Origin of the sequence: Microtetraspora sp. NBRC 16547 (genome assembly GCF_030268965.1) — a bacterium.
GTDB lineage: Bacteria > Actinomycetota > Actinomycetes > Streptosporangiales > Streptosporangiaceae > Microtetraspora.
Genome location: NZ_BSSE01000021.1, coordinates 1 through 113,202, shown reverse-complemented (window position 1 = coordinate 113,202; position 113,202 = coordinate 1). Strand labels below are relative to the sequence as shown.

Annotated in this window: 111 protein-coding genes, 4 tRNA genes, 1 other RNA gene and 1 pseudogene (1 of these 117 only partly in view); 59 read left to right on the top strand and 58 right to left on the bottom strand. The window is 68.1% G+C overall.

Going from position 1 to position 113,202, the window contains the following annotated elements:
- The 7 genes from QSK17_RS25675 to ffs all read right to left on the bottom strand — a co-directional run.
- A protein-coding gene (locus QSK17_RS25675; protein ID WP_285707830.1) for an aspartate-semialdehyde dehydrogenase crosses the window boundary here: on the bottom strand, positions 1–288 show its 5' end (the start). It extends 783 nt beyond the left edge of the window; 288 of the gene's 1,071 nt are visible here — the first part of the coding sequence; it begins with the start codon at positions 286–288; its stop codon lies beyond the left edge, outside the window.
- Positions 285–1,559, bottom strand: coding sequence for an aspartate kinase (locus QSK17_RS25670; protein WP_285707829.1), 1,275 nt, complete (start codon positions 1,557–1,559; stop codon positions 285–287). Before QSK17_RS25670 ends, QSK17_RS25675 begins: the two co-directional genes overlap by 4 nt.
- Before the next feature lie 137 nt (positions 1,560–1,696).
- Positions 1,697–2,227: a DUF5063 domain-containing protein gene (locus tag QSK17_RS25665; protein WP_285707828.1), complete on the bottom strand. Its 531-nt coding sequence runs from the start codon at positions 2,225–2,227 to the stop codon at positions 1,697–1,699.
- Complete coding sequence (gene recR / locus QSK17_RS25660; RefSeq protein ID WP_067173886.1) at positions 2,220–2,819, bottom strand: recombination mediator RecR; 600 nt, start codon at positions 2,817–2,819, stop codon at positions 2,220–2,222. The genes QSK17_RS25665 and recR overlap by 8 nt, the downstream gene beginning before the upstream one ends.
- A 6-nt stretch (positions 2,820–2,825) precedes the next feature.
- Positions 2,826–3,173: a YbaB/EbfC family nucleoid-associated protein gene (locus tag QSK17_RS25655; RefSeq protein ID WP_285707826.1), complete on the bottom strand. Its 348-nt coding sequence runs from the start codon at positions 3,171–3,173 to the stop codon at positions 2,826–2,828.
- Between the two features lie 137 nt (positions 3,174–3,310).
- Positions 3,311–5,587 carry a DNA polymerase III subunit gamma and tau gene (locus QSK17_RS25650; RefSeq protein ID WP_285707824.1) on the bottom strand — a complete coding sequence of 759 codons (2,277 nt, stop codon included), beginning with the start codon at positions 5,585–5,587 and terminating at the stop codon, positions 3,311–3,313.
- Between the two features lie 43 nt (positions 5,588–5,630).
- Positions 5,631–5,726, bottom strand: an RNA gene (gene ffs, locus QSK17_RS25645) — signal recognition particle sRNA small type.
- Between the two features lie 95 nt (positions 5,727–5,821).
- Between ffs and QSK17_RS25640 the strand changes: the two genes are divergently transcribed.
- The 6 genes from QSK17_RS25640 (at position 5,822) to QSK17_RS25615 (ending at position 9,872) form a co-directional block, all read left to right on the top strand.
- Positions 5,822–5,907 (top strand) — tRNA-Ser (locus QSK17_RS25640).
- Positions 5,908–6,291: 384 nt separating this feature from the next.
- Positions 6,292–7,158 (top strand): KPN_02809 family neutral zinc metallopeptidase, encoded by an 867-nt coding sequence (ypfJ, locus tag QSK17_RS25635; protein WP_285707823.1) that lies wholly within the window; start codon positions 6,292–6,294, stop codon positions 7,156–7,158.
- A 48-nt stretch (positions 7,159–7,206) separates the two neighbouring features.
- A complete protein-coding gene (locus tag QSK17_RS25630; RefSeq protein WP_285707822.1) occupies positions 7,207–7,503 on the top strand; it encodes a type II toxin-antitoxin system VapB family antitoxin in 297 nt (98 codons plus the stop codon).
- Between the two features lie 417 nt (positions 7,504–7,920).
- Positions 7,921–9,069 (top strand): epoxide hydrolase family protein, encoded by a 1,149-nt coding sequence (locus tag QSK17_RS25625; RefSeq protein ID WP_285707821.1) that lies wholly within the window; start codon positions 7,921–7,923, stop codon positions 9,067–9,069.
- 316 nt (positions 9,070–9,385) lie between these two features.
- A complete protein-coding gene (locus tag QSK17_RS25620; RefSeq protein ID WP_285707820.1) occupies positions 9,386–9,544 on the top strand; it encodes a hypothetical protein in 159 nt (52 codons plus the stop codon).
- A gap of 4 nt (positions 9,545–9,548) precedes the next feature.
- Positions 9,549–9,872, top strand: coding sequence for a PP2C family protein-serine/threonine phosphatase (locus tag QSK17_RS25615; RefSeq protein WP_285707819.1), 324 nt, complete (start codon positions 9,549–9,551; stop codon positions 9,870–9,872).
- A 110-nt stretch (positions 9,873–9,982) separates the two neighbouring features.
- Here QSK17_RS25615 and QSK17_RS25610 read toward each other — a convergent pair.
- The 4 genes from QSK17_RS25610 to QSK17_RS25595 all read right to left on the bottom strand — a co-directional run bounded on the left by QSK17_RS25610 (position 9,983) and on the right by QSK17_RS25595 (position 11,562).
- A tRNA-Ser gene (locus QSK17_RS25610) sits at positions 9,983–10,067 on the bottom strand.
- 44 nt (positions 10,068–10,111) lie between these two features.
- The gene (gene tadA, locus QSK17_RS25605; protein WP_285707866.1) at positions 10,112–10,546 is read right to left on the bottom strand and encodes a tRNA adenosine(34) deaminase TadA; all 435 of its coding nucleotides are present in this window, start codon (positions 10,544–10,546) and stop codon (positions 10,112–10,114) included.
- A gap of 32 nt (positions 10,547–10,578) precedes the next feature.
- Complete coding sequence (locus QSK17_RS25600) at positions 10,579–11,058, bottom strand: tRNA adenosine deaminase-associated protein (RefSeq protein WP_285707818.1); 480 nt, start codon at positions 11,056–11,058, stop codon at positions 10,579–10,581.
- A 15-nt stretch (positions 11,059–11,073) separates the two neighbouring features.
- Positions 11,074–11,562 (bottom strand): tRNA adenosine deaminase-associated protein, encoded by a 489-nt coding sequence (locus QSK17_RS25595; protein ID WP_502889290.1) that lies wholly within the window; start codon positions 11,560–11,562, stop codon positions 11,074–11,076.
- A gap of 138 nt (positions 11,563–11,700) precedes the next feature.
- Between QSK17_RS25595 and upp the strand changes: the two genes are divergently transcribed.
- The 6 genes from upp to QSK17_RS25565 all read left to right on the top strand — a co-directional run bounded on the left by upp (position 11,701) and on the right by QSK17_RS25565 (position 15,688).
- Positions 11,701–12,339: a uracil phosphoribosyltransferase gene (upp, locus tag QSK17_RS25590; protein WP_285707816.1), complete on the top strand. Its 639-nt coding sequence runs from the start codon at positions 11,701–11,703 to the stop codon at positions 12,337–12,339.
- A 113-nt stretch (positions 12,340–12,452) separates the two neighbouring features.
- Complete coding sequence (locus QSK17_RS25585; RefSeq protein ID WP_285707815.1) at positions 12,453–12,671, top strand: hypothetical protein; 219 nt, start codon at positions 12,453–12,455, stop codon at positions 12,669–12,671.
- A gap of 73 nt (positions 12,672–12,744) precedes the next feature.
- The gene (locus QSK17_RS25580) at positions 12,745–12,921 is read left to right on the top strand and encodes a hypothetical protein (RefSeq protein WP_285707813.1); all 177 of its coding nucleotides are present in this window, start codon (positions 12,745–12,747) and stop codon (positions 12,919–12,921) included.
- A complete protein-coding gene (locus tag QSK17_RS25575) occupies positions 12,918–13,448 on the top strand; it encodes a PH domain-containing protein (protein WP_285707812.1) in 531 nt (176 codons plus the stop codon). Before QSK17_RS25580 ends, QSK17_RS25575 begins: the two co-directional genes overlap by 4 nt.
- Before the next feature lie 122 nt (positions 13,449–13,570).
- Positions 13,571–14,902, top strand: a complete 1,332-nt coding sequence (locus tag QSK17_RS25570; protein ID WP_285707811.1) for a helix-turn-helix domain-containing protein — start codon at positions 13,571–13,573, stop codon at positions 14,900–14,902.
- A 96-nt stretch (positions 14,903–14,998) separates the two neighbouring features.
- Positions 14,999–15,688, top strand: a complete 690-nt coding sequence (locus QSK17_RS25565; RefSeq protein ID WP_285707809.1) for a FadR/GntR family transcriptional regulator — start codon at positions 14,999–15,001, stop codon at positions 15,686–15,688.
- A gap of 22 nt (positions 15,689–15,710) precedes the next feature.
- Here QSK17_RS25565 and dnaN (QSK17_RS25560) read toward each other — a convergent pair whose 3' ends face one another.
- The 3 genes from dnaN (QSK17_RS25560) to QSK17_RS25550 all read right to left on the bottom strand — a co-directional run bounded on the left by dnaN (QSK17_RS25560) (position 15,711) and on the right by QSK17_RS25550 (position 18,905).
- Positions 15,711–16,823: a DNA polymerase III subunit beta gene (gene dnaN, locus QSK17_RS25560; RefSeq protein ID WP_285707808.1), complete on the bottom strand. Its 1,113-nt coding sequence runs from the start codon at positions 16,821–16,823 to the stop codon at positions 15,711–15,713.
- Positions 16,824–16,905: 82 nt separating this feature from the next.
- Positions 16,906–17,565, bottom strand: coding sequence for a response regulator (locus tag QSK17_RS25555; protein WP_285707807.1), 660 nt, complete (start codon positions 17,563–17,565; stop codon positions 16,906–16,908).
- Positions 17,562–18,905, bottom strand: coding sequence for a sensor histidine kinase (locus QSK17_RS25550; RefSeq protein ID WP_285707806.1), 1,344 nt, complete (start codon positions 18,903–18,905; stop codon positions 17,562–17,564). The genes QSK17_RS25555 and QSK17_RS25550 overlap by 4 nt, the downstream gene beginning before the upstream one ends.
- A gap of 308 nt (positions 18,906–19,213) precedes the next feature.
- On the opposite strand from QSK17_RS25550, the gene QSK17_RS25545 reads away from it, so the two are divergent.
- Entirely contained in the window at positions 19,214–20,659 is a 1,446-nt protein-coding gene (locus QSK17_RS25545; RefSeq protein ID WP_285707804.1) for an alpha/beta hydrolase family protein, read from the top strand.
- A 25-nt stretch (positions 20,660–20,684) separates the two neighbouring features.
- On the opposite strand, the gene QSK17_RS25540 is transcribed toward QSK17_RS25545, so the two are convergent.
- Positions 20,685–21,341 carry a response regulator gene (locus QSK17_RS25540; protein ID WP_285707801.1) on the bottom strand — a complete coding sequence of 219 codons (657 nt, stop codon included), beginning with the start codon at positions 21,339–21,341 and terminating at the stop codon, positions 20,685–20,687.
- On the bottom strand, positions 21,332–22,825 hold the full coding sequence (locus QSK17_RS25535) for a sensor histidine kinase (protein ID WP_285707799.1): 1,494 nt from the start codon (positions 22,823–22,825) through the stop codon (positions 21,332–21,334). Before QSK17_RS25535 ends, QSK17_RS25540 begins: the two co-directional genes overlap by 10 nt.
- Positions 22,826–22,980: 155 nt before the next feature.
- Between QSK17_RS25535 and QSK17_RS25530 the strand changes: the two genes are divergently transcribed.
- From QSK17_RS25530 to QSK17_RS25505, 6 genes are all read left to right on the top strand, one after another.
- Positions 22,981–23,853 (top strand): ABC transporter ATP-binding protein, encoded by an 873-nt coding sequence (locus tag QSK17_RS25530; RefSeq protein ID WP_285707798.1) that lies wholly within the window; start codon positions 22,981–22,983, stop codon positions 23,851–23,853.
- A gap of 121 nt (positions 23,854–23,974) precedes the next feature.
- Positions 23,975–24,724, top strand: a complete 750-nt coding sequence (locus tag QSK17_RS25525; protein ID WP_285707797.1) for an ABC transporter permease — start codon at positions 23,975–23,977, stop codon at positions 24,722–24,724.
- 124 nt (positions 24,725–24,848) lie between these two features.
- Positions 24,849–25,295: an SRPBCC family protein gene (locus tag QSK17_RS25520; RefSeq protein ID WP_285707795.1), complete on the top strand. Its 447-nt coding sequence runs from the start codon at positions 24,849–24,851 to the stop codon at positions 25,293–25,295.
- 87 nt (positions 25,296–25,382) lie between these two features.
- Positions 25,383–26,132, top strand: a complete 750-nt coding sequence (locus tag QSK17_RS25515) for a metallophosphoesterase (protein ID WP_285707794.1) — start codon at positions 25,383–25,385, stop codon at positions 26,130–26,132.
- A 245-nt stretch (positions 26,133–26,377) separates the two neighbouring features.
- Positions 26,378–27,163, top strand: coding sequence for an HNH endonuclease family protein (locus QSK17_RS25510; RefSeq protein ID WP_285707793.1), 786 nt, complete (start codon positions 26,378–26,380; stop codon positions 27,161–27,163).
- A gap of 82 nt (positions 27,164–27,245) precedes the next feature.
- Entirely contained in the window at positions 27,246–28,073 is an 828-nt protein-coding gene (locus QSK17_RS25505; RefSeq protein WP_285707792.1) for a patatin-like phospholipase family protein, read from the top strand.
- A gap of 19 nt (positions 28,074–28,092) precedes the next feature.
- Here the strand turns inward: QSK17_RS25505 and dnaB are convergent, their stop codons facing one another.
- Complete coding sequence (gene dnaB, locus QSK17_RS25500; protein WP_502889292.1) at positions 28,093–30,516, bottom strand: replicative DNA helicase; 2,424 nt, start codon at positions 30,514–30,516, stop codon at positions 28,093–28,095.
- Positions 30,517–30,840: 324 nt separating this feature from the next.
- Here dnaB and QSK17_RS25495 point away from each other — a divergent pair, with 324 nt between their 5' ends.
- Positions 30,841–32,163, top strand: a complete 1,323-nt coding sequence (locus tag QSK17_RS25495) for an MATE family efflux transporter (RefSeq protein WP_285707791.1) — start codon at positions 30,841–30,843, stop codon at positions 32,161–32,163.
- Between the two features lie 88 nt (positions 32,164–32,251).
- Here QSK17_RS25495 and QSK17_RS25490 read toward each other — a convergent pair whose 3' ends face one another.
- From QSK17_RS25490 to rpsF, 7 genes are all read right to left on the bottom strand, one after another.
- Positions 32,252–32,995: an amino acid ABC transporter ATP-binding protein gene (locus QSK17_RS25490; protein ID WP_285707790.1), complete on the bottom strand. Its 744-nt coding sequence runs from the start codon at positions 32,993–32,995 to the stop codon at positions 32,252–32,254.
- Positions 32,995–33,855, bottom strand: a complete 861-nt coding sequence (locus QSK17_RS25485) for an amino acid ABC transporter permease (protein WP_285707789.1) — start codon at positions 33,853–33,855, stop codon at positions 32,995–32,997. The genes QSK17_RS25490 and QSK17_RS25485 overlap by 1 nt, the downstream gene beginning before the upstream one ends.
- Complete coding sequence (locus tag QSK17_RS25480; protein ID WP_285707788.1) at positions 33,852–34,727, bottom strand: ABC transporter substrate-binding protein; 876 nt, start codon at positions 34,725–34,727, stop codon at positions 33,852–33,854. Before QSK17_RS25480 ends, QSK17_RS25485 begins: the two co-directional genes overlap by 4 nt.
- A 157-nt stretch (positions 34,728–34,884) precedes the next feature.
- Positions 34,885–35,331: a 50S ribosomal protein L9 gene (gene rplI, locus QSK17_RS25475; protein WP_285707787.1), complete on the bottom strand. Its 447-nt coding sequence runs from the start codon at positions 35,329–35,331 to the stop codon at positions 34,885–34,887.
- An 18-nt stretch (positions 35,332–35,349) separates the two neighbouring features.
- Positions 35,350–35,586 (bottom strand): 30S ribosomal protein S18, encoded by a 237-nt coding sequence (rpsR, locus tag QSK17_RS25470; protein ID WP_061256131.1) that lies wholly within the window; start codon positions 35,584–35,586, stop codon positions 35,350–35,352.
- 85 nt (positions 35,587–35,671) lie between these two features.
- Positions 35,672–36,211, bottom strand: a complete 540-nt coding sequence (locus QSK17_RS25465) for a single-stranded DNA-binding protein (protein WP_285707780.1) — start codon at positions 36,209–36,211, stop codon at positions 35,672–35,674.
- Positions 36,212–36,306: 95 nt separating this feature from the next.
- On the bottom strand, positions 36,307–36,597 hold the full coding sequence (gene rpsF, locus QSK17_RS25460) for a 30S ribosomal protein S6 (RefSeq protein ID WP_285707778.1): 291 nt from the start codon (positions 36,595–36,597) through the stop codon (positions 36,307–36,309).
- 180 nt (positions 36,598–36,777) lie between these two features.
- Here rpsF and QSK17_RS25455 point away from each other — a divergent pair, with 180 nt between their 5' ends.
- Both QSK17_RS25455 and QSK17_RS25450 read left to right on the top strand, forming a co-directional pair.
- Entirely contained in the window at positions 36,778–37,095 is a 318-nt protein-coding gene (locus tag QSK17_RS25455; protein WP_285707776.1) for a hypothetical protein, read from the top strand.
- 232 nt (positions 37,096–37,327) lie between these two features.
- The gene (locus QSK17_RS25450) at positions 37,328–38,122 is read left to right on the top strand and encodes a deoxyribonuclease IV (RefSeq protein WP_285707775.1); all 795 of its coding nucleotides are present in this window, start codon (positions 37,328–37,330) and stop codon (positions 38,120–38,122) included.
- 98 nt (positions 38,123–38,220) lie between these two features.
- On the opposite strand, the gene QSK17_RS25445 is transcribed toward QSK17_RS25450, so the two are convergent.
- The 3 genes from QSK17_RS25445 to QSK17_RS25435 all read right to left on the bottom strand — a co-directional run bounded on the left by QSK17_RS25445 (position 38,221) and on the right by QSK17_RS25435 (position 43,621).
- Positions 38,221–39,504, bottom strand: coding sequence for a glycosyltransferase 87 family protein (locus QSK17_RS25445; RefSeq protein ID WP_285707774.1), 1,284 nt, complete (start codon positions 39,502–39,504; stop codon positions 38,221–38,223).
- A 4-nt stretch (positions 39,505–39,508) separates the two neighbouring features.
- Positions 39,509–40,894 carry a glycosyltransferase family 87 protein gene (locus tag QSK17_RS25440; RefSeq protein WP_285707773.1) on the bottom strand — a complete coding sequence of 462 codons (1,386 nt, stop codon included), beginning with the start codon at positions 40,892–40,894 and terminating at the stop codon, positions 39,509–39,511.
- 252 nt (positions 40,895–41,146) lie between these two features.
- Positions 41,147–43,621: a transglycosylase domain-containing protein gene (locus QSK17_RS25435; RefSeq protein ID WP_285707772.1), complete on the bottom strand. Its 2,475-nt coding sequence runs from the start codon at positions 43,619–43,621 to the stop codon at positions 41,147–41,149.
- A 1,019-nt stretch (positions 43,622–44,640) separates the two neighbouring features.
- Here QSK17_RS25435 and QSK17_RS25430 point away from each other — a divergent pair.
- Both QSK17_RS25430 and QSK17_RS25425 read left to right on the top strand, forming a co-directional pair.
- Entirely contained in the window at positions 44,641–45,279 is a 639-nt protein-coding gene (locus QSK17_RS25430; RefSeq protein WP_285707770.1) for a PadR family transcriptional regulator, read from the top strand.
- A 13-nt stretch (positions 45,280–45,292) separates the two neighbouring features.
- Positions 45,293–46,372, top strand: coding sequence for an inositol-3-phosphate synthase (locus QSK17_RS25425; protein WP_285707769.1), 1,080 nt, complete (start codon positions 45,293–45,295; stop codon positions 46,370–46,372).
- A 48-nt stretch (positions 46,373–46,420) separates the two neighbouring features.
- Here the strand turns inward: QSK17_RS25425 and idi are convergent, their stop codons facing one another.
- Positions 46,421–47,002, bottom strand: coding sequence for an isopentenyl-diphosphate Delta-isomerase (gene idi / locus QSK17_RS25420; RefSeq protein WP_285707768.1), 582 nt, complete (start codon positions 47,000–47,002; stop codon positions 46,421–46,423).
- A gap of 117 nt (positions 47,003–47,119) precedes the next feature.
- Here idi and QSK17_RS25415 point away from each other — a divergent pair, with 117 nt between their 5' ends.
- Complete coding sequence (locus QSK17_RS25415; RefSeq protein ID WP_285707767.1) at positions 47,120–48,421, top strand: MFS transporter; 1,302 nt, start codon at positions 47,120–47,122, stop codon at positions 48,419–48,421.
- A gap of 47 nt (positions 48,422–48,468) precedes the next feature.
- Here the strand turns inward: QSK17_RS25415 and QSK17_RS25410 are convergent, their stop codons facing one another.
- Entirely contained in the window at positions 48,469–49,905 is a 1,437-nt protein-coding gene (locus tag QSK17_RS25410) for a CCA tRNA nucleotidyltransferase (RefSeq protein ID WP_502889287.1), read from the bottom strand.
- A gap of 103 nt (positions 49,906–50,008) precedes the next feature.
- Here QSK17_RS25410 and QSK17_RS25405 point away from each other — a divergent pair, with 103 nt between their 5' ends.
- The 8 genes from QSK17_RS25405 to trxA all read left to right on the top strand — a co-directional run bounded on the left by QSK17_RS25405 (position 50,009) and on the right by trxA (position 59,214).
- Positions 50,009–50,545 (top strand): aminoacyl-tRNA deacylase, encoded by a 537-nt coding sequence (locus QSK17_RS25405; RefSeq protein WP_285707764.1) that lies wholly within the window; start codon positions 50,009–50,011, stop codon positions 50,543–50,545.
- Positions 50,546–50,591: 46 nt separating this feature from the next.
- A complete protein-coding gene (locus QSK17_RS25400; RefSeq protein ID WP_285707763.1) occupies positions 50,592–52,778 on the top strand; it encodes a DUF6049 family protein in 2,187 nt (728 codons plus the stop codon).
- Between the two features lie 123 nt (positions 52,779–52,901).
- Entirely contained in the window at positions 52,902–54,506 is a 1,605-nt protein-coding gene (gene murJ, locus QSK17_RS25395) for a murein biosynthesis integral membrane protein MurJ (protein ID WP_285707762.1), read from the top strand.
- A 170-nt stretch (positions 54,507–54,676) separates the two neighbouring features.
- Entirely contained in the window at positions 54,677–56,173 is a 1,497-nt protein-coding gene (locus QSK17_RS25390) for a protein kinase family protein (protein ID WP_285707761.1), read from the top strand.
- An 8-nt stretch (positions 56,174–56,181) separates the two neighbouring features.
- Positions 56,182–56,826, top strand: a complete 645-nt coding sequence (sigM, locus tag QSK17_RS25385) for an RNA polymerase sigma factor SigM (RefSeq protein WP_285707760.1) — start codon at positions 56,182–56,184, stop codon at positions 56,824–56,826.
- Positions 56,816–57,700: an anti-sigma factor family protein gene (locus QSK17_RS25380; RefSeq protein ID WP_285707758.1), complete on the top strand. Its 885-nt coding sequence runs from the start codon at positions 56,816–56,818 to the stop codon at positions 57,698–57,700. Before sigM ends, QSK17_RS25380 begins: the two co-directional genes overlap by 11 nt.
- 194 nt (positions 57,701–57,894) lie before the next feature.
- The gene (gene trxB, locus QSK17_RS25375) at positions 57,895–58,827 is read left to right on the top strand and encodes a thioredoxin-disulfide reductase (protein WP_285707757.1); all 933 of its coding nucleotides are present in this window, start codon (positions 57,895–57,897) and stop codon (positions 58,825–58,827) included.
- A gap of 63 nt (positions 58,828–58,890) precedes the next feature.
- Entirely contained in the window at positions 58,891–59,214 is a 324-nt protein-coding gene (gene trxA, locus QSK17_RS25370; RefSeq protein ID WP_285707756.1) for a thioredoxin, read from the top strand.
- Between the two features lie 128 nt (positions 59,215–59,342).
- Here trxA and QSK17_RS25365 read toward each other — a convergent pair whose 3' ends face one another.
- Positions 59,343–59,870: a GNAT family N-acetyltransferase gene (locus QSK17_RS25365; RefSeq protein WP_285707754.1), complete on the bottom strand. Its 528-nt coding sequence runs from the start codon at positions 59,868–59,870 to the stop codon at positions 59,343–59,345.
- A 443-nt stretch (positions 59,871–60,313) separates the two neighbouring features.
- On the opposite strand from QSK17_RS25365, the gene QSK17_RS25360 reads away from it, so the two are divergent.
- Complete coding sequence (locus QSK17_RS25360) at positions 60,314–61,546, top strand: aminotransferase-like domain-containing protein (protein WP_285707863.1); 1,233 nt, start codon at positions 60,314–60,316, stop codon at positions 61,544–61,546.
- A 69-nt stretch (positions 61,547–61,615) separates the two neighbouring features.
- Positions 61,616–62,566: a D-alanine--D-alanine ligase family protein gene (locus QSK17_RS25355; RefSeq protein ID WP_285707753.1), complete on the top strand. Its 951-nt coding sequence runs from the start codon at positions 61,616–61,618 to the stop codon at positions 62,564–62,566.
- A gap of 1,365 nt (positions 62,567–63,931) precedes the next feature.
- Here QSK17_RS25355 and QSK17_RS25350 read toward each other — a convergent pair.
- From QSK17_RS25350 to rpmH, 8 genes are all read right to left on the bottom strand, one after another.
- A complete protein-coding gene (locus QSK17_RS25350) occupies positions 63,932–64,885 on the bottom strand; it encodes a ParB/RepB/Spo0J family partition protein (RefSeq protein ID WP_285707752.1) in 954 nt (317 codons plus the stop codon).
- A gap of 162 nt (positions 64,886–65,047) precedes the next feature.
- Positions 65,048–65,821: a ParA family protein gene (locus QSK17_RS25345; protein WP_285707751.1), complete on the bottom strand. Its 774-nt coding sequence runs from the start codon at positions 65,819–65,821 to the stop codon at positions 65,048–65,050.
- 305 nt (positions 65,822–66,126) lie between these two features.
- Positions 66,127–66,816 (bottom strand): 16S rRNA (guanine(527)-N(7))-methyltransferase RsmG, encoded by a 690-nt coding sequence (gene rsmG / locus QSK17_RS25340; RefSeq protein ID WP_285707750.1) that lies wholly within the window; start codon positions 66,814–66,816, stop codon positions 66,127–66,129.
- Between the two features lie 163 nt (positions 66,817–66,979).
- On the bottom strand, positions 66,980–67,474 hold the full coding sequence (locus QSK17_RS25335) for a Jag family protein (protein ID WP_285707748.1): 495 nt from the start codon (positions 67,472–67,474) through the stop codon (positions 66,980–66,982).
- A gap of 18 nt (positions 67,475–67,492) precedes the next feature.
- Complete coding sequence (gene yidC, locus QSK17_RS25330; RefSeq protein WP_285707746.1) at positions 67,493–68,446, bottom strand: membrane protein insertase YidC; 954 nt, start codon at positions 68,444–68,446, stop codon at positions 67,493–67,495.
- 4 nt (positions 68,447–68,450) lie between these two features.
- Positions 68,451–68,759 (bottom strand): membrane protein insertion efficiency factor YidD, encoded by a 309-nt coding sequence (gene yidD, locus QSK17_RS25325; RefSeq protein WP_285707745.1) that lies wholly within the window; start codon positions 68,757–68,759, stop codon positions 68,451–68,453.
- Positions 68,756–69,133 carry a ribonuclease P protein component gene (gene rnpA / locus QSK17_RS25320; protein WP_285707744.1) on the bottom strand — a complete coding sequence of 126 codons (378 nt, stop codon included), beginning with the start codon at positions 69,131–69,133 and terminating at the stop codon, positions 68,756–68,758. Before rnpA ends, yidD begins: the two co-directional genes overlap by 4 nt.
- 68 nt (positions 69,134–69,201) lie before the next feature.
- Positions 69,202–69,339, bottom strand: a complete 138-nt coding sequence (rpmH, locus tag QSK17_RS25315; protein WP_055480371.1) for a 50S ribosomal protein L34 — start codon at positions 69,337–69,339, stop codon at positions 69,202–69,204.
- Positions 69,340–69,846: 507 nt separating this feature from the next.
- On the opposite strand from rpmH, the gene dnaA reads away from it, so the two are divergent.
- The 11 genes from dnaA (at position 69,847) to QSK17_RS25260 (ending at position 84,581) form a co-directional block, all read left to right on the top strand.
- A complete protein-coding gene (gene dnaA, locus QSK17_RS25310) occupies positions 69,847–71,382 on the top strand; it encodes a chromosomal replication initiator protein DnaA (protein ID WP_285707740.1) in 1,536 nt (511 codons plus the stop codon).
- Between the two features lie 518 nt (positions 71,383–71,900).
- Positions 71,901–73,040, top strand: coding sequence for a DNA polymerase III subunit beta (dnaN, locus tag QSK17_RS25305; protein ID WP_285707739.1), 1,140 nt, complete (start codon positions 71,901–71,903; stop codon positions 73,038–73,040).
- Between the two features lie 88 nt (positions 73,041–73,128).
- A complete protein-coding gene (gene gnd, locus QSK17_RS25300) occupies positions 73,129–74,073 on the top strand; it encodes a phosphogluconate dehydrogenase (NAD(+)-dependent, decarboxylating) (RefSeq protein ID WP_285707738.1) in 945 nt (314 codons plus the stop codon).
- Positions 74,074–74,167: 94 nt separating this feature from the next.
- Positions 74,168–75,349 carry a DNA replication/repair protein RecF gene (recF, locus tag QSK17_RS25295; protein ID WP_285707737.1) on the top strand — a complete coding sequence of 394 codons (1,182 nt, stop codon included), beginning with the start codon at positions 74,168–74,170 and terminating at the stop codon, positions 75,347–75,349.
- Between the two features lie 97 nt (positions 75,350–75,446).
- Entirely contained in the window at positions 75,447–75,932 is a 486-nt protein-coding gene (locus QSK17_RS25290) for a DciA family protein (RefSeq protein ID WP_285707736.1), read from the top strand.
- 290 nt (positions 75,933–76,222) lie between these two features.
- Positions 76,223–78,166, top strand: a complete 1,944-nt coding sequence (gyrB, locus tag QSK17_RS25285) for a DNA topoisomerase (ATP-hydrolyzing) subunit B (protein WP_285707735.1) — start codon at positions 76,223–76,225, stop codon at positions 78,164–78,166.
- Between the two features lie 13 nt (positions 78,167–78,179).
- Positions 78,180–80,681 carry a DNA gyrase subunit A gene (gene gyrA, locus QSK17_RS25280; RefSeq protein WP_285707734.1) on the top strand — a complete coding sequence of 834 codons (2,502 nt, stop codon included), beginning with the start codon at positions 78,180–78,182 and terminating at the stop codon, positions 80,679–80,681.
- Positions 80,678–81,538, top strand: a complete 861-nt coding sequence (locus tag QSK17_RS25275; RefSeq protein WP_502889286.1) for a DUF3566 domain-containing protein — start codon at positions 80,678–80,680, stop codon at positions 81,536–81,538. Before gyrA ends, QSK17_RS25275 begins: the two co-directional genes overlap by 4 nt.
- Positions 81,539–81,685: 147 nt before the next feature.
- A tRNA-Ile gene (locus tag QSK17_RS25270) sits at positions 81,686–81,762 on the top strand.
- 565 nt (positions 81,763–82,327) lie between these two features.
- A complete protein-coding gene (locus tag QSK17_RS25265; RefSeq protein ID WP_285707733.1) occupies positions 82,328–83,335 on the top strand; it encodes an RNA polymerase subunit sigma-70 in 1,008 nt (335 codons plus the stop codon).
- Between the two features lie 139 nt (positions 83,336–83,474).
- Positions 83,475–84,581, top strand: a complete 1,107-nt coding sequence (locus QSK17_RS25260) for a serine hydrolase domain-containing protein (protein WP_285707732.1) — start codon at positions 83,475–83,477, stop codon at positions 84,579–84,581.
- Positions 84,582–84,624: 43 nt separating this feature from the next.
- Here QSK17_RS25260 and QSK17_RS25255 read toward each other — a convergent pair whose 3' ends face one another.
- Positions 84,625–85,317 (bottom strand): rhodanese-like domain-containing protein, encoded by a 693-nt coding sequence (locus QSK17_RS25255; protein WP_285707730.1) that lies wholly within the window; start codon positions 85,315–85,317, stop codon positions 84,625–84,627.
- 355 nt (positions 85,318–85,672) lie between these two features.
- Here QSK17_RS25255 and QSK17_RS25250 point away from each other — a divergent pair, with 355 nt between their 5' ends.
- The 4 genes from QSK17_RS25250 (at position 85,673) to QSK17_RS25235 (ending at position 90,364) form a co-directional block, all read left to right on the top strand.
- Complete coding sequence (locus tag QSK17_RS25250) at positions 85,673–86,029, top strand: DUF3140 domain-containing protein (RefSeq protein ID WP_285707729.1); 357 nt, start codon at positions 85,673–85,675, stop codon at positions 86,027–86,029.
- A gap of 73 nt (positions 86,030–86,102) precedes the next feature.
- A complete protein-coding gene (locus QSK17_RS25245; RefSeq protein ID WP_285707728.1) occupies positions 86,103–86,372 on the top strand; it encodes a DUF6343 family protein in 270 nt (89 codons plus the stop codon).
- Positions 86,373–86,701: 329 nt separating this feature from the next.
- Entirely contained in the window at positions 86,702–87,979 is a 1,278-nt protein-coding gene (locus QSK17_RS25240) for an MFS transporter (RefSeq protein ID WP_285707727.1), read from the top strand.
- 831 nt (positions 87,980–88,810) lie between these two features.
- Complete coding sequence (locus QSK17_RS25235; protein ID WP_285707726.1) at positions 88,811–90,364, top strand: trypsin-like serine peptidase; 1,554 nt, start codon at positions 88,811–88,813, stop codon at positions 90,362–90,364.
- Positions 90,365–90,698: 334 nt separating this feature from the next.
- On the opposite strand, the gene QSK17_RS25230 is transcribed toward QSK17_RS25235, so the two are convergent.
- Complete coding sequence (locus tag QSK17_RS25230) at positions 90,699–91,040, bottom strand: FAD-binding oxidoreductase (RefSeq protein ID WP_285707725.1); 342 nt, start codon at positions 91,038–91,040, stop codon at positions 90,699–90,701.
- 359 nt (positions 91,041–91,399) lie between these two features.
- Between QSK17_RS25230 and QSK17_RS25225 the strand changes: the two genes are divergently transcribed.
- The 5 genes from QSK17_RS25225 to QSK17_RS25205 all read left to right on the top strand — a co-directional run bounded on the left by QSK17_RS25225 (position 91,400) and on the right by QSK17_RS25205 (position 93,382).
- The gene (locus QSK17_RS25225) at positions 91,400–91,639 is read left to right on the top strand and encodes a DUF397 domain-containing protein (protein WP_285707724.1); all 240 of its coding nucleotides are present in this window, start codon (positions 91,400–91,402) and stop codon (positions 91,637–91,639) included.
- A 106-nt stretch (positions 91,640–91,745) separates the two neighbouring features.
- Positions 91,746–92,129 carry an ATP-binding protein gene (locus tag QSK17_RS25220; protein WP_285707723.1) on the top strand — a complete coding sequence of 128 codons (384 nt, stop codon included), beginning with the start codon at positions 91,746–91,748 and terminating at the stop codon, positions 92,127–92,129.
- 282 nt (positions 92,130–92,411) lie between these two features.
- Entirely contained in the window at positions 92,412–92,531 is a 120-nt protein-coding gene (locus tag QSK17_RS25215; RefSeq protein ID WP_211264163.1) for a DLW-39 family protein, read from the top strand.
- A 39-nt stretch (positions 92,532–92,570) separates the two neighbouring features.
- Positions 92,571–93,290 carry an HAD family hydrolase gene (locus QSK17_RS25210; protein ID WP_285707722.1) on the top strand — a complete coding sequence of 240 codons (720 nt, stop codon included), beginning with the start codon at positions 92,571–92,573 and terminating at the stop codon, positions 93,288–93,290.
- A 16-nt stretch (positions 93,291–93,306) separates the two neighbouring features.
- Positions 93,307–93,382 (top strand) — tRNA-Ala (locus QSK17_RS25205).
- Between the two features lie 56 nt (positions 93,383–93,438).
- On the opposite strand, the gene QSK17_RS25200 is transcribed toward QSK17_RS25205, so the two are convergent.
- Genes QSK17_RS25200 through QSK17_RS25190 form a run of 3 tightly spaced genes read right to left on the bottom strand, consistent with a single transcriptional unit; the run spans position 93,439 to position 96,325 of the window.
- Positions 93,439–94,632, bottom strand: coding sequence for a tyrosine-type recombinase/integrase (locus QSK17_RS25200; RefSeq protein ID WP_285707721.1), 1,194 nt, complete (start codon positions 94,630–94,632; stop codon positions 93,439–93,441).
- Complete coding sequence (locus QSK17_RS25195) at positions 94,629–94,835, bottom strand: helix-turn-helix domain-containing protein (protein ID WP_285707720.1); 207 nt, start codon at positions 94,833–94,835, stop codon at positions 94,629–94,631. The genes QSK17_RS25200 and QSK17_RS25195 overlap by 4 nt, the downstream gene beginning before the upstream one ends.
- The gene (locus QSK17_RS25190; RefSeq protein WP_285707719.1) at positions 94,832–96,325 is read right to left on the bottom strand and encodes a replication initiator; all 1,494 of its coding nucleotides are present in this window, start codon (positions 96,323–96,325) and stop codon (positions 94,832–94,834) included. The genes QSK17_RS25195 and QSK17_RS25190 overlap by 4 nt, the downstream gene beginning before the upstream one ends.
- 115 nt (positions 96,326–96,440) lie before the next feature.
- Between QSK17_RS25190 and QSK17_RS25185 the strand changes: the two genes are divergently transcribed.
- Together QSK17_RS25185 and QSK17_RS25180 are read left to right on the top strand one after the other, a co-directional pair.
- Positions 96,441–97,313, top strand: coding sequence for a GntR family transcriptional regulator (locus QSK17_RS25185; RefSeq protein WP_285707718.1), 873 nt, complete (start codon positions 96,441–96,443; stop codon positions 97,311–97,313).
- A 50-nt stretch (positions 97,314–97,363) separates the two neighbouring features.
- Entirely contained in the window at positions 97,364–98,314 is a 951-nt protein-coding gene (locus QSK17_RS25180; protein ID WP_285707717.1) for a DUF4238 domain-containing protein, read from the top strand.
- 535 nt (positions 98,315–98,849) lie between these two features.
- Here the strand turns inward: QSK17_RS25180 and QSK17_RS25175 are convergent.
- Complete coding sequence (locus QSK17_RS25175; protein WP_285707716.1) at positions 98,850–99,104, bottom strand: hypothetical protein; 255 nt, start codon at positions 99,102–99,104, stop codon at positions 98,850–98,852.
- Between the two features lie 2 nt (positions 99,105–99,106).
- Positions 99,107–99,484, bottom strand: a complete 378-nt coding sequence (locus tag QSK17_RS25170; RefSeq protein WP_285707715.1) for a hypothetical protein — start codon at positions 99,482–99,484, stop codon at positions 99,107–99,109.
- Positions 99,485–99,650: 166 nt separating this feature from the next.
- Here QSK17_RS25170 and QSK17_RS25165 point away from each other — a divergent pair, with 166 nt between their 5' ends.
- Entirely contained in the window at positions 99,651–100,883 is a 1,233-nt protein-coding gene (locus QSK17_RS25165) for a helix-turn-helix domain-containing protein (protein ID WP_285707714.1), read from the top strand.
- A 49-nt stretch (positions 100,884–100,932) separates the two neighbouring features.
- Here QSK17_RS25165 and QSK17_RS25160 read toward each other — a convergent pair whose 3' ends face one another.
- The 4 genes from QSK17_RS25160 to QSK17_RS25145 form a co-directional block, all read right to left on the bottom strand.
- Positions 100,933–101,646, bottom strand: a complete 714-nt coding sequence (locus QSK17_RS25160) for a DUF6461 domain-containing protein (protein ID WP_285707713.1) — start codon at positions 101,644–101,646, stop codon at positions 100,933–100,935.
- A gap of 814 nt (positions 101,647–102,460) precedes the next feature.
- Complete coding sequence (locus QSK17_RS25155; protein WP_203887750.1) at positions 102,461–102,895, bottom strand: VOC family protein; 435 nt, start codon at positions 102,893–102,895, stop codon at positions 102,461–102,463.
- A gap of 760 nt (positions 102,896–103,655) precedes the next feature.
- On the bottom strand, positions 103,656–104,162 hold the full coding sequence (locus QSK17_RS25150) for a tyrosine-type recombinase/integrase (protein WP_285707712.1): 507 nt from the start codon (positions 104,160–104,162) through the stop codon (positions 103,656–103,658).
- Positions 104,163–104,291: 129 nt separating this feature from the next.
- Positions 104,292–105,080: a hypothetical protein gene (locus QSK17_RS25145; protein ID WP_285707711.1), complete on the bottom strand. Its 789-nt coding sequence runs from the start codon at positions 105,078–105,080 to the stop codon at positions 104,292–104,294.
- 989 nt (positions 105,081–106,069) lie between these two features.
- Here QSK17_RS25145 and QSK17_RS25140 point away from each other — a divergent pair.
- Positions 106,070–106,501 (top strand): annotated as a pseudogene (locus QSK17_RS25140) (transposase); the annotation flags it as partial.
- A gap of 56 nt (positions 106,502–106,557) precedes the next feature.
- Here the strand turns inward: QSK17_RS25140 and QSK17_RS25135 are convergent.
- From QSK17_RS25135 to QSK17_RS25095, 9 genes are all read right to left on the bottom strand, one after another.
- Complete coding sequence (locus tag QSK17_RS25135; RefSeq protein ID WP_285707710.1) at positions 106,558–107,025, bottom strand: hypothetical protein; 468 nt, start codon at positions 107,023–107,025, stop codon at positions 106,558–106,560.
- 63 nt (positions 107,026–107,088) lie between these two features.
- A complete protein-coding gene (locus QSK17_RS25130) occupies positions 107,089–107,937 on the bottom strand; it encodes a protein phosphatase 2C domain-containing protein (RefSeq protein WP_285707708.1) in 849 nt (282 codons plus the stop codon).
- The gene (locus QSK17_RS25125) at positions 107,937–108,776 is read right to left on the bottom strand and encodes a sigma-70 RNA polymerase sigma factor region 4 domain-containing protein (protein ID WP_285707706.1); all 840 of its coding nucleotides are present in this window, start codon (positions 108,774–108,776) and stop codon (positions 107,937–107,939) included. Before QSK17_RS25125 ends, QSK17_RS25130 begins: the two co-directional genes overlap by 1 nt.
- Before the next feature lie 137 nt (positions 108,777–108,913).
- Positions 108,914–109,186, bottom strand: coding sequence for a hypothetical protein (locus tag QSK17_RS25120; protein ID WP_285707704.1), 273 nt, complete (start codon positions 109,184–109,186; stop codon positions 108,914–108,916).
- Positions 109,183–109,590 (bottom strand): ATP-binding protein, encoded by a 408-nt coding sequence (locus QSK17_RS25115; protein WP_285707703.1) that lies wholly within the window; start codon positions 109,588–109,590, stop codon positions 109,183–109,185. The genes QSK17_RS25120 and QSK17_RS25115 overlap by 4 nt, the downstream gene beginning before the upstream one ends.
- A 103-nt stretch (positions 109,591–109,693) precedes the next feature.
- On the bottom strand, positions 109,694–110,527 hold the full coding sequence (locus QSK17_RS25110; protein ID WP_285707702.1) for a helix-turn-helix domain-containing protein: 834 nt from the start codon (positions 110,525–110,527) through the stop codon (positions 109,694–109,696).
- 19 nt (positions 110,528–110,546) lie between these two features.
- Positions 110,547–111,632 carry an endonuclease NucS domain-containing protein gene (locus tag QSK17_RS25105; protein WP_285707701.1) on the bottom strand — a complete coding sequence of 362 codons (1,086 nt, stop codon included), beginning with the start codon at positions 111,630–111,632 and terminating at the stop codon, positions 110,547–110,549.
- A 22-nt stretch (positions 111,633–111,654) separates the two neighbouring features.
- Positions 111,655–111,807, bottom strand: coding sequence for a hypothetical protein (locus QSK17_RS25100; RefSeq protein ID WP_285707700.1), 153 nt, complete (start codon positions 111,805–111,807; stop codon positions 111,655–111,657).
- Positions 111,808–112,300: 493 nt separating this feature from the next.
- Entirely contained in the window at positions 112,301–112,498 is a 198-nt protein-coding gene (locus QSK17_RS25095; protein ID WP_285707699.1) for a phage regulatory CII family protein, read from the bottom strand.
- Between the last annotated feature and the right edge of the window lie 704 nt (positions 112,499–113,202).

Sequence of the window (113,202 nt, the reverse complement as noted above, 5' to 3'; positions counted from 1 at the left end):
CTTGTCGATCGCGACCGCGCCGCGCTCGGCCGCCACCGGAACCCACTCGGCCGACACCTCGTCCGGCACGTCGAAGATGGCGATGTCGACGCCGTCGAACACCTCGGGGGCCAGCGCCTGGACGACGACGTCCTCACCGCGGACCCGCAGGACCTTGCCCGCCGACCGGGCGGAGGCGACAAGGCGGATCTCGCCGTAGATGTCCTCCCGGTTGGAGATGATGTCCCGCATCACGGTGCCCACGGCACCGGTCGCGCCGACGAGCGCGAGGGTGGGCTTGCGACTCATCGACCGCTACCTCCGTAAATGACTGCCTCGACTTCGTCGGCGTCCAGGTCGAACGCCCGGTGAGCGGCGTTGACGGCCGCGTCCACGTCGTCCTCGTCGACGACCACCGAGATGCGGATCTCGGACGTGGAGATCATCTCGATGTTCACCCCCGCGTCGGCCAGCGCGCCGAAGAACGTCGCCGTGACGCCGGGGTGCGAGCGCATGCCCGCGCCGATCAGGGAGACCTTCCCGATCCGGTCGTCGAACAGCAGCGAGTCGAACACCACCTTGCTCTGGATCTTCTTGAGCGCGGTGAGCGCGGTCTGCGCGTCATTCGTCGGAAGCGTGAAGGAGATATCCGTACGCCCCGTGGCCGCCGCCGACACGTTCTGCACGATCATGTCGATGTTGATCTCGGCCTCGGCCAGCGTTTTGAAGATGGCGGCAGCCTCTCCGATCTTGTCGGGCACGCCGACAACAGTGATCTTGGCCTCGCTCCGGTCGTGCGCGACGCCGGAGATGATGGGCTGCTCCATCTCGGTTCCTTCGGTATTGGGGTCTGTGTAGACCCACGTGCCTTCCTTGGTGCTGAACGAGCTTCTGACGTGGATCGGGAGCTGGAACCTGCGGGCGTACTCCACGCAGCGCAGATGCAGGATCTTGGCGCCGCAGGCCGCCATCTCCAGGGTCTCCTCGAAGGTGAGCCGCGGGATCTGCCGTGCCGTCGACACGATGCGCGGGTCGGCCGTGAAGATGCCGTCCACGTCGGTGTAGATTTCGCAGACATCGGCCTCGAGCGAGGCGGCGAGCGCGACCGCCGTCGTGTCGGAACCACCGCGGCCGAGCGTCGTTATGTCCTTGGTGTCCTGGGAGACCCCCTGGAACCCGGCCACGATCGCGATCCGGCCGAGGTCGAGCGCCTCCTGTATGCGGCCGGGCGTCACGTCGATGATGCGCGCCTTGCCGTGCGTGGAGTCGGTGATCACCCCGGCCTGGGAGCCGGTGAAGCTCCGCGCCTCGTGACCCAGGTTGGCGATCGCCATCGCGAGCAGGGCCATCGAGATGCGCTCACCCGACGTCAGCAGCATGTCCAGCTCGCGGCCCGGAGGCAGCGGGGACACCTGCTTGGCCAGGTCCAGGAGCTCGTCGGTGGTGTCCCCCATGGCGGAGACGATCACCACGACGTCGTTGCCGGCTTTTTTCGTCGCGACGATCCGCTGCGCGACCCGCTTGATACAGGACGCGTCGGCGACGGACGAACCACCGTACTTCTGGACAACGAGCGCCACTGGAACTCTCCGAACGAATCAGGACGTGGAGCTCACAGTCTACTGGCGGGTCTCACCAGCCCGACGGAACGTGCTCAGCATGTGGGATGATCATCGTTTTGGTTCCCCGGCGCGCGGCCGCCCGTATGGTCGGACGGTCAGACGACCGTGCTCTCCTCGACCACGTCGAGCCGGGTGTGCGCGACCAGCGCGTGCAGCGCGCGAAGCGCCGCGCCCGCGTGGTTGCCCCAGGTGTTGAAGTAGGAGTACTGCCACCACCACAGCGCCTCGAGCGGCCGCCCGGCGCGGTAGTGCCGCAGCCCGTGCACCAGATCGGCCGCCACCGCCGCGAGGTCGTCCGACAGCCGGTACGGCGTGACCGCGGTGTCCTTGTACGGGTCGAACACCTCGGCGTAGTCGTCCACCGGGCCGAGCCGGGCGGTGAGAGCCGCACGGAGAGGGTCGACGTCGGGGTCCGCGCTCAGCGCCGGCTCGAAGTTGCCCTGCAGGATCACGTCCTGCATCGCCCCGAGCTGGGTGCCGGCCAGGCTGACCTGCGCCACCTCCACGAGCAGCAGCGGCAGAATGGCGTCCCCGCCTTCACCGCTCGCCAGCCGGGTCAGGCCGTCGAGGTAGTTCTGCGCGTGTCCCGCGATCCGTTCCGCCAGGGCGCCCCACTCATCAGACATCCAGCAGCCTCCGTCCTTCGAAAGCGCGGCCCAAGGTGACCTCGTCGGCGTACTCGAGATCACCGCCCACCGGCAGACCGCTGGCCAGTCGTGTCACTTTCAGCCCCATGGGCTTGACGAGCCTGGCCAGGTAGGTGGCCGTGGCCTCGCCCTCGAGGTTCGGGTCGGTCGCGAGGATCAGCTCGGTGACCTGGCCGTCGGCCAGCCGCGCCATCAGCTCGCGGATCCGCAGGTCGTCGGGGCCGACACCGTCGATCGGGCTGATCGCGCCGCCGAGCACGTGGTAGCGGCCGCGGAACTCGCGCGTCTTCTCGATCGCCACGACGTCCTTCGACTCTTCGACGACGCAGATCACGTGCGGGTCGCGACGCTGGTCGCGACAGATCCGGCACTCCTCCTCGGCTGCGACGTTGCCGCAGACACGGCAGAACCGGACCCGCTCCTTGACCTCCAGCAGCGCGTGCGCCAGCCGCTTCACGTCGGCGGGATCGGCCGCCAACAGGTGGAAGGCGATGCGCTGCGCGCTCTTGGGACCGACGCCGGGCAGCAGCCCCAGCTCGTCGATCAGGTTCTGGACGACCCCTTCGTACATGATCTTCTAGAACCCGGGCAGCTGGCCGAGCCCGCCTCCGAGCCCCTGCGCCAGCGGGCCGAGCTTCTCCTGCTGCAGCTCGGCGGCGGACCGCACCGCGTCACGCACGGCGGCCAGCACCAGATCGGCGATCGTCTCCGCGGTCTCCTCGGGGTCGCCCGCGTCGACGGCCTTTGGGCTGATCTTCAGTTCGAGCAGCTCACCGCTGCCGTTGACCGTCGCGACCACCAGCCCACCGCCCGCGGTCCCCTCGACCTCGGCGTCGCTGAGCTCCTGCTGGGCCGTGACGAGCTGTTGCTGCATCAGCTGGGCCTGCTCCAGCAATTGCTGCAGGTTGACATCTCCAGGGTTCACGTTCGTGCGCTCCTCGGCATCCAGCGACTTGTCGTCGCGACGAGCCTACGGCGTTTGCCGCGGATCTGATACCGGAGCAAGTGCGTGTTCCGGGTAAACGCACCCCAGCAATACCCCAGCGACGCGGTGCGCGCCTCTCAGGAGTGGTCGATTTCCTCAATGACACGACCACCGAGCTCGCGCTGGATGAGGGCCATGCCAGTGAGTTCGTCGACGTCCGCGTCCGCGTCGTTGAGCGGATCGACGTCGTCCGCCTCCTGCCCCGGCTTCGCGTGGCCGGGAACGGACTCCGGCCACGCCTGTCGCGGGCCCGCCTGGGCGGCGGCCCGGGCCGCCGACCTCGCCGCCGCCAGGCCGGGGCTGGGCGCCGAGCCGCGGGAGCTCCCCGATCCGGCCGCCGGGCTGTCGTAGTCGTCCGAGGGCGCGTCGGGCCACGACTCGTCCGTTGGCTGAGTCGCCGTCTGAGCCGCTGACTGAGCCGCTGACTGAGCCGCCGTCGGGGCCGCTGCCTGAGCCGCGCCCGGGCTTGCCATGCCGTTCGCGTTGCCTCCGGGGCCGGCCGCGTCGCCGCCCGTACCCGCGGCGTTCCGCGCTCCGGACGCCTCACCTGAGCCCGCCGAAGGCGTACGCGCGGGGCCGTCGGCCGGACCGGACGGCCGTCCCCGGCCCTCATGCCGGGACGGGCCACGCGAGCCGGTGTCGGCGGGGCCGGGCGTCCCCGAAGGGCCGCCGGAGCCGCGCGGGGCGGAACCACCGGCCGGGCCGGGACCGCCGACGACCACGTCGACCCGCCAGGTGCCGCCCAGGACGTCGCCGAGCGCGGCCGCGACCACCTCGTCGCGCTTGCCCTTGAGGAAGCCCTGCACGTCGCCGGGCTTCTCGAAGCCCACGGTCACGAGGTTGCCGTCGACGCCGAGAAGCCGCCCCTGGGCGTTGAGGATCATCCAGGCGACCCGCTGCCTGTGCTTGATCGCGTCGAGGACCCTGGGCCACGCCTGCTGGACCGGGCCGCCCACCGCCGCCACGGCCCCGGAGGGGACGTCCTCCTGCGGGGGCGCGCTCGGCGCGCCGGGCCGGACCGGAGCCGGCCAGTCGTCCTGGGGGTCGGACGCGGGAGCCGTACGCGCGGGAGCGCCGGGCGCCACGGGAGCCTGCCGAGCTGCGGCTGGGATGACAGGGGCCACCGGGGCCGCGGCGGGCGCCTGCGGCGCGGGGACCGCGTTCGGAGCACCGAGAACCGGGGCGGCATAGCCCGGCACGCCGCCGCGTTCGAGGCGCTCGAGCCGGGCGAGCAGCGCGGCCTCGCCCTGCGCGGCGGCGGGCAGCAGCACCCGGGCGCACATCAGCTCGAGGAGCAGCTGCGGCGAGGCCGCGCCGCGCATCTCGGTCAGCCCCGTGTTGAAGACCTCGGCGGCGCGGGTCAGCTCGGCGGGGCCCATGGACGCCGCCTGCACCTGAAGGCGCTCCAGCTCGTCGGCGGGCCGGTCGAGCAGGCCGTTGCCCGCCGCCTCCGGCACGTTGGCGAGGATCACCAGGTCACGGAAGCGTTCCAGCAGGTCCATCGCGAACCGCCGGGGGTCGTGACCGCCCTCGATGACCCGATTGACCGTCTGGAACACGGCCGCGCCGTCCCGCTTGGCGAACGCCTCGATCACCTCGTCGAGCAGGTCGCCGTCGGTGTAGCCGAGCAGGGAGACCGCGCGCTGGTATGTGATGCCGGCGTCGTCGGCGCCGGCCAGGAGCTGGTCGAGGATCGACAGCGAGTCACGGGCCGAGCCCGCGCCCGCGCGCACCACGAGCGGCAACGCCGCCGGCTCGTACGGCACGGACTCGGAGTCGAGGATCTCCTCCATGAGCTGGCGCAGCGTCGCCGGGGGCATCAGCCGGAAGGGGTAGTGGTGGGTCCGGGACTTGATCGTCCCGATGACCTTCTCCGGCTCGGTCGTGGCGAAGACGAACTTGAGGTGCGGCGGAGGCTCCTCGACGAGCTTGAGCAGCGCGTTGAAACCCTCGCGGGTCACCATGTGCGCCTCGTCGATGATGTAGATCTTGTAGCGCGCCGAGACCGGGGCGAAGAAGGCCCGCTCCCGCAGGTCGCGGGCGTCGTCCACACCGCCGTGCGACGCGGCGTCGATCTCGATGACGTCGAGGTGGCCGGGACCCGTCGGACCCAGGGCCACGCAGGACTCGCACTCGCCGCAGGGATCGGGCGTCGGGCCCTTCTCGCAGTTCAGCGAGCGGGCGAGGATGCGCGCGCTGGAGGTCTTGCCGCAACCGCGCGGGCCGCTGAACAGGTAGGCATGGTTGATCCGCCCGCTCCGCAACGCCTGGCGCAGCGGCTCTGTGACGTGCTCCTGCCCCTTGACCTCGGCGAACGTCCCGGGCCTGTACTTGCGGTACAGCGCAAGACTCATGCCGTCTCCTCGGGGGGTTGACCCGGTCGGCGGTTCCCTGAAACTCAGAGACCCCCCGCACACCCGCCAGAGCCCGCTTATCCTTGCTGCCTTCCGGCCCTGGGGAGGTTCACAGGATGACGCCGCGCGAGGGGTCCGCAGACAGTCTAACCACTCCCGGCGCGTGCCGAGGCCGGACAGGGCGCCGGAAAACTGTGGTCACCACACGTCGGAAAGTCCGCTAAGCTTTTCGGCGGAGGATTCGCCTAGTTGGCCTAGGGCGCACGCTTGGAAAGCGTGTTGGGGGCAACCCCTCAGGAGTTCGAATCTCCTATCCTCCGCGCCTGGTTGAGGCAGTACAGCGAAGGGCCCGGTCCATCCAGCCGGGCCCTTCGTGCTGTCCGCTCCCAGTTCGGTCCGCTCCCAGTTCGGTCCGCTCCCAGTTCGGCCCTCAGCCGCCCGCCGGAGAGCGTCAACGGGTCAGGTCGTGGCATTCCGGAAGACTGAACAGCTGGTCCCGCCATAGGAGCTGCGTGCCACCGGCGTGGCCGTCGTGCGCGAGCCCGCCGGCCGTACGGCCGGTTCGATCATCGCAACAGCGCCGCGACGGAGCGCGCCGACGATAACGGGCGAGTAGTAATGATCTCGTACACGCGGGGCATCACGGCTGTGGATAGCATCGGCGTGCGCACGAGGATCACCCGCACACTGGGGAGCGTCGCGGAATGGATTTCGATGATCGGGCCGAACTCGACGCCTCGCAGGTGGACGACGTCGGGTCCGGCGGCATGTCCCGGGGCGGCGGGCTCGCGATCGGCGGCGGCGCCGTGGGCATCGTGGTGGTCGTCCTGGCCCTCGTCTTCGGCGTCGACCCGACCGAGCTCCTGAGCGGCGGCGGGCAGCCCGCCCAGAGCGGCAGGTCCGCGAGCAGCGGCGACCTCGCCGCCCAGTGCAAGACCGGCGCGGACGCCGACCAGTCCGAGAAGTGCCGGGTCGTCGGGGTCGTCAACAGCCTCCAGAAATACTGGAAGGGCCAGGTCGACGGGTACCAGCAGGCCAAGACGACGCTGTTCAGCGGGGCCATCCGGACCGGGTGCGGCGCCGCCGACTCCTCCGTCGGCCCCTTCTACTGCTCCGCCGACCGGCGCGTCTACCTCGATCTCGGCTTCTTCGACGAGCTGCACACCCAGTTCGGCGCGGAGGGCGGCCCGTTCGCCCAGGCGTACGTGATCGCCCACGAGTACGGCCACCACGTGCAGAACCTCCTCGGCGACATCGCGAAGGGCACCGGCCAGGGCGCCACCAGCGGCTCGGTACGGCTCGAACTGCAGGCCGACTGCTACGCCGGCGTCTGGGCGAAGAACGCAGTGCGCACCGGGTTCTTCGCCAAGCCCTTCAGCGACGCCGACATCCGCCAGGCGCTCGACGCCGCCTCCGCCGTCGGCGACGACCGCATCCAGGAGAAGGTGCGGGGCCGGGTCAGCCCGGAGAACTTCACGCACGGCACATCAGCCCAGCGAATGAAATGGTTCAAAAAGGGCTACAGCACCGGCGATCCGCGGCGCTGCGACACCTTCGCTGGGGCGATCTGACGAGATCCCCCACGTCGCGGAGCGGCTTTCTCTCCTAGACTGCGTACCGTGATCTTTAAGTTGGTCGGCGACGGACGTCCCTACCCCGAGCACAGCCTGTCCAACCGCGAGTGGGCCCAGATCCCGCCGCGGCAGGTCAGGCTGGACACGCTGATCACCACGAAAGCGGTTCTCGACCTGCACTCCCTGCTCGCCAGGGACTCCACGTTCTACGGCGACCTGTTCCCGCACGTGGTCCAGTGGAACGGCGACCTCTACCTGGAGGACGGCCTGCACCGGGCGCTGCGCGCCGCACTGCACCAGCGTTCCGTGCTGCACGCCCGGGTGCTCGAACTCGAGGGCTGAGCCACGCTGCCCCGGACGGGGGGCGACACGACAGGCGACAGAGCCGCCGGCCTGGTCACGCAGGTCAGCGGCTCTTTGTGCTGGTGGTGGCGGTGGGATTTGAACAGCCTCTACCCCTGCGCTGGTCTGCGTGGATCGGCATGGTAGCTGGCCATACGTGGACGCAACAAGATCGGGAAGCTCCAAAGGGGGATGGGACCAGTCGACAGCTTGAGTGAAGTCGACCGCGCCGCCGGAGAACTTCGCGCCGCCGAAGTCGACCGCGCGTCGCGGAGAAGAGGGCGTGTACAGTGGGCTCCTGTCAGCGATGAGGGGAGGTGAGCCCGGTGAAGACCCAATGTCACGTCTGGGCGCTCCACCCGGCCATCCCTTCCAGCTGACCTCGCGTCGGGGAGCGCCCTCCTAACCGGAGGAATAATGACCTTCTCCCCATTCCACATCGATGTATCCGACGAGGTACTCGACGACCTACGGGCCCGACTGGCCCGTACCCGCTTCACCGCCCGCAGTGGCGATCAGCCGTGGCAGGCTGGCACCGACCCCGACTACCTGCGGCACCTGGTGTCCTACTGGATCGACGGGTTCAACTGGCGCGCTCGGGAAGCCGAACTCAACGCGCTGCCGCATTACCGGGCCCAGATCGGCGGCCGGAAGATGCATTTTCTTCGCGTGACCGGGATGCGTCCGGCAAACGCGCCCGCACCACTGCCGCTGATCCTGAGCCACGGCTGGCCGAGCAGCTTCGTGGAAATGCTGCCGCTGGTCGATCGCCTGACCAACCCCGCACAGTACGGAGGCGATCCCGTTGACGCGTTCGACGTGGTGGTGCCCTCACTGCCAGGCTTTCTGTACTCGGAGCTGCCCAAGGGGCCGCTCACTCGCGCTGCGATGGCGCAGACGCTGCACCTGTTGATGACCGACGTCCTCGGCTACCAGCGCTACGGCGCCTTCGGCGGCGACATCGGCGGCGTGGTCACTGGCTGGCTGGGCGCCCTGTACCCCGAGAAGGTAGCCGGCATCCACATGATCCACCCACCGTTCCCGGCCGCCTTCGACTCCCACCCGCTCTCGCCTGCAGAGCAGGCGTATCTCGATGCCGACGCGGCATATGACCAGACCGATGGCGGCTACAGCGCCATCATGGGCACCCGGCCAGACACCATCGCCGCGGCGCTCAATGACTCCCCAGCCGGACTGGCCGCCTGGCTCATCGACAAGTACCGAGACTGGAGCGACAACCACGGGGACCTAGAAAGCCGTTTCGACCGCGATACCCTGCTCACGACCATCACCCTGTACTGGGCGAGTGGCGCGATCGGTTCGACCTTCCGGCAATACTTCGACTTCGACCACAACAGCCCGCGGCCGGACATCATGGTGCCGGCCGCGTTCACGGTGAGCACCGAACCGTCGTATACCAACTTCCCGCGGGAGATCGCCGAACGCGCCTGCACCGACATCCGGCATTGGAGTGAGCCTGGTAGAGGCGGACACTTCATGCCGCTGGAAGAACCAGACCTGCTCGCTGGCGAGTTGAGGCAATTCTTCACGTCGCTTCGCCCGTAATGCTCGGGAGGGGGGCTGGGTCACGTCGGCCTGGCTCCCCTGCCGGTCTCCACGCCGTCAAGCATCCACTTGTAAAGGCCCCTCCCGGTTCAACGCACCGCTCAAACGCCCTCAACTCGGCATGTGAGTGATGAGCCCGCTCGCCGCGACGGGGGCGGCACGGCGAGCGGACGTTTTGGAAGGGCGGCCTCCCGGCTTGCGCCTCTGGTCGAGGCAGCGGGCCACGCCGCACGCCGACCCGTCCCAGAAGCGGCTCAGGACCTGGGTCTGCTCAGTTCCGATGCGGTGGCGGCCGCGAGGCCGCGTGACGCGGCTCATGGCTCGGTTTCCTCAGGGCACCTCGGGCGGCGATGGCCTGCCCATCGAGGTGGCCGAGTACGTCGTGGCGAGTGACCGCGTCGAGACTGTGCACGTGCTGCACCGCGACGAGTCCGCACAAAGTCCGTGGCCCGACGACGTCGAGACGGGCGCGTGATCGAATGTCTCTGACCGTCAAAGCCGCCGCTCGTACCCACATCGGGCTCGTGCGCCGCCGGAACGAAGATGCCGTCTACTCAGGCCGCGTCTTGTTCGCTGCCGCCGATGGGCTCGGAGGGCACACTGCCGGGGACGTGGCCAGCACCACTGTGATCGACGCCTTGCGCGCTTATGACCGCGAGGTCGCCCCCGCGGAACTGACCGCGGTGTTGGGGCAGGCGGTCTCATCCGAGATGTTCTGTGCTCATCGGGTGATCCAGAACAAGCCGCCGATCGACTTGTCGCGCTGGCCACGGATCGTGGCGGCCCGGATAACGTCACTGTGATCGTCATCGACGTTCGGGACGCTCAGTAGCCTCGTGACCACGGGTGTGACCATTCCGTGAAAAGCGGAAGAGCCGCCGACCTCGTCCAGGTCGGCGGCTCTCTTCACGAGCGGTGGCGGTGGGATTTGAACCCACGGTAGGTTGCCCTACACACGCTTTCGAGGCGTGCGCCCTCGGCCACTAGGCGACGCCACCGTTGGTCAGCTTACCGGAAAAACGCCCATGCCCGCGCCGTCGTTTCAGGGCCGGCGTTCGGCGAAGAAGTCCGTGAGTGCGGCGGAGCACTCCGCCGCCAGGACCCCGCGGACGACCTCGGGCCGATGGTTGAGCCGGCGATCCCGCACAACGTCCCAGAGCGAACCCACGGCCCCCGCCTTGTCGTCATCAGCGCCGTACACGATGCGCGCGACGCGGGACAGCACCGCGGCACCCGCGCACATGGTGCAGGGTTCGAGTGTCACGACCAGGGTGCAGCCGGTGAGCCGCCACTCGCCGCGCGCGGCGGCGGCCGAGCGCAGCGCCAGAACCTCCGCGTGGGCGGTCGGGTCCCCGCTGGCCTCCCTGTCGTTGCCCGCCTCGGCCAGGATCACGCCGTCCGCGTCCAGCACTACCGCGCCGACCGGGACGTCGCCCCGCTCCCCCGCGCGTACGGCCTGCGCGAGCGCCAGCCGCATGGCCGCCTCGAACTCCGAGGACGGTCCGGTCGTCACCGCAGGCGGTCGAGCTCGTCGGCGAAGGACAGCCGCTCGGCGATCACGGAGAGGACGTCGGCGGGCAGGCCCTCCTCCATGCTGAGCTCGAGCAGCTCGTCCGAGCTCACCCCGAGGTCCGCGAGCAGCTCGAAGTCACCCGCCGGCCGTACACCGAGGTCGGAGGCCTCCCCGTCGACCGCGACTCCGGCGAGGTCGGTGAAGATCTCGCCCAGCGGGTCGGCCAGACCGGCCTGCGCGTCGGAGAGGAACACCCGGAGGTCGAGGTCGTTCTCGTAGCGGACGATGGCGAACCACTCGTCCTCGACCTCGACGCAGAGCAGGACGAGCTCGTCGCCTTCGAGGCCGAGCGCCTCCTGTACGGCGTCGCCCAGGTCGTCGGCGATCTCGGCGGTGCTGAGGTCGACCTCGGCACCGGTCCATCCGCCGTCGGTCTTCACGAAGGCGGCGGAGAAGAGATTGGATCTCGAGGGCATGGCCGGGCTCCCGAGTCAGCCGATTGCGGCGTCGACGGCACGTTCAAACGGCTGGGAGAAGCCCAGCCGCGCGGCGATGCTGGAAAGCACCTCATCGGGTAGCAGGTCGAGGTCTCCGGAGAGTGCGCCGAGCTCCATTTCGTCGAGTCCGAGGTCGGCGAAGATCGACAGGTCGCCGACGGGTAGCACGCTGTCCAGCTCTTCCTCTTCGGGTACGGGGACATCGAGGTATTCAAGGACCTGCTGCGCGAGCGGCCAATCCCAGGAAGCAGTGATATCGGACAGGAAAACGCTCACACGCTCACCAAAGACACGTAGCGCCACGAAGAAGTCATCCCCCACGGCGACCAGGCCAATCGTGGCGCCCATGCTCGGCGTCTGGCGAAGCGCGTGGATCAGCCCGCGCAGATCGGAGGTCAGCACCACCGGCAGCATCTCGGCTTCCCAGCGGTCGTCCTCGCGATAGACCACGATGGCGAAGTCCAGCGCGTCCTCGTCTGTCATCGTCATCCCCACCGATGCGGTCTCAACGTCAGGCAATCGTCCCAGAATCCGGTTCCCACCGTACGGCTTCCGTGCAAATTGTGATCAAAACCGGCGGTGACGTTCGTCCCTATTGCGAAGGACGGTACCTTCTGTGGCATGGAAAGCCTCGTCGTTGATCACCCCCTCGTCGCCCATAAGCTGACCACGCTCCGTGACGTCCGTACGGACTCGCCGACGTTCCGCCGCCTGGCCGACGAACTGGTGACGCTTCTGGCGTACGAGGCGACCCGGGACGTCCGCATCACGGACGTGACCGTGCAGACTCCCCTCGCCCCCGCCCACGGCGTACGGCTGTCGCGCCCGGCTCCCCTCGTCGTGCCGATCCTGCGGGCCGGCCTGGGCATGCTCGACGGCATGATGCGCCTGCTCCCCACCGCCGAGGTTGGCTTCCTCGGCATGATCCGCGACGAGTCCACCCTCCAGGCGGAGACCTACGCCACCCGCCTGCCCGAGGACCTCTCCGGCCGGCAGTGCTATGTGCTCGACCCGATGCTCGCGACGGGCGGCACGCTCGCCGCGGCGATCCAGTTCCTCTTCGACCGCGGCGCCGAGGACGTCACCGCGCTCTGTCTACTCGCGGCACCGGAAGGCGTGGCATACCTGGACGAGATGTTCCAGGGCTCGGGCAAGCCGATCCGGGTCGTGACGGCGGGCATGGACGAGCGGCTCAACGAGAACGGGTACATCGTTCCGGGCCTCGGCGACGCCGGAGACCGCCTCTACGGCGTCGTCTGATTTTTCGCAGACTTTCCCGCGTCTAGTTACGTCATGTACCCGGCTGGGTACGTAGAGTAATGACGACGTGTCTTTGCGTTCCCGGCTCTCGGGACCGCGCATCAGGGGGAGTCATGAGTCAGCTTCCGCATGGCGGACGCTACGAGTTGGTCGAGGCCGCACTCAGAGACGAGTTCGCGGGGATCCACCCGGCCAGCACCGTGACGCGGTGCATCGAGGTCGCCCACCACGGCGCCGTCGAGGTCACCGGCCACGCCTACCCCGCGCTGGTGGAGCGGATCGCGCGCAAGCACCTACAGGTTCTCGCCGTGGTCGCCGAAGGGCGCGCATGACCGTCGACACCGAAGCCGGATCTTCCGGCTTTACCTGCTTTACCGAAGTAGGTGCCTGGGTAATCTATTGGTCATGGGAGTGGTGACGGCGGTGCAGGGCAAGAAAGTCCTCAAGTGGAGTGCGATCGGCCTGGTGGCCTTCTACCTGTTGTCGAGGCCGACTGACGCGGCACATACCGTGCAGGGCGCCGTGAACGGCGTCGTCAAGGCGGCGGACTCGATGGCGCAGTTCTTCGCTCGGCTGACATGAGGCTGGTGACCCACGGGGACTCCGCCCCGTCGTCGGTCAACCGTTACCTTCTCCCCCATGAACATCAGGTCATCATGGTGCGGCGCCACCCCGCCGTACTCCTCAGGCCGGTCGCCGAGATCTTCGGCGGCCTGATCCTGGCGGGGCTGCTCAGCAAGTGGCTGAGCGACGCTGGAGGCGGCGGGGCACTCGTCATCGTCTGGTGGGCCTGGCTGTTGCTCCTCATCCGCTTCGTCTGGAAGGTCGCGGAGTGGTCGGTCGACTACTTCGTCGTCACGTCCACACGCATGCTCCTCACCACGGGCCTGATCACTCGCAAGGTCGCGATGATGCCGCTGGCGAAGGTCACCGACATGAGCTTCCAGCGCTCGCTGCTGGGCCGGATGCTCGGTTACGGAGAGTTCGTCATGGAGTCGGCCGGCCAGGATCAGGCCCTCCGCTCGGTCACCTATATCCCCTACCCCGAGACCCTGTATCTCGAGGTCTGCCAGATGATCTTCCCGAGCAAGGACGATGCGGACGACTGATGGCTCTTTGAAGCTGTGATCGAACCTTCACCGTGGCGATTCCTGACCGAGGGTTACACGATTCGCTAGCTTCATGCCATTATGACGTGACCATTGACCATTTTCCCGCCCTGAGAGATCAGATGCCGAGTCAGGGAACCATCGGTGACCGCGTCCGCGGACTGCGGTTGAGCAGGCGCATGTCTCAGGCCCAGCTGGCCGGACCCGACCTTTCCGACAGTTATGTCTCGCTCATCGAGTCCGGAAAGCGGACGCCGACGCCAGTCGTGGCGCGGCTGCTCGCCGAACGGCTCGGGTGCACCACCGAGTTCCTGCTGCACGGGATCGAACCGCGGCAACGCATCGACACCGAGTTGGGTCTCCGTCACGCCGAGCTCGAGCTCTTCCACGGCGATCCGGCGATTGCGGCCGACCGTTTCGGCGACATTGTCAAGGCCGCCGGCGAGGAGAACGCCATGCTCGCCGCGCACGCGCAGCTCGGGCTGGCGCGGGCGCTGGAGGCCCAGGGACTCACCGGGTCCGCGGTAGAGGCGTACGAACGGCTGCGCCGGGAGGCGACCGCGCACCCCGAGCGCCTCGCCGACCTCCCCATCACCGTGGCTCTGTGCCGCTGCTACCAGCGGGCGGGTGACACGCTCCGCGCCCGGGATCTGGGCGCGGCGGCACTGTCCCAGGTGGAACCGCTCGGCATCGAGCAGGGCGAACTGGCGATGGAGCTCGCCGACGCGCTCGCCGAGACCGAGACCGGACTTCCGTACGTCGAGCGCGTCCTGGCCGCGCATGAGACGCCGGAGTACTCCGACCGCAGCGACGAGGTGATGGCCCTCTGGAGGGCCAGCGTCGCTGCCTCCGAGGGTGAGGACTCGGCTCTCGCCGTACAACTCGCGGAGGACGCGATCGCAACCGGGAGGTCCGGACGGCTCGCGTTCCGCTTCGCCCGGATTGCAATGAACTGGGCGAGGATCACCACGGCGACCCCCGAGGACGCCGATTTGGACCGAGCCAACGAGTTCGCCACGTCCGCGACCACCATCCTGGCCGGTCTCCCCGGCCGGGTGCTGGAGCACGCCCGCGGCCTGATCGTCCTGTCGCACGTGCGGTTCCGCTCAGGAGACGCCGAAGCGGCGTCGGTTTTCGCCACCCGCGCGCTCGACCTGCTCGTCGGGGCGCGGGGGACGGTTCCGGCCACGGCGCATCTGGTGCTGGCCGAGATCGCTTTGGCACGCTCCGAGAACGCCGCCCCGACACTGAGGACCGCCCAGGATCTACTGGAGGGCGCAGCGGCCACCGGCATCGACAGGGAGACCGCTCGCGCCTGGCGTCAGCTGGGCGACCTCTGGGGCCAGGCCGGTTCCGGCGAGGAGCAGGCCAGGGCGTATCGTAGAGCTCTTGAAGCCGTCGGAATCCGCGCCAATATGCCTGGATCAACCGCATCGGCGGCACTCGTTCGATAAGCCTCCCTGAGTTCGCGACGCGTTCGGGGGCTCTGGAATAATTAGGGTCGACCGGTCATTGACTCATCGGATGACTGTCCCCCTGAGGAGGCGGATGTGAGCCTGCGTACCGCGCAACGGGCATCACTGGTCGACCAGGTGATCGATCAGCTCAAGGAGCAGATCACCTCTGGGGCCTGGCAGATGAACGCCAAGATCCCCACCGAGACCGTGCTGGCGGAACACCTCGGCGTCGGCCGGAACACGGTGCGCGAGGCGGTCAGAGCCCTCACCCATGCCGGGCTGCTGGAGTGCCGCCAGGGCGACGGCACCTACGTCCGGGCGACGAGCGAATTGTCCGGTGCCATGGCTCGGCGGCTGCGCGCCGCCGAGCAGCTGGAGATCCTGGAAGTACGGCGGGCGTTCGAGGTGGAGGCCGCCCGGCTCGCGGCGACCCGGCGCACGGCAGCGGACATCGAGGCGATCGAGAAGGCCCTCGTCAAGCGTGAGGAGGCCTGGGCCGGCGGGCACGTCGACGCGTTCGTGGAGGCCGACCTGGCCTTCCACATCACGGTTGTCGAGGCGACGCACAACCAGGTGCTGATGGACCTTTACGGCGACTTCGCGGCCGCGCTCCGCGCCAGCATCGCGGCGGCGGGCGGCTCGCTGAAGCAAAACTACATCCCCCACGACGCCATCGTCCGCGCGATCGCGGCCGGCGACGCCGCGGCGGCCGAGCGGGCGGGTCACGCCTGCATCGAGCACATCCTGATCGCCCTCACCGACTCGCAGGACCTCGCGGGCTGACCCGCGCCCGCGGCCGGGCCGCTCAGCCCTGCCGCAGCGACATCACGAGGTAGCGGAAGTCGGGGTCGTCGCCCTCGTTGGAGATGAGCGCGGGCCGGGTGGGCGAGTCCATGCTGATGCGGGCGTGCTCCGTCTCCACCCCGGCCAGGCCGTCCAGCAGGAAGTGCGGCTGGAACGCGATCTGGATGTCGTCCCCCGTGAAGTGCGCGTCGACGACCTCCGCGCCGCGGCCGATGTCACCGCCGCCCGCCCGGATGAAGCACCTGCCGTCCGCGGAACCTCCGTCACCGGCGGAGAACGAGAGCCGGATCGCGGTGTTCCGCTCGGCCACCAGAGCCACCCGCTTGATCGCCTCGATGAAGGGCGCGACCCGCACCTCGGCGTGCATGGTCCACTCGGTGGAGAGCCGGGAGCGGTAGTCGATGAACTGCTCGTCGAGCAGGCGGACCGTGGTCGTGCGCCCCTGACTCTCGAACCCCGCGACGCTGTCTCCAAGACCGATGGACACCTCACCGCCGCGCAGCGAGCGGGCCACGTCGACCAGCACCCTGGCGGGCACGACCGCGGCGTGCCGCTCGCCCTCGCGGGCGGGATGCCACAGGAAGTCGCGCCCGGCGATCCGGTAGCGGTCGGTGGCCGCCATCGACACCGAGACGCCGTCGATGTCGATGCGGATGCCGGTGAGCATGGGGAGCGTTTCGTCCCGGCTCGAGGCGGCGGCGACCTGGCCAATCGCGGTGGCGAACACCCCGCCGCCGACCGCGCCGACCTTGGGCGGCATCTCGGGCAGGGACGGGAAGTCCTCGGCCGGCATGGTGATCAGACCGAACTCGACGCTGCCGCAGGTCAGCAGGGCCTCGGCGCCGTCCAGCGCGATCTGCACGGGCTCGTTGGGGAGGCTCCTGGTGATCTCCGCGAGCACCTTGCCCGGGATCAGCGTACGGCCGGGCTCGGCCACATCGGCCTCGATCACCGCCTGGGCGGAGACCTCGTAGTCGAAGGCGGAGATCCGCAGATCGTCACCCGCCTCCAGCAGGAGACCGGAGAGCACCGGAACGGCCGGCCGTCCGGGCAGGACGCGGGCCGCCCACGCCACCGCGTCGGCGAGAACGTCACGGTTCACCTGAAACTTCACGGGGCCTCCTGTGCCACGCCGTACCTGCCAGGCAAAGGTACCGGGCGAGACCGACAGAACACCCCGCGCCGACGGTTGCCGGCTAGTGGTTCCCCGGCTGGAGCAGGCCCGATTCGTACGCGGCGACGACTGCCTGGACCCGGTCGCGCAGGCCCAGTTTCATGAGCACGTTGCTGACGTGCGTCTTGACCGTGTGCTCGCTGACCACCATCGCGGCGGCGATCTCGGCGTTGGACAGGCCGCGCCCGAGGAGGAGCAGGGTCTCCCGCTCGCGCTCGGTGAGGACGTCCAGCCCCACCGGTGAGACGGTGGGACGCGGCCGGTTGCGCACCATGTCGTCGATCAGCCTGCGCGTCACCGCCGGGGCCAGGAGGGAGTCACCCGCCGCCACGACGCGTACGGCGTGGACGAGGTCGTCCCTGCGGACGTCCTTGAGGAGGAAGCCGCTCGCCCCGGCGTGTAGGGCGTCGTACACGTAGTCGTCCTGGTCGAAGGTGGTCAGCATGAGGACCTTCGTGCCGGTCTCTCCGCACACCACGCGGGCGGCCTCGATGCCGTCCATGCGGGGCATGCGGATGTCGAGCAGCAGCACGTCGGGCCGGTGCCGGCGGACCGCCTCGATCGCCTCGGCACCGTCACTCGCCTCCGCGACCACGGTCATGTCCGGCTGGGCGTCGAGGATCATGGCGAAGCCGCTGCGGACCAACTCCTGGTCGTCGGCCACCACAAGATTGAGGGTCACGTGGTCACCTTGCCAGAAACTCGTACAGGACCGGCGATATGGGAGCTGTCGCGACGCTCCCCCCTCTGTTTCCCCTCCGTTTCCGCGTCGGCGAGCGGGAGCCGTACGGACACCTGGAAGCCGTGGGTACGGCCGGGCGGTACGCCGAAGGTGGCGCTGCCCCCGCAGGCGGCGGCCCGCTCGCGGATCCCGATCAGCCCGTTCCCGCCGGAGAAACCCGGCCCGCACGGATCGACGCCCCGCCTCACGTCGGGTTCCCGAGCATCGGGGCCCCGCCGGCCACCCGAGTCCCGCTCGGTATCCGCGCCACGCGAGGCCTCGGAGCCCCGTCGGACGCTCGGGGCGGGGCCCCGGCCGTCGTCGGTGACGGTGATGAGCAGGGCGTCATCCGCCCAGTCGAGCCTGACCTCCGCCTCCGTGGCGGCGGCGTGCTTGACCATGTTCGTGAGGGATTCCTGGACGATCCGGTAGGCGGCGATCTCCACATCCGACGAGAGGACGAGCGGCTGTCCCGTGGTCGTCAGCGATACCCGTGGACCCGTCTCGCCGACCCGGCCGAGCAGCTCGGGAATCCGGTCGATCGTGGGTTGGGGGTCCCGGGGCCCTTCGGTCTCCTTCAGCAGGCCGAGCATCCGGCGGAGCTGCGCCATCGCCTCCCGGCCCGCCGCGCCGATCGCGTCGAACGCGGCCTCCGCCCGGTCGGGATTGGTCCGTACGGCGAGCGGCCCGGCCTCGGCCTGCACGACCATGATGCTGACCGCGTGGGCGAGGATGTCGTGCATGTCCCGGGCGATCCTGGCCCGCTCGCGCTCGGCGGCGCGCTCCGCCTCCAGCTCTCGCTCGCGTTCCAGTTGGGCGGCCCGCTCCTCCAGGACCTTCGCGTACGCCTGGTATACGGCGGCCGCCCGGCCGAGGGCGTAGGCGGCGGCCCACGTCAGATGGCCGCGGACCAGGGTGGGGACCGAGTTACCACCGAAGAGGATCGTTCCCGGCACCATGATCAGGATGATCCCCAGGCGCTGCCATCGCGGCGAGAGTTGAGCGACGGTGTACGTGGCGACGAGCTCGCCGTACCAGAGGGGTTGCGGGGGAATGTCCGGATCGTGCAGCGAGTACGCATTGGACGCCAGGATGATCGAGATGAGCACGGCCAAGGGGTACCTACGGCGCACGATCAGTGGCAGGGAAGCGCCGATGACCGGGAGGTACTCCATGACCGTCCACGGTTCGGGGCCGGCCATCCGTCTCGAGTAGAAGAAGGGCACCGTCTGGGCGGCGAGCACGACGGCCGTCAACCCGGCGTCGACCGCGAGTGGAGGAAGCGCTCGAAGTCGCGCCATCAGGGACATAGCGCCCAAGTATCGCGGGTGGGCGATGCACGTCCCTCCCTCGCGCGAGGGATCTCCTCTTGGGGGAGGAATCCCTCGTGCGACGGAGCAGGAAGACCGCTCTCACCGGCGATCTCACGGTGTGCCTTTCCGGGAAACCATGAGGACATCGCGTCCATGACGCGGCGGACGACACGAGATACGACCTTTCCACGTCACCCATGTCACCCACGTCACTGACGTCCCGCAGGTCATACACGTCGCTCAACGTCGCTCACATGGCGTTTCCCGACGTTTCGCAACCCCCTTGGAGAACCTCCGTGAAGATCGCCCTTGGCGCCACGTCCCTTGCCCTCACCCTCGCCGCCGTGGCACCCACCGTGATGGTCCCCGCCACCGCCGCGCAGGCCGCCGCCGCGAAAGCCTCGAAGTCGGCCCTCACAGAGACCGCCGTCCTGGACTCCGATACCACCAGGGCGGCAGGGGCGGCCGGGCTCAAGACCGCTGACGTGAGCTTCCGTACCAGCGACGGGCAGACGCTCGGCGGGCGGATCTTCGAACCCGCGAACGCCACCGGCAAGCTGCCCGGTCTATTGCTCGTCCACGGGTCGGGCGGAGGCAACAGGTGGAGCGAGCTCCAGAAGGAGGCCGAGGAGTTCGCCAAACAGGGCATGGTGGTGCTGGCGCCCGACAAACGCAGTGTCGGCTATTCCAAGACGAAACGGGACTACTCCCAGCTCGCCGACGACGCGCTGAAGGCCTTCGCCATACTGCGGGACCGTCCGGAGGTGGACCCGGCGAAGGCCGGCATCTGGGGCCTCAGCGAAGGCGGCTGGGTGGCGCCGATCGCCGTCACCCGGACCTCGGACATCAAGTTCATGATCACGGTTGGTGGACCCGGCCTGGAACCGCTGCGCGCCCAGGCGTGGAACATGGCCAACAAGGTGGACCGGGCCGGCATCCAGGGCTCGGTCCGGCACCTGCTCAACGAGAACTTCTACCGCTTCGGCGCCGACGCCGGGCTGTTTCCCGAGGCCCACCACGATCCCGTACCGACGCTGAAGAAGATCCACCAGCCGGTGCTCGCGCTGTGGGGTGCCGAGGACAACCAGGTCCCCCCGGCGGAGAGCGCGGAGATCTTCCGCGCGACGCTTCCAGGAAGTGTGACGATCAAGTTCTTCCCCGGCGCCCCGCACGCGCTGTGGGCCGAGGGACGCGAGAAGGCCGACGAACTGGTGCCCGGCTACGCCGAGACCGTCGGGTCCTGGGTCCGCGACGTCACCAGTGGGAATGTTCCGGCGTCGAGCGCCGATCCGCTGCCCGCGCAGCCGACCAGGAGCGTTCCGCTGCCCGAGTCGGCGTGGTGGGAGGGCTGGCAGGCCCAGCTCCTCGTCGTGGTGCTGCTGCTCGGCGCGTTCGCGACGTATCCGGTGGCCGCGCTCATCCGCCGCCGCGGCGGGGGCGTCGACCGGCCCTGGCCGTCCCGAGTGCTCGCCGCGTCGGGCCTCATCGGTGTGTCGCTCTTCCTGTACGCGACCGTCTCGATGGTGAGCGCGGCCAACGGCCACGGGATCGACCTCGGCACGCTGATCGCCGGTCGGCCGATCCTGTGGCTGGTCGTGCAACTACTCGCCTTCACCACCCTCATCTCGACGGCGGTCACGGCGACCCGGTGGCGTACGGCCATGCTTCGGGACAGGGTGCTGATCGCCGGCGGCCTGCTCTTCGTGCCGTGGGCGCTCTACTGGGGTCTGCTGCTTCCCTGATCCGACCTTCGACCAGACAGGCCCTTCAGGGGGCCTGTCTGCCGTTCAGGAAGGCGAGTACGGCGAGCACGCGGCGGTTGTCGTCGTCGGAGGGGGCCAGCCCCAGCTTGGCGAAGATGTTCGCGGTGTGCTTGCCCACCGCGCTGTCGCTGAGGAAGAGCCGCTGCCCGATGGCGGCGTTGGACCGCCCTTCGGCCATCAGCTCCAGGACCTCGCGCTCGCGCGGGGTGAGGCGGCCGACCGGCTCGTTCCGCGCATTGCTGGCCAGCAGCTTGGCGATCACCTCCGGGTCCATGGCCGTACCCCCGTCGGCCACCCGGCGCACCGCGTCGATGAACTGGCCGGCGTTGAAGACCCGGTCCTTGAGGAGGTAGCCGACGCCGCCGGTGCCGTCGGCCAGCAGTTCCCTGGCGTACAGCTGCTCGACGTGCTGGGAGAGGACGAGCACCGGCAGGCCGGGGATCTCACGGCGCGCGGCCAACGCGGCCTGCAACCCCTCGTCGGTGAAAGTCGGCGGGAGGCGCACGTCGACGACGGCCACGTCGGGGCGCTCTCGCAGCATGGCGGCCAACAGCTCCGGGCCGGACTCGACGGCGGCGACCACGTCGAACTCGTGGGCCCGGAGCAGGGCGACCAGCCCTTCCCTGAGGAGATGGAGGTCTTCGGCGATGACTACGCGCACGCGTCCACCTTGGCATGCTTCACCTGGTTCGTCAGAGTCACGGCCGTCGCCAGCATGGCGCCACCCAGGCAGATCATCCCGATGATCACCGGCCACTGGAACGGTTCGGGCAGGTAGAGCGCGAGGAACCAGGACCTGTTCGGGGCTCCGGCCAGCTTCATGACCATCGTGACGATCCCCTGCGGGATCAGCGGGATCCAGCACAGCCCGAAGCACAACCCGATGGTCGCACCCTTCCACCTCGGGAGCGGCGGGATCGTCTCCTCCAGCGCGCGGGTCAGCTCGAGGACCGCCGTGGTCGGGCCACCGACCGGGCTGCTGACGGCCAGTACGCCGTCGAACGCCGCGAGCCTGCGCTCGATCCCCCGCAGCCCGGTTCCCCGCTCGGGGTCCGCCCCGCCCCGGCCGTCGTCCGTCACGGTGATCCGCAGGGCCGTTCCCTGGTGGCTGATGTCGATCCACACCTCGCTCGCGCCGCCGTGCCGTACGGCGTTGGTGATCAGCTCGCTGACCGCGAAGTACGCGGCGGACTCCACCGGAGCGTCCGGACGGGTGGGCAGATCGACGGTCACGTGCGACGTGAGCGGGGTATCCAGGAGAAGCGCTCGTACGGCGTCGCCCAGCCCGCGCTCGGCGAGGACCGGAGGATGGATGCCTCGCACGACCTGGCGAAGCTCCCGCAACGCGGTGGCCGACGCCTCACTCGCCTTGGCGAGCATCGCCTTGGCCGCGGCCGGATCGGAGTCGACGAGCTGTTCGGCGGCGCCGATCGTCATGCCGATCGCGACCAGCCGCGCCTGCGCGCCGTCGTGCAGGTCACGTTCGATCCGGCGCAGCTCGGCCGCCTGCGAGTCGACCGCGTCGATCCGCGTCCTGGCCAGGTGGCTGACCCGCTGGGCGAGCCTCGCTTTCTCGGTCGGCGCGAGCAGAGCGTGCGCGATCTGCCCGTGGACGCGCACGCTCCAGGGCGCCACCGCAGGGGCCGAGGTCAGCGCGATGACGAGGGTAAGCAGGCCGAGCAGGTTGCCGTCCAGCAGCGCGGGGATCCCGGTCACGGCCAGCATCACGGGAATGCCCACGATCAGGCCGCCGGTCCATGGATTCACCAGGAGGTAGGCGAAATCACGCCAGGTCGCGGGATCGTTCGTCAGCCAGGTCAGTCGCCGGTTGAACGCCGGGATGCGCGGGGTCTTGTACAGGTTGCGACCCTCGCGGTACCAACCGTCCCGCTGCGGCTGCGGGGGTGGCGGCGCCGGGCGGTACGGCTCGTCGATCGTCACGCCCGACCACTCGGCGGCGAGCCGACGCTGCAACCGCGTCGTCGCGCGTACCAGCCGTACCGCCGGGGGGAGCAGGAACACCAGGCCGAGCAGATAGCTGAGCGCGGTGGCCACCAGCATCACGAGACCGACGAGCTGCCCGAAGGCCGCCACCCCCAGGAGCCCGCCCGCGCGGCCCAGCGCCGTCAAAGTGCGTCGGTTCATGCACTTCAGTGTGTACGGAGGCACCGGGTGCCGGAAGTGGCCCGGGACGCCTTGTCGGGGTGGGGGTAGGTACACCCTCCCCGGAGGGAAAGTCCATCCCGGTCGGGCATGTGGCCGCATTCTCCGGAGATCGCGGAATTCCTAGCGTCTTTCCCATGGCAATCATCTCCGTCCACAACCTCCGCAAGACGTACGGCGAGAAGGTCGCGGTCGACGACGTGTCGTTCGCGGTCGAGGAAGGCGAGATCTTCGGAATCGTCGGCCGCAACGGCGCCGGAAAGACGACCACGGTCGAGTGCGTCGCCGGGTTGCGCACGCCGTCGTCCGGCGTCGTGGAGTTCGGCGCCGGCCTGACCGACGTGAAGGAACAGATCGGCGTCCAGCTCCAGGACTGCTCCCTGCCGGACAAGCTGAGGGTCGGGGAGGCGCTTGATCTCTACGCTTCGTTCTACTCGCGCCCCGCGGACTGGCGCTCGCTGCTCGGCGAGGTCGGCCTCGACCCGGGCACGGCCTTCTCCGCGCTGTCGGGTGGCCAGCGCCAGCGGCTGTCCATCGCACTCGCCCTGGTCGGGAACCCGCGGGTCGCGATACTCGACGAGCTCACCACCGGCCTCGACCCGCAGGCCCGCAGGGACATCTGGAAGCTGATCTCCCGCATCCGCGAGATGGGCGTGACCGTGCTACTGGTCACGCATTTCATGGAAGAGGTCGAGCGGCTGTGCGACCGGGTCGCGGTGATCTCCTCCGGACGCGTCCTCGCGATGGACAGCCCCGAGGGGCTGATCGCGCGAGCCGGCGGCCGGCAGCGGATCGTCTTCAGATCGACCGCGCCGGTCGACGCTCTGAGGGCACTGCCCGAGGTCACCAGCGTCTCCAGGGACGGTGACGAAGTCGTCGTCACCGGAACCGGCGATCTGGTCGCCGCCGTGGTGGGCGCGCTCCCCTCGGGTCAGCTCGCCGGCCTGCGTACCGAGCGGACCACCTTCGACGACGCCTTCCTCGCCCTCACCGGACACGCAGCGGAGTGAGGCGCCGGGTTCGCGCCGTCTCCTCCCGCCCTGCCTTCCCTCTGCGCGCGTTACCTTTGCGCGCGTTACCTCCGCACGCCTTACCTCGACTCCTCCTTATCGTGACCACTGGAGAGACCCGATGATGCCGATCCAGAAGAAACTGATCCTCACCGAGACGAAGCTGTTCCTCCGCGAGCCGGCCGCGGTGTTCTTCGTCGTCGTCCTGCCCGCCGCGCTGCTGCTGGTACTCGGCGCTTCCATCCCCGGCTTCCGCGACGCCGACCCGTCGTTGGGGGGCGAGCGGGTCATCGACACCCAGCTCCCCGGGATGATGGTCCTGCTCTCCATCGTGACGCTCGCGCTGAGCTCGCTTCCCTCGACGCTGGTCGCGTACCGGGAGAAGGGCGTGCTGCGGCGGATGTCCACCACACCGATCAGGCCCACCGCGCTGCTCGTCGCGCAGATCGCGATCAGCGCGGTCGTCGCCGTGCTGAGCACGGCCCTGACGCTGACACTGGGACATCTCGTGCTCGGCGTCCCGGTCCCTCGGCAGCTCGCCGCGTTCGCCGGGGTGCTCGTGCTCGGCGCGGTCGCCATGTTCTCCATCGGGCTGTGGCTCGCCGCGGTGGCGCCGAACACCCGGGTCGTCCAGGGTGCCGGAGCCGTGGTGATGTTCCCGCTGCTGTTCCTCGGGGGCATGTGGCTTCCCCGCGATCTCATGCCGTCCGCACTGCGGGTGGTCAGCGATTTCACGCCGACGGGGGCGTTCGGCCAGGTACTGCGCGACACGATGGCGGGGCACGCGCCCGGGCTGCCGCACCTCGCGGTCCTCGCCGGCTGGGCGCTGATCGCTGGGATCGCCGCCGCCCGCATGTTCCGCTGGGAGTGACCACCACGGTCAGCGGTGACGGACGCCGAGGGGCGGCTCGAAACTCCATGATCCGGATTTCTCATAGAGCACGGTCTTTGTCACAATTCCCGGCATAGATCACGTTCCATGTCCGGAGGACGTCGTGCCGCAGAGGGTACTGACCAACACATTCCACGTCGACGCCACCCCCGAGGCGGTGTTCGAGCACCTCACGACGCCCGAGAGCTACATCGGGCTGTCACCGCTCGTCGTGGCGGTCGAGGATGTGGATCGTTCCGAGCCAGGCGTCATCCGCTACACCTCGATCGAACGGTTCAAATTCCTCGGCGTCTTCACGTACGACAACCCGATCAAGGTCACCCTCCTCACCGAGGGACTCTCCGTACGCGGTGAGGTGAAGAGCCCGGGCAACGTCCACATGGCCTACCGGTTCGATCTGGCGCCCGACGGGCCGGGCACCCGAGTGGACGACCTGCTGGAGCTCACCGCCCCCTGGTTCCTCGTGGGGTACGCGGCGGGCGAGGCACGCAAGGTCCAGCTCGCCCGGGCCCGCATCCTCGCCGAACGCCTCACCGCACCGGTCGGCTGATCGGAAGCGACCTGTACGGGCCGGCTGGAGGACACGCCGCGTGAGAGCCTGAGACCCCGACGACCCCCGACGCGGAGGACGGACACCATGCTCGTGCTTGCTCACGTGAGCGACATCCACATCGACGGGAGCGAGCGGAACACCGCACGCGCGACCCGCGTTCTCGATCACGTCGGGAGGCTGCCCGTCGACGCGATCCTCCTCACCGGGGACATCGCCGACCACGGAGCCGTCGAGGAGTACGAGATCGCCCGCGGGCTCATCGAGACCGACGTGCCGCTGGTGCTCTGTCCCGGAAACCACGACATCCGGGAGAACCTCCGCAAGGTCCTGCTCTCCGACCCAGGCGAGGAGAGTACGAACGGCGCCGCCCCGGTCAACCAGGTCCTCCGCCTGCCGGGCGCGACGATCGCGCTGTGCGACTCCAGCATCCCGGGGCGGCCGGACGGGATCCTGAGCGACGAGACCCTGGACTGGCTCGACGGCGTCCTCGCCGCCACCCCGGAGGTGCCCGCCTTCGTCGGGATGCACCACCCGGCCGTCCCACTGGGCATCCCGTACGTCGACGAGATCAGGCTGGGCGAGCCCGAACGCCTGGCGGCGGTGCTCGCCCGGCATCCGCAGGTGGTGGCCGTCCTGGCCGGACACGCCCACACGGGTGCGGCGACCACCTTCGCGGGCCTGCCCCTGCTGGCGGCACCGGGTGTGGTCAACACCGCGCTGCTGCCGTTCGAGACGGGGGCGCATCCGCCGATCGACCGCGAGCTCCCTCCGGCCGTCGCCCTCCACGTCTACGACGAGGGGAGGATCACGACGCACTACCGCCCGGTCGGATGAATCGAATGAAACGGCATCACGTCTCGTCCCTCGATCCGTGAACCGTGGGATCCAGCGGGGACGGTCCGCGGCAGCCGTACCGAGTCGGCCCCGGTCAGGTCGGCCGCCGGCTCGCCGGTCACCTCGTACGGCTGACGGTCACGGGACGGGCTCCGATCAGACGGCGTGGCGGGCGCGGACGATCTGGGAATAGCGGACGGAGAACAGCGCGGGCAGCGCGTCCAGGAGTGTCAGCCTCTCGATTCTTGGGGATTCTTTTACCGAGTCTCATCGGGGAGGCCGTTCTGGGCGCGCGCGAGATCGTCGTTGTCGTGGTGGCGGGCATTGTGCTCGCCTCCGTCGCCACCAACACCACCCACCGCTCGGCCGGCACGACCGCCGGGAAGGCCGCCGACGCCCGGGCGCGCGCCGTGCCGCTGCACAACACGCGGGGCACCAAGCCGGGGCTCGCCCCGATCACCTCCGCCAAGGACCGGGCCGCCGCGGTCGCGCTGATCCGGAAGCTGCGGGTCAAGGGAAGCGGCCCCAAGACCGGGTACGCGCGGACCCGCTTCGGAGAGAACTGGGCGGACACCGCGGACGGCGTGCCGTACGCGGGGAACGGCTGCAACACCCGGAACGACCTGCTCGCACGGGACGGCCGGAACGTCAGATACCGCAAGGGCTCCGACTGCGTCGTGATCAGGATGACGCTCAAGGACCCGTACACCGGCCGGACCATCCGGTGGCGGAAGCAGCGCGCCGACCTCGTCCAGGTCGATCACGTGGTGCCGATGTCGTACTCGTGGCGGATGGGCGCCGCCCACTGGCCGATGGCGAAACGGCTGCGCATCGCCAACGACCCGCTCAACCTGCTCCCCGTGTACGGCCCGGCCAACGAGGCCAAGGGCGGATCGGGCCCCGCCTCGTGGCTGCCGCCGTCCCGGAAGATCCGCTGCGCCTACGTCGTCCGGTTCGCCCAGGTGGCGCTGAAGTACGACCTCCCCGTGACCAGGGCGGACAAGGCCGCGATGCTCGCCCAGTGCCGGTGAGCTCACCTTCTTTCCGCTTCACTACGATCTAGATGATCTAGATCATCTAGTGAAATATCGGCATATGTGTAAGGGGATGCCCATGGACACGACGACCCGCGCGCTGGTGCTCGGCGGAGGGGGCGTCGCCGGGATCGCCTGGGAGACCGGCGTTCTGGCCGGGCTCGCCGACGCCGGAGTCGACGTCACTGGCGCGGACCGGATCGTGGGCACCTCGGCCGGCTCCACCGTCGCCGCCCAGATCACCAGCGGCCTGACACTCGACGAGCTACTCAGGCGGCAGATCGACCCGGCGGCGCAGGCTCCGGAGATCACCAGCGGTGTGGCGATCACTGAGCTGATGGAGCAATGGGTCGAGATCTACACCCAGACCTCCGACCCTGCCGAGGCGCGCAGGAAGGCCGGGGCGCTCGCGCTCGCCGCGTCCACCGTGACGGAGGAACGGCGACGCGAGGTGATCGCGGCACGGCTGCCCGTCCACGAATGGCCCGACCGCGACCTGGTCATCGTCGCCGTCGACGCGTACACGGGCGAGCCGATCCTGTTCACGCCGCAGTCGGGCGTGAACCTGGTGGACGCGGTGGCGGCGAGCTGCGCCGTGCCGTGCGTCTGGCCTGCGGTGACCATCGGCGACACCCGCTACATGGACGGCGGCATGCGCTCGTCGAACAACGCCGACCTCGCGGCCGGTCACGACCGGGTGCTCGTGCTTTCGCCGCTTGAGGATCCGGAGCTGGCCGGGCAGGTCGCGACGCTCGGCACGACCGTCGAGGTCCTCCACCCCGACGACGCCTCCCGCGCGGCCATCGGCCCCGACCCGCTCGACCCGGAGGTGCGGACGCCGTCCGCTGAGGCGGGGTACGCCCAGGGACGGGCGGCCGCCGCGACCGTCGCCGCCCTCTGGCGGTAGCCGTCCTCTCCGGGAGTCGTCAGTGCGTGGCCATGTCCACGAAGCGGCTGTAGTGGCCCTGGAAGGCCACCGTGACGGTGGCGGTGGGGCCGTTACGGTGCTTGGCCACGATCAGGTCGGCCTCGCCCGCCCGCGGCGACTCCCGCTCGTAGGCGTCCTCTCTATGCAAGAGGATCACCATGTCGGCATCCTGCTCAATCGACCCAGATTCCCTCAAATCGGACACCTGGGGGCGCTTGTCGGTGCGCTGCTCGGGACCACGGTTGAGCTGCGAGATCGCGATGACGGGCACCTCCAGCTCCTTCGCGAGGAGCTTGAGCGACCGGGACAGTTCGGAGACCTCCTGCTGGCGGCTCTCGGTCCGCTTGGGTGAGCTCATGAGCTGGAGGTAGTCGACGATGACGAACCGCAGATCGTTGCGCTGCTTGAGACGGCGACACTTGGCCCGGATCTCCATCATCGACATGTTCGGGGAGTCGTCGATGAACAGCGGCGCCTCGGCGACCTCACCCATGCGGCGGGCCATCCGGGTCCAGTCGTCGTCGCTCATCAGCCCGGAGCGCATGGTGTGCAGCGCGACCCGCGCCTCCGCCGACAGCAGTCGCATCGTGATCTCATTACGCGACATTTCCAGCGAGAAGACGACAGTCGTCATACCGTGCTTAATAGCGGCAGATCTGGCGAAATCCAATCCAAGGGTGGAGTTGTGGGTGGGTATCCATGTCTGCCCCGCCAGGTACATGTGATCGGCGTTGTCCACCTCGACGCAACGCACCGGCACCGACGTCACCGGGCGGACGTCGGTGATGTTGCGGTACGTCGCCTTGGGGTGGGTGTCGGTGTTCACGCGGGCGTTCTTCCGGCTCAGCCGGAAGACCTTGTCGGAGGGGGTGAATGTGATCGCATAGCTGGTTGAGCTGGCTTCGGTGCGCCCTGACACCTCCTTGGATGTCCAGGTTGCTTTGTATCCCAGGCTCAGGATCAGTTCCCAGGTATCCTCTGCCAGGCGGCGGTTCGTGACGGCGAACTGGGCTGTCCCGGCGGCGTTGATGTAGCCGTCGGTGTCCAGCAGCCCGGCCAGGAGCGCTCTGCGCTGCGCCTCAGAAGCGCGCAGATATTCGCCCGGGATGTGCTTGTTGCCCAGCACGCCCAGCTTCCTCAGTCGGGCGTTCATAGTGCCGTGGTCGTTGCGGCACTCCCGGCACTGGCGAAGCCCACTGGACGGGCCGCCGCAGTCGGGGCGACCTTCGGCGGCCACATGCTCGGCGATCTCCGGGTCGCCGGTGGTGAACCGGGCACTGTCAGAGTGGCCGTCTCCGAGCCAGACACCCAGTGTGTACGGAGGGATCAGCAGGTCACGGTCGGGCAGGTCCAGCGGCCGGGCATTGACGACGGTGTGATTGAGCCGCTTGTCCGCGGTGTTGCACCACAGCGTTGCGGCGATCTCTTCCGTTGTGCGCACCTCAGCGAATGTCTTCTGGTTCCGGTACCTGTTGTAGCCGGACGCAGCCGCCTGAGCCGATTTGCGGGACGCACGTGTGTCGGTGAGCCATTGGTGCTGGGCGTCGGCCGTGATCACCGTGCCATCGCTGAACTCCACCTCGTAGCACGGGCGGCCGTGCATGATGCCGGTAGCAGCCACCACGCGAGTGGGCTTACCGTCGGCCCCGATCAGGTAGTCGCCGACCTTCACCTCACCCATGGTTGTCCAACCATCAGGAGTGGGCAGTGGGGTATCGAGCGCGAGCGCCTTGCCGATGGCGGGTCGGGCGGCCACGACGATCATCTGGCCGGGGTGCAGGCCGTTGGTGAGGGCGTCGAGATCCTGGAAACCGGTGGGGACGCCGACCATCTGCCCGCCGCGGCTGCCGATGGCCTCGATCTCGTCCAGCGCGCCCGGCATGATCTCGGAGAGCGGCAGGTAGTCCTCGGAGGTGCGCCGCTCGGTGACCTTGTAGATCTCGGCCTGCGCGCGGTCGACCAGGTCGTCGACCTCCTCGCTCTGCCCGCCGTACCCGTAGGAGACGATGCGGGTGCCGGCCTCGATCAGCCGGCGCAGGATGGCCTGCTCCCGAACGATCTTGGCGTAGTAGCCCGCGTTGGCCGCCGTGGGCACGACCGCGGTCAGCGTGTGGAGGTAGGGGGCGCCTCCGACCCGGCCCAACTCGCCGCGCTTCTGCAGGTCGTCGAGGATCATGATCGAGTCGGCGGGCTCGCCCCGGCCGTAGAGGTCGGTGATGACCTCGTAGATGATCTGATGGGCGGGGCGGTAGAAGTCGTCGGCGCGAAGGATCTCAACCACATCGGCGATCGCGTCCTTGGACAGCATCATGCCGCCGAGAACGGACTGCTCGGCTTCGATATTGTGCGGTGGAGTCCGCTCGAACGTGGCATCGGAGCCGCCGGGGCCACCTGGGCCGCCGGGGAAATCAAGCACGCTCACCACACACCCCCCAACACAGCAACCCCAGTTGTAACCCGCCGGTCTGACAGTTTCGCGGCTGCCGCACCCTACCGGCAACGCGAGCTGTGGACGTGCCTGTGGATAACGTGTGCACTTCCGCCGCTCAGGTGTGAACACCCTGGGGACGAGCCTGGGGATAACCCTGTGACCATCGCCCGAAAACCCCTCCTGAGCAGCGAGAACGTTATCCAGGCGCTGTGGACGAAGGAAAGTCGGTAGATACCTGAGACCGGATGGGCATGGCCACCCGCCCAAGCCGGTTGACAACGCCGAGCATCCGGATGTAACTGGCAAAATACCTCTATGCCACTGACAAGGGACGCCGAGCGGCGGGATGGGGCCCGCACGGGGAACAGGGAGATCCTCCGGCTCGCCGTGCCCGCGTTCGGGGCCCTGGTCGCCGAGCCGCTGTTCCTGCTCACTGACTCCGTCATCGTCGGGCGGCTGCCCGACCCGGCGCTCGGCGCCCTCGGCGTGGCGAGCGCCGCACTGTCCGCGATCGTCGGCCTGTGCGTCTTCCTCGCGTACGGCACGACCGCGGCCGTGGCCCGTCAGATCGGCGCGGGCGATCCGCTCCGGGCCATGCGGCAGGGTGTGGACGGGCTGTGGCTGGCGGCGGCGGTGGGCGTCGCCGTCATCGTCGTCTGCTGGCCGCTCGCCCCCGGGATCGTCGATCTCTTCGGCGCCTCCGAGCGGCTCGCCGAGTTGGCCACCACGTACCTGCGGGTCAGCCTGCTCGGCACGCCCGCGCTGCTTCTCGTGCTCGCGGGCACCGGGGTGCTGCGCGGCCTCCAGGACACCGTGACGCCCCTCGCGGTCTCGGTGGCCTCCTTCGTGCTCAACGGCGTGCTGAACGCCTGGTTCGTCCTTGGGCTCGGCTGGGGGGTCGCCGGGTCGGCTTGGGGCACGGTCATCGCCCAGGCGCTGGGCGCGGCCGTCTACCTCTTCATGGTCGTCAAGGGGGCACGGCGGCACGGCGTCCCGCTCCGGCCCGACCTCTCCGGCATCAGGTCCGCGGGCACCGCCGGGCTGGCCTTGGTCATCCGTACGGCGTGCCTGCAGATCGTGCTGCTGACCGCCACGTCGCTGGCGACCCGGATGGGCGACGAGCAGATCTCCGCGCACACCATCGCGACCCGGATCTGGACGTTCCTCGCGTTCGCGCTGGACGCCATCGCCATCGCGGGACAGGCGATCACCGGACGGACGCTGGGTGCGGGCGACACCGCCGCGACGCGGTCGGCCACCCGGCGCATGGTCGGGTGGGGGGTCGGGTGCGGCGTCGCGTTCGGGCTCGCCGTGCTCGCGCTCCGTCCGCTGCTCCCCGGGGTGTTCGACACCCCGGCCGCGGTGTCGGACCGGCTGGAGGCGGTGCTGTGGCTCGTAGCGCTGTTCCAGCCGATGGCGGGCGTCGTGTTCGTGCTCGACGGCGTGCTGATCGGCGCGGGCGACCAGCGCTACCTCGCCTGGGCCGGGCTGCTCACCACCCTCGCCTACCTGCCGTTCGCCCTGGTCGCGGGGAGCCTCGTCGCGCTCTGGGCGGCCTTCGGCGTCTGGATGCTGGCCCGGATGGTCACTCTGTCCCTCCGCGCGTACGGCACGGCCTGGTTGGTCACCGGGGCGTGATCGCCGGTTGGCGCGCCCGGGCGCGGCCGCCACCGCCGCTGATCGGCGGCCCTCCACGAGCCGGACGCGGAGGGCACGGCGCGCGGGGTCACAGCCGTCCGGCGTCCAGTACGCGCTGGAGGAACTCGCGGGTACGCGGATGCTCGGGCGCGGAGAAGATCTGCTCGGGAGAGCCGCGTTCGAGCAGGACGCCGCCGTCGAGGAAGCAGACGGTGTCGGAGATGTCCCTGGCGAAGCTCATCTCGTGGGTGGCCAGGATCATGGTCATCCCGGTCTCCTTGAGCTCGCGGATGATGCTCAGCACCTCGGTGACCAGGATCGGGTCGAGCGCGGAGGTCACCTCGTCGAGCAGCAGCAGGCGGGGCTGGGTGGCGATGGCCCGGATGACGGCCACGCGCTGCTGCTGGCCGCCGGAGAGCCGGTCGGGGTACTCCTTCGCCTTGTCCGCGAGGCCGAATCTGGCCAGCAGCTCCCTGGCCTGCTCCTCGGCCTGGGCCTGGTCGACCTTGTGCACCTTGCGCGGCGCCAGGGTGATGTTGTCCAGCACGGTCATGTGCGGGAAGAGGTTGTAGGACTGGAAGACCATCCCGATCCGCTTGCGGACCTCGTCCACGTCGGCGCGGACGTCCGTGATCTCGTCGCCGTCCAGGTGGATGGCGCCGTCGTCGACGGTCTCCAGCAGGTTCACGCAGCGCAGCAGCGTCGACTTGCCGGAGCCGGAGGCGCCGATCAAGCAGACCACCTCGTGCGGGGCCACGTCCAGGTCGATCCCGCGCAGCACGCTCTGGTGGCGATAGTTCTTCCACACGCCCTCGATGCGCAGCAGCGTCATCAGGCACCTCCGGGGCCGCGGCGGCGGGCGGCCCGCGCCGACAGGTAGTCGGTGAACCGCGCCATCGGGATCGTGAGCAGGATGAACAGGATCGCCGCCACGAGGTAGGGGGTGTAGTTGAACTTGCTCGCCGCGTAGATCTGCGCCTGCCGAAGCGCCTCGATCACGCCGATCGTGGAGACCAGCGCGGTGTCCTTCTGGAGGGAGACGAAGTCGTTGAGCAGCGGCGGGATCACCCGGCGCACGGCCTGCGGCAGCACGACATGGCGCATGGCCTGCCCGTGGGACAGCCCGAGAGAGCGCGCCGCCGCGACCTGGCTCGGGTGCACGGTGTCGATGCCGGCGCGGAAGACCTCCGCGACGTACCCGCTGTACGCGAGGACGAGCGCGATGACGCCGAGGGTGATCTCGTCGGACGGCACGCCGGTGAGCTGGAGCGCGGGCAGGCCGAAGCCGACGAGCATGATGACGAGCAGCGTCGGCACGCCGCGGAACACGTCGGTGTAGACGACGGCCAGCACCCGGAGCGGGAAGAAGACCGGTGCCCGCAGTCCCCGGGCCAGCGCGACGAGCAGTCCGAGAACGAGGATGAGCGGTTCCGCGATGAGGAAGATCTGGACGTTGATCCAGAAGCCGTGCAGCACATCGGGCAACGTCCGGGCGAACGCCTCGGGGTCGAAGAACGTCTCCTGGACCCTCGGCCATCCCGGAGAGTTGGTGACCAGGACGGCCACCAGGGTCAGGAAGACAAGGGTGGACGCCGTTGCGACGGAACTGGAGCGGACCGCCTGCCTGCGCCGGACCCGCTCCCTCTCCCGTTGCCGGTCGCTCTTCGCCGACTGCGTCACTTCACCTGTCACTTCATCTCCGGCGCGCCGGCCGCAGCGCTCAGCCACTGCTGCTCGATCTTGGCGAGCTCACCGGAGGACTTCAGCGCGCCGATGGCCTCGTTGACGCAGGACACCAGGGCGTTGCCCTTCTGGAAGACCAGGCCGAACTCCTCGGGCGTGCCGCCGGTGGCGGCGAACTGCCCCACGATCTTGGAGTTCTCGACCTGGGCGGCGGTGACGTAGAACGCCGTCGGCAGGTCCACCACGATGGCGTCCACCTGCTTGTTCTTGAGCGCGTTCACGGCGTCGACCTGCTGGGTGTAGACCTTGGCCTCCTTGGCCGGCTGGACCACGCTCTTGACCGCGTCGAGCGCGGTGGTGCCGACCTGCACGCCGATCGTGGCGTCCTTGAGGTCGGCGAGGCTGGTCGCCGAGGCGTACTTTCCGCTGTCCAGCGTGACGACGCCCTGCTTGACCGTGTAGTACCCGTCACTGAAGTCGACGACCTTGGCCCGGTCCGGCGTGATGGACACCTGGTTGATGTCGAAGTCGAACTTCTTGTCGCCCGGCGCGTACGCGCTGTCGAAGGGGACGGTGGCCCAGGCGACCTCGTCCTTGGTGAAGCCGAGCTTCTCGGCCACGGCGTAGGTGACCGCGCTCTCGAAGCCCTCGCCGCTCGCCGGGTCGTCGTTCTTGAACCAGGGCTCGTACGCGGGCTTGTCCGTGCCGACCGTCAGCTTGCCCGGGGTGATCAGCGTGAGCTGGTCCTTCGCGCAGCTCGCGGAGGCCGCCGGGCTGGCGGCGGCGGTGCCGCCGGACGGCTCCGCGTCATTGGCCGGTGCGCACGCGACCGCCGCCGTCGTGAGGACGCCAAGCGCCAGCAACAGCGAGGGACGGTGCATTTCAGCCTCCATGGGGGTAAATCTTGCGCGAATCCGCGTTTGGGACGGGCTAGATACTATCGGCCGGATATTTCAGCCCTGTTGGGGCACGGTTCACGCACGTCAAAGGGCCCCTCCCGAAGTGGGAAGGGCCCTCTGAACAGCCATGGGGCCGGGGTCAGCCGGCGACGACCTCGACGTCGACGGTCGCGGACACCTCGGGGTGCAGCTTGACGCTGACCCGGTGCGAGCCCAGGCTCTTGATCGCGTTGCCGATCTCGATGCGGCGGCGGTCCAGCTTGGGACCACCCGCGGCGGTGACGGCGTCGGCGATGTCGCCCGTGGTGATCGAGCCGAAGAGACGGCCGGCCTCGCCGGCGCGGGTCTTCAGGACCACCTTCAGGGCGCCGAGCTGGCCGGCGACCTCCTTGGCGGTGCCCAGGTCACGGATCTCGCGGGAGTCGCGGGCCTTCTTGATCGAGGCGACCTGCGACTCGGCGCCGCGGGTCCACCGGATCGCGAAACCGCGCGGGACGAGGTAGTTGCGGCCGTAGCCGTCCTTCACCTCGACGATGTCACCGGGAGCGCCGAGGCCGGAGACCTCAGTGGTGAGAATGAGCTTCATGTCCTGAGACTCCTTTCCTTAGCGCGCGGTGCTCGTGTACGGCAGCAGGGCCATCTCACGAGCGTTCTTGATAGCGGTGGCAACGTCGCGCTGGTGCTGGGTGCAGTTGCCCGTCACCCGGCGAGCACGGATCTTGCCGCGGTCGGAGATGAACTTCCGCAGCAGCGCCGTGTCCTTGTAGTCGACGTAGGAGATCTTGTCGTGGCAGAACAGGCAAACCTTCTTCTTCGGCTTGCGCAGTGCCGGCTTCGCCATCGTGGTGCTCCTTTCAGAGCCCCGCATGATGCGGGAATGGTCGCTCGGATACGTTTTCGTGTGCTGGTGTCACCCGGAGAGGTGACTAGAAAGGCGGTTCGTCGCTGAAGTCGCCGCCGCCGAAGCCGCCGCCACCGCCGCCGCCACCGCCGCCGCCACCCTGGTTGTAGCCGCCACCGCCCTGAGGAGCGGGGCTGGCCGAAGCCCAGGGGTCGTTGGACGGGCCGCCGCCGAACCCACCGCCGCCGCCGCCCTGCCGGGCGGTCTTGTTCACCTTGGCGGTGGCGTTGCGCAGCGAGGGGCCGACTTCGTCGACCTCGACCTCGTAGACCGTGCGCTTCTCGCCTTCCTTGGTCTCATACGACCGTTGGCGCAGCCGTCCCTGCACGATGACCCGCATGCCGCGCTGCAGGCTCTCGGCGACGTTCTCCGCCGCCTGCCGCCACACATTGCAGGTCAGGAACAGGCCCTCGCCGTCCTTCCACTCGTTGGTCTGGCGGTCCAGGAACCGCGGAGTGGATGCGATGCGGAACCGGGCCACAGCCTGCCCCGTCGGGGTGAAGCGCAGCTCCGGGTCGTCGACAAGGTTGCCGACGATGGTGATCGTGGTGTCGCCTGCTGCCATCGGTCGCTTTCGCCTTCCTATCCCGTCAGCTCAGCCGTAAGGGCTTCAGAGTACGGCCATGGCCCGACAAAAACGCCGGGCTTGGCCGTTCCCGCTCAGTGGAGCTCGGGACGGATGACCTTGGTACGGAGAATGCCCTCGTTCAGGTTCATCTGGCGGTCCAGCTCCTTGACCGTGGCGGGCTCCGCGGTCAGGTCGACCACGGCGTAGATGCCCTCGGCCTTCTTGGCGATGTCGTAGGACAGCCGACGACGGCCCCAGACGTCGACCTTCTCCACGGTGCCGCCATCGTTGCGGACGACGCTGAGGAACTGGTCGAGCGAGGGCTGTACGGTGCGCTCATCGAGGGCCGGGTCGAGGATGACCATCAGCTCGTAACGACGCATGCGGAATCCAACCTCCTCTGGACTCTTGCGGTCACGACGCCTTGCCGTGACAGGAGGACGCTGCGGGCGGCGCGGGGAAGTGCACCCCACGCGTATCGAACACAGCCGATTCAGGCTACCAGGCCACTGGCCGTACGCCGCCCCGCGAGGGAAACTGAGCAGCAAGAGGGGGTGACGCATATGCCGCACGTTCTTGGCCGCGTCAGAAGACCCGCTTTCCGGCTCACACTGAACACGGACGGCAGGCCGCACACTCTGGAGAACGCGCTCGCGGTCGGCACGCTGGTCTTCGGTCTCCTGGCGATCGTCTCCGGGTTCTTCGTCGGCCTCCACGTGGTCGCCTCGTGGGTGGGCGCCATCGGATTCCTCGGCGGGCTCTACGCGCAGTACGTCTCCGTGACGACTCCGCAGCGCAGCATCATCATCTGCGGCATCGTCGGGTCGTTCGTCGGAGCCGCGCTCGGGATCGCCCACGGAGGGTTCCTCCCGACCGGTTGACGCGACCGGTTGACACGACCGGTTAACACGGCCCGGTCGCGCCGCCGTTCCGGCCCGACCGCCGCGTGAACGCCACAACCCGGCCGCCGCGTGGAGAGCTCGCGGCCGGGCCGGCGGCTCGGCCGTTCGGCGTGGCCTGGGGTGCGCCCTTCACCACCGAGACGCCCTCCACCTGGAGCGTCTAGTGTCTGTACGGCATGCCGCTTCACCGACGCACGGAGGTACGACGACAATGGGCTTTGGTCAGGACGGACACCTCCCCCGCATCGGCGCGCACGTCGACCAGGACGACCCGCTCGCCCATGCGGCGGCGCGCGACGCCGACGTCGTGCAGTTCTTCCTCGGCGACCCGCAGGGCTGGAAGGGCCCGGTCCTTCCGGAGAGCGCCGACGCGATCCGGGATTCGGCTGTGGATGTCTACGTCCACGCCCCCTACGTGATCAACGTGGCGACGGCGAACAACCGGATCCGCATCCCCAGCCGCAAGCTGCTGGAAAGCCACCTCAAGGCCGCCGCGTCCATCGGTGCCAAGGGCCTGATCGTCCACGGCGGCCACGTCAACGCCGGCGACGATCCGCAGATCGGGTTCGACAACTGGCGCAAGGTCTTCGAGCGGATGGACTGCCCCATCCCCGTGCTGATCGAGAACACGGCGGGCGGCGGCAACGCGATGGCGCGCAAGCTCGACCGGATCGCCCGCCTGTGGGACGCCGTGACCTCCGGTGCCCGGGACGCCTCGATGATCGGCTTCTGCCTGGACACCTGCCACGCCCACGCGGGCGGCGAGGATCTGTCCGACGTCGTCGACCGGGTGAAGGCGATCACCGGCCGCATCGACCTGGTCCACTGCAACGACTCGCGCGACGCCTTCGACTCGGGCGCGGACCGCCACGCCAATCTGGGCTCCGGCCAGATCGACGCGGAGCGGATCCTCGCCGTCTGCCGGCAGGCGGGAGCGCCGATCGTGGTGGAGACGCCGTTCGAAGGCCAGGCGGACGACATCGCTTTCCTCCGCAAGCACCTCTGACGTCCACAGGCTGTGGATAACTTCTCTGGATTACGCCCGGCTCAGAACGGGTAGGGATTCACCTCGCGCGTGTCCCGGGACCGGTGTCCCGGGGCCGTTCACGTCACGCGCATCCGGGAACCACGCGCGGCCGTGCCGTCCCCGGGATCCACGAGATCCTCGCCGGGTTCGGCGTCCTCGCCCGTTTCACCGCGCATGCCACTCGGGACGCGGGCGGGCCTACGGGTGCTCCGCCAGAGCTGGACGAACGACACGACGGCCGCCGCGAGGAGCACGAGGTTGCGCACGACCAGGACCAGCGTGCCCGGCAACCGTCCGCTCCAGCTGTAGTCCTCCTCGATCCACGGATACATGATCCCGGTCAGCAGGGTCGCGGCCAGGACGAGCCAGGCGGCCGGCCGCTGCGCGGTACGCGCGGCGAGCACCACCGCCGCGACGCCCAGCAGCCAGATCAGGTACTGCGGCGACAGCACCCTGCTGGTCACCACCAGAAAGAGGATCGTGGTCAGCGCCGCGTCGTAGTAGGTGTTCTCCGTCGGCGCCGCGCGGAACCACCACACCGCGAGCAGGACGAGCGCGGCGGGCGTGGCGGCGACGCTCACCAGGGTGGCCGTCTCCACGCCGGGCCCGACGAGCTCCATGGCGCCGTGCTGGTACGTGGTGAACCCGTCCCACCAGCCCAGCGCGCGGCCGAGCGCGAACGGCGTGGCCGCCAGCGACTCGATCTGGAGCCCCCGATCCTGCTGGGCGGTGAGGAAGTCCAGCGCGTGCGGCAGGACCAGGGCGGCCACGCCGCACCCGAGCACCACGACGACCAGGGACGAGGCCGCGCCGGTCAGCAGCTCGCGCCAGCGGCGCAGCCCGGTGAGCAGCGCGACCGGCCACACCTTGATCGCCAGCCCGAACCCGATCAGCGCTCCGCGTACGGCCGGGTCCGTGGAGGCCGTGAGCGCGAGGACCGCGACCAGGGTGACCATCAGGTCGTACCGGGAGATCAGCAGCGGGCCCAGCAGGGCCGCCCCCACGGTCCACGCCCACACGCCGGTGCGGCTCCCGCCGGTCTTGGCCGTGAACCGGCACAGCAGGAGCAGGATCGCCAGGTCGCACACCAGCGCGAGCACGTAGAAGTCGATCCGGTAGCTCCACGGCAGCAGATGCGGGGCGAGCATGGGCAGCGCCGCGTAGGGCGGGTACTGCCACTTCTCGTCTCCTGCGGGGAACTCCCCCCGGAGGAGGATGTCCGACCAGCCGCTGTAGAGCGCGACGTCACCCTCGAACGACCCCGCGTGCCCGACCGGAATGACCTGCGTCGCGGCGAGGAAGAGCACCACGCGCGTGATCAGCCAGACGGGCAGCACCTGCCAGGGAAACCGGTGTCGCACCCTTTCAGGCTTCCACGACGGCGACGTCGGCCTTCGGCCGGGGCGGGAGCACGAACCGGTCCTCGGCCTGGTCGAACACCCCGCCGGACGGGTCGTCGGCGCCGGAGGCGCGGATCACGTCCAGCTCGGGCCGCAGGATGTCCCGCACGACGAGGGCCATCAGGACGACGATCGTGATCGCCCGCGCCCACACCGAGAGGAAGTAGGCGGTGTCCCCGATGCCGAGGTTCACGCCCTCCGGATACTGCGCGGCGAGATAGAGCCAGATCGCGAAGAAGTACCAGCACTCGGCGATCTGCCACGCGGCGAGCGCGCCCCACTTCGGCCGGGCCAGGACGGCGAACGGCACCAGCCAGAGCATGTACTGCGGCGACCACACCTTGTTGGTGATCATGAAGGCCGCCAGCGCGAGGAAGCAGAGCTGCATCAGCCGCGGCCGGCGCGGGGCCATCACGGCGAACGCCGCGATCCCGAGCAGCAGCACGGCCAGCGTGCCCGTGGCCATCGTGTTCAGCGATCCCGCGTCGGCGAGGAAGCCCCAGTCCTTGTGCTGGAAGAAGAACCACAGGCTGCCCCAGTCGGCGCCGCGTTCGCTGCTGAAGGCGTAGAAGCGCTTCCACCCCTCGAAGTTGATCAGCATGACCGGCACGTTGACGACCAGCCAGGTCCCGGCCGCGGCGACCGCCATCCGGGCGAACGGCATCCACTTCCCGGTGCGCAGCGTGAGCAGGAACAGCGCGCCGAAGAACATCAGCGGATAGAACTTCGTCGCCACCGAGAGCGAGAGCAGCACTCCGGCCAGCACGTGCCTGTCCCGTGACCACGCGAGCAGGCCACCCAGGGCGAGCGCCCCCGCCGCCAGGTCCCAGTTGATGTACGCGCAGAGGATGACCGCCGGGCCGATGGCGTACCAGAGGGCATCCCGGCGCCGGGTGGGCCCGGCCAGGACGGCCATGATCACCACACCGGCGACCAGGAAGACGCCCATGAGGATCACGGTGATGTCGTAGAACGCCACGCCGTCACCGCTCGCCAGGCGCCGGGCGAACTCCATGATCGCGCCGATGCCGACGGGGTACTCGACCGGATAGTCGACGTAGGGGATCTTCCCCTCGTTCAGATGCTCGGCCCACCACAGCGGATAGATGTCCGTGTAGCAGAAGTTCGTGTACTGCCCGAGCCCGCCGTTCCACGCGCCCCCGAACCGGCACGGCCACTTCCACAGGAAGGCGAGCACCGCACCGAGAGTGGCGAAGAGTGCGAACGGCAGGTACGGCACGGCCCTCCGCGCGACCGCGCGGAGACGGGCGACAAGTCCGGACGGCAGATGCCGCACCACCTTCTGCGCGGCCGCGCCGAGCGCCCGAGAATCGTTCGTGGTCCGAGTCATCACGCGCCTATCGATCACTGTTCGGGGAACGGTGCGGGGGAACCGTCCAGGGAACCGGTCGCGGAACCGTGCTGAGAACGATCAGCTTTTCAGCAGCGGCGCCGTACGCACAATAAGCCAAGGACGGCGGAACGGCTTTTCTCCGCGTTCGACGTGGCGAACTCACGGCATTCCTCGCTGAATCTTTCATGAGAATTCTCCGTACCCGGAAACGGCGAAGCCCCCGCGCGCAGGGCGCGGGGGCTTCGATCACTACTTGCCCGTGCCGGTCGTCGTCCTCCTGCCACCGGACGGCGAGGGCGCCGGGGCCATCGCCGGGCTCTGGCCGAAGCCGTTGTCGCCCCACGGGTCCCCGTTGCCGCGACCGTTGCCGTGACCGTTGCCGTTGCCGTGACCGTTGCCCGGATCCAGGTCGCCCATGCCGTTGCAGGAGAGGTCCATCGGATCGCAGTTGTCCGTGTTGTCCGGCGGGAACATGCCGTCCAGCGGGAACTCGTCCTCGGGCGTGGGCGTCGGCGTGGGCGTCGGGCTCGGCACGATGTTGTCCGGCTGACCGGTCGAGCTCCTGGGCGGGAACTGCTCGACCTTCTCGTCCTTCATCGCCTCGAGCATGAACGCGCGCCAGATGTCGGTGGGCGGACCGGCGCCTTCGAAGCCGAGCGAGACCTCTTTCGGCTGCGCCTTTTCGGGGCAGGCCAGGTTCTTGAGCGGGACGCGCTTCCCGCTCTTGGTGTAGCACTGCTCGTGGTACATGCCGACCGCGGTGACGAGCTGCGGGGTGTAGCCGACGAACCAAGCTTCCTTCTCGTCGTTGTTGGTGCCGGTCTTGCCGGCGGCGGGGCGGCCGATGCCCTTGCCCCTGGCCGTACCGGTCTTGAGGACCTCCTCCATCGCCACGGTGGCGTCCGCCGCGGCCTCGGGGCTGATCACATTCTTGACCGTGGCCTGCTCGGGGACGACGACCAGCTTGCCCCGCTTGACCTCCTGGACGACGTGGTAGTCCACATGCTTGCCGGCGTTGGCGAAGATCGAGTATCCCGCCGCCTGCTCCACCGGGGTGACCAGGGCACTGCCAATGGTGAAGGCGTACTTGTGATCCCGGACGTCCTGCTCCATCCGGCCCTTGTCCAGGCCGGCGTCGATGGCCACCTGCTTCACCGCGCTCAGCTCGCCGACGGTGCCGCTCTTCTCGTCCAGCTCGTACCCCATAGAGGCGAACGCGGTGTTGACCGACTGGGCGGTCGCCGTGACCAGGTCGATGGCCGCGCCGACGTTGTGGCTGTTTCCGATCGGTTTGGTGCCGGGCAGTTCCTCGGGCACGGTCTTGTTCCCCGGGACGAAACTGGTGAGGCTGCGGCCGGAGTCCAGCCACGCGGCCAGCACGTAGGGCTTGAAGGCCGAGGCCGCCTGCTTCTTGGCATCGAACGCCTCGTTCAAGTTGCGGGTCACGTAGTCGTCGCCGCCGTAGAAGGCGAGCACTCGGCCGTTACGCGGATCGACCGCGGCGAGCCCGGCGTGGAACTCCTTCGACAGGGCGCCGGCACGCATACGGTCCTTCACGGCCTTCTGGGCGGCGGACATCAACCGCTTGTCGAAGGTCGAGGTGATCTTGTAGCCGCCGCTCCTGACCTGGTCCGGCGACAGCCCACCCTGCTTCAGCTCCTCCATGACCTGGATGATCATGTAGCCCTTGAGCCCACCGAGGGTGTCCTTGTCGCTCTGCTTCGCCAGCTTGGGGAACTTCTTGGCGTCGACGAGCTTGGCGCCCTGCACACCGTACTTGGCCGGCAGCCCGCCGTACTTCGCCGGGTCGAGCTGGGCCATGCCGTCGATGACGTAGGCGAAGCGCTCCTGGGTGGCGGCGAACTTCCCCTCCTTCTCCAGCACGTCGAACGTGGTCGGGCTCTGGATGCGGCCGGCGAGATAAGCGGCCTGCGCCTCGTTCAGCTCCCAGACGTGCTTCTTGAAGAAGGCCCGCGCCGCTGCCTCGATGCCGTTGGCGCCACGCCCGAAGGGGACGGTGTTGAGGTACTGCAGGAGGATGTCCTCCTTCTTCATCTCCTTGTTCAGCTTGATCGCGATGAAGATCTCCTTGATCTTCCGCTGCGCGCTGACTTCCCTGCTCAGGCCGTCGTAGTAGTTCCTGGCCATCTGCTGGGTGATCGTGGAGGCGCCCTGGACCTGCTCCCCGGTAACGGTCATCCAGACCGAGCGCATCAGGCCTTTGAAGGAGATACCGGAGTCGTCACGGAAACTGCGGTTCTCCGCGGCGATCACCGCGTCCTGCACATGCCGGGGGATCTTGTTGATGTCGTCGATGTTCACTCGCGACTGGCCCACCCGGCCGATGGGGGTCTTGCCGTCGCGGTAGTAGATCACGCTGCCCTGGGCGATGGCGTCCGCCTGCGTCCCCTTGGGGATCGGCGTGTTCGCGTACGCGACGGCGATCATGCCGAAGACGCCGGCCACCAGGATGGTGAACCCGGCCACGACGATCTTCCAGTTGGGGATGAACCGCTTCCAGCCGGTACGGCGCGGCTTACCGTCATCGTCGTCGGAATCGCGCGGACCTCGGGGGCCGCGTCCGCCGGGCCCGTCAGGCCCGCTGCCTCCCGGTCCCCCGGGTCCGCGGCCACCGGGGCCGTCTCCCCTGCGCCGACGACCATCCGCAGGCATCGCCTGGGTCTCCTCGCCGCCGATCCGCCGACGCGGGTCGCCGGAGGGCATGCCCATAGCCTGCGTCCGATCACCGCCGGGCCCGCCGGGGCGCTGCGGACCACCCGGACCACCGGGGCCCCCTGGTCCGCCCGGACCACCGGGTCGGCCACGTCCGCCGGGATCTCCCGGGCCACCTCCTGGACCACCGGGCCCGCGAGGACCGCCGGGACCGTCCGGCCGCGGCAGGCGCTGCGTGCGCTCCTGCCCTCCGGGCGCGCCCGGGCCTCCGGGCCCGTTCCGGCGCGGATCCGGTCCGGGGCGGGGCGGCTGCACCGGCGGCATGCCCTGGGTGTCCTCGAAGGCCGCCTCATTGCGGCGCGGGGCACCCGGCCATCCGCCGGGAGGCCCCTGAGGGGCACGGCCGTACTGATCACCGGGGCCCGCGTCCGCGCGACGGCGGCGCCCAGGGCGGGCTGATCCACCGGAGCCCGAGGGATCCTCGGGACGGCCGGTCGGCTCCGGTCCATAGTTGCTGTAAGTCACGCGTCCTCGTTCAGTCATCGGGGGAATGTCGGCGGCGTCGGCCGACGGGCGGTTGAGCGTATCTCCCTGAGGTGAAGACCGCCCTGAACCGGAGGGTCGTCGCCCGTACTGGGGACGAGCGCGACGCGCCTGTGGTTCCAGCCCCAACGATGGCAGACCCGGACCACACGGTCGCGGGATTCACCGTATTCCGGAGGGGTCTCAGGAAGGGCTGATGGGGCTTTCATCCTGGCCGCCGATCGTCCCCGCCGGTCCGCGAAGCCGGACGTGATCTTGGTCACATCGGCGTCGGACGCGCGAAAAGGGGTGTATTTCCCGCGGGGTCGGGTGACGCGCGCCCCCATGCGGCCACGGCGGACCGGCGAGAACGCCGTCCGCTCCACACGTCCGGAAAAACTGGCCGTCCAGTCTGACCGCATGTGACACAGATTACGGCTCTTTACCGGATCGCGCCCCGCGCTTGACGCGTTGCACGGTATGCCAGCCGGACGTATCCTGCAGATGTATCGACTCGATACATCTGCGAGATACAAGGGGGTGTTCCGGTGACCGGCCAACGTGGTGGCATGCTGGAGCTCGCCGTCCTTGGCTCGCTACACGAAACCCCCTTGCATGGGTACGAGCTGCGAAAACGGCTCAACACCCTGCTCGGGATGTTCCGCGCGTTCTCCTACGGCTCGCTGTACCCCTGCCTCAGGGCGCTGCTCAACGACGGTCTCATCACCGAAGAGGAGCCGCCGGAGGACACGGTCATCGGCCGCAGGTCGAAGATCGTGTACAAGCTGACCGCCGAAGGCAAGGAACGGCTGCACGAGCTGCTCACCCAGGCGGGCCCGTCCGCCTGGGAGGACGAGAGCTTCGGCATCCGCTTCGCCTTCTTCCGGCACACGGAGGCGGAGGTACGCCTGCGCATCCTCGAAGGCCGCCGCAGCCGCCTGGAAGAGCGTCTGGACAGTGTCCGCACGGCTCTCGCCCGGACGAGGGAGCGGCTCGACAGCTACACGCTGGAGCTGCAGCGCCACGGGCTCGAGTCCGTCGAGCGCGAGGTCCGCTGGCTGAACGAGCTGATCGACTCCGAACGGCGCGGCACCACGGCCCGCGAGGACCCGAGCACGACCACAGAACGACCGCATGCCGTACAGGACGGAACCAATAGGGCGGACACGCCCGAAGAAGATAAGTAAAGGAGCGAGTGCGATGGGTTCGGTGCGCGTAGCCATCGTGGGTGTGGGGAACTGTGCCGCGTCACTGGTGCAGGGTGTCCACTACTACAAGGACGCCGACCCGGCCAGCCGAGTGCCGGGCCTGATGCACGTGAAGTTCGGGGACTACCACGTCGGCGACGTCGAGTTCGTCGCCGCTTTCGACGTGGACGCCAAGAAGGTCGGCCGCGACCTCTCTGAGGCGATCGTGGCCTCCGAGAACAACACGATCAAGATCTGCGACGTGCCGCCCCTGGGCGTCACCGTTCAGCGCGGGCACACCTTCGACGGTCTCGGCGAGTACTACCGCGAGATCATCGAGGAGTCCGACGAGCAGCCGGTCGACGTCGTCCAGGCTCTGAAAGACGCCCAGGTCGACGTCCTGGTGTCCTACCTGCCCGTGGGTTCCGAGGAGGCCGACCGGTTCTACGCCCAGTGCGCGATCGACGCCAAGGTGGCGTTCGTGAACGCGCTCCCGGTGTTCATCGCGTCCGACCCCGAGTGGGCGGCCAAGTTCACCGAGGCGGGCGTGCCGATCGTCGGCGACGACATCAAGTCCCAGGTGGGCGCCACCATCACGCACCGCGTGATGGCCAAGCTGTTCGAGGACCGCGGCGTCGAGCTGCTGCGCACGTACCAGCTCAACTTCGGCGGCAACATGGACTTCATGAACATGCTGGAGCGCAAGCGGCTCCAGTCGAAGAAGATCTCCAAGACGCAGTCGGTCACCTCGCAGATCCCGCACGAGATGGCCAAGGCCGACGTCCACATCGGGCCGTCCGACCACGTGCCGTGGCTCGACGACCGCAAGTGGGCCTACGTCCGCCTGGAGGGCAGGTCGTTCGGCGACACTCCGCTCAACCTGGAGTACAAGCTGGAGGTCTGGGACTCCCCCAACTCCGCGGGCATCATCATCGACGCGGTCCGCGCCGCCAAGATCGCTCTGGACCGGGGCATCGGCGGCCCGCTGCTGTCGGCTTCGTCGTACTTCATGAAGTCCCCGCCGGAGCAGTACTCCGACGACGCCGCCCGCGAGGCCGTGGAGAAGTTCATCCGCGGCGAGTTCGAGCGCTGACGCACCGCCCCGGCTCGTCGTGAGCCGGGGCGTCTTCGTTTGTGTGGGTCACCGTACGGCGGCGGGCAGGTCGGCCGGGTCGCCGACGGGCCAGGCGAGCGGGTCCGGTCCGAGCGCCACGAGCTGCGGCACCTGTTCCCGCGCCCAGGGCGAGATGTCCAGCTCTCCGCTCAGCACCGTGTCGGCGAACTGCTTCCAGGGCATCCAGCGGACCGCGTCGACCTCCTCGGGATTGGGCGCCGGCTCCGCCGAGACGATCACCCGGTAAACCGGGCACAGCTCGTTCTCGACGATCCCGTTGTCCATGACCGCCCGGTACGCGAACCGGGGCAGCAGGAGATCCACACTCTCGACGACGAGGCCGAGCTCGTACTTCAGCCGCCTGATCACCGCGGAGGGAAGTGGCTCGCCCGGAAGCGGATGCCCACAGCAGCTGTTCGTCCACTGCGCCGGCCAGGTCTGCTTGTGCCCAGCCCTCTGGGAGAGCAGCAGCCGTCCCTCACGGCCGAAGACGTAGCTGGAGAACGCAAGGTGCAACGGCGTGTCGGTGCCGTGCACCTCGGCCTTCGGGGCCGTGCCCATGGGGTTTCCCGCGCCGTCGACCAGCACGACATGTTCGTCATTGCTCACACGACCGAGGTTACGGGGTCATGTCCGTCGAGTCCGCTTGAACCGTGAATATCATCAGGGGCGGGTCAGGGATGATCCTGATGTGCCCATATGACAGCCGCGCGTAGGCTGTCGCACGTGTCCTACGTCTCAGATCTGCGTGTGGTCCTGCGGGGGCGGGACTTCAGGCGGCTCTTCGGAACCCGTCTGGTGTCGCAGTTCTCCGACGGAATCTTCCAGTTCGCCGTCGGCGGCTACACCTTCTTCAGCCCCGAGAAGCAGGCCACGGCCACGGCGATCGCCGCCGGTCTGGCCGTGCTGCTCCTGCCGTACAGCGTGCTCGGGCCGTTCGTCGGGGTGTTCATCGACCGCTGGTCCCGGCGGCAGATCCTGGTCGTGGCGCCGATCGTGCGGGGCACACTGCTCGTCCTGACCGCGGCCTTCCTGGTCGCCGGCGCCTCCGACACCGTCTTCTACGCCGCGGCGCTCGCCGTGCTCGGCGTCAACCGCTTCTTCCTCGCCGCGCTCGGCGCGTCACTTCCCCATGTCGTGCCGGCCGACCGACTCATGATCGCCAACTCGGTGACGCCGACCTCGGGCACGGTCGTGACCTTCGTCGGCGCGGGCGTCGGCTTCCTGCTCCGCACCGCCTACGGCGCGGACGCGTCCGGCACGGCGCTGCTGCTCGTCACGTCCGGCGTCGTCTTCGGGCTCAGCGCGCTGATCGCGCGGACCATGCGCCGCGAGCTGCTCGGCCCGCCGTACGACCCGTCGCGGCCGCCGGCGCACGAGGTGGTGCGCGATGTGGTGACCGGCCTGGTCGACGGGGCCCGGCACATCGTGTCCCGGCGGTCGGCGGCCGCCGCGCTCGGCGCCCTGGGAACCCACCGGCTCCTGTACGGCATGTCCATCGCGCTGGTGGTCATGATCTATCGCTACTACTTCACCACCGACACGGAGGTCGCGCTCCGGGGCATCACGATGGTGCTGGTGACCTCGGGAGCGGGATACTTCGCCGCCGCGCTGATCACGCCGTGGGCGAGCGAGCGGTTCGGCATCGAGAACTGGGTCCCGGCCATGCTCGCCGCTTGCGGCCTGCTGGAGCTGCTGCTCTGCCTGCCGTTCCACCAGTGGGGGTTCCTCGCCGGCGGGTTCGTGCTCGGCGTGGGCGGCCAGAGCATCAAGATCTGCACCGACACGGTGGTGCAACGGGACATCGACGACGTCTATCTCGGCCGGGTGTTCTCGATCTACGACATGCTCTTCAACGGGATGACCGTGCTGGGCGCGGTGATCGCCGCGGCGCTGCTCCCGCCGAACGGCAAGTCGTACGCCGCTCTCGCGGTCATCACGGCGGTGTACGCGCTGGGGGCGCTGGGATACCGCCTGATCGTCCCGACGCCCAGTCCGGCCTCCGTGGGGACGTCAAAGAGCGCCTGAGGCGGCGACCGTCCACGCCCTCACCCTACGAGGCGATCACGCCCGGATCAGGGCAGGACGTTCTGCGCCCTGGCCCAGATGAGCAGCTCCTCGCGGGCCGCCTCCTTGCCGATCACGCCCTGGTCCATCCGGACCTCCAGCATGTGCTTGTACGCGCGGCCGACGACCGGCCCCGGGGAGATGCCGAGGATCTCCTGGATCTCGTTGCCGTCGAGCTCGGGACGGATCTTGGCGAGCTCCTCCTCGTCGGCGAGCCGGGCGATGCGCTCCTCGAGCTGGTTGTACGTCCGCGACAGCGCGGCGGCCTTGCGCTTGTTGCGGGTGGTGCAGTCGGCCCGGGTGAGCTTGTGCAGCCGGTCGAGCAGGTGCCCCCCGTCGCGGACGTAGCGCCGCACGGCGCTGTCGGTCCACTCGCCCGAGCCGTAGCCGTGGAAGCGCAGGTGCAGCTCCACCAGCCGGGACACGTCGGACACGACGTCCTTGGGGAACCGCAGCTCCGCCAGGCGCTTCTTGGCCATCTGGGCGCCGACGACCTCGTGGTGGTGGAAGGACACCCGGCCGCCGGGCTCGTTCCTGCGGGTCTTGGGCTTACCCACGTCGTGCAGCAGCGCGGCCCAGCGCAGGACGCGGTCGGGGCCGGCCTCCTCCAGCCCGATCGCCTGCTCCAGGACGATCAGCGTGTGCTCGTAGACGTCCTTGTGCCGGTGGTGCTCGTCGATCTCCAGGCGGAGCTTCGGCAGCTCGGGCAGGACGTGCGCGGCCAGTCCGGTCTCCACGAGGATCGACAGGCCCTCGCGGGGATGCCCGCCCGAGATCAGCTTGTCCAGCTCGTCGCGGATCCGCTCGGCCGAGACGATCTCGATGCGCCCGGCCATCTCCGTCATCGCCTCCACGGCCTTCGGGTCGACCGTGAACCCGAGCTGGGAGGCGAACCGCGCGGCGCGCAGCATCCGCAGCGGGTCGTCGTCGAAGGACTGCTCCGGCGTGCCCGGGGTCCGCAGCACCTTGGCCATCAGGTCCGACAGCCCGCCGTGCGGGTCCACGAACTCGTGGCCGGGCAGCCGCACCGCCATCGCGTTGACCGCGAAGTCCCGCCGGGCCAGGTCGCCGTCCAGCGTGTCGCCGTACGCCACGTCGGGCTTCCGGGAGGCGCGGTCGTACGACTCGTCGCGATAGGTGGTGATCTCCAGCAGCCAGCCGCCCTTGCGGACACCCACGGTGCCGAACTCGATCCCGATCGTCCAGATGGCGTCCGCCCAGTCCTTGACGATCTCCAGCACCTGCTCGGGCCTGGCGTCCGTGGTCAGGTCGAGGTCGTTCCCGATCCGGCCGAGGAAGACGTCGCGGACCGACCCGCCGACGAGGGCCAGCTCGTGGCCGCGCGCGGCGAACATCTCGCCGAGTTCGTCGGCGACCGGAGCGATCCGCCGGAACAGGTCGTCCACGGCGCGTTTCTGAATGTCGCTCAGATTTGAAACGGACAAGGCTGGGTACGTCCTTCGGTCACGGAACAGGTTTCCCCCGACATCCTGCGATCACCTCTTACGGCTGGGCCGGGGGCTCTGGGACGAGGCAAGGAGCAAAGAGATGAAGGACGCTCTCGCCATTCACCGCTGGCTCCTCGCCCACCAGATCCACCATGAGATCGTACGTCTTCCGCGTCCCTTGACATGCGCCGACGAGTTGCCGGAGGTCCTCGACGTCCCCGCCTCCCGATGCGTCTGCGTCGCGGTGTTCGAGGCCGTGACGCGCGGGGTGGTCGAGCCTGTGGCCGTGGTCGGCGCGGTGGGAACGGTCCCGGCGCCGTCCGCGGTGGCGGCCGCCCTCGGGGCCGACCGCGTCTCCGCCGCACCGGCCTTCGTTGTGAATTCGGTCACCGACTACGCCGCCGGGCTCGTCTGCCCGCTGCTGCTTCCCGACGGACTGACGGTCCTCATCGACCGGCGACTCGCCGACGGCCCCCATCCTGAAGAGTCCCTTTACACCGTTACGGGCGAACGCCGTACGGCGCTGCGAATCCGCGCGGAGCACCTGTTCTCGCTGGTCGCGGGCACGCCGGCGGGCCTCGCGATGCCCCGGCCACGCGCTCTGACGACCCTGGCAAGCCCAATGAGGACGGCTTAGGCCATACCATTCTGGGCGTGCGCCGATCCTCACACCTGGCCCGCACGTGATCCGTAAGGCCGCTCCGCTGATCCTGCTGACCGCCCTGCTCGCTCCGACGGGCATGGCCGGTACGGCTGTCGCGAGCACGGCGGCGACGAGCGCAGTGACGACCAAGGCGGCGGCCCCGGCGGTCGATCCGCTGCTGGTGGAGCAGATCAGCTCGGCGGCGCTGCGGGATCCGGCCACTCCCATAACGATCTCGGGCGTGGTCACGGGCACGCCGTCGGCCTCCGTCCGGGTCCGGGTCCACTGGGGCCAGCCGTTCCAGACGCGGGCGCAGATGGCGGCCTTCGCGGCCGGACAGGGCTACCCCACGCCGTCCTACAACACGAAGGTGCAGGCGACGCCGCTCGACGGGTCGGGGAAGCTGCGGTTCGAGTTCACGGTGACCCCGCGCGACCTCGGCATGTCGCGGCAGGGCGTCTACCCCCTGGCCATCGAGGTCCAGGACGCCGTCACCCTGCAGCCGATCGAGATCGAGCGCACCTTCCTGACGTACGTGCCGGACGACCAGCCGGTGCCCAAGGTGAAGCTCGCCATGGCGATGCCGATCGTGGACCGGCCGCACCGTGCGGACGACTCCGACTTCATCGACGACGACCTGCGCGCGTCGGTCTCCACGGGCCGCCTCGCCTCCCTGCTCGACCTCGTGCAGAAGACCGGGCGCGCCGTCACCTGGTTCGTCGATCCCGCGCTGCTCGACGACGCCCGCCGTACCGCCACCGGCGAGTACACCGTCAGGACTCCGAGCGGAGGCGCGAAGAAGGCCGCCGACCCCGCCGCCCGCCGCTGGCTCGACGGCCTGCGCGCCGCGCTCACGAGCCGGTCCGTGGTGGCCACGCCGTACGCGGATCCGGACGTGACGGCGCTGGTCCACGCCGGGCTGGACTCGCCCACGGAGGACGCCGTCAAGAAGGGCGCGGAGGTCGCGGGCGACGTCCTCGGCCGGGAGATCTCGACCGCGACGGCGTGGCCGGTCGGCGGCGCCCTGGACCGGGACGGCCTGGACGAGCTGGCGACGTCGGGCGTGCGCACCGTGCTGCTCTCCGGCGCGACCCTGCCGCCGGACCCGCAGATCACCACGACTCCGGACGCGGCGGCGACCGTCGACACCGTCTCCGGGCCGGTCACCGCGCTGCTCACCGACCCCACGCTCAGTGAGATCCTCGACGCGGACGCGTCCGTTCCCGGGGCCGCCCTGCTCGCGCGGCAGCGCTTCCTCGCCGAGACCGCGATGATCGCGTTCGAGCAACCGCAGCAGGCCGGTCAGGGTGGCCTCGCGCAGCAGACCGGACAACCGCAGCCGCCGGCCAGGAGCGTGATCGCGGCGCCTTCCACGCGCCTGTGGAACCCCGATCCCGAGTTCGTGTCGGGACTGGTCAAGGCGGCCTCGGCGGCCCCGTGGCTGCAGATGGCCACGCTCAACTCGATACGGCCCGGCAAGGTGCAGGTGCCGCGTTCCGACCTGGTGTACACCGACCAGGATCGCGAGGCGGAACTCCCCCGTTCCTACCTCGGCGGGGTCAAGAAGCTCAGCCGCCAGGCGGACATCGCCCAGACCGTGACCGTCGAGCCGCAGAAGCTGTTCGACAACGCCGTCCTCCGGCTCACCTCGGCCTCCTGGCGAGGTGACGCCAAGCGGGCGCAGGGCTTCGTCAAGCACCTGCGCGCGTCCATCGAGCATCAGATCTCCCAGGTGTCGGTCATCGACACGCCCCGGGCGCTCGCGGGCAACAACGGGCAGGTGCCGGTCAGCGTGGACAACTCGCTGTCCAAGAGCATCGCACTCAAGATCAGGGTGACGTCCGACGACAAGTCGCGGCTGGCGATCGACGCCAACAGAGGGGTCTACGAGACCGAGCAGCTCAACATCCTCGGAAACCGCAGCCAGCTGGTGAACGTCCCGGTGACCGTGCACGGCGGCGGCGGGGAGAGCACGATCTCCGTGCAGCTCCTCACCGCGGACGGCAGGCCGTACGGCAAGGAGGTCCACGTGACCGTCCGCGCCACCGGCTACACGGGCATCGCCCTCGTCATCGTCGGCGCCGCTCTCACGATCATGTTGGCCGCCGTGGTCATGCGCATCCTGCGGCGCCGGTCCGGCAAGTCCCTTCCCTCCGGTGCGCCGAAGCCACCCGACGAGGCGGTCGAACAGCGCACCATACCTGCCGACCACGGAGAAAAACCTTGAGCGAGCGGGTTGCCGCATGAGCGAGCGCAGCGAGCGAATCAACAAGCACAGCACATTCGGCGACGTGCTGCCCAGCGCGCCTCCGGCACGACCCAGACCCGAGCCGCCGGGCGAGGGACAGGCATGAGCAGGATGTTGCGCGCGAGCGCGGTCATGATGGCCGGGACCATGGTGTCCCGGCTCACCGGCTTCCTGCGGACCGCGGTGATCGCCGCGGCCATCGGCACCTGGGCGCTCGGCGACGCCTACAACGCGGCCTACCAGATCCCGTACATCCTGTTCGACCTGCTCATCGGCGGTGTGCTGAGCAGCGTGATCGTGCCGTTGATCGTGCGCGCGCAGAAGCGGGACGCCGACGCGGGCGAGGCGTTCGAGCAGCGGCTGATGACCCTCGCCATCCTCATCCTCACGGCGATCGCCGTGCTGGGCGTGCTCCTGGCCGGGCCGATCATGCAGCTGTACACGGCGAACAACTGGTCGCCGCGGAAGGTCGAGATCGCCACCACGCTGGCCATGCTGATCCTCCCGCAGATCGCGTTCTTCGGGATCGGCGCGCTGGCGGGCGCGATCCTCAATACCCGCGACAGGTTCGCCGCCCCGATGTGGGCGCCGGTGCTGAACAACATCGTCGTCATCGGGGTCGGCATCACGTACATCGTCATCGGCGGCGCCTCGGCGAACATCGAGGACGTGACCAACCGCGACCTGCTCCTGCTCGGCCTCGGCACCACGGCGGGCATCGTGGCCCAGTCGGTCATCCTGGTGATCGCCCTGCACCGAGCGGGGTTCCGGTTCCGTCCCCGTTTCGGGTTGCGCAACACGGGGCTCGGGGAGGCCGCCAAGACGGCGAGCTGGACCTTCGTCTATGTCGGCATCACCCAGCTCGGCTTCCTGGTGACGACGAAGCTCGCCACCGGCGCGGGCGAGCTGGCGCCGGGTGCGGGCAACAGCGCCTACTCCTACGCCTTCCAGCTCTTCCAGCTCCCGTACGGGATCGTCGCGGTCTCGGTGATCACCGCGATGCTGCCGCGGATGAGCCGGTACGTGACCGACGGCGAGTTCGAGTCGGCCAGGCAGGAGTTCGGATCGGCGGTGCGGCTCATCTCCGCGGTGATCGTGCCATCCGGGCTGCTGCTCATGGTGCTCGGTCCCGCAGTGACGACCCTGATCTTCTCCTGGGGGCGGATGACCGGCGGCAACGCCCTCTACATCGGCAATGTGCTCCAGGTCTTCGGGCTCGCGCTGGTGCCGTTCTCGATCTTCCAGTTGCTGCTGCGAGTGTTCTACAGCTTCGGTGACACGCGGACCCCCACGATCCTCGGCGGGCTGAACGTCCTGGTCAACGCCGCACTGAGCCTCGTCGCGTACTTCCTGCTCCCGCCGCGCTACATCGTGATCGGGCTGGCGTTCTCCTTCATGATCGCCTATGTTCTGGGAAGCGGCGTGGCCTGGGTGATGGCCAGCCGGAAGATCGGCGGACTCGGTGGCAGGGACGTCCTCTCGGGACTCTCGCAGATGTACGTCGCGGCGATCCCGGCGGCTTTGATCGCGCTGGTCGCGCTGTGGCTGACCCGGCAGTTCGCCGACATCACCCCGCTCACGTCGGCGATCATGCTGGCCGTCGGCGGCGGGTTCGGCGTGTTGCTTTACCTCGCCACGGCGCACAGGATGCGGATCCCGGAGGTCAGCTCCATCATTGGACTGGTGGCGGGGCGGGTAAGGCGCTAGTGTCCGCCTGCTCCGTGTGAGGCCTCTCCCAAGGGGAAGGCAGGCAGGACCGGTACGGCACTAGCATGGTGCGCCGAGAGTTCGACCGGCGAGCGGAAGCGAGAAGGCGTGGGCGGATCCACCCGGCATCGTCTGATGCGTGCCGGTCGGCTGCGCGGTAAGGCGGCCTGATGAGTATGTCCGCGGTAGAACCGGGGTCTCGTCTGGCCGACCGGTTCCGCCTTGAAGACCGCGTCAGCGAGTCCAACGGCGTGACGCTCTGGAAGGCCATCGACGAGATCCTCGCCCGGCCGGTCGCGGTGCACACCTTCTCGCCCGAGTTCGACCGGGTGGAAGAGGTCGTGACCGCCGCCCGCGCGGCGAGCCGCCTCACCGACCCCCGCCTGACGCAGGTGTTCGACGCCGCCGACGAAGACGGCACGGCCTACGTCGTGAGCGAGTGGGTGAGCGGCGACTCACTCGCCGACCTGATCTCCGCGGGGGGCCTGGAACCCGAGCGCGGGGCCGCCCTGGTGGCCGAAGCGGCCGAGGCGATGACCCACGCGCACAAGGCGGGGCTGACCCACCTGCAACTCACTCCCGCCCGCCTGCTGTGGACCTCCAGCGGCACGGTCAAGCTGCTCGGCCTCGCGGTGGACGCCGCGATCGTCGGCCTGTCCAGCGACGACCCGGCGAGGGACGACGCCGAGGGTCTCGGTCGCCTGCTGTACGCCGCGCTGACCGGCCACTGGCCGAGTGACGAGGACACCAGGCTTCCCCCCGCGCCCACGGACGACGGCAAGATCTGCACTCCGCGCCAGGTCACCGCGGGGGTGCCGGGATATCTCGACACCATCACCTGCCGGGCGCTCCTGCCGGAGAGCAGGCGCGGGCTGACGCCGCTGGTCACCCCCGCTGAGGTCTCGGAGGCGCTGTCCGAGGTGCCTCGGCCCTCTCCCGTCCCGGTCGCCGCGGTGCCGCCCGCCGTGCTGCAGTCCGAGGGGCCGGCCACGCCCCGCCCGATGAGCCCGCGTCCGCCCCTACCGCCCACCATGTCGCATCCGATGGCGCAGCCGCGCCCGTCGTCGGGAACGCTCAGCCGGGTGCTGGTCACCACCCTGGTCCTGGTGATCATGCTGGCGGTGGGGATCGGCGCGTGGACGATCGGCAGGCGCCTCGGGAACAACCCGGTCGCCACTCCCACGACGTCCGCGTCACCGGCGATCACCCACAAGCCGGTAGTCGTCAAGCCGGTCAGCGCCACGGGGTTCGACCCCCTCGGTGACGACCTGGAGGAGAACCCGCAATTCGCGCCGTACGCCATCGACGGCAAGCCGTCGACCGAGTGGCACACCACGAAATACAACAGCGCGGATTTCGGCCGGTTGAAGGAGGGTGTCGGGCTCATCCTCGACATGGGCGGTCCGGTCCCGGTCTCCGATGTCGTGGTGACACTGGCTGACACGCCCGGCGCGTCCGTGCAGCTCAAGGTGGGGAACGCCGCCGACCTCAGCGTGTTGAAGACCGTGGCCGAGAGCAAGAACGTCTCCGGCACGGTGACCCTCACGCCGGGCAAGCAGGTAACCGGTCAGTACGTTTTAATCTGGTTCACCCAGCTTCCTCCGCATGAGGATAGGTATCGTGGCACCATCTATGACGTAATAGTGCACTCCCCTGGATCGGCATAGCAGGCCTAGTGAACTCCCCACCTGATAACTTCCCACCGGCTGAGCACGCCGCCCGGTCGGCGGTGAGCGATGCCGACCTTCTGAGCCGCCACATCGGCGGCGACCCCCACGCGTTCAGCGAGATCGTCAAGCGCCACCGTGACCGCATGTGGGCCGTCGCCCTGCGGACTCTGGGCGACCCTGACGAGGCGGCCGACGCCGTGCAGGACGCGTTCGTGTCCGCCTACCGCAAGGCCGAGAGCTTCCGCGGCGAGGCCGCGGTCACGACCTGGCTGCACCGCATCGTGGTGAACGCCTGTCTCGACAGGATGCGCCGCAAGTCGGTACGGCCCGTAGCCGACGACGAGCTGATCGAGGCCGCCGAGCGCGACACGCCGATGCCCGACCAGGCCGCCGAGCGCGAGGTCTCGATGGACGTCTCGGCCGCGCTCAAGGTGCTGCCCGCCGACCAGCGGGCGGCCCTGGTCCTGGTCGACATGATGGGCTATTCCGTGGAGGACGCGGCAGGCGTCCTCGGTGTTCCCGCAGGGACGGTGAAGAGCCGATGTGCGCGCGGACGCGCCAAACTTGCCCCGATTCTTTCGCATCTGCGGAACCAATCAGGGCGAACTCGCGTCTCATCCGCGAAGGGAGCAGAACTTCGTGACGGGTGATACGCATTACGACCTGGAGATCCTCGCCGAATTGGCGGAAGGTCTCCTCGACGACGCCACGGCACGGCGCGTCCGCGAGCATCTCGCGGTCTGCGATCCCTGCGGGGAGAGCCTTGCCGACCTGGCGGCGGTTCGGGAGGTGCTGGCAGCGGTCCCGACGCCGGCGATGCCGTTGGGCGTCGCCATGCGCATCGATCGCGCGCTGGCCGCCGAAGCGTCCCGCGACCTCGGCGACAGCCGACTCCGTGTCGTGGAGACCCCCGACTGGGGCCGGATCATGCAGGACGCCCCATGGGAGACGACGGCTCCGAAGGAGGAGGACACGCCCGCCGTGGCCCCTCTCGGCGTCGTCGCGGACGACGGCACCATCGTGCCCGTCGTCACCAAGAAGCGGCGGCGCCTGTGGGCGATGCCGGCTGTGGCGGCGGCCGCGGCGGCCGTCGTGGTCGGGGGTACCGGGCTGGCCACCACCGTCCTGTCCGCCCAGGGCGGCGCGCCTCAGCCGTCCTACGTGATGGGCCAGGGAGAGCCGAAGGGCAGTCCCTCGGCGAACAATCCGACGGCGATGGCCTACGCGGTCTCCGCGAGCGGCCACAACTACACCAGCCGCGAGCTGAGCGGCCCGCTGCTCGACTACTTCGGCCCCGCCCCCGGGTTCGGGACCAACGACGACGAGACGCTCGACAAGTGCGTCAGGCGGGTCTCCGACCAGCTCGACCGCACGCCCATCGGGGTCGACAAGGCGTTCTACAACGGCAACGAGGCCACGATCATGGCCTTCTGGGAGGACAAGAACATCAACGCGGTCCGCGTGGTGGTGGTCGACTCCTCCTGCAAGAGCCTCCGGCGCGAGAGCCTGGCCTCCTGGAACTGAACCGAGCCAGGCGTCGCCGTACGGACGACTTCGGGACAGCCCTCCGCGTCACAGCGGGGGGCTGTCCCCGTTTCCGTCTCCGTTTCCGTCTCCGTTTCCGGGCCGGGCGGGAGCGGCGGAGCGGGGTGGAGGGAATCCCTGACGCCTAGGATCTGTTGACGCGACAGGCAAGCACCGGATCGAAAGGCAGACCGTTGAGCGACGTCCGTAATGTGATCATTATCGGGTCGGGACCCGCCGGCTACACGGCGGCTGTCTATTCGGCCCGCGCGGAACTGAACCCCCTCGTGTTCGAAGGCTCGGTCACCGCGGGCGGCGCCCTCATGAACACCACCGACGTGGAGAACTTCCCCGGGTTCCCCGACGGCATCATGGGGCCCGATCTCATGGACAACATGCGCAAGCAGGCCGAGCGGTTCGGGGCCGAGCTGGTCGCCGACGACGTGGTCGAGGTCGACCTCAACGCCACCCCCAAGGTCGTCAAGACCCACACCGGCACCTTCTACGCGAAGGCCGTGATCCTCGCGATGGGGTCGGGCTACCGGGAGCTGGGCCTCGAGAACGAGAAGCGCCTGTCCGGCCACGGTGTCTCCTGGTGCGCCACCTGTGACGGCTTCTTCTTCCGCGGCCAGGACATCGTCGTGGTCGGCGGCGGCGACACCGCGATGGAGGAGGCCATCTTCCTCACCCGGTTCGCCTCCTCGGTGATCGTCGTGCACCGCCGCGACGAGCTGCGCGCCAGCAAGATCATGCAGGATCGGGCGTTCGCCAACGAGAAGATCCGCTTCATCTGGGACAGCGAGGTCGTGGACGTCCTCGGCGAGAACAAGATCAGCGGCGTGCTGATCCGCAACCGCAAGACCGGCGAGGAGACCGAGCTCGCCGTCGGCGGCCTGTTCGTCGCGATCGGCCACGACCCGCGCACCGAGCTGGTCAAGGGCCAGGTGAACCTGGACGACGACGGATACGTCCAGGTCGAGCAGCCGAGCACGCGCACCAACATCGACGGCGTCTTCGCGGCGGGCGACGTCGTGGACCACACCTACCGCCAGGCGATCACCGCCGCCGGCACGGGCTGCGCCGCCTCCATCGACGCGGAGCGCTGGCTCGCCCAGCACGACAGCTGACCCGGGAATGCGGGGCGGGCCCCCGCGGTTGAACCCTCCACACCGAGTAAGGGGAGAAATACATTGGGCGCCATCAAGAGCGTGACCGACGCCACCTTCGAAGCCGACGTGCTCAAGAGCGACAAGCCCGTCCTCGTCGACTTCTGGGCGGAGTGGTGCGGTCCGTGCCGCCAGGTCGCGCCGGTCCTGGAGGAGATCGCGGCCGAGAACGCGGACCGGCTGACCATCGTCAAGCTCAACATCGACGAGAACCCCGCCACTCCTCGGGACTACGGCGTACTCCAGATCCCGACGATGAACGTCTACAAGGGTGGGGAGGTCGTGAAGCAGATCATCGGCGCCAAGCCGAAGGCGATGCTGCTCCGCGAGCTCGAGGGCGTCATCTGACGAGGTGCCCCTGCGGCGCGAGCCGTACCACCGCCTTCCGGCGGCAACCACCCACAGCGAAGCCCCCTCGCCGTCCTCGGCGCAGGGGGCTTCCGCGTACCATGGCGCCCGAAGGCCCTGAGATCGCCTCAGACCGGTCGTAGCGCCCGCTCCGGACTCATTGATCCCAGCAGCCTCTCCAGAGCCACCTCGACGTCCTCGCGCCAGGAGACGGCCGACTTCAGCTCCAGCCGGAGCCGCGGGAACCGGAGGTGCGGGCGCACCGTCTTGAACCCGACGGACAGCAGGTATTCGGCGGGGACCAGGCAGCCGGGCTGCTCCCACTTCAGGTCACCGAACGCCTCGATCGCCCGCACCCCCCGCCGGGTGAGGTCCTTGGCGACGCCCTGCACGAGCATCCGGCCGAGCCCGCCCCCCGAGAACTCGGGGATGATGTGCGCCGTCATCAGCAGCACCGCGTCCGAGCTGACCGGCGACGTCGGGAACGCGACCGAGCGGGGGACGTACAGCGGCGGCGCGTAGAGCACGAAGCCCGCGGCCACGCCGTCGACGTAGGCGATCTTGCCGCAGCTCCCCCACTCCAGCAGGGTCGCGGAGATCCACGCCTCCTTCTCCAGACCTGGGTCGCCTGCCTGCACGGCGCGCTCACCGCTCATGGGATCGAGCTCCCAGAAGACACAGCGCCGGCATCGCCGCGGCAAATCGTCGAGATTGTCCAGAGTGACGTTGGCCAGCCGACGCGACACGTGTTGCCCCAATCCCCGAGAGGAGTACATGAGCCCCCGAAAACGCCGTCGGATGTGCGGAATACCACACGACCATCGCGCCTTCCGCTGGCATCGTAACTCAGCGAACCCGCTTGGTCGCCGTACTGGCGAGGCATTCCCGCGCTCTCGCGCGCCGCATGATCGGCCTCGCTGGGCGTCACCGGGAAGCAACCCGGCGGCGATCTGACGGCCGCGCTGCCGTACGCTGGATTCTCGGCTATGTGAACGGAGGTGGGACCGTGACGCACGAGCTCGATCACGGTCGGACGACCGCGCCCCACGGGTCGCGAATTGACGCCTATGTCGATCGGTACGCCGCACGAGCTGCCGGGATGGTCGCCTCCGAGGTTCGAGCTCTCTTCGCCGTCGCGTCGAGACCCGAGGTGGTCTCGCTCGCCGGCGGCATGCCGTACGTCACGGCTCTCCCCCTCGACGTGGTCGGCGAGCTGGTCGCCGATCTGGTCGCCAGACGCGGCCCGGTCGCGCTCCAGTACGGCTCCGGTCAGGGTGACCCGGACCTGCGCGAGCAGATCTGCGAGGTCATGCGGATGGAGGGCATCGAGGCCGGGGCGGACGACGTCGTCGTCACCGTCGGTTCCCAGCAGGCGCTCGACCTGATCACGCGGATCTTCATCGATCCCGGTGACGTGGTGCTCGCCGAGGGGCCCTCCTATGTCGGGGCGCTCGGCACCTTCAGCGCCTACCAGGCCAAGGTCGTGCACGTCTCGATGGACGACCAGGGCCTCATCCCCGAGTCGCTGGCGCAGACCATCTACGCGCTGCACACGGCGGGTAAGCCCGTCAAGTTCCTCTACACCATCCCGACCTTCCAGAACCCGGCGGGCGTCACGCTCAACGAGGTCCGTCGGAGGCAGGTGCTGGAGATCTGCCAGCGAGCCGGCGTTCTGGTCGTCGAGGACAATCCGTATGGGCTGCTCGGTTTCGACGGCGAGCCGCTGCGCGCGCTGCGCGCCGACGACCCCGACGGCGTGGTCTATCTCGGCTCCTTCTCCAAGACCCTCGCCCCGGGCTTCCGGGTGGGCTGGGCGCTCGCCCCGCACGCGATCCGCGAGAAGCTGGTCCTCGCGATGGAGTCGGCGGTGCTGTCGCACTCGACCTTCACCCAGCTCGCCGTGGGCCAGTATCTCGCCACCCAGCCGTGGCGCGAGCAGATCAAATCGTTCCGCGAGCTGTACCGGGAGCGGCGCAACGCCCTTCTCGGCGCACTCGAGGTGCTGATGCCCGCCGGCTGCTCGTGGACTCGTCCCGCCGGCGGGTTCTTCGTCTGGATGACCCTCCCCGAAGGGCTCAACTCCAAGGCGATCCTGCCGCGCGCGGTCGCCCAGCGCGTCGCGTTCGTCCCCGGGACCGGTTTCTACGCCGACGGCGGCGGCGCGCAGCACATGCGGCTGTCCTACTGCTACCCCGAACCCGACCGCATCCGTGAGGGCGTGCGCCGGCTCGCCGGAGTGATCGAGCAGGAGCTGCAACTCCGCGACACCTTCGGCACCGGCTCCGTTCCCGAGCACCCCGGAGTCGACACGCCCGGTCCGGACCTCGCCTGAGGTGCCCGTACGGCTAGCCTGTTCGGGCTGGCCGTACCGGAATCCTGAAGTGAGAAAGGCCCTCTCCCTATGAATGACTTGGCGCATGTGCTGGTGCTGGCGGGGGGCCTTTCGTACGAGCGAGAGGTCTCCATCCGCTCCGGCCGCCGGGTCAGCGAGGTCCTGCGCGCGGCCGGAGTGGTCGTCGAGACCCGCGACACCGACGCCACGCTGGTGCCTGCCGTGCTCGCCGACCCGCCGGACGCCGTCTTCGTCACGCTGCACGGCGGAGCCGGTGAGGACGGAGCGATCCGTACCGTGCTGGAACTCCTCAACGTGCCGTACGTCGGGGCCACCCCCGATGCCTGTCGCGTCGCCTATGACAAGCCGACGGCCAAGGCGGTCGTCCGTTCCTGGGGGCTGAACACGCCCGACTCGGTCTCCCTTCCCAAGGAGACCTTCCACGACCTGGGCGCGACGGCGGTCCTCGCGCGCATCGTGGACCGGCTCGGTCTCCCGCTGTTCGTGAAGCCCTCCCGTGGCGGATCCGCCCTGGGCGCCTCCATCGTGCGCTCGGCCGAGGAACTCCCCGCCGCCATGGTCGGCTGCTTCGCGTACGGCGACACCGTGCTCATCGAGAAGTACATCGCCGGGGTGGAGGTCGCCGTGTCCGTCGTGGACCTCGGTGACGGGCCGGTAGCGCTCCCACCCGTGGAAATCGTGCCCGACCGCGGCGTGTACGACTACGCCGCTCGCTACACGGCCGGGCACACCGAGTTCTTCGCTCCGGCCCGTCTGTCGCCGGAGGACACCGAGGCGTGTGCCGCGATGGCGGTGACCGCGCATGCGGCGCTCGGCCTGCGGGACGTCTCCCGTACCGACCTCATCGTGGACGAGACCGGCCGCCCCTACTTCCTTGAAGTGAACGTCGCCCCCGGCATGACCGAGACCTCACTTTTCCCGATGGCCGCGGAGGCCGCCGGCCGGGATCTCGGCACGCTCTGCAAGGGGCTCCTCGAACTGGCCGCCCGCCGCGGCTGACACCCGCCGCTTCGCCAGGAGAGGGATCCACCCCGGCAGATCCCTCTCCTGTTTCACGTGAAACCGCGCCCCCCACCGGTGGGAGTGCGCCGAGATCGCTCGCATTCATCGCTCTGGCCCGCGGCCGATGTGTCCGCACGCACTCCCCTGATCCCGATCACGGCGATGTCAGCGGTTGGCGCCCCTCCGACGCGGGAATCGCAGCGAAGCCCCAGCAGAGGGCTGACAGTCCGATAGCGAAGCACCATGGCACGGGATGCCCGAAGTCGATCAGGGCTTCTGTCCAGAAGGTGCCGGTGGGGATGGCTTCCTGTGCGGCGAGGTGGTCGACGACCCGGCCAACATGGCGCTCGTGTTGAGCACATGCCGGCAAAAGGCCATGCCGGGGATCCAGCGAGCCTCGCTGCAGGCTCAATCAGTAGTGGCCGCATCAACTGGAGGGTTCGGCTTCATTCGCTCACGTGGCGTGGAGGGAGGTGCAGCGGGAGAGCGTGGCGCGGAGGCGGGGGCTTGTGAAGGCGGGGGTTTGTGGGGGAGGTGCGGCGGGAGAGCGTGGCGCGGAGGCGGGGGTTGTGGAGGCCGGCGTAAGACCGTGCCATGTACCACCGCGCCCGCGATGGCCGCGAGAGCGGCATCACGAGTGGCCCGCTATCACGGCCGGCCGGAACAACCCCCGTCGTAGCGCCTACGGACACCAGCCACAGACACCAGCCACAGACACCAGCCACGGACATCAGCCACGGACATCAGCCACGGAGACCCCCACGGAGACCCCCACGGAGAACGACCCATGGAGACCCCATGGACAGGCATCCATGAACGGCGGCACGAGTGGCCGCCACAAGTCGCCAGCCGCGGATGACAGTGACGGCGGCATTCATGGACGACACGTGGGACAGCACCTATGGGATGACAGCCATCCGGCCGCTCCCCCTACAATCCCGCCGCCCACCGCAGCAGCCACCCCACGTAGCACCCAAAGACAACCCAGCAACCACCCGCAGGCCACCCGACGAACCGCCAGCGCGCGTTTCAGCTCATCGCGCTCATGCCAAACCGATCGAGAAGAGAGTTCCCGGACCGCCGACAACAACGAAAGCCGCAGATATCGACATCGTGTTTCACGTGAAACACGATGTGTGACTAGTGCCCCGCCAATCTTTGCCCCGTCGCGTCGCCCAGGACGGCACCTCTCCGCGTTGTCGCCCCACCCACGAAAACTCCTCGCAAGCTCGGACTTTCCGCGGGGCCCGGGAATGTCGGCCGTAGGCTCCGCTACGACCTCCTCCTCCTCCGCCTTGCGATGCACCACCCTGGACACCGCTCCTTCCGGGCAAACCTTGCCGGTTGGGGCACTAGATCCGTCTATTCCTCGCCGTCGCGCATGCTGTTGACGGCCTCAGGTGCCATCGTGCCGATGATCCGCTCCAGGTCATCGATCGTGGAGAACTCGACAACGATCCGGCCCTTGCGACTCCCCAGGTCCACCTTCACCCGAGTCTCGAAATGGTCGGAGAGCTCCCGCGCAAGATTGCTCAGCGCCGGCGCGGTCGGCTTCTTCTCCCGGGGCTTGCGGGGAGCGGGACCCGCGGTGGCCTCGCCCAGGGCGACGATCTCTTCCACCGTACGGACCGAGAGGCCCTCCGCAACGATACGGGTCGCCAGCCGCTCCTGGGCGGCGGGGTCGTCCAGCGCCAGCAGCGCCCGGGCGTGCCCGGCGCTGATCGTCCCCGCCGCCAACCGTAGCTGGACGTTAGGCGGCAGGTTCAGCAGCCGGAGGGTGTTCGTGATGTGCGAGCGGGAGCGGCCGACCTTCTTCGCCAGGACCTCGTGCGTGGCCCCGAAGTCATCGAGCAGCTGGCGATACGCCGCGCCCTCTTCAAGCGCGTTCAGCTGTTCCCGCTGGAGGTTCTCGATCAGCGCCTCGCGGAGCATCTCGTCGTCCTGGGTGCTGCGCACGATTGCGGGGATCTGCTCCAGACCGGCGAGCTTGGACGCGCGCCACCGCCGCTCCCCCATCACGAGCTCGAAGCGCCCGTCTCCGAGAGCGCGTACGACGACCGGCTGGAGCAACCCGACCTCGGAGATGGAGGACGCCAGCTCGTCCAGGCGCTCCTCGTCGAACACGTCGCGCGGCTGGCGCGGGTTGGGCACGATGGCGTTGAGGGAGATCTCCTGGAAGTAGGCCCCTTCTACCGGCCGCAGCCCGGAGTCCGCCGGCTCCGCCGGTGGACCGGCGGCGATCGTCGGCTCGACGATCGGCCCGGTGGGAATCAGTGCCCCAAGGCCCTTGCCCAGTCCCCGACGCTGCTGAGACAACGCTGCTCCTTCACACCGCACGAAAGACAGTGCCCAGCGATCCAGAGTCGCCGGGCACTCCACCACGAGAGGCTACCGCTGCGCGGGCCCGTTCAGCGCCCGCAACCCGCTACGCCTCCGTACCCACTGATCTTCCGCAACCCGCCGGGCTTGCGCAGCCCGCTACGCCTCCACGACGGCCGCGCCGCGGTAGGCCATCTCGCGGGCGGCCTCCTTGTACGCCAGGGCACCGCTCGATCCGGGGTCATACGTCATGACCGACTGGCTGTAGCTGGGCGCCTCGGAGACGCGGACGCTTCTCGGGATGACGGCTTTCAGTACCGTGTCGCCGAAGTGCGACCGCACCTCTTCCGCCACCTGCGAAGCGAGCCGAGTACGGCCGTCGTACATCGTCAGGAGGATCGTCGAGACGCTCAGTTCCTGGTTCAGGTGAACCCGCACCAGTTCGACGTTCTGCAATAGCTGGGTGAGTCCCTCAAGCGCGTAGTACTCACACTGGATAGGGATCAGCACTTCCTGCGCCGCCGTCATGGCGTTGACCGTGAGAAGGCCGAGCGACGGCGGGCAATCGATCAGGATGTAGTCCAGCTCCATGGAGTCGAACGCGCTCAATGCCCGCTTCAACCGGGTCTCTCGACCGACCATCGGAACCAGTTCGATCTCAGCGCCGGCCAGGTCCAGCGTCGCCGGAGCGCAGTACAGGTTGGGCATCTCCGGCACCGGCTTCACGATCGACGCCAACGGGAGATTGTCCACCAGGACCTGATAAACAGAAGGCACGCCTGACCGGTGTTCGGTCGCCAATGCCGTCGACGCATTGCCCTGCGGGTCAAGGTCCACCACAAGAACGCGCTGACCATGCATCGACAGTGCGGCGGCCAGATTGACGGTGGTCGTGGTCTTTCCGACGCCGCCCTTCTGGTTCGCCACGGTCATCACCCGGCACTTCGAGGGGCGAGGCCACTCCCCCTCGTTCCGCGTCGAGTATCCAACCGAAGGCGCAGCCGCAGGAGCGGCCGTGGCTGTTTCACGTGAAACCACAGAGCTCAGTGCCTCTCGTACCAGCGGCGAATCGCCGGGATTAAGGGGGGTCTGGGACACGGTCGTCGTCCTTTCACCCTGCGAAACAGAGATAAAAGGCCAGCCGACCCCCGATGGCCGACCTACCGACGCGATCTCCAAGGGTACGGCGATGTGATTCTCCGGCCAACCCAGGCCTGCGGCCGCACCCGCCAAGACCTTCACCTCTTTCGTCGGTGCCGCGCGCCCTTTCCACTTCGCTCTGGGGACCGGCCCGCGACGACACGAACGAGAGTGGTGGGCGGCTCGACTTTACCGTGCCCCACCGTCACAAGCTCGGCGGTACGCGCTCCGTACGCCTTGAGTTGCGGCCCGGCGGCGTCGAGCTCCTCCGCCGCGCGCTCGCCCTTCATGGCGAGCAGCTCGCCACCTTCGCCAAGCAATGGCATGGACCAGGCAAGCAGACGGTCGAGCGGGGCCACCGCGCGCGCGGTCGCGACGTCGAAGATCCGCTTGCGCGCCAGCTCCTCGGCCCGGCCGCGCAGCACCTCGACGTTGTCCAGCTCCAACGCCGCCACGCACTCCTCCAAGAACGTGGTCCGGCGCAGCAGCGGCTCGAGCAACGTCACCGTGATGTCGGGACGGACGATAGCCAAGACCAGACCCGGGAGGCCGGCGCCGGAACCGATGTCCACCAGTCGTGTCCCCTGTGGGACGGCCTCCGCCACTACCGCGCAGTTGAGCAGGTGGCGGTCCCAGATTCGGGGAACCTCACGTGGCCCGATCAGTCCGCGTACCACTCCGGCGCTCGCGAGCAGCTTCGCGAACGTCTCGGCCCTGCCCAATGCCTCACCAGTGAACACCTCGCGCGCCACTGCGGGCGCCTCGGGCAGCTCGTTGCTTTCCGTCATCACTCACTCATCTATGGATGCTCTCGGGGTAAGGGTAGCCGCCCCGCTCCGGCCGAGCCCCGCGGTCATTCCCGTTTCCCGGACGCAGGGCTCGCGTTTCCAGTGGGTACGGAAAAGGCCGCCGACCCTCGGAGGGATCGGCGGCCTTCGATACAAAACGGAACTACGCGGGAAGGACGACGACGAAACGCCGCGGCTCCTCGCCCTCGGACTCGCTGCGCAGACCGGCCGCGGCGACCGCGTCGTGCACGATCTTCCGCTCGAACGGCGTCATCGCCTGGAGCGCCTTGGGCTCTCCGCTGCGCTTCACGTCGTCGGCGGCGGCGGCGCCGATCTTCGTCAGCTCGGCCCTGCGGCGCTCCCGATAGCCGCCGACGTCGAGCATGAGCCGGGACCGCTCGCCCGTCTGGCGATGCACCGCGAGGCGGGTGAGCTCCTGAAGGGCCTCCAGCACCTCGCCGCCGGAGCCGACGAGATCGCTCCCCTTGACACCGACCACCGACACCACGGCACGGTCGCCTTCGACGTCCATGTCGATGTCACCGTCGATGTCAGCGATGTCCAGCAGGCCCTCGATGTAGTCGGCCGCGATCTCACCCTCCTGTTCCAGGGCGGCGAGGTCGGGAGCAGGCTTGACGCTCTCCTCAGCTTCGGTCACGTCCGGTTTCTCCTTCTCCTACGACTTCTTGCTGCCGGTCCGCTTGCTGCGCGACTGCCGCGACGGCTGCTGACGGACGATCTTAGGCTCCGGCGCGGCGGGGGACTCCGAGGTGTCGACCTTCGGCTTTCCGAGCACCTTCCCGAAGATGCCGTGGGAGGGGGCCGGCGTCGTCACGTTGCCCTTCGCGTCGATGACCGGCATGGGGTGCCGGCTGTAGAACCAGTGCTGCTGGCTGAGGGTCCAGACGTTGGTGGTGACCCAGTAGAGGATCAGACCGAGCTGGAAGTTGAGGCTGAAGATGGCGAACAGCGGCGAGATGTACATCAGGATCTTCTGCTGCTGCGCCATGGGGTTGTCGGGCATCTGCGCCATCGACCGCGTCACGCTCTGACGAACCGTGAGGAACGTGGTGAGCGAGCTGATCGCCACAAAACAGGCGAGGACGATCTTCGTGATGATCGGGTCGGCGCCCAGAGCCTCGATCTCGGCAGGGCTGCTGAAGAACGTGGCGGGAAGCGGCGCCATGAAGACGTGCGCGTGCCGCGCGCTGTCCACGAGCTCCTGGGTCATGCCGAACTTCGCCTGGTCCTCGGCGATCGCCCGGAGCACCGTGAACATGGAGATGAAGATCGGGAACTGCGCCACGATCGGCAGGCAGCCGCCCAGCGGGTTGGCGCCCGCCTCCTGGTAGACGCGCATGACCTCCTGGTTCATGCGCTGCTTGTCGTTCTTGTACTTCTTGCGCAGCTCCTGCACCTTGGGAGCGAGCTCCTGCATCTTCCTCGACGAGCGCATCTGCTTGAGGAAGAGAGGGAAGATGAGCATCCGCATCGCCACGGTCAACGTGATGATGGTCAGCGCCCAGGTCAGTCCGCTGTTCGGGGAGAGGAAAATGCTGTAACCGGCGTGGATATGGGTGATCACCCACGCCACGGCCGTATACAGCCAGTTGAGGAATGACAGCTCCACCGAGCTAGCTCCCTTGCGTTGTGTCGTGAGACCGGCCTCGGGGTGGGGGCACCGGGTCGAAACCTCCGGGATGGAACGGGTGGCAACGCCCGATACGCCTGATGGTCAGCCACGATCCGCGCACTGCTCCGTGTACGGTGATGGCCTCCAGCCCATATGCGCTACAGGACGGCTCGAATCGGCATCGCGGCCCGAGCGCCGGGCTGATGAACGCCCGGTAGAACCTGATCGGGCCGAGCAGTACACGGGCGGCCAAGGTGGGCCGCACGTCGGAGGTGTCCGATCGCTCGGGGCTCGACTGCTCGACTGTCATGACCGTCCATCCGTCAGGGTCCGCGGCGCGGACCCCCGCCGCCGGAGTAAACGATCGAGCGCGGTGTCGAGTTCGGCGGCCAGGTGCTCGCTCCGCGCGGACGCGGAAGCTGGGTTGGCGCGTACCACAAGCAGGCTACCTCGCGGGAGCCGGTGGAGTCGGGTCCGCATCAGGTGTCTGAGCCTGCGCTTTACCCGGTTTCTGGTCACGGCGTCACCGATGGCCTTGCTCACGACAAAGCCCACCAACGGCGGCCCCTCGCTGTCACGCACGTTCAGGTGGGCGACCAGGGTGGGGCGCCCGGCGCGTTGCCCGCGCCGGATCGCGTCGGCGAATTCGTCACCGCGTCGCATGCGGGACGCGGACGGCAGCACCAGAACTTCCTCGAACTACGACGATCGCCCGCCGGAACACAGACGGCGGGCGACGACGGCTTCGTTCGTCAGACGGCCAGCTCGGCGCGGCCCTTGCGGCGGCGGGCGGCCAGGATGGCGCGGCCGGCACGCGTGCGCATGCGCAGCCGGAAGCCGTGGGTCTTCGCGCGGCGACGGTTGTTCGGCTGGTAAGTACGCTTGCTCACGAGTGGTCTCCAGGCTTCAGATACACCCGCAGGAGGCCACGGGCGCGCAACATTCCAAGGATACGGCTCGCCAGTTGCGTGGACATGCGAAATAGCAGTCGCGTGACCAGCCGACCTCCACACGTTAGGCGGCGTTCCTGCCATAGGTCAAACCGGACCGCGATCAGGGATGGCTCCCTCCACAAGATCAGGGACGGCTCTCTCCACAAGGGGAGGGGTTTTCCTCCTGGTGCGTCCATCGCCCACCCGAGGCGGCCATGGCTACCAGTAGGCTGTGGACAACGTCTTGAACCCAGGTCGCGCACACCACTACTGTCAACCCTCCGGACCCTCCTCCATCGAATGTGGATGCGCCCGGGACCTGTGCGCGGGTTGTGCATAACCTGTGGATCCTCTGTGGATCACGTATCGGGGGCTGGTACCGCCGGGGAGCCCCCGGCCGGGATCGGCGTGGAAAAACGGATCGCGGCGAAAATGCGGGGGCCGCGCAGGGAGGAGTGCCGGACCATGGAGGCCGACGACCTCAACGAGGTGTGGGCTCGCGCGCTGGGGACCCTTCTCGATGAGGGCGTTTCAGGACAACAGCGGGCGTTCCTCCAGATGACCGAGCCGTCCGGGCTCATCAACGACACCATCCTCCTCGCCGCCCCGAACGACTTCGCCAAGGAAGTCATCGAAGTCCGGCTTCGTCCCCTCATCGCACACGCGCTTTCCCAGGAGTTCGGCCGGCCGGTGCGGATCGCCGTGATGGTCGATCCTCGCGAGAGCACGGGTGACACGCGCAAGCACGACACCTTCTCCCCCGGGCCGTCCTTTCCCTCGGCTTCCCCGGCCGGCCCCGGACCGCAGTCCCGCCCGGCCGCCGCGCCGCCACCGGTCGACTATCCACAGGTGCGTCCACAGGAGCAGCAGGACGGCGTCCGGCCCCCGGAGCCGATGGAACCGGCCGTTCCCGAGGCCGCGCAGAACAGGTGGGAGAGCCGCGGCAGCCGTACGTCCGGCGAGCCCGCCCGGCTGAACGCGAAATACACCTTCGAGACCTTCGTCATCGGCGCGAGCAACCGCTTCGCGCACGCCGCCGCGGTAGCGGTCGCCGAGGCGCCGGCCAAGGCGTACAACCCGCTGTTCATCTACGGCGACTCCGGGCTGGGCAAGACCCACCTGCTGCACGCGATCGGCCATTACGCGCAGAGCCTGTACGACGGCGCGCGGGTCAGATACGTGAGCTCGGAGGAGTTCACCAACGACTTCATCAACTCCATCCGCGACCACAAGGCGGACGGGTTCCGTGCCCGCTACCGCGCGGTCGACATCCTGCTTGTGGACGACATCCAGTTCCTTGAGGGCAAGGAGCAGACGCAGGAGGAGTTCTTCCACACCTTCAACACGCTCCACAACGCCAGCAAGCAGATCGTCATCTCCAGCGACCGCGCTCCGAAGCAGCTGGTCACCCTGGAGGACCGGCTGCGCAACCGGTTCGAGTGGGGCCTGATCACGGACGTCCAGCCGCCCGAGCTGGAGACGAGGATCGCGATCCTCCGGAAGAAAGCGATCCAGGAGGGCCTGGCCGCGCCGCCCGACGTGCTGGAGTACATCGCCAGCCGGATCGCCACCAACATCCGTGAGCTCGAGGGCGCGCTGATCCGGGTGACCGCGTTCGCCAGCCTCAACCGCCAGTCTGTGGACATCAAGCTGACCGAGGTCGTCCTCAAAGACCTGATCAGCGAGGACTCCACACCCGAGATCACCATCTCGCTCATCATGTCGACGACCGCCGAGTACTTCGGCGTCTCCCTCGACGACGTCTGCGGCAGCTCGCGCTCGCGCGCCCTGGTGACGGCCCGCCAGATCGCCATGTACCTCGCCCGCGAGCTCACCGACCTGTCCCTGCCCAAGATCGGCCAGCAGTTCGGCGGCCGCGACCACACCACCGTCATGCACGCCGAACGCAAGATCAGGTCGCTCATGGCGGAGCGCCGGTCGATGTACAACCAGGTCAACGAGCTGACCACCCGGATCAAGCAGCGCGCACGCAACGCGTGATGCACAGGCTGTGGATATCTCTGTGGATCGGCGTCCGCTGACGCCGGTCCACTCCGCCGTATAACCCCGTCGTCCAAGGGAGAACTCTGCCCACATGCTGTGGACAAGTCTGTGGGAAACCTGGGGATGACCCGTGGATACCTTGGGGACGCCCTGTGCACAGTGGAAAGATGTCCGCCTGAGAAGTGTTTTTACCCCGTGGATAACCAGTGGAAACCTCGTGGATAACCAGTGGACAGACACCCCGTCTCCTGGGGACGTCCTGTGGGGAAAGAACGGCCGTCCCCAGCCACGCACACGTAATCCACCGGTCCTCCACACCCGGCGGTGGATGAATAATGGGCTCTGACCTGCGGAGGAACCTGATTTCCACAGTATCCACCGCCCCTATGACGATGACGTTTAGCTCTCTCTCCTAAAGAACTCAAGAGCCATAGAGGGTTCTCGAGGTCCCAAGGTGCGGGAGAGTGAAGACTTGCGACAATGCACAAGCAGCGATACCCAGGAGGCTGATCCACGTGATGTTCCGGATCGACCGCGACGTACTCGCCGAGGCCGTCGCGTGGACGGCACGCAGCCTTCCGGCGCGGCCGTCCGTGCCGGTGCTGGCGGGCATGCGCCTAGAGGTCACCGACGACCAGCAGTTGAAGCTCTCCGGCTTCGACTACGAGGTGTCGGCGGAGGTGACCCTCGAACCGCAGACCGGTGAGGCCGGTGTGGTCCTCGTCTCCGGCAAGCTCCTCGCCGAGATCACCCGCGCGCTTCCCGCACAGCCTGTGGATTTCGTGGTCGAGGGCGCCAAGGCCGTGGTCACGTGCGGCAGCGCGCGGTTCACCCTGCTGACGATGCCCGTCGAGGACTACCCCTCCCTGCCCGCCATGCCCCCCGCGGCGGGGCGGATCGGGAGCGACGTGTTCGCCAGTGCCGTCGGCCAGGTGGCCGTGGCCGCGGGCAAGGACGACACGCTTCCGATGCTCACCGGCGTCCGGATGGAGATCGAGGGCGACACGGTGACGCTCGCCGCCACCGACCGCTACCGCCTCGCCGTACGCGAGCTGAAGTGGCACCCCGAGCAGCCCGACTTCCAGGCGATCGCGATGGTGCCCGGCCGTACGCTCGCCGACACCGCCAAGGCGCTGGGCGGCACCGGGGCCGAGGTGGAGATCGCGCTCAGCTCGGTCGGCGGCACCGGCGAGGGCATGATCGGGTTCTCCAGTGCCGGACGGCGGACCACCACACGGCTGCTCGACCCCGAGTTCCCGAAGTATCGTTCGCTGCTGCCCACCGAGTTCTCGGCGCGGGCCGACTTGTCCACAGCATCGTTCGTCGAGGCGGTCAAGCGCGTCGCCCTGGTCGCCGAGCGCAACACGCCGGTACGGCTGGCCTTCCGCGGCGACGAAGTCGTCCTGGAGGCGGGCAGCGGCGACGAGGCCCAGGCGGTCGAGGTCCTTCCGGTCGACTTCGACGGAGACGAGATCAACATCGCGTTCAACCACCAGTTCCTGCTGGAGGGGCTCGGCGCGATCGACTCCGACGTCGCGCGCCTGCAGTTCACGACGTCGACGAAGCCCGCCATCCTCACCGGCGGCAAGCCTGTGGACGAAGGCGCCACTCCGGACTATCGCTATCTGATCATGCCTATCCGCCTGTCGAGCTGACCCGGGGGCGTACGATCTCCCGGGCGTGGAGGTCGTATGTCCGGGTACGGCGTCCTTGTGGATGTTCGACCCTGAGGGGGGTTGCTCTATGCAGATCGGCATGATCGGGCTCGGCAAGATGGGCGGCAACATGGCCGAGCGGCTGCGCCGCGGTGGCCATGATGTGGTCGGCTACGACCACGATCCGCAGGTCAGCGACGTCGGCAGCCTCAAGGAGCTCATCGATCGCCTGGAGGCTCCCCGCGCCGTCTGGGTCATGGTGCCCGCCGGCGAGCCCACCCACAGCACCGTGCGACTGCTGGGCGAGATGCTCTCCCCCGGGGACATCGTGATCGACGGCGGCAACTCACACTATGTGGACGACCAGAAGCACGGCGCCGACCTCTCGACCAAGGGGATCGGCTTCGTCGACGTCGGCGTCAGCGGTGGCGTGTGGGGGCTGGAGAACGGCTACGCCCTGATGGTCGGCGGCGCGGCCGAGGACGTCGCGCGGCTCCGGTCGATCTTCGAGACGCTCAAGCCCGAGGGCGAGGACGGCTTCGTCCACGCCGGCCGGATCGGCGCCGGTCACTTCGCGAAGATGGTCCACAACGGCATCGAGTACGGCATGATGCAGGCCTTCGCGGAGGGCTGGGAGCTGCTTGAGGCGGCCGACATCGTCACGGACGTCCACGGGGCGTTCAAGAGCTGGCGGCAGGGCACGGTCATCCGCTCCTGGCTGCTCGACCTGCTGGTCCGCGCGCTCGACCAGGATCCCGGCCTGGCGGACCTCAAGGGGTACGCCGAGGACTCGGGAGAGGGCCGCTGGACGGTCCAGGCCGCGGTGGACCACGCCGTGCCGCTGCCGGTCATCACGGCCGCGCTGTACGCCCGGTTCGCCTCCAGGCAGGAGGACTCCCCCGCGATGAAGATGGTCGCGGCGCTGCGCAACCAGTTCGGCGGGCACGCGGTCACCGCGCAGGAGGGGCAGACCGGCAAGGGCGCGGACGCTCCCGGCGCCGACGTGACCCCGCCTGTGGAGGCCCAGCGCTGATCCACAGCCTGTGGATAACGCGCGCGGTCCGGGCGTGAAGGGGACGCGGTTCTTCGCCCCACGAACGGGTGCCGGCAGGGACTAGCCTTTCGGGGTGCGTGTGTGCCACCTGTCCCTGACCGACTTCCGGTCCTACCCCTCGGCCGAGCTCGCCCTCGACCCGGGGGTGACGGCGTTCGTCGGACCCAACGGACACGGCAAGACCAACCTGGTCGAGGCCATCGGATACGTCGCGACGCAGTCGAGCCACCGGGTCGCCACCGACGCCCCGCTGGTACGGCACGGCGCCGACCGGGCGATCGTCCGCGCGCTGGTCGCCAGGGACGAGCGCCGCGCGCTGGTCGAGCTGGAGATCAACCCGGGCCGGGCCAACCGGGCGCGGGTGAACCGCTCGCCGGTCTCGCGGCCGCGTGATGCCCTCGGCCTGCTGCGCACGGTCCTGTTCGCCCCCGAGGACCTCGCCCTGGTGAAGGGCGACCCGTCCGAGCGCCGCCGGTTCCTCGACGACCTGCTGGTCGCGCGCACCCCCCGTTTCGCGGGGGTCCGCGCCGACTACGACCGCGTCCTCAAGCAGCGCAACACCCTGTTGCGTACGGCGGCCTCGACCAAACCGGGGCGGCGGCGCAGCGCGCGCAGACAGGATGACGAGGCGGCGTTCGCCTCCGCGGGCGCCGGCGACGTGCTGGGCACGCTCGACGTCTGGGACGCCCATCTCGTACGACACGGCGCGGAGCTGCTGGCCGCCCGGCTGGACCTGGTGGAGGCGTTGCGGCCGCTGGCCGCCAAGGCGTACGCGACGCTCGCGCCGGCGTCGGCCCCGGCGGACCTGGAGTACCGGACGGGCGCGAAGTTGTCCACAGGCTGTGGAACAAGTCGCGACATTCTGGAGGAGGCGTTGCGCGCGAGCCTCGCCGAGGTGCGGCAGGCGGAGCTGGAGCGCGGTGTCACTCTGGTCGGGCCGCACCGCGACGACCTGCACCTGGCGCTGGGTGAGCTGCCGGCGCGCGGATACGCCAGCCACGGCGAGTCGTGGTCGTTCGCGCTGGCGCTGCGGCTGGCGGCCTATGACCTGCTCCGCGCGGACGGCGGCGATCCGGTGCTGATCCTCGATGACGTGTTCGCGGAGCTGGACAGCCACCGCCGGACCCGGCTGGCCGAGATCGTCGCCCCGGCCGAGCAGGTCCTGATCACGGCGGCGGTGCCGGGCGACGTGCCCGCCGAGCTGGCCGGCGCGCGGTTCGACGTCACCGCGGGGAGTGTGACCCGTGTCCGATGAGTCGCCACAAGGGAGATCCCGCGCGAGCGAAGCGAACGCCGCGTACATCACGAGCGGCCTCGAAAGCGCCCCGAACCGCGCGAGCGAAGCGAGCGCCATGAGCACAACCGCCAGGGGCGCGGCACTCGCCCGGGAGAGGCTGGCCCAGGCGAAGGCCGACGCGGCCAGGCGGGGGCAGTTGCCGCGCACCGAGCCGCGCCGCAAATCCTCCGGGCAGCGGCGGGACGCCGGCGATCCACAGCCCTTCGGGAAGGCCATCAGGGATCTGCTCGCGGACCGGGGATGGGAGCAGCCGGTCGCGGTCGGCGGGGTGTTCGGCCGCTGGCGCGAGATCGTGGGGCCCGATCTGGCCGCGCACACGAAGCCTGAATCCTTCGAGGACGGCGAGGTTTTCGTAGCGGCCGACTCCACCGCGTGGGCCACGCAGGTGCGCCTGCTCGCGGCTACGCTGGTCAGGCGCCTGAACGAGGAGCTCGGCGACGGCACGGTCAAGCGGGTCAGGGTGCGCGGCCCGGGTACGGGGCCCCGTCAGGGCGGGTTGCGCGTCCGAGGCAGCCAGGGGCCCGGCGATACCTACGGCTAGGCTCCATAATTGCGCCTGAGCGACTGACCCCCTTCCCAAAGGGGGGGTGCCTGAAAACATGATCGTCGCGCGAGGGGGCATCACAGCGGCCGTCATTGCCACGTAAGTGCTGTGAGAGCAGTAGAATGGACGCGGACTCAAGGACACGGTCCGCTTGCGCGTCACCCCGGTTCTAGGCCGGTTTTCCTCTGGGTGATCGCACGGGGCTTACTCACGACGGTGACGGGCACGGCAGGGGCAGCCAGCAGGGGTCTCGCTCGCCACGTGTCCGCGGCAGGAGGATTTCGCACTTGTCCTACGACGCTAGCTCTATCACCGTTCTCGAAGGTCTGGAAGCGGTCCGCAAGCGCCCCGGCATGTACATCGGCTCGACGGGCGAGCGCGGTCTCCACCACCTGGTCTACGAAGTTGTGGACAACTCGGTCGACGAGGCCCTGGCTGGTTACTGCGACACCATCGAGGTCACGCTCCTCGCGGACAACGGGGTCAGGGTCGTCGACAACGGCCGTGGCATCCCCGTCGGCGAACACCCTGTGGAAAAGCGGCCCGCGGTCGAGCTCGTGCTCACCACGCTGCACGCCGGCGGCAAGTTCGACAGCAAGTCGTACGCCGTCTCCGGCGGTCTGCACGGCGTGGGCGTCTCCGTGGTGAACGCGCTGTCCACACGCCTGGACGTGGCGATCCGCACCGACGGCTACCACTGGTCGCAGACGTACGAGCGGTCCAAGCCGACCGGTCCGCTGCGCAAGGGCGAGCCGACCGACGTGACCGGCACCACGATCACGTTCTGGGCCGACGACGAGATCTTCGAGACGACCACCTGGAACTTCGAGACGCTCTCCCGCCGGTTCCAGGAGATGGCCTTCCTCAACAAGGGCCTGACGATCATCATCAGGGACGAGCGGCCCGACCACGTCAACGGCGAGCCGGTCGTCGCCACGTACTACTACGAGGGCGGCCTGTCCGACTTCGTCGGCCACCTCAACAAGAAGAAGGAGCCCATCCACAGCTCCGTCATCGACTTCGAGGAGCACGGCGACGGAATCTCGGTCGAGATCGCCATGCAGTGGAACTCCTCGTACTCGGAGTCGGTCTACACCTTCGCGAACACGATCAACACCGCCGAGGGTGGCACCCACGAGGAGGGCTTTCGCGCCGCGCTGACCAGCATCGTCAACCGCTACGCGCGCGAGCAGAAGTTCCTCAAGGAGGGCAAGGACGACAACCTCACCGGTGACGACATCCGCGAGGGACTCACCGCGATCATCTCGGTGAAGCTCGCCGATCCGCAGTTCGAGGGCCAGACCAAGACCAAGCTCGGCAACACCGAGGCGAAGTCGTTCGTGCAGAAGGCGTGCAACGACCACCTGCGCGACTGGTTCGAGCGCAACCCGGGCGAGGCCAAGGAGATCATCAACAAGTCGCTCCAGGCCTCCCGCGCCCGCATCGCGGCGCGTCAGGCCCGCGACCTCACCCGGCGCAAGTCTCTGCTGGAGAGCGGGAGCGGCCTGCCGGGCAAGCTGGCCGACTGCCAGTGGTCCGAGCCGGAGAAGTGCGAGCTGTACATCGTCGAGGGTGACTCGGCCGGCGGCTCCGCGAAGGGCGGCCGGGATCCCAAGTTCCAGGCGATCCTCCCCCTGCGCGGCAAGATTCTGAACGTCGAGAAGGCGCGCATCGACAAGGTCCTCAAGAACAACGAGGTCCAGGCGATGATCACCGCGCTCGGCACCGGCGTCCACGACGAGTTCGACATCGCCAAGCTCCGCTACCACAAGCTGATCCTGATGGCCGACGCCGACGTCGACGGCCAGCACATCACCACCCTGCTGCTGACGCTGCTGTTCCGTTTCATGCGGCCGCTGATCGAGGCAGGGCATGTCTACCTTTCCCAGCCTCCGCTGTACAAGATCAAGTGGGACCGCAAGGGCGAGGACGCGTCGTACGCGTTCTCCGACCGGGAGCGCGACGCGACCATCGAGGAAGGCATCGCGCGTGGCAAGCGCGATCCGCGCCTGCACGACGGCGTCCAGCGCTTCAAGGGTCTCGGCGAGATGAACGCCGCGCAGCTGTGGGACACCACGATGAACCCCCACACCCGGGTCCTCCTCCAGGTGACGCTCGACGATGCCGCGCAGGCGGATGAGCTGTTCACCGTCCTGATGGGCGAGGACGTGGAAGCCCGCCGGAACTTCATCATCCGCAACGCCCGTGACGTCCGCTTCCTCGACGTGTAAGGACTGACTTTTCGTGACGGAAGTGAACACTCCGCCTGGACCGCCCGCTGACCGCATCGAACCGGTGGACATCCAGTCCGAGATGCAGCGCAGCTACATGGACTACGCGATGTCGGTCATCGTGTCGCGTGCCCTGCCCGACGTGCGCGACGGGCTCAAGCCCGTGCACCGCCGGGTGCTGTACGCGATGTTCGACGGCGGCTACCGGCCCGACCGGGGATATTTCAAGTGCTCCCGCGTCGTCGGTGACGTCATGGGTTCCTACCACCCGCACGGCGACACGTCGATCTATGACGCCGTCGTACGGCTCGCGCAGCCCTGGTCGCTGCGCTATCCGCTGGTCGACGGCCAGGGCAACTTCGGCTCGCCGGGCAACGACCCGGCCGCCGCGATGCGGTACACCGAGTGCCGTCTCGCGCCGATCGCCATGGAGATGCTCAGGGACATCGACAAGGAGACCGTCGACTTCCAGCCCAACTACGACGGGCGGTCGCAGGAGCCGATCGTCCTGCCGTCGAGGTTCCCCAACCTCCTGGTGAACGGCTCCGCCGGCATCGCGGTCGGCATGGCGACGAACATCCCGCCGCAGAACCTCCGCGAGGTCGTCGCGGGGGTGAAGTGGAGCCTGGAGAACCCCGACGCGAGCGACGAGGAGCTGCTCGAAGCGCTCATCGCGCGCGTGAAGGGCCCCGACTTCCCCACCGGCGCGCTGATCGTCGGCCGCAGGGGCATCGACGACGCGTACCGCACCGGCCGCGGCTCGATCACCATGCGGGCGATCGTGGAGGTCGAGGAGGACGCCAAGGGCCGGCAGTGCCTGGTCGTGACGGCCCTGCCGTACCAGGTGAACCCGGACAACCTCGCCCTCACCATCGCCGAGCTGGTCAAGGACGGCCGGATCACCGGCATCGCGGACGTGCGCGACGAGACCTCCTCGCGCACCGGCCAGCGGCTGGTGATCGTGCTCAAGCGCGACGCCGTCGCCAAGGTCGTGCTGAACAACCTGTACAAGCACACCCAGCTGCAGACCACCTTCGGCGCGAACATGATCGCCCTGGTGGACGGCGTGCCGCGCACGCTGCGGCTCGACCAGTTCGTCAAGTACTACATCGAGCACCAGGTCGAGGTCGTCGTCCGGCGGACCCGCTTCCTGCTGCGCAAGGCCGAGGAGCGCGCGCACATCCTGCGCGGCCTGCTCAGGGCGCTCGACCGGATGGACGAGGTCATCGCCCTCATCCGGCGGTCGCCGTCGGCGGCCGAGGCGCAGGGCGGCCTGATGACGCTCCTGGACATCGACCAGATCCAGGCGCAGGCCATCCTCGACATGCAGCTGCGCAAGCTGGCCGCCCTCGAACGGCAGCAGATCCAGGACGAGTACGACGGCCTGATGACGCAGATCGCCGACTACCAGAGCATCCTCGCCTCGCCCGAGCGGCAGCGGACCATCGTCTCCGAGGAGATCACCGAGATCGCCGCCAAGTTCGGCGACGACCGCAAGACCGAGATCATCGCCTACGAGGGCGACATGTCCATCGAGGACCTGATCGCCGAAGAGGACATGGTCGTCACGATCACCCGCGGTGGGTACGCCAAGCGCACCAACATGGACCTCTACCGCGCGCAGAAGCGCGGCGGCAAGGGCGTCAGGGGCGCGCAGCTCCGCCAGGACGACATCGTCGAGCACTTTTTCGTGACCACCACGCACCACTGGCTGCTCGCCTTCACCGACAAGGGGCGGGTGTACCGGGTCAAGGCGTACGAGCTGCCGGACTCGGGCCGGGACGCCCGAGGGCAGCACCTGGCGAACCTGCTCGCCATGCAGCCGGACGAGCACGTCATGGAGATCCTCGACCTGCGCGACTACGACGTGGCGCCGTACCTGGTGCTCGCCACGCGCAGCGGCCTGGTGAAGAAGACGCGGCTGTCGGAGTACGACTCGCCGCGCTCCGGCGGCCTCATCGCGATCAACCTGCGCGAGGACGACGAGGTGATCGCGGCCCGGCTCGTTTCCGAGGACGACGACCTGCTCCTCGTCTCCAAGGATGCGCAGTCGATCCGGTTCACCGCTTCCGACGAGGCGCTCCGCCCGATGGGGCGCGCCACCAGCGGCGTGATCGGCATGCGGTTCCTCGAAGGTGACGAGCTTCTCGCGATGAACGTCATCAGCGATGGCGACGATGTGCTGGTCGCGACCGAAGGCGGCTATGCAAAGCGGACGCCAGCCAGTCAATATCCGGTTCAGGGCCGCGGTGGAAAGGGCGTGCTGACGGCGAAAATCGTCAGCGCTCGTGGCAAGCTTGTCGGTGCCGTCATGGTTCGTCCTGAGGACGAAGTTTTCGCGATCACCTCTGCCGGTGGGGTGATCCGGACCAGCGCCGGTGAAGTCAAGCAGTCCGGCCGGCAGACCATGGGTGTGCGCCTGATGAACCTCGCCGATGGCGACAGCGTTGTGGCCCTCGCCCGGAATGCCGAGTCGTTGGAGACCGAGGAAGACGGGGCAGGAGACGAGGCATGAGCAACTCCAGCGGCGGGAACGCGGCCGGCGCGCCCGATAAGAAGTCAGGAGGCGCCCGTCCCGCCTCCTCCCCGAGGCGGGACCAGGTGACCGAGCGGGTCGGCGAAAGCGGTAGCGTCGCTGGGGTGGCGCGCGATGCTGATGATGTGACATCTCCCGGCAAGGACAACAAATCCGGGGACAGCCTCCGCGTCCGGCCCGGCGGGCCGGACCAGTCGTGGAAGCAGTCCGGCGACGGCGGCGCTCCGCGTCCCGGTGGCAACCCGGGGCCGAGCGGTCCCGGAGCAACCGGGCCCGGCGGCGCCTCCGCCCCCGGCAGGCAGGTGGCCGGTCCCGGACCGACCGCCGCCTACCCCCGCCCCGCCATGGGCTCGTCGCCGAAGCCGGCGGCCGGTGCGGCCTTCCCGTCCGGTGCTCCTGAGCCGGTCGTACGGACCGAGCCGGCTCCGGACGGCAAGCCGGGGATCCGCGCCCCGCGCAAGGCCCACCTGGTGCTGCGCCGGGTGGAGCCGTGGTCGGCGATGAAGTTCAGCTTCGTCCTGTCGCTGGTCTGCTTCGTGGTGCTGTTCGTCGCCGTGGCCGTGCTGTACGGCGTGCTCTCGGCGCTCGGCGTCTTCGACACCATCACCGACGCCGTCACCCAGCTGACGGCCGGCGACGGCGGCAAGGCGACCAGCGATCTCGCGAAGAGCATCGACGCCTGGTTCGACCCCGTCCGCATCCTCGGCTACACGGCCCTGCTCGGTGCGGTCAACGTCGTCCTCATCACCGCCCTGTCCACGCTGGGCGCCGTCATCTACAACCTGTCGTCCAGCCTCGTCGGTGGCATCGAGGTGACCTTCAGCGAGGCCGAGTAGTCCGCGGTACGGCCGCCGCCCGTCCGGCGGTGGCCGTACCAACCGGGAGGGCGTGACCACCCTCCGGAACACGGTAGGCTTTTCCTCGTTCGAGCAACGAAATTCGCCTCCGCCCAGCGGATGCGGTAACGTTCGTGGCGCGTGCGCGGGGCTATAGCTCAGTCGGTTAGAGCGCTTCCCTGATAAGGAAGAGGTCCCAGGTTCAAGTCCTGGTAGCCCCACCAACGAAAACGCCCCGCAGCGATCAAGCTTCGGGGCGTTCTGCTGCAACCGGTACTGCAACGGCCTCACTCGGCTCACTCGAAGAGCCCGGTCACCCGCCACTCGTCACCGCAAGCGCGTGCCTATGGACGGTAGCCGAGCAGGGCCATATCGGACAGTTCCACATCAACGAGGCCACCTGAGGAGCGACCTCAGCAGGAACGTCAGGCCGCGTACGGCGTGCTACTCGTCAGAGTGAGCTGATACCAACGTGTCGTCTACAAACCGGGCATGCAGGTGCATGTCATGCCATCCGTCCCCATGGCGAAGCGCGCTGCGCAAGACACCTTCCAGCGGAAAGCCAAGCTTGTCCGCCACTCGGCACGAGGCCGCATTGGCGATCGAGTGCTTCAGCTCCAGGCGATGGAATCCCGCCTCGAACGCCCACCGCACCATCTGTGAGGACCCGACAGGGAAGGCACAGCGATGAGCCGCTCCAACCCGCTCTGGTCATCGCTCACGGGTTGGCTGTAGCGAGACAACCCGACAAACGGCCACCGGCGGACCGCTGATCCGATCATTTCGAGTGTGTACGCGTGCGAACTCTGGTTGGCTCGCCGGGACGTGGCAGGGACGGATCGGGTGGTGGTCGTGGAGGGGTTCGGCGCGCGGGTCGAGGAGCATCGGCGCGAGCTGCACGTGCACTGCTACCGGATGCTCGGCTCCTTCGACGAGGCCGAGGACCTGGTGCAGGAGGTGTTCCTGCGGGCCTGGCGGCGGCGGGACACCCTGCGGGACGAGTCCGGCCTGCGCGCCTGGCTGTACCGGATCGCCACCAACGCCTGCCTGGACCACCTCAGGGCGCATCCCCGGCGGCCGCAGCCGCGTTCGGCGCCGGTCGTCGCCGATCCAGGGCTTGACGCGCCGGCCTCGGACGCGGTGCCGTGGCTTCAGCCGTACCCCGATGTGCTGCTGGACACGGCCGATGTCGTGATCGACCGCGAGACGATCGAGCTGGCCTTTCTGATCGCGATCCAGCACCTGCCGCCTCGGCAGCGGGCCGTGCTCATCCTGCGCGATGTGCTCGGCTGGTCGGCGCAGGAGACCGCCGAGTCGCTCGACCTGACCGTCGCCGCGGTGAAGAGCGCTCTGCAGCGGGCCAGGCCGACGGTCAGGCGGCACCTGCCGGAGCGGCGGCTGGAGTGGGGCGCCTCCACCGAGCCCACCGCGGAGGAGCGGGCAGTCCTGCGGCGCTACATCGATGCCGTTGAGCAGGCCGATCCGTCGGTCCTGGCGGGGATCCTCCGGGCCGACGTGTGGCAGACGATGCCGCCCGAGCCGATCTGGATCCTGGGACGTGAGGCGTTCCTGGCGTCGTGGACTCCCGCGATGGTGGGTCCCGAGGCGTGGGGCGACTGGCGGCTCCTCCCCGTGTGGGCCAACCGGCAGCCTGCCGCCGCCGCTTATCTTCGCAGGCCCGGCGAGTCCGGATTTGCCCCCTCCTGGCTGGGCGTGCTGCGGGTTGAGGACGGTCTGATCACCCAGATCACGACGTACGACCTGTTCCCATGGCTCGGCCTTCCGGCCTCGCTCTGAGGTTCCGAGCTGAGGTCCCGAGCTGAAGTGCGGGGCTTTGCGGTTTCGAGGCTCTGCGGCTCTGGGGTTCGGAGGCGGACCGATTCCTTTCTCGCGCTCCGCTCGTCTCATGAGGGAGTCAACGAGAGAGGAACTCACCATGACCGATCTTCAGCAGGACGTGCAGGCCGCCATCGACGAGCTCGTCGGGGCGGGAGTCGAGCGCGGCGTGCAGGTCGCCGTCTACCGGCGCGGCGCGCTCCTGGTCGACGCGGCGGCGGGCGTCGCAGACCCGGAGACGGGCCGTGCGCTCACGTCCGAGACCCCCGTCTACGCCACCTCGACCGGGAAGGGCGTTACCGCGACCGTCGTCCACGTGCTCGCCGAGCGCGGGGTACTCGACTACGACACCCCCATCGCGGACGTGTGGCCGGAGTTCGCCGCCCACGGCAAGGACAAGGCGACCGTACGGCACGCGCTGACGCACGCGACCGGCGTGCCCGGGGTGCCGGTGGGCACCACGCCGGAGGATCTGTGCGACTGGGACGCGATGTGCGCCGGGATCGCCGCCGCCGTGCCGTGGTGGGAGCCGGGCACCCGGTTCGGCTACCACCCCCAGACGTACGGCTTCATTCTCGGCGAGGTCGTACGCCGGGTGACCGGCCGGACGATCTCGCAGGTGCTGCGCGAGGATGTTGCGGGTCCGCTCGGCGTGGCCGACGAGCTGTTCTTCGGCGTGCCCGAGTCCGAACTCGGCCGACTGGCCACGATCGAGGACGCCGGTCCCGCGATGGAACTGCCCGCGGAGATGCTGGCCGAGATCCCGTTCTTCAGGGTGGTCAACGGTTACACGGCGGCTCCGATGGCGGCCATGCCGGATGCCGCGTTCAGCAACCGCGCCGATGTGCTGAGGGCCGACATTCCCGCGGGTGCGACGATGACCGCTCGCGCGGTCGCGCGCATGTACGACGCGCTGCTGGCCAAAACGCTGGTCTCCCCCGGCCGGCTGCGCGAGCTGTCCTCGGCGGCGGTCACGGGCCTGGACGAGGTCACCGGCGCCCCCGCCACGTGGGGACTCGGCTACTCGATCGGCCTGACCGCGACACTCGACGAGCCCACCCTGTTCGGGATGGCCGGCAGCGGCGGCACCGCGGCCTTCGCGGACACCGCCACCGGGTTCAGCGTGGGGGTGATGAAGAACCGCGCTTCGGCGGGCGATTTCACCACCGTCGAACGGATCGCCCGGATAGTGCTCCAGGCCGGTTGACCATATGATCCGCCGTGCCGCCTCGCCAAGGCGGGAAGGATGGTCAGCCCTGGTCGGGTTCGGATTCGGGGGCTCTGACGGCGTCCAGGACGAAGAGGCCGGCCAGTCGGCCGTCCGGGCGGGTCACGACCAGATGGTGGATCTTGGCCCGATCCATCCGCCGGACCAGCGGCTCCATGTCCTCGCTCAGCCGTACGGTGGTGACGCCGAACCGCATGGCCTGCTCGGCGGTCGAGCCGGTGGCCACGCCCTTCAGCTCGGCTTCGCCGATGACGCCCTGGACGAGGTGGTCCCTGTCGACCACCACGGCGAGTCCCGCCGGATCGGCGATGATCCGTTCGGCGACCTCGTCCACCGGGTCGTCGAGGTAGGCGATCACCGGGTCGCGGCGGACGGCCTGGGCGACCAGGACGGCGTGCCCTTCGAAGGGCAGCCCGGCGGCGATCCAGTCCATCTTGCCTTCGGCGTAGTCGTGGACCTGGTCGAAGCCGAGCCGTTCGAGCCGACGGGCCGCGCGCGGACTCATGTCGCACATCCGGTCGTGGCAGTAGACGATCACCGGTCGCGACGCGTCCAGCCGCGCGGCCGACTCCTCGTCGAGCTCCTTGAGCGGCAGGTGCGCGGCGCCCGGCAGGTGCGCCCACTCGTACTCCTCCAGGGGCAGCACTTCGACGAGCTGGGCCTCATGGTCGGCCAGCAGTTCCTGTACGGCGTCACGGTCGATCGTGTGAACCATGAGTCAGCCCTACCCGCCGGACGGGGCATGGCACGTCCCGGCGTGGACGGCGGGCGGCCCGGAAGACGAAGTCCGGAGGCCGGGAACAAAGCCCGGCGAAGGGTGGTTACATCTCTCGTGGCCGGTGTGCAGGTGTCCCCGGGCCTCACCTAATTTAGCCTTCGCGGACTACCGTTCGGCTGGAGCCGCGTTGTGCATTTCGCCGAGAGGCGACCCGGCACCGGTTACGCACACGTCGGGACCCCGTCAGGAGCACTCCTGGCGGGGTCTCGTCTTTTCGTCCTCTCTTCGGACCGGACGCGCCTGCATCCGCGCGGCGCTCACGGGTAGACGAGCCTGGTCGAAGGGGGAACTCATGGCCCATCGCTCCGACCCTGAGGTGGACCTGCTCTGGGAGGAGTTCCACGGGGTGGTCAACATGACATCGGCGGAGTTGCGCTCCTGGCTGCTCACCTCCGCGCCCGGTGAGAACGCCTCCCCCGCCGATCCCGACCTGGACGTCCAGGAGTTGGGGCGTGGCGTCCTCCACGTGCTCGGTAAGTGCAAGGTCGACCTGACGGACGAGGACGTCGAGGTGATGCGCCGCGTCGTCGACTTCGTACGGGAAAGGGTGGTCGGCGCCCCGGCCGTGGCGGCCAGGGACGACCGCTGGCGGCACACCCTGATGTCGGTGGGTCACGATCCGCTCGGACCCGTCCCCTCTGGTGACTGACGCCGTACGGCGGGGCTTCGCGGTACGGGTTCCGCCGGATTCCGGGTGAGGTTCCGGGGAAGGGGATGAGCTCATGTGGGGCAACCGGCGGGGCACCGAGCCGCTGGAGGCGCGCAGTGCCCTCCGTGCCCGGATGCTCCTTTCCGGAGTGGCGCTGCCCATCGCGCTGGCAGCCGCGATCGTGTTCGCGTACGCCGCGGTCGCGACCGGAGAGGGGGTCTGGGCCGTCGAGTCGGGCATCGCCGCCTTCATCGCCCTGGTCGCCGCGATCGACCTGCTCGTCATCTGGGTCCGGATCAGGCGCCGCAGGAGAGCGGAGAAACGGGAATCGGAAGAGCCATGACCGATCTGGACGACGTGAGCGTGCCACCGCCGCGGCGGGTCAGGGAGCCGCCGGGCGGATTGCTGGGGCTGGGACTCGGGCTCGGGTTCCCGCCGCCACACCCTCAGGGTGAGGCCGTAGCTCGAGAGGATCTCACCGACCGGCTGGTGGGACGTCACGCGCGGCCTTCGCCGGGGTTTTCCACCGGAGGGCTTCAGACCTTCGTCCCGGTCCTTCTGGACCTGCGGACGGAGGATCACCCCCACCTCGCGCCGCTTAAATGAAGCGACAGTTCCCTGCCGTGAACGGCAACATGGATCCGTTCCGGGGGCCACCAGCGAGGAGCAGCAGTGCACAGTGTCCGTCGCGATCTCGGCATGCTCCGGGATCGGCGTTTCGCCCTGCTGCTTGCCGCGCGGACCATCTCGGTGCTCGGCAGCGCCTTCGCGCCCGTCGCCCTCGCTTTCGGCGTGCTCGCGCTGCCGGGGGCGACTCCCACGACGCTGTCGGTGGTCCTCGCCGCCGAGGCGCTGCCGATGGTCGCGTTCATGCTGGTCGGCGGTGTCATCGCGGACCGGTTCCCCAGGCACCGCGTGATGATGGCGGGCGAGGGGCTCAACGCGGCGGCGTACTTCTGCCTCGCCGCGATGATGCTCATCGGGTGGACGCCGATTCCCGGTCTGGTGACGGCGGCGGCCGTCAGCGGCATCGCGACCGCGATCTTCTTTCCCGCGCTGACCGGGATCGTTCCCGACGTCGTCCCGGCCGACCGGTTGCAGACGGCGAATGCCCTGCTTGGGCTCGGCACCAACATTTCCCGGGTCATGGGGCTCGTCCTGAGCGGCGTCGCGGTGGTCCTGCTCGGGGCCGGCTGGGCGCTCGCCGTCAGCGGCACGATGTTCGCCATAGCGGCCATGCTGGTCACGGCGCTGCGCCTCACCCCGGCGGAGCGTTCCGCGGAGGAGCGGCACTCGGTGATCGCAGACCTGCGCGAGGGATGGCGCGAGTTCTCCTCCCGGCAGTGGCTGTGGGTGGTGGTCGCGCAGTTCTCCGTGCTGATGGTGGCCTTCCAGGCCGCGCACGGCGTTCTCGGGCCCCTGGTGGCCAAGGAGAGCCTGGGCGGCGCCCCGGCCTGGTCGGCGGTCCTCGCGGGTGAGGCCGTCGGCATGATCGTCGGCATCCTGGTGACTCTGCGGCTGCGGCCGCGCCGTCCCATCCTGTTCGCGACCCTGCTCACCCTGCCGACGGCTCTGCCATACCTGCTGCTCGGGGCGGCGTCTCCGCTGTGGGCCGTGGTCGCCGCAGGGGTCGTGATGGGCGTCTGCTTCGACATCTTCGGCGTGCTGTGGAACACCACCATGCAGCGGGAGATCCCGCCGGAGGCGCTGTCGCGGGTGAGCTCCTACGACGCGCTCGGCTCGCTGATGTTCGGCCCGATCGGCCTGCTGGTGGCCGGGCCGGTCGCCGTCGCGATCGGGCCGCGGCCCGCACTGCTCGGCTGCTCGGCGATCATCGCGGTGGTATCCCTGCTCGCGCTGCTGTCCCCCGGGGTACGCGGCCTGCGCGCCCCGGAAGAGGAACCGGCCGCCGGCCCACGGAATGCCGCGCCGATGGAGGCCGGCGCCTAGTGCCCCGCCAATCAATCTTTGCCCCGTCGCGTCGCCCAGGGCGGCACCTCGCCGCGTTGTCGCCCCACCCACGAAAACTCCTCGCAAGCTCGGACTTTCCGCGGGGCCCGGGAATGTCGGCCGTAGGCTCCGCTACGACCTCCTCCTCCGCCTTGCGATGCACCACCCTGGACACCGCTCCTTCCGGGCAAACCTTGCCGGTTGGGGCACTAGAACCGGCGTCCTGAGCGCTGGCCTCGGCGGACGGTCGCCGTAGGCCGAAAAGATCCGCGAAACACGACCCACGGCAGGCTCACGGCATTGCGGCCGGTGGCGGGTCCTGTGCGCTCGTGAAACCGCTCGTGAACCCGCTCCGGCACCCGCTCCGGCACCAGCTCCTGAACCGGCTCGTGAACCGGCTCGTGAACCGGCTCGTGAACCGGCTCGTGAACCGGCTCGTGAACCGGCTTCGGCACCAGCTCGTGAACCGGCTTCGGCACCCAACTTCCGGTGGCTCCCGGGGCCTCCTCGACGGCGCAAGCCGATTTAGACGGTTCCACGGCGAAATCCGTGCCATCTTCTCGATGTGATTCGCATCACATAATTCGCCTTGACTGGGGCGACGCCGACCGGTCAGGACGCGTGGCCAGATATCCCGCTTGACCTGGGGGAACGCCATTATCTCAATATGATCGTCTTTTAGGTAACGAAACGGTCACTCGTCCGACCTGGGAAAACGATGCCCGCAAACGGCCTTACGGACAGTTGGTGTGGCTTGTAGGTTTTTGACCTGTCCTTAACTGACGGATGGGGCGCAGATGACGTCCCACGACAGCCCAAGGAGCTTTTCCCTTGAAGCGCACCCTCGCCATCGGCGGAACCCTCACTGGCCTCCTGGCCGCCGGCCTGGTGGCCACCCCGGCCCAAGCGGGCAGCTACAGCGTCAAGGAGACGCTGGCCGGATCCTCACAGGCCGCACAGCAGGTCGCCTTCTTCTGGTCGGCGCAGATGCTGAAGCAGGCCACGCCGTACAACGTCGAGACCACGGTCTCGGCGAAGCACATCTCCAGCGGCGGGCCGTCCAAGAGCAGCAAGCCCGGCACGGTTCCGGCCATCGGGGACGAGAAGAAGTCGTCCTCGACGTCCAAGAACGTCAACCTCCCGAAGACCACCGGCAAGGTGTTCTTCCTCGGTGCCGACGGCAACCCGCACTGGTGCACCGCCACCTCCGTGCAGTCGAAGTACCGCAACCTGGTCGCCACGGCCGGGCACTGCGTGTACGACACGAAGTCCAACAAGGCCACCCTGGACAAGTGGGTCTTCGTGCCCGGTTACTACCAGGGCAAGACCCCGTGGGGCATCTACGTCGGCAAGCAGGCCTTCACCCACTACGACTTCGACGTCTATGAGGACGGCGACCGCGACTACGCCTTCGTCACCGTCTACAACGGCATCAAGCTGGCCGGCGACAAGGAAGTCGACAAGAAGACCTACGACGCCTACACCGGCGACAAGCAGATCCTCTCCGAGGAGGTCAGCGCCGCCGAGTTCGCCGAGAAGTACACCGAGGGCGGGCCGTACTGGAAGAAGGTCCTCGACCCCGAGACCGTGGAGGTCGATCCCCCGGCGGACGGCTACGCCAAGCACGACGAGTACTACACCAAGGGCATCAACGGCATCAAGCTGACCGCCGTCGAGGTCAAGGGGTCGGAGTACGCCGCCGCCCCGAACGGCACCGAAGCCATGAAGAACGGCGAGAAGTGCCCCACCTGGTGCGGTCACCAGAGCGACGCGTGGACCCGCATCTCCATGACCGAGTACCACAAGCTCAAGAAGGACAAGAACTTCCAGGGCGACCTCAAGCTGACGCGCGGCAAGCGCTACGTCGAGGCGTACAAGAAGCAGTACTTCGTCAAGAAGTGGATCAAGACCTCCAGCCAGGAGAAGTACTACAAGGACCACTACTACGTCCGTAGCGTGTCCGACGCCGGCCGCCTGGGCGACAACGTGGGCGGGCAGGGCCTGGCCTACAACCAGAAGATCGGCAAGCCGGTCTACGTCTTCGGCTACCCGAGCGGCTCGCACCCGGATGGCCACCACGCCTTCACGGGCCAGACCCTCAAGTGGTCGTACGGCAAGACCTTCGCCGCCAAGGCCCCGGCCATCAAGGGCGACGAGCTCGTCGGAGTCAAGTCGTCCTTCACCGGTGAGGGTTCGCTGGGCTCCGCGTGGCTGCTCAACTACAAGAACTCCCGCCGCCTCGGCTACCTGAACGGCGTGACCATCGCGGTCGCGGACCGTGACGGCAACAAGCGGATCGACACCAGCATGTCCCCGTACTTCGACGGTGAGACGTACGGCGTCTACAAGCAGGCCGCCAACGTCTGGTCCGGCACGATCATCTAGGGCCTGACCGGCAAGGCGCGGAAGACCGCTCCTGAAGAAAAGGGATGCCATCGGGGCCCGGCGTTCGCCGCCGGGCCCCGATTCGGCGTCATCGGCTCGGCTCTTGCCACCGAAGCCGGATGCCGCGGGCCGATCGCCCACGCGGGACTGATCACCCACACAGGTCACGCGCGGCTGATCGTCACGCGCGGCTGCGTCGCGGACCCGGCGCAGCCCACGGATGTCGTCGGAGGTGACGGGCTCCTCGAACCAGCGGACGTCCCACTCCTCCATGGCCCGGCCCATCCGGATCGGGGTCATCGGGTTCTGGTGGTCCCGTCCGCGGGCACGGGGGTCAGCCGTGCCCGCCGGGGGAGGCGCCGGGCACGGCGGCCCGCCAGGCCTCGTCCAGGGCCTCGGCGAGGTGGACCGGCCGCCGCCGGATCTCCTCGCCGTACCGCTCCCCCAGGTCGCGCAGCCGCGCCCTCATCTCCTGCGGCATGCCGTCGCCGCCACCCGGACCGGCCCAGAACCGGGCGCCGCCGTACGTCAGCACATCGAGGCCGAGCACGTTGTCGGACATCTTGCCGTACGCCTGGGCGGTCGCGCCGCAGGAGTTGTTGCCCAGCATCCCCCCGATGGTGCAGTGGTCGTGCGTCGCCGGCCGGGGCCCCAGGAGAAGGTTGCGGGAAGCCATGGAACACTCCTCTAGTCACCGCCGTCACCAGGCAGGCCGAACACCGTGTCCACGCCCCAGGCGGCCAGCCGTTCGATCAGGGATTCCGACGCGATGCGAGCCATGGGCCCGCCCTTACCCCCGGCTGGTCAGGTCATACCCGCGCGGGACGCCGCTACTGCCGCCTGACGGACGAGGGGCACCGGACCCTCGACGAACAGGGCCGACTGCGGCCGGCGTTCGACGACTCGGTCCGCGCCGTAGGGCCGGTCCTCGGCTCTGCCCGTTCGGTATGGTTCGCGCATTTACGCCTGCATGTACGGATGCACGTGCAAACGTAAAGGGATCGTATTCTTTGATCAAAAGAGAGTGAGGCATGGATGACCCAGGTCTACAACGGGATGCCGTCCGCCGAACTGGGGGACGTGCCATGGCGCAAGAGCCGGCACAGCAACCCGAACGGCAACTGCGTCGAGCTCGCACCGCTGCCGGGCGGAAGCGTGGCGATGCGGAACTCGCGGCACCCCGAGGGGCCCGCGCTGGTCTACCGTTCCTCTGACCTGCGTCTCTTCGTCTGCGCGGTCAAGGCGGGCGAGTTCGACGATCTGGCCGGCGGCTGAGCTTTCCGCAGCCGATTGCCCGAAAGATGTGTCAGCCGCGCATCGGCGGTAAGTAGCAGTAAGGGCAAAGGAGACGAAAGCGGCAGACGCAAGAGGCGGTGATGAGGTGTCGGGCACCCTTCTGAGCCTGGAGTTCGACCGTAGTTCGATCACCATGGTCCGGCACATGGTCACCGAGTCGGCGCGCAACGCCGGTCTGGCGGATATGGCGCTGGAAGACTTCGTCCTCGCCGTCCACGAGGCGGTCACCAACGCGGTCAGGTACGGCGTCGCACCCCGGGGGATCGCCATGTGGCGAGAGCCCGGCGTGCTCCGCTGCGAGGTCACCGACAGCGGCCCGGGCATCCCGGACAGGACGCTGCATCGTAAGCGCATGGCCCGGTTCGATTTCGGCGGCCGGGGAATCTGGCTGATGCACCGGCTCGCCGACGTCAGCATCCGCACCGGGCCGAACGGCACCGCCGTACTCCTCTCCGCCCCCCTCCCCTGATTTTTGCTCAGGGCGGAGCCCGGGGTGGTCGTCCGAAAGCCTGGGCGCCCCGCTCGCGCTCCCGGGATTAGCGAGTCTCTGACCTGGGAAATCTGACGTAGTACGCCGTGCGTCGCGAGCCGCACGGCCTGTTATACGGGCCGATTGGCCCTTTGATAAAGGTCCAGCCGGTTCTACCGTGAGCAGGGCTGAACGCCGATCACTTGCTAGGCTGCAAGGAACTGTAGAACCGGGCGTTGTCTCACCCGGCAGGTGAGACCGTCATAGAAGTGGGGTCACACCGTGAAGAAGCTGCTCGTTCTCGCGCTGGTCGCTCTTGGGGGACTGCTCGTCTGGCGCAAGGTGCAGGCGGACCGCGCCGAGCTGGACCTGTGGACTGAGGCCACCGGCAGCGAGAACTGACCACCGGGGGTGGACCTTGATCGTGGGGAAGGTGCGGGCATGACACCCGTGAGGCTGGTCTGTCTTGATCTGGCCAGCACCACGATCGGCGACATCGCCATGGTGGAGCGGGCGTTCGCTGAGGCGATCGCCACTCAGGGCATCGTCCCCGGGACCGGCGCGTACGCGCGCGCCATGGTGCATGTGCATCGGTCCCGGGGATGCCCGACGATCGAGGTCTTTCGGGGCATCTTTCCCGGCAACGAGGCCCAGGCGCAGGCGGCGAACCTGACTTTCGAGCGCTCCTACGAGGGGGCCATCGAGAGGACGGGGCTGTTCCCGCTCCCGGAAGCCGTCGAGGCGCTGGAGAAGCTCCGCGAGGCCGAGATAAAGATCGCCCTGATCACGGGGTTCAGCAGGTCCACGCTCGGACGTGTCCTCGGCACGCTGGGATGGGCCGGCGAGCTCGACTTCGCTCTCTGCCCCGAGGACTGCGCCGGACGGGGGCGCCCCTTCCCGGACCTGGTCCTCACCGCTGTCCTGCGAGCCGGCATCAAAGACGTGCGCGAGGTAGCCGTTCTCGGAGACTCCGAGAACGACATGCTCGCCGGGAGGCGCGCGGGCGCCTCGCTCATCGCCGGCATGCTCTCCGGCGGCCACAGTCGCGACCGTCTCATCGAAGGCGGCGCCACCCACATCGTCGAGTCGATCGCGGAATTCCCCGCTCTGCTCGCCGGAAGCGGGATCGACACGCACCAGGTTGCCACTTCCGCCCGGTAAGCTTTCCCTAGCACCAGGGGCCTTAGCTCAGTTGGCAGAGCGCCTGCTTTGCAAGCAGGAAGTCAGGAGTTCGAATCTCCTAGGCTCCACCAGCAAAAACACTCATTATGTGATCTTGAAAACCAGGCTTGAGTGACTATCTGGGTGACTAAGCCTCTTGCCTGTTCCCGAACAGGCCGTCCATCGCCGTCGCGCCTTCCTGCATGACGGGGCGGATCTGGAGACGGTAGACCGTCTCGGTGACCACGGTGTTGGCGTGGCCGACCAGTCGCGAGATGTGCTCGATGGGGACGCCCGAGTCCGAGAGCAGTGACACGAAGCTGTGGCGCATCTCCCTGGGTGTCCACTCCGCGTCGACCAGCCCGGCGTCTTTGAGGATCTTCCGAAAGTCCCGCCGGACGTTGCCGGCACTCAGCGCGGTCCCGTTCTTCGTGCAGAACACCAGCCTGTCAGTTGCGCTCTGATGCGCGGCCCCGTCGCTGAGCCCTTCGTGCTCCCAGAGCTTTCGAAGCGCCTCGACACAGAGCTGTGGCAGCTTGAGGGTCCGGCGGGACTTGACGGTCTTCGTGTCACCGCTCTGCCGTACCGACCGCCACACGTAGACGGCGTACTCGGTGTGCTCCCATCCCGCCACCGTGACGGGAAGCCACATCTTGCGTTCTTGGTCGAACGCCACCACGTGTGTCCAGGACAGTTCGCGCAGTTCCTCGGTCCGGGCTCCGGTGAGCAGCGACAGGACGACATACCCGCGCATACGTGCGTTCGCCTGTTCCGTAGCCGCCATCACGGCCGTGGCCTGGGCCAGCGTGAGTGCCTTGGACTTGCGCCCTTCACGCCCCTCGGGGACCTCGCAGAGATCCACGACGTTCCGTTTCACCTTGTCGCGGACCATGGCGTTCTTCACCGACCGGTTGAGGATGCCGTGGATCATCTTGAGCGTCCGCGTGCTGAGTTCCGGGGCTTTACTCGCCAGCCAACGGTCAACATCCTCCACCGAGAGATCACGGAGCTTGCGCGCGCCAAGGGCGGAGATGACGTGATTCTCGGCGAACTCGGTGTACAGGCCGACCGTCTTACTCCCCCGTCCCTTCAGCCCGTGCTCAAGCCAGTACTTGACGGCATCGGCCACGGTGTAGCCGCCCGACGCGATGGCCAGCCCGTCTTCGTAGTCGCGGATGATCTCTTTGAGCTTGGCCTTGGCTTCGGTCTTGGTCTTGCCACTGGCTTTCTTGACGATGCGCTTTCCGGCCGGGGTATAGCCGACCGTTACCGTGGCGACCCAGCGTTCTCGCTGTTCGTCCCAGTGCAGGCCGCCGTCTCCCCGGCTGCGTCGTGTGGTCATGATGCCCTCGCTTCCTGTTCGAGTAGTGCCACGTAGTCGGAGATGGCCGAGGCCGGAATGAGCCGGGTACGGCCCTGGGTGACCGAGCGCAGACGGCCCGATCTGATCTGTTCGTAGATCACGCTGCGGCTCATGCTGAGCAGGTACATGGCTTCGCTGACGCGATACAGCCGCCGGTCGCCGGGCGGTCGGAGTGCGGTCAACCGTCCTCCCGCTTCGCCGCGATGGCGCGGGCCTGGGAGACGCGGTGCCGGATGTGTTCGGCCATGATCGCCTCACCGGGGGTGTAGCCCATTCCGGCGAAACGCCAGTGACCGAGCACGAGCGTCGTCTCATCCGCGAGAGCCGGAAGCCCATGCCGTTCGCGTGTCTGGGTGGCCCGGTGCACGGCGCGCACCTGCCGCAGGTCACCGAGGGTGGTGGAGTAACGGCGTGACTTGGATGAGAAGTGGCCGCGAAATCCCAGCATGTGCGACCAAGGTCGCAGCCGTAGCGCGGCGAACTCCGGGCGTGCGCCCAACTCCCAGCAAGTGCGGATCATCCGCCGGGCGTGCTCGGTGACGGGGAGTGAGTCCAGGTGCAGGCCGGGTTTGAGGCCGGTGCCGTGGCAGCGTTCGCAGGAGGCCATCAGGCGCAGCCGCCCCCGACCGCCGCAGGCCGGACACGACAGGCGGTGGTCGACGGTGCCGGAGGCTTCGGCACCCTTGGTGGCGTACTTGGCGATGTAGCCGGCCACCGCCCGCTCACTCAGCCCATCAGCGCTGGAGTCGAGCAGGATGGGCCGGATATCGAGCTGATCACCCCAGACCAGATCCCACCGGCCGAGATCGCTGAGGGGTGAGGTCACGGTGATCCGCTGGACGGCCGGAGGGATCGCCCGGGTGAGCAGGCGATGATCAGCCCAGTCCGGAGGAGGTTGGCTGCCACCTTCGGGGCCGTCGAGGCGGATGATGGCGTGAAAGTGCACCAGGCCGCGCCGCTGATACTCGGCGACCTTGGCGAACGACACCCGGACCTGCTTGCCGAACGCCATGCGGCTCAGCCCCGCCTCAGCTGCCAGGGTGCGCCGTACTTCCAGGGTGAAGCGGTGCCAGAGCGCGCCCGCGTGGGCCTGCCAGAGCACCGCGCCCACGTAGTCGTAACAGTCGCCGCAGATGGGTTGCCCGAGCCGTTCGTCCTTTGGCTCGTGGCGAGCGTGGCAGCCGACCGGATGCCCGTGCTCACAGATCTTGTCGCGGTTGCGGGGACGGCAGGCCCGCACGGCTCCGTTCTTCTCTCGCCGGGTGTGCACGGGGCCGAAGGAGGGAGCGGTGAGGGTGACGAACGCCCGAGGGTGCGCGCTGACCGTCTCCGGGATGCCTTTGCCGCCGGACAGGCCCGCTCGGATGAGGTGGAAGGTGTCGGCTCGGTAGACCTCCGAGCAGGATGTGCAGACCGAGGCCCGTCGGTTGCCGCAGGCCACCAGCAGATGCCCGGACGGCTCGTCGGCGGTGCGGTAGTGGTGCAGGATCTCGCCGGTGTCGGTGTTGACGATGGCTGACTCTCCGGCCAGGTGGATCGGGTTGGCGCAGCCGCCGGTGCCGGCCACCATCGATCGCCACCGCTCGTAGCCCGGTGCGTTGAGCACCTGGACCAGATCGGTCATCCATTCCGGGTGTCGTGCCTGTTCGTGGTGCTCGTTCGGTTGGTTCATGGTGACCACCTCCCTTCATGCAACACTGCCTGTAGTACAGGTTGCCCTACATTGCTGTGTCTATGCAACCTGTAGTACAAGTAGTTATGGAAGTTCACGACGAAGAGGAGCGCCCATGGAGACCGCCGAAGACAAAGACGTCCGCTGGCGCACCATCGCCGGCGACCTGCGAGGCGCCATCCTGGACGGCCGCTACCCACCCGGCGGAGCCCTGCCCAGCGAACCGGAACTGGTCCGTCGCTACGAGGTCTCGCGCCCCACCGTGCGCAAGGCCATCGACACCCTGGTCTCCGAAGGACTGGCCTACGTCATGCGCGGACGCGGCTCCTTCGTCCGCCCCATGCCTGAGCGCCAGGTCATCCTCATCAGCCACCAGACCCGCCCCGACTTGGCCGCACCCGGCAACCACCCCGACATCCAGGAATTCGGCTGGGACCTGGCCCTGCGCGACGTCGACCCCGAGACCCCGCTGTTCACCGGCGAGAAGATCACCGCCAACCGGGACACCGCGATCATCCTCGGCGTCCGGGCCGGGCACCCGGTCATTCGTCGCCGCAGCATGTGGCACCGCGGACACACCGCCCGCATCCACGGCGCGTCAGCCCGCCTGGAGATCAACTCCTACACCAACGCCGACATGCTCCCCGACTGGGACAACCCCAAGCGCTTTGACCAGTACCGCAAGCGGCCCGGCTTCTTCTACCAGTCACTCATTCGCGAACACGGCCCCGTCCGGTGGATGACCCTGACCACCTCTCGCATCGCCTACGAAGACGAACGCGCCCGCCTGGGCATGGACTACGCCGAGGCGATCCTCATCATCCGCCGCACGATGGCCCACCAGAACGGTCACCCGATCGAGGTCACCGAGGTCAAGGCCCCCGCCAACCGCTACGAGATCGGCTACAGCGCCGAGCTGGCCGATGACCTCAGTGCGGTATTCACTCCCGAAGAACTCGCCGACAACGGCATCGCCCTCATGATCTAGCGCGGCATAAATCGTGTGCGGGGAGTCACCACGTACATGAGAATGGGTCTGTGCAAGATCCGTCGCTAAAGCCTCCTGTATCCCGCAAGGTGACAAATCAGCATGTCGTTTCCAAAGTGCTCCTGAGCCGGTTCACTGTTCGGCGCAGCGGTAGCAGGGGCAGTCGGCTCACCAGATTCGACCTCGATCATCCAGACTGGCAGTCGGAGGTCTCGCCGAAAGTGTGTGCCAACGCCACAGACTTCGTCGAACATGACTCGGCGAAGATCGAGGACCTATGGCAGAAGACTGAACAGTACATGCCGAAGGTATTCGCTGCGACCGAGAAGAACGTCCCGGTCACTGATCCCCAGCACCTGACACTGCTCCGCGACTTCATGGCATTGCACCTGGTGCGTTCGTACCGGTTCAAAACCGTTCACACGAACGCTCTGTCGGAGGCCTCCGCAAAGCTGAAAGTAAAATTGCTTGAGACGCACCGGGAGCCTCTCCTGAGACTCGCCCTCCGGGCCACGGGTGAGCACCTCGATGATAAGAGGCTCGACGAGTACGCCGCCCGGATGATCGCCGAGTCCTCGCCGGCGCAGGCCCATATCGCAGGCAGAGACTTTCCCAACAGCCTCGAGCGAATGTTCGCCCTGGCGAAGGAGAGGCTTCAGAACTGGTACCCCGAAATCATCTGGGCGCCCATGGGCCACTTCATCATTGGCGACAGTCCGGCGATCACTCTCCGCTGGCAAGGCAATCTTATGGACACCGCGACGGACGTCCAAACCAACGTTGCGATCGATGATGCCAAAGCCATGATTCTGCCGCTCGGACCTCGGCATCTCCTCTCTATGGGGCCTCGATCAACTGCCGCGACTGCCGAACTCGCTGTCGTTCAGCGGATGAACAGCTGGCAGATCAGTAACGCTCGGAAGCACGTCTTCTTTAAACCGAACCGACACACTGCAGACTTTGTCCGTGCTGAAAGCAGCGACCGGCGAATCGCAGACTAGCCGAGCCTGGCGGGGTTCAGTGGACAGCCCAACAACGCACTCAGTGGCTCATAGTTTCTTTACTGGTTCAAGGCGCCAGCGCTCCGCGCCGCCGCACGGCGGGACACGCCCCGCCGCCCCGGCACGGCCAGCGGGCCGGGCGTGCGGCCCTGGCGGCCGGTCCCGGCCCGCGCCAGCCGGGACGGCGCGGCGTAAGCCCGCCGCCCGCCGTACCGAGCGCCCACCGCACCGAATGCACCCGCCGCCCCTGGTACGCGCTGCCGCCTGCCGCTCCGACCGCCGGCCCAACCGCTTCGCGGCCCCTTCGGGTGCCATTCGGCATTGCGCCGGCCGTCTCCACTCGGTGATCATCAGGAACGCCTCCATAGAGATGATCAAGGACTCTGCCGCCCTGCTTCCGGTGCGCGGGCCTGGCGGCCCTGTGCTCCGGGTCAGGTTGCCACCGGATGACACGGGCCACCTGAGTGCGGTTGTCACTGGTCGGGTACGGCGATGCGGTTACGGAGAAGGCCGCGTTGCCGTACCCAACCAACGATCATTGGATGTCGTCGCTTTCCGGTGAGTCTCTTTCGCGACTGTCCGGAGTGCGGTGGCGGAGCTGGAGGTGGGTCATTGCCTCATCGACCAGGCGGCCGAGGTTGCCCAGTTCGTACAGCATCCGATGGCGTTCAGCGTTCTCCCAGGCTTTGATGACCACCCCGATGTCGCCCGACTTACCGGCCGTGACAATGACTTCCTGGCCGTTGACTCTCTTCGTGGCCGCATCGCTCAGGATGATCCAGCCGTACACGGTCACGATCCCCGAGCAGCCATGATCAGGGCAACCACCTGTTCGGGATGCTCGCTTCGCACCGCCTGGAGATCGGAGCCGTTGCGCAGGGAGACCAGGTAGCTGCCCGAGCGCGCCCCCATGGTCACCGTGGCTTCGCACCAGCCCTGCGGACCTTTCACGGTCAACTCCGGCGGGTGTCGCTCCATCCACGACCGAAGAGGCGGCTGGTCGGGCCAGGCCGCCGCGCTGTTGGCGAAGAGCCCCAGGCTGATCGTGTGATGGCGGTGAGCACGGATTCCCCGCTCGGTGAGAAGCCGCTGTACGACGGCCAGTGCCTTGTCGTGGGTCTCTACTGTCGCTTCGTCAACGGCGGGTGGGACGGCTTTACAGTTGTCCATGGGTCGCACCTCCAGTGTGCGATCAAGGGGCCCGTACGGCGTTACCGCGCCTGCGGGTCCCGTTTTTCCTGGTGCTCCCATGACATCGCCCGGTATCCCGCGCCGACAGTGCGAGTAGGGGAGACTGGGGGAGACAGGAGGACCCCAGTCCCCCGAGGTGCACACAATGAATAACGTTCCGGCCTGGGCGCTGCGGTTACGCGCCGCAAGGCGTGGCAAGTTGTGGACCCAGCGAGACATGGCCAGGCACCTTGCCGACGCCGCCGATCCGCGCACTCGTGCCCGCCTGCCCCAACGGGAATCCCTGATCCGAATGATCAAGGATTGGGAAGCAGGCAAGCACCAGCCCAAAGACCCCTACCGGCTGCTCTACTGCCGGGTGTTCGGTACGACAGAAGCCGAGTTGTTCAGCGAGGAGCCGGAAAGCCCAGCACCGGTCGGCCCTCACTTCGCCGATGAGATGGAGGCGTTGGAGCTGACCCGCCGTGTCGCCGCCAGCGACGTGGGTACCGAAACGCTTGATCGACTGGAACTGGCCGTCGATGATCTCGCGATGGCTTATCAGGGGACACCGCCGGCCGAGTTGCTGGAGCGGGTACGTCAGCACCTGTCGTATGTCTCGCACCTGGTCGACGCCAAGAAGACGTTCGCCGAGCACCGCCGTCTCCTCACGGTCGGTGGCTGGCTGGCGCTGTTGGCCTCCACATGTCACATCGACCTTCGCCAGCTCGAGGCTGCCGGAACATGGCTTCAGACAACTGCCCAGTTGGCGAAGCATGCCGAGCATCCCGAGATCGCCGCGTGGTGTCTGGAGACGGAGGCATGGCAGGCGGTTACCACTGGCGACTACCGCCGCGCTTTGACCCTGACTCAGGGAGCGCAGGTGGTCGCACCGCGCACCAGTTCGGCCTACATCCAGGCGACCGCGCAGGAAGGCCGGATCTGGGCGCGACTGGGTTCCGGCCCGGAGACGCGTGATGCGCTGAACCGCGTTGCCCGGCTGGTCTCACCGCTGTCGATGCCCGAGCACCCCGAGCACCACTACCGCTACGACCCCTCCAAGAGCGAGGCGTACGTGGCGACCACCCTGTCATGGCTGGGAGACCCGGCCGCCGAGCCGTACGCCCGGCAGGTGCTCGCCCGCCTGGAGTCAGCCGCGGACGGGTTGATTCGCCCGCGTCGAGCGGCCTCCGCGCGCCTTGATCTTGCTCTGGCGCTTCTTGCCACCGATCAGCCTGACGAGGCGGGTCAGCTTGCTCTCACGACCATGACAAGCGGCGTGTTGGTGCCGTCCAATTACTGGAGGGCACGTGAGGTGATCGGTGCCATCGAAACGCGTCGCATGCCGGAAGCCGCCGAGCTACGCGAGGCGTATCGGGAACTGAGTGGTCGCGGGTAAGGGCTGCCTCCGGCGGAGGCGTGTCGCATCTACGTGGGACAGGAGGGGCTTATTCCTCCTCGCTGGGTTCTGCGCCGAGGAATCGCAGGTTCAGCATGTCCTGGGAGAAGGGAAGGCCAGTGATTCTGCTCGCCAGGGCGAAGGAGCTGGGGATCGGGTAATCGATGCTCGGGCCTTCGAAGGTGTGGTCGGGGTTCAGCCCGACGTCGCGCATCGCGTCGACGAGGCGATCAGGATCGCTGCCCGACCGCGACGACGGGGCCAGTGGGTCGAACCAGGTGATCGTTTTCCCGTCGATCTCGTGGGCGAAGGTGTCGGAGGCGTAGTCGTGGCAGCAGACCGACACGACTTCGGTTCCCTGTGAGATCCGGGCTCTTATCTCGGAGTCGACGGCGATTTGCCATCCTCCCGGTTCGATGACTACGGCCCAGTCGCCGATCTTCACGGCACCGATGTAACCGGCCGCGCCATTCGAGTTCTCCATCGAGCGCTCATCCAGCTCTTCGAAGGTCACTTCCTCGATCGTGCTTTCGTCCACGCCGAATCGGTGAAGCACTTCGGTCGGGGAGAGGCCCCGGACGAAGGACACGCAGTAGATCTCACCCAGTGGTCGGTTGCCGGAGAGCCACCGGAACTCTTCGTAGGGTTCTGTCATTGTCACTCCTTTTGATCGGGTGAGCGGCATGATCGCAGCCGTCACCGACAAAAGAGCTTGATCGCCAAATGCCGGATGCGTCTCGGATAACGTGTGTAGCAAGGCCACCCGTGGGAGTGCTTTCCTGGGTGACGAACTGGGTGACAACGACCCTGGACGAGGCCGGACGACGGTGGATCGCCATGGACCGTATGCGCAGGTGGGAGCGGGTATAGCCCATGGTCCCGCCCCCACCGGTCTTGCTTTGCAAGCAGGATGTCAGGAGTTCGAATCTCCTAGGCTCCACTCATAAGAAAGCCCAGGTGAGGGATGGTTTCCCCGACCTGGGCTTTGATCTTTATTCGGCCTTCCTCGGCTTCCGTGCCCGCTGCGTGCCCGATCCGCTCTTGAGTTGTCCTCGCGCGAGGGAGTCAAGCGGCGGCGCAGCGCGCCGCCGCATCTCCGGCCCTCCGCCCGCCCGCCGTCCGGGCGTGCGGCCTGGGGGCCGGTCCCGGACGACGGCGGGACACCGGGCCGGGCACCGCACGCCGGCCCCGCCGCACTTCCCGAACGCGCTGACCGGGGTTGCCGCGCCGCCGCACAGATGCAGCCCTACGATCGCCACTGCATGGCTGGACGCCGCACATGGTTGGGGGCGATCGACGATCCAGGGTTCGTTCCTCACCCTGGCTCACCGAGGAACGTGGCTGATCACCGCGTGCAGTCGCCCGGCTCAGCCCGCTGGGCCACGCCCACGTGAATTTCCTGGGCCGCTATGCCATCGCTTCGTCCGGGCCTTCCGAGGGACTGCGCGAACTCGGCGAGATCCCCGATCTTCCCGAGATCAACAGCGGCGCGGTGCGAAGGGAGAGCTGGACAGCCTTCCCCGTGGGAGCCGATCAGCGAGTCAGGTCTGTGTCGCGTTCAACGAGGTAGACGTTCGTCAGCCCAGGCAGAACTCGTTGCCCTCAATGTCCTGCATCACGAGGCACGACTCGTTTTCTTCATCGGCGGGCAGGAGCCGCACGCGTTTCGCGCCGAGAGGGATCAATCGTGCGCATTCGGCTTCGAGGGTTGCCAGGCGCTCTGCACCGACGAGTCCGGTGCCGACCCGCACGTCAAGGTGCAGCCGATTCTTGGCGACCTTGCCTTCGGGGACGCGCTGGAAGTACAGCCGCGGACCGACACCCGAGGGGTCGCTGCATGCGAACCATGAGTCCCGCTGCTCGGGCGGCAGCGTGCGATTGAAGTCGTCCCAACTGGCGAACCCCTCAGGCGGTGCCGGCGCGACATACCCCAACACCTCGCACCAGAAGCGACCGACACGCTCAGGTGAAGCGCAATCGAAGGCGACTTGAATCTGCTTAACGGATACCATGGGGAAATTTTCCCATAGATCACTATGCACACCGTAATCGCCCACCGTGCACCCCGGCCGGATTGGCGAAGTCCTGAAAAGATCCACAGCTCCAGCCTGAACGCCTCGCCCGTCGAAGGGTTGCGAGATAACCTTCGTTATCTGGCAAGACCAAGATCGAATGGCCATGGTGAGCAGGGAATCATCCCTCGCCTTGCGCGATCCTGACGCCGACGACTCCGACGATGAGGATTGATGGGGATGCCCCCGCGCCGGGTCCCGAACATCTCCGCGCCCAGGGGGTGCCCGTCAAGGACGAGGACGTATGGGCAGTTCCATCAGGGTCGGGTGCGCGCTGAAAGCGGTCGTCCAGTAAGCAAGATCCGGAACATGTGCGGATTGTGACCAGCAGTCGACCAGGACTACGGCACGAAACCCAAGGTCATAGCCGCAGCGGCCCGAAGATGGACCTTCCACATTTAATCCGCAGGTTCCTGCGTCAACTCGTCGCCAGCGCACGGGGAGGCGCGGTGCAGTGCCCAGACCACCCCAGCGGGTATCGCCGTGCCCGTCGCGTGCCCGATGGGAGGGGAAACGAGGGGGAACAGCGGGGAGTCAGAGGGAAGACGATCGGCGCGCTAATCTGCGTTTCCGCTGGTGGGGCAAGATCGGCGTACGTCTTTGCAAGCAGGATGTCAGGAGTTCGAATCTCCTAGGCTCCACCAGGTAAAACACCCCGCCTCCGAGATCGGAAACGGGGTGTGAGTGACTAACTGAGTGACTAAGCGCCCGAGCCACCTCGGAAGATGTCATCCATCGCCGCGGCACCTTCTTGCATGACAGGGCGAATCTGCATCCGGTACACCGTCTCAGTGACCACGGTGTTGGCGTGGCCGACCAGGCGCGAGATGTTCTCGATAGGGACGCCCGAGTCCGACAGCAGCGATACGAAGCTGTGGCGCATCTCGCGCGGCGTCCACTCGTTGGCGTTGAGTCCAGCGCTCTTGAGCACCTTGCGGAAGTCGCGCCGCACGTTGCCGGCACTGAGCGCCGTTCCGGTCTTCGTGCAGAACACCAGCCTCTTATGTGTCCCGCTGTGCCCATGAGCCTCGTGGGTCTGTCCATCCTGCTCCCGCAGGTTCCGCAGTGCCTCAACACACCGCTGGGGCAGCGCTGGAAGGTGCAGTGCTCCCCCGCCCCCGGCTGCCCAGTCTTCGCGGCGGCCGGAACCTGTCAAGTCCGGCCGTGCAGGCAGGCCACCCAGCGCGCGAGGAAGGTCACCGGGCACATGTACACGCAAGGCCGGACTTGACAGAACCCGACCGACAGTCGCGATTCCTGGCAGCTATCGGGGGCGGGGGGAGAGTGGTGCGTACGGACCGGACACCTCCGTCATCGGCTGGCGTCGCGGGTTCTCTCAAGCGACGATCGCGATGACCGCGGAGGCGTAGCCGACGGCCTCCAGAGCCGCGTTCACGGTTCCGGCGAGGTTGAGCCTGACGCTGTTCTGGCAGTTCGCGTTGTAGCTGGAGGACGCGCGCCAAGCCGTGGGGAGGGAGGAGATGGTGCCCGACTTGCTCCAGTTGTAGTCGCGGGACCCGGACTCGAACGTTCCGTGGAGTCGTCCGGAGGTTTCGAATACGAAGGCCGAGCCCGACGACAGGCGGACGACGCAGACACCGGAGAAGTTGTAGCTGGTGGCACCCGAGTCGTGCATGTGTCCGGACCACTGGTAGGTCCCGTTGTCGTACAGGGTCAGCGATGTCCAGCCTCCCACCGGGACCCCTCCGCTGAAGGTGACGTTGCGGTTGACAGCTATCGGCGAAGGCAAGCTGGACGACGAGGCCAGGCGGCTGGCTGCGGCGGCGTTGTCGGCTTGTGCCTGGCTACGGACCGCGGGAGTGACGCAGACATCGTCCCCGGTGAAGGCCTCGCGCCACACGTATCCCTGGATGCAGGTGTGCGGTCCGTACGCGCCGTTGGTCCAGCGGGAGGCGTTGACGCTGTTGTCCTGGGCGGTCTGGGTGCGGACGGCGGGAGTGACGCAGACGTGGTCGGAAGGGCGTGCCTCGCGCCAGACGTAGCCCTGAACGCAGGTGTCGGGACCGTAGTCGGCGGCGGATGCAGGCATGGCGATGACGGCGGTGGGGAGGACGGCGAGGCCGGCGATCGCGGTGGTGGCCAGGCCGAGTGCGGTGCGCTTCATGGTGATCTCCTGAGTGCGATTGCTTCCCGGCATCACCCTTGCCTTCCGGGGGTTGTGTGCCCAGTGAAAGGCCGCCCGCTTGTATGTTCCTTGATCGCGACATGCGAACCGCTTTGCAATCAGCCCCGTGAGGGCGGCAACTCCTCCAGACCAAGCCCTCAACGGCGCCCCGAACACGTTGGTGGCGCGAGTGGGTGACCAACTGAGTGACGACACCGCCGCACGACCGTGGACACTGATGGACAACGACGGACGGGTTCCAGCAGGCCAGTGACGGTTCGTGCCATGTCGAACGTGTGTTGCAGTTGCTTTGCAAGCAGGATGTCAGGAGTTCGAATCTCCTAGGCTCCACCAGCCAAAACGCCGCTTTCCCGATCAAGGAAAGCGGCGTTCGGGCCATTAGGGCACGAGAACTGGCTGCCAGCCCCACATTGTCCGTGCTCAACGGTAGGTCGCGGCCGCACATCAGAAGGCGGCACCGCTGAACCGTCTACGGACCATGGATCCCGCCCCCATTCGCCTCGGTTGTGCGTTGTTTCCTCTGCCTGACTGACTAGCGATGTGGTCTCCTCGCCCCAAGCGTCGAGCCCATCAACCGCGATCGCCCGGTAGACCCGGTTGGAACTGGTAGCCAGGAAGGCGCGCACCATCGGAATGAGAACTGCTTGATGATGGGTGAGCTCGGGGGCGTCCACGAGCCAGACGACGACGGCGAGAGCCGCTTCCCGTATGACGGGATCCGAACTATGGAGGAGTGAGGCCACGCTCTGGAAGAGCGTGGGACGGATGGCTCGGAGCTCGACAAACGCTGGGTCCTCCTCGGGTGGGAAACCCAGGCGTACTAGCGTTGCTTCTGCTTCCTTGCCGACCTCGTAGGCCACCGATCCCAGCCAGTCCAGGAGTACCTGGCGCAGTGGAAGTCGCCGGCCCCCTCTGTCATATGGAACCGCGGTGTCGGTTCGCGGATCGCTGAGGATCGCGGCGACGTAAAGATCGTCGGACGCAAGCGCGGCATCCTCACCGACACCCTGGGCCTGCTCCTGGCCGTCACCGTCACCGCCGCCGACTTGTCCGACAACGCCATCGGCAAGACCCTGCTCACCCAGGCTCGCACCACCTACCCGACGATCACCAAAGCGTGGGTGGACACCGGCTTCAAGAACGCCGCCATCGAACACGGCGCCAGGTTGGGGATCGACGTCGAAGTCGTTCCACGCCGCTCCGACCAGCCCGGCTTCCACGTCGTCAAGCGCCGTTGGGTCGTCGAGCGCACCCTTGGCTGGCTGATGCTCCACCGCCGACTCGCTCGCGACTACGAAACCCGAACCGACCACGCCGCAGTGATGATCCGCGTCGCGTCGATCGACAACCTCGCTCGGCGCATCACCGGCGAAACCACTCCAACCTGGCGAGACACGTAACCAACAATCAATCAGGAACTACGCTTTTCAGACGCCCTCTGATATCTCCGAGGATGTTAGATGTGAGCTCGTATCTGTCGCAGCGGGTGACCGAGCGTGGTCCCGAGGCTGATCAGTTCCTCGTCACTGAGCCAGGGACGGGCGGGATTCCAGATCGCGATCTCGAAACGCGCGAAGCCGCACGGCCAGTCGTATTCCAGTGCATCGAGTGATGATTTGGCACAGCAGCAGGGGACTTGCACTGCGAGGCTTGCGAAGCCGTCCTCGTAGTGGGCATCCATGAGCTCGATCCACCAGTCGGTGTTGATTGACGCGCCGCAGCGAGGACAGCCGATCCTCTCCAGGTTCTCGCCGCAGTCCACGAAGGTGGGCTTGTCGTGCCATTCGACGTTGATTTCGACATCGACGCCGCCAGGGGCGCCGGGGGTCAACTCGGCCACCATCGCGGCGGTGCGGTCGGCTGCGGCCTGATCGGGCTGCCAGTAGGGGTCAGTCGGAATGACTGAAAGGACGTCATCGCTCACGGGCGTACTCCAAACGATTAGTACAGCGCTTGGGCGCAGGCCACTTGCAGCGCCTCACGCGAGCTATTTCAGCCGTAACTGGTGACCTTGTTCAGCGGTGACGTGAACGGCGGTTGCATCGTCGAAGGTCTTGCCGCGTGGCCAGCGCTTGCCTGCGGGGTCGGTGTGTTCGGCCTCGCGGACTCGGCGGATGAGTTCGGCCGGACTGTCCTGGTCGAGGATGTCGAGGGCTTGCCGCCAGGTGGCGATGTGGAAGCGGTCGACGAGGCGGGACGCGCCATCGCTGAGAAGCGCCGCCGCGCGAATCTGGTCAGCGGGAAGTGTTCCTGTGAGCGCTTGTTCAGCGGCGAGGGGGTCGGATGAGGCGACCCAGAATCCGCCGTTGCGGTTGCGGTGCGCCCGCATGGCTTCCACGTACGCACGCAGAGCAGCGGTGTGATCGGGAGTGCCGGAGCCCAGCGCATCCATGGCCGTCCGGTAGCGCCTACCAACCTGTGCTTCCCGGTCGTCGGTGATGAACATCGGCTCGTCGACGCCGACTACGTCGAGCACGAGGACGGAGTCGGCCAAGACGAGATAGCCCAGATGGTCACCGGTACGGCGGAGCATGACGACGGTTGCCGAGGGCGAGCCGGGATGGGTGACGTCGCAGGTGAAGTCATGCAGCGACGTTGTGGCCTTGATGCCCTCCGCCAAGATCTCCGTCAAGGTGCCGGCGCTTTGCGTCAGAGATGCGATCAGGGTTGAGCCGAGCGTCCGCGCATACCAAGCCACACCGTGGGAACAGCCGGATTCCGAGCCCGCAGGCGTACCCGCGCCATCGAGGAGGACCACGGCGTCCGGGGTTGCGGCGATGAAGTCCTCGTTGGGCCGGTCAGGGGATGCGGGTTCGGTGGCGAAGGTGACGCGCATCAGGTGTCCTCGTGGCGGTAGAGCGGGCTGGCGAGTTCCGCTGTGACCGGTTCCCCCGTCTGTGGGTCGTATTCGACGCCTACCACGGTGGAGAACCGCCCGTCGCCTGCTTGGCCCCACAGGGTGGCGATCTCGGTGGTGATGAGCTGGACAACGCCGAGGGTGCCTTGCGGGTGGATGCCGGTGAAGACCAGGACGTTGCCCTTGCCGTCCGGCCGGGGCAGCCGACCAAGATAGGCGTAGTCGACCGGCCGGGTCGGGTCGCTGTCGGAGCCGGACCTGTAACTCTCGCCAGTGCGGGTATCGCGCAGCGTCCAAGCGCCGTCCTTGACCCACTCCAACACGGGATCGGACTCGTACAGCGCACCCATGACCGGGGAGAGCTTGGGGCCGCAGATCACGATGAGGTTGGGCCGGTTCAGGTCGATCTCGCCGCCGAGGGGGACGTGTTCGAGTTCCATCGACAGGCCGAAGCCGCGGGCGAGGTCTTCCAGCCGCTTTGCCGCCGCGACGTCTTCCATCGCGACCACGGGCCGGGCGTTGGTGGCCTCGCGCTTGAGCGGTGTGGACAGGGTGATGGTGCCGGTGCCGAGGAACGCGCCCTCAGGTGCTGGACCGGTGTGGCGGATCTGGTGGATACGGCCACGCGTGAGCCCGGCCGCCTGGGCGATCTGGGCGTAGGACATGCCTTGGGCGTGGAGCTCTTGGATCACGCGGCGGCGGAGTCGAGCCAACTCGGTGACCTCTTGTTGAGCGGCATTCAGCCGTTCGGTGGCGGTCCGCAGCAGCAGGTACGGATCGTCGATGGCGGCTATGCGCTCAAGGTCGCTCGGTGGCATTGCTCCCCCAGGGTTGAACTCCGCCGAGTCTAGACCCCTGGACAGAATGCCGTCTATCCCTCTAGACGGTACGAATTCGCCGGTTTTGGGATTCGTTGCGCGTATGGCAGAGCGTCGGTTGGGGACACCGTGCGGGCTCATCTCGCCCGTCCGGCCATGATGTCCGCCCAGACCTCGTGGGCCTGCCGGAGCGGCCAGCGGTTCGTCTCGACGATCGAGACCGGAGTTCCCTGGATCGTGTGCCGGATGAATCCGACGCCGGCCATCTCGTACAGCTCGTAGAACCGGGCCGTGCAGTCACACGTCCACGCCACCACCCGGCACCGATCACCGGGAACGAACTCGAACCATTTCAGCTTGCGGCAGTTGGGCTGCGGCAGGGACAGGTGAGGGGCGATGCAGTCGCTCATCTGCCGGTCGCCATGGCGGGGGCGGGGTCGAGGACAGCCCACACGGTGCGGCCGTTGTGGTCGCCCAGGACACCCCAACCGGTCGCGAGGGTGGAGACCAGCATGAGGCCGCGCCCTCCTTCGGCCTCTTCGTAGGCGGGGAGCAGTTCCGGGGAGCGGGGGCCGCCCTCGTCGGCGACACCGAGCCACAGCCGCCGGTGGTTGACGCGGATGGTGACGATGAACAGCCCGCCGAACTTGCCGCTGGCGGAGTGCCGTATGGCGTTGGTGGCCAGTTCGCTCACGATGAGTTCGGCCGATTCCAGGGACGGCCAGCCCTTCAGGAAGGTGGTGACGAAGCGGCGGGCTTCGGTGATCGAGGCGGGGGAGCCGAGGAAGTGGCGGGACATTCGCCAACCTGACATGGGCGTACTCCTGTGTATAGGGGGCTATACATCCATGTCGGCAGCGTATGACCAACGCTAGAAGCTACTCAAGGCATTCGACGTATAAATGCGCCAGAACTGGCTACTTGCTCGCGAGAGCGCGGTAGTCCGCCCCGATCTGCCCCAGAAGATCCCGCAACTCATCGCCGTACACAGCGGCAGCCGCGAACGCCTCGAACACGTCGGTGTGTGCGTCGATCTCGCCGGTCTCCGTCAGGGTGAGATCACCGGTCAGGCTCTCGACCACGCTCACCGCGCCGTCGTAGATCGTGAACCCGTGAAGGGGGAAGGCCGGCGCTTCCACGCTCCAGGGAACGACCCCCAGGCGCACATGGGGAAGCGTGGACACCTGGGCGAGCCGGTCGAGCTGCGCCGGCATCAACGACGGCGACCCGGGCCACGTCCGCACCGCACCCTCCGTCAGCACGAACGCGAACTTCCGGCCAGGCTCGAACACGACGGCCTGAGACTCGACCCGTACGGCCGCCGCCTTGGCCACGTCCTCCTGGTCCACATCCTGACCGATCGTGAGAGCGAACCGCGCGTACTCGGCCGTCTGCAACAGCGGCGGAATCATCGCCGAGGAGAACACGGCCATCCATTGAGCCGACCGAACCCGTGCGGCGTTAGCCGCCTCTCGACCGGCAAGCCCACTCTTCAACCGGGACACCTCATCACGCAGCCGCAGCAGCAGCGCGTTCAATTCACGCCGCTTTTCCTCGTCGAGGTTAAGCGCCGCGGATACCCGCTCAACCGTCTCCGGGGTCGGTAGCAGTCTCCCGGTCTCCATCCGAGAGATCGTCGGCTGAGCCACCCCGGCCCGCTGTGCCAGGTCCTTACCTGTCAGCCCCGCATCCTTACGCAGCCGCCGCAGCAGCTCCCCCAGCTCCCGCAACCGATCCCGCCGCTGTTCCACACTCACCCTCCTCCCATGCTTACTCGTCCAGCTTGAACGCCTCCAGCAGCCGCTCCAAGGTGAACTTGTTGCGCAGCTTGCAGGCGCTGTTCTGGTTGGCGAACAGCCCTTGGGTCCAGAAGGCCTGCTCACGGGGGACTGTCCGGATCCACGTAACAGGAATCACGTACTCCGAGAGCGTCTCGTCCTGGTCATCGCCGTTGTGCCGGTACCGCGCCTTCAGATCGAGATCGGCGAACCGCCGCGGTTCTCCGTCGATCTCCAGCACCACTTCGTTCGCGGGGCGCGCCTCACCGGTCACCGTACCGACGCCGACGTAGCCCACCTTGGGGATGTGCGTGAAGATACGCGCTCCGATAGGCAGGTTGACGAGCGTCCGGGAGAACCAAGCGCCACCCCCTGCGGACACGAACCCATACCTACGCGCATCGTCCCAGCTACGAGTAGTGTCCTCGCCCAGAGCCACATACCAGTCCTGGCCGTTCCACGTCTCCTTCGTGCCGCTCCGCTGCTTAACGGAGGTCGTGCGCGACGGCTTGGACTCGTCGATCAGCCATGTGCGGGCCAGATACTGGCGACCATCGTCTTCGAAGTACCGGAAGAACGCGACGTTGATCGGAACAGTAAACGCGCTGAGGTAGCTCACGATGCGTTCCGTCGCGGGATCCGCATCGTGAGCCACGATCGTCAGCCGAAGGTCGGCGTTGAGCTCGTCCGGCGGACTGGCGCCGAACACGTTGGAGAATGCCACCTCGAAGGGGAGTTCTTGACGAGACTCTGCGTAGATGGCCAGGACGTCATCGTGGCTGAGCTCCTTGGCCCAGGAAGCGTAGTCAAGGATCTGGGCCACGACCTCGCGAGGCGTACGGCCGCGTTTCAACTCCAGGACGTGCAGCACGCCGTCACCGTCGATCCCGAGCAGATCGATGAACCCACCGAAACTCGTGGCTACCTGCCTGCCGATGATCATCAGCGGTACGCCCAGGATCGCAGAATCCTGAGCGATCAACGTTTCCAGCTGAGATTCCAGCGGAATCGCGTTAGAGGTGACGCGAGCGGGTTCACCGCTCGCGCCGATCCGCCAGAGTCCTACTTCGTACGCCATGCGATCCCCTTCGTCGGGAAATTTACGAGTCGGTGGACCTCTGTCGTGCCTGTTGCAAGGCCTCGGCGATCGCCGCGAACTCGCTCAGCGCAGCCTCCAGGTCCTCCACGATCTCCTGGGCGATCACCTCGGGAGGCAACAACGAGTCGGTGTCCTCCAGCGACGGGTCCTTCAACCAGGTGATGTCCAGGTTGACCTTGTCCCGGGCGATCAGCTCGTGACCGCTGTGCCAGTTCCTCGATGTGTGTGCTCACCGTGCAACCCACCGTTCGACTCGTCCATGATCAAGGCAGCCTTGCAGGCTCTCTAAGAGCTGTCTCAAGATCTAGTAGTAGGACGGCCAGAACTCGGTTTGGTTTACATAGAACCTGTAATGAAGTTGTCGATGGATTGTCCGTAATCACCCGGGCGAGATGTCACCCCTCGCGGGTGCAGGTGCCATTCCCGAGGCGCAGTCTGATACCGGGCGACAAGCCGACACGGTGACAACACACGGCCTTACCCCGTGACCTGAAGGTTGGATATCGTCGGCGTCAGCCCAGACCGTCATGGTGACCCTGTGCGGTCCGGTCCTTCGCCAGAACTGCTGGCCCTTGACGAACATGTTCCCGGTCTCTAGGGCGACGCGGCCGAACTCCACCGGTCCACGCGACTTCTTGACTACGCTGTCATCCTCTGACTCGCCGAACTTTGGCGGCAGTCCTTACCTTGGCACGAAATTGCTGCACATCGCCGCCAAGTGCGGCGAGGTTCTTGATCAGCTTGTTTGCTTCCCGAAGAAAATCGTCCCGATCAGCGGTAGTCATCGGCCTCTTGCTCTTAAATTCGCGGCACAGTTCTTTTAGCTGATTCTCAAGCCAGGTCACCCTGTGCAGGTTAGCTGTCGAAATAACTCGCCTTGCGCCTGTTCCCGATGGGGTATTGCCCGCAACTCTTGTAGTCCACCCAGATCCACTGGTCCCTGTGACGCGTCGTCTGGCCAAGAACACCACAGCCTCACTCCAGAGCCACATAGCTTCTTGGCATCGAGCTGAGCCAGACCCGACACCACAGCGCCAAAACTTTTCCGCACGCCAGACGCAGATGTCTAGTCCAGTCGCTGCCGGGCGCTAAAGGTTTGCCTTGCCGAATTGTGCTTGTAGGGATCAAGGCGGCGGCGCGGCGCGCCGCCGCACTGCGGCCCATCGCCCGCCCGCCGTCCGGGCGTGCGGCCTGGAGGCCGGTCCCGGCCGCCGGCGACTCGGGCCGCAGCAGGCGAAGACGCCACGAACCTGAGGAGGCCCCACATCATGAACCTTGATGCGAAACGCCTTGAAGGCATAATCGATGACTTGCGCCGCATGCGGAACCAGTGCGGGCCCAAGACGAACGCCAACAGCCGTTATCAAGGAAGGAAGTCGACATGAGTTTCATCGCGAAATACGACAGCGGCACCTGCCCTAACCCAGATCTTTCACGATCATGATCAAGCCTTCCTGGGGTCGTGTTGATCAGGGTGCTGGGTGCAGAGTTCCGGGTTCGGGCATGCAGAAGGCCCGGTGGTCGCCGGGTTAGGCCCTCGGTCTCCCCT

What these genes read in the sequence shown, in the direction of transcription:
- QSK17_RS25665 (WP_285707828.1), bottom strand. Translation starts at nt 2,227, where the DNA reads ATGTCTGATGAGTGGGGCGCCCTGGCGGAACGGATCGCGGGACACGCG.
- recR (WP_067173886.1), bottom strand. Translation starts at nt 2,819, where the DNA reads ATGTACGAAGGGGTCGTCCAGAACCTGATCGACGAGCTGGGGCTGCTG.
- QSK17_RS25650 (WP_285707824.1), bottom strand. Translation starts at nt 5,587, where the DNA reads ATGAGTCTTGCGCTGTACCGCAAGTACAGGCCCGGGACGTTCGCCGAG.
- ypfJ (WP_285707823.1), top strand. Translation starts at nt 6,292, where the DNA reads ATGGATTTCGATGATCGGGCCGAACTCGACGCCTCGCAGGTGGACGAC.
- QSK17_RS25625 (WP_285707821.1), top strand. Translation starts at nt 7,921, where the DNA reads ATGACCTTCTCCCCATTCCACATCGATGTATCCGACGAGGTACTCGAC.
- QSK17_RS25620 (WP_285707820.1), top strand. Translation starts at nt 9,386, where the DNA reads ATGGCTCGGTTTCCTCAGGGCACCTCGGGCGGCGATGGCCTGCCCATC.
- QSK17_RS25615 (WP_285707819.1), top strand. Translation starts at nt 9,549, where the DNA reads ATGTCTCTGACCGTCAAAGCCGCCGCTCGTACCCACATCGGGCTCGTG.
- tadA (WP_285707866.1), bottom strand. Translation starts at nt 10,546, where the DNA reads ATGCGGCTGGCGCTCGCGCAGGCCGTACGCGCGGGGGAGCGGGGCGAC.
- QSK17_RS25600 (WP_285707818.1), bottom strand. Translation starts at nt 11,058, where the DNA reads ATGCCCTCGAGATCCAATCTCTTCTCCGCCGCCTTCGTGAAGACCGAC.
- QSK17_RS25595 (WP_502889290.1), bottom strand. Translation starts at nt 11,562, where the DNA reads ATGACAGACGAGGACGCGCTGGACTTCGCCATCGTGGTCTATCGCGAG.
- upp (WP_285707816.1), top strand. Translation starts at nt 11,701, where the DNA reads ATGGAAAGCCTCGTCGTTGATCACCCCCTCGTCGCCCATAAGCTGACC.
- QSK17_RS25585 (WP_285707815.1), top strand. Translation starts at nt 12,453, where the DNA reads ATGAGTCAGCTTCCGCATGGCGGACGCTACGAGTTGGTCGAGGCCGCA.
- QSK17_RS25580 (WP_285707813.1), top strand. Translation starts at nt 12,745, where the DNA reads ATGGGAGTGGTGACGGCGGTGCAGGGCAAGAAAGTCCTCAAGTGGAGT.
- QSK17_RS25575 (WP_285707812.1), top strand. Translation starts at nt 12,918, where the DNA reads ATGAGGCTGGTGACCCACGGGGACTCCGCCCCGTCGTCGGTCAACCGT.
- QSK17_RS25570 (WP_285707811.1), top strand. Translation starts at nt 13,571, where the DNA reads ATGCCGAGTCAGGGAACCATCGGTGACCGCGTCCGCGGACTGCGGTTG.
- QSK17_RS25550 (WP_285707806.1), bottom strand. Translation starts at nt 18,905, where the DNA reads ATGGCGCGACTTCGAGCGCTTCCTCCACTCGCGGTCGACGCCGGGTTG.
- QSK17_RS25535 (WP_285707799.1), bottom strand. Translation starts at nt 22,825, where the DNA reads ATGAACCGACGCACTTTGACGGCGCTGGGCCGCGCGGGCGGGCTCCTG.
- QSK17_RS25530 (WP_285707798.1), top strand. Translation starts at nt 22,981, where the DNA reads ATGGCAATCATCTCCGTCCACAACCTCCGCAAGACGTACGGCGAGAAG.
- QSK17_RS25525 (WP_285707797.1), top strand. Translation starts at nt 23,975, where the DNA reads ATGATGCCGATCCAGAAGAAACTGATCCTCACCGAGACGAAGCTGTTC.
- QSK17_RS25515 (WP_285707794.1), top strand. Translation starts at nt 25,383, where the DNA reads ATGCTCGTGCTTGCTCACGTGAGCGACATCCACATCGACGGGAGCGAG.
- QSK17_RS25505 (WP_285707792.1), top strand. Translation starts at nt 27,246, where the DNA reads ATGGACACGACGACCCGCGCGCTGGTGCTCGGCGGAGGGGGCGTCGCC.
- QSK17_RS25495 (WP_285707791.1), top strand. Translation starts at nt 30,841, where the DNA reads ATGCCACTGACAAGGGACGCCGAGCGGCGGGATGGGGCCCGCACGGGG.
- QSK17_RS25490 (WP_285707790.1), bottom strand. Translation starts at nt 32,995, where the DNA reads ATGACGCTGCTGCGCATCGAGGGCGTGTGGAAGAACTATCGCCACCAG.
- QSK17_RS25480 (WP_285707788.1), bottom strand. Translation starts at nt 34,727, where the DNA reads ATGCACCGTCCCTCGCTGTTGCTGGCGCTTGGCGTCCTCACGACGGCG.
- rplI (WP_285707787.1), bottom strand. Translation starts at nt 35,331, where the DNA reads ATGAAGCTCATTCTCACCACTGAGGTCTCCGGCCTCGGCGCTCCCGGT.
- rpsR (WP_061256131.1), bottom strand. Translation starts at nt 35,586, where the DNA reads ATGGCGAAGCCGGCACTGCGCAAGCCGAAGAAGAAGGTTTGCCTGTTC.
- QSK17_RS25465 (WP_285707780.1), bottom strand. Translation starts at nt 36,211, where the DNA reads ATGGCAGCAGGCGACACCACGATCACCATCGTCGGCAACCTTGTCGAC.
- rpsF (WP_285707778.1), bottom strand. Translation starts at nt 36,597, where the DNA reads ATGCGTCGTTACGAGCTGATGGTCATCCTCGACCCGGCCCTCGATGAG.
- QSK17_RS25455 (WP_285707776.1), top strand. Translation starts at nt 36,778, where the DNA reads ATGCCGCACGTTCTTGGCCGCGTCAGAAGACCCGCTTTCCGGCTCACA.
- QSK17_RS25450 (WP_285707775.1), top strand. Translation starts at nt 37,328, where the DNA reads ATGGGCTTTGGTCAGGACGGACACCTCCCCCGCATCGGCGCGCACGTC.
- QSK17_RS25440 (WP_285707773.1), bottom strand. Translation starts at nt 40,894, where the DNA reads ATGACTCGGACCACGAACGATTCTCGGGCGCTCGGCGCGGCCGCGCAG.
- QSK17_RS25435 (WP_285707772.1), bottom strand. Translation starts at nt 43,621, where the DNA reads ATGCCCTCCGGCGACCCGCGTCGGCGGATCGGCGGCGAGGAGACCCAG.
- QSK17_RS25425 (WP_285707769.1), top strand. Translation starts at nt 45,293, where the DNA reads ATGGGTTCGGTGCGCGTAGCCATCGTGGGTGTGGGGAACTGTGCCGCG.
- QSK17_RS25405 (WP_285707764.1), top strand. Translation starts at nt 50,009, where the DNA reads ATGAAGGACGCTCTCGCCATTCACCGCTGGCTCCTCGCCCACCAGATC.
- murJ (WP_285707762.1), top strand. Translation starts at nt 52,902, where the DNA reads ATGAGCAGGATGTTGCGCGCGAGCGCGGTCATGATGGCCGGGACCATG.
- QSK17_RS25390 (WP_285707761.1), top strand. Translation starts at nt 54,677, where the DNA reads ATGAGTATGTCCGCGGTAGAACCGGGGTCTCGTCTGGCCGACCGGTTC.
- QSK17_RS25365 (WP_285707754.1), bottom strand. Translation starts at nt 59,870, where the DNA reads ATGAGCGGTGAGCGCGCCGTGCAGGCAGGCGACCCAGGTCTGGAGAAG.
- QSK17_RS25360 (WP_285707863.1), top strand. Translation starts at nt 60,314, where the DNA reads ATGGTCGCCTCCGAGGTTCGAGCTCTCTTCGCCGTCGCGTCGAGACCC.
- QSK17_RS25355 (WP_285707753.1), top strand. Translation starts at nt 61,616, where the DNA reads ATGAATGACTTGGCGCATGTGCTGGTGCTGGCGGGGGGCCTTTCGTAC.
- QSK17_RS25345 (WP_285707751.1), bottom strand. Translation starts at nt 65,821, where the DNA reads ATGACCGTGGCGAACCAGAAGGGCGGCGTCGGAAAGACCACGACCACC.
- rsmG (WP_285707750.1), bottom strand. Translation starts at nt 66,816, where the DNA reads ATGACGGAAAGCAACGAGCTGCCCGAGGCGCCCGCAGTGGCGCGCGAG.
- yidD (WP_285707745.1), bottom strand. Translation starts at nt 68,759, where the DNA reads ATGACAGTCGAGCAGTCGAGCCCCGAGCGATCGGACACCTCCGACGTG.
- dnaA (WP_285707740.1), top strand. Translation starts at nt 69,847, where the DNA reads ATGGAGGCCGACGACCTCAACGAGGTGTGGGCTCGCGCGCTGGGGACC.
- gnd (WP_285707738.1), top strand. Translation starts at nt 73,129, where the DNA reads ATGCAGATCGGCATGATCGGGCTCGGCAAGATGGGCGGCAACATGGCC.
- QSK17_RS25290 (WP_285707736.1), top strand. Translation starts at nt 75,447, where the DNA reads ATGAGCACAACCGCCAGGGGCGCGGCACTCGCCCGGGAGAGGCTGGCC.
- QSK17_RS25275 (WP_502889286.1), top strand. Translation starts at nt 80,678, where the DNA reads ATGAGCAACTCCAGCGGCGGGAACGCGGCCGGCGCGCCCGATAAGAAG.
- QSK17_RS25260 (WP_285707732.1), top strand. Translation starts at nt 83,475, where the DNA reads ATGACCGATCTTCAGCAGGACGTGCAGGCCGCCATCGACGAGCTCGTC.
- QSK17_RS25255 (WP_285707730.1), bottom strand. Translation starts at nt 85,317, where the DNA reads ATGGTTCACACGATCGACCGTGACGCCGTACAGGAACTGCTGGCCGAC.
- QSK17_RS25250 (WP_285707729.1), top strand. Translation starts at nt 85,673, where the DNA reads ATGGCCCATCGCTCCGACCCTGAGGTGGACCTGCTCTGGGAGGAGTTC.
- QSK17_RS25245 (WP_285707728.1), top strand. Translation starts at nt 86,103, where the DNA reads ATGTGGGGCAACCGGCGGGGCACCGAGCCGCTGGAGGCGCGCAGTGCC.
- QSK17_RS25230 (WP_285707725.1), bottom strand. Translation starts at nt 91,040, where the DNA reads ATGGCTTCCCGCAACCTTCTCCTGGGGCCCCGGCCGGCGACGCACGAC.
- QSK17_RS25225 (WP_285707724.1), top strand. Translation starts at nt 91,400, where the DNA reads ATGACCCAGGTCTACAACGGGATGCCGTCCGCCGAACTGGGGGACGTG.
- QSK17_RS25210 (WP_285707722.1), top strand. Translation starts at nt 92,571, where the DNA reads ATGACACCCGTGAGGCTGGTCTGTCTTGATCTGGCCAGCACCACGATC.
- QSK17_RS25200 (WP_285707721.1), bottom strand. Translation starts at nt 94,632, where the DNA reads ATGACCACACGACGCAGCCGGGGAGACGGCGGCCTGCACTGGGACGAA.
- QSK17_RS25190 (WP_285707719.1), bottom strand. Translation starts at nt 96,325, where the DNA reads ATGAACCAACCGAACGAGCACCACGAACAGGCACGACACCCGGAATGG.
- QSK17_RS25185 (WP_285707718.1), top strand. Translation starts at nt 96,441, where the DNA reads ATGGAGACCGCCGAAGACAAAGACGTCCGCTGGCGCACCATCGCCGGC.
- QSK17_RS25170 (WP_285707715.1), bottom strand. Translation starts at nt 99,484, where the DNA reads ATGGACAACTGTAAAGCCGTCCCACCCGCCGTTGACGAAGCGACAGTA.
- QSK17_RS25165 (WP_285707714.1), top strand. Translation starts at nt 99,651, where the DNA reads ATGAATAACGTTCCGGCCTGGGCGCTGCGGTTACGCGCCGCAAGGCGT.
- QSK17_RS25155 (WP_203887750.1), bottom strand. Translation starts at nt 102,895, where the DNA reads ATGGTATCCGTTAAGCAGATTCAAGTCGCCTTCGATTGCGCTTCACCT.
- QSK17_RS25145 (WP_285707711.1), bottom strand. Translation starts at nt 105,080, where the DNA reads ATGAAGCGCACCGCACTCGGCCTGGCCACCACCGCGATCGCCGGCCTC.
- QSK17_RS25130 (WP_285707708.1), bottom strand. Translation starts at nt 107,937, where the DNA reads ATGCGCGTCACCTTCGCCACCGAACCCGCATCCCCTGACCGGCCCAAC.
- QSK17_RS25125 (WP_285707706.1), bottom strand. Translation starts at nt 108,776, where the DNA reads ATGCCACCGAGCGACCTTGAGCGCATAGCCGCCATCGACGATCCGTAC.
- QSK17_RS25120 (WP_285707704.1), bottom strand. Translation starts at nt 109,186, where the DNA reads ATGAGCGACTGCATCGCCCCTCACCTGTCCCTGCCGCAGCCCAACTGC.
- QSK17_RS25115 (WP_285707703.1), bottom strand. Translation starts at nt 109,590, where the DNA reads ATGTCAGGTTGGCGAATGTCCCGCCACTTCCTCGGCTCCCCCGCCTCG.
- QSK17_RS25105 (WP_285707701.1), bottom strand. Translation starts at nt 111,632, where the DNA reads ATGGCGTACGAAGTAGGACTCTGGCGGATCGGCGCGAGCGGTGAACCC.